Annotated in this window: 80 protein-coding genes and 3 rRNA genes (2 of these 83 cut by a window edge); 45 read left to right on the forward strand and 38 right to left on the reverse strand. The window is 73.5% G+C overall.

What is annotated here, in order from left to right; translation table 11 throughout:
• The 6 genes from ACZ5GH_RS30295 to rrf all read left to right on the forward strand — a co-directional run.
• Positions 1-1,324: the 3' portion of a DUF6421 family protein gene (locus ACZ5GH_RS30295; RefSeq protein WP_387756616.1), read on the forward strand. The gene continues 77 nt to the left of window position 1, outside the view; the window shows 1,324 of its 1,401 coding nt (coding positions 78-1,401); its start codon lies off the left edge, out of view; its stop codon occupies positions 1,322-1,324.
• A complete protein-coding gene (locus ACZ5GH_RS30300; protein WP_387756615.1) occupies positions 1,321-2,079 on the forward strand; it encodes an SDR family NAD(P)-dependent oxidoreductase in 759 nt (252 codons plus the stop codon). The genes ACZ5GH_RS30295 and ACZ5GH_RS30300 overlap by 4 nt, the downstream gene beginning before the upstream one ends.
• A complete protein-coding gene (locus ACZ5GH_RS30305; RefSeq protein WP_464336897.1) occupies positions 2,076-3,152 on the forward strand; it encodes a threonine aldolase family protein in 1,077 nt (358 codons plus the stop codon). The genes ACZ5GH_RS30300 and ACZ5GH_RS30305 overlap by 4 nt, the downstream gene beginning before the upstream one ends.
• A 423-nt stretch (positions 3,153-3,575) precedes the next feature.
• A 16S ribosomal RNA gene (locus ACZ5GH_RS30310) occupies positions 3,576-5,099 on the forward strand.
• Positions 5,100-5,375: 276 nt separating this feature from the next.
• A 23S ribosomal RNA gene (locus ACZ5GH_RS30315) occupies positions 5,376-8,496 on the forward strand.
• An 80-nt stretch (positions 8,497-8,576) separates the two neighbouring features.
• Positions 8,577-8,693, forward strand: a 5S ribosomal RNA gene (gene rrf, locus ACZ5GH_RS30320).
• Together the 16S, 23S and 5S rRNA genes form the textbook arrangement of a ribosomal RNA operon.
• A gap of 68 nt (positions 8,694-8,761) precedes the next feature.
• Here rrf and ACZ5GH_RS30325 read toward each other — a convergent pair.
• The 3 genes from ACZ5GH_RS30325 to ACZ5GH_RS30335 form a co-directional block, all read right to left on the reverse strand.
• Positions 8,762-10,198 carry a TolB family protein gene (locus ACZ5GH_RS30325; protein WP_464335868.1) on the reverse strand — a complete coding sequence of 479 codons (1,437 nt, stop codon included), beginning with the start codon at positions 10,196-10,198 and terminating at the stop codon, positions 8,762-8,764.
• 174 nt (positions 10,199-10,372) lie between these two features.
• Positions 10,373-11,143, reverse strand: coding sequence for a lysophospholipid acyltransferase family protein (locus tag ACZ5GH_RS30330; RefSeq protein WP_387759719.1), 771 nt, complete (start codon positions 11,141-11,143; stop codon positions 10,373-10,375).
• A gap of 223 nt (positions 11,144-11,366) precedes the next feature.
• Entirely contained in the window at positions 11,367-11,792 is a 426-nt protein-coding gene (locus ACZ5GH_RS30335; RefSeq protein WP_387759720.1) for a DUF4395 domain-containing protein, read from the reverse strand.
• 293 nt (positions 11,793-12,085) lie between these two features.
• Between ACZ5GH_RS30335 and ACZ5GH_RS30340 the strand changes: the two genes are divergently transcribed.
• From ACZ5GH_RS30340 to ACZ5GH_RS30360, 5 genes are all read left to right on the forward strand, one after another.
• Positions 12,086-12,412: a thioredoxin family protein gene (locus ACZ5GH_RS30340; protein WP_387759721.1), complete on the forward strand. Its 327-nt coding sequence runs from the start codon at positions 12,086-12,088 to the stop codon at positions 12,410-12,412.
• Between the two features lie 287 nt (positions 12,413-12,699).
• Positions 12,700-13,485: an electron transfer flavoprotein subunit beta/FixA family protein gene (locus ACZ5GH_RS30345; RefSeq protein ID WP_387759722.1), complete on the forward strand. Its 786-nt coding sequence runs from the start codon at positions 12,700-12,702 to the stop codon at positions 13,483-13,485.
• A gap of 45 nt (positions 13,486-13,530) precedes the next feature.
• Entirely contained in the window at positions 13,531-14,493 is a 963-nt protein-coding gene (locus ACZ5GH_RS30350) for an electron transfer flavoprotein subunit alpha/FixB family protein (protein WP_387759724.1), read from the forward strand.
• 230 nt (positions 14,494-14,723) lie between these two features.
• The gene (locus tag ACZ5GH_RS30355) at positions 14,724-16,145 is read left to right on the forward strand and encodes an acyl-CoA synthetase (protein WP_387759726.1); all 1,422 of its coding nucleotides are present in this window, start codon (positions 14,724-14,726) and stop codon (positions 16,143-16,145) included.
• Positions 16,146-16,443: 298 nt separating this feature from the next.
• Positions 16,444-17,310, forward strand: coding sequence for a C40 family peptidase (locus tag ACZ5GH_RS30360; protein WP_387759728.1), 867 nt, complete (start codon positions 16,444-16,446; stop codon positions 17,308-17,310).
• A 163-nt stretch (positions 17,311-17,473) separates the two neighbouring features.
• Here ACZ5GH_RS30360 and ACZ5GH_RS30365 read toward each other — a convergent pair whose 3' ends face one another.
• Entirely contained in the window at positions 17,474-18,178 is a 705-nt protein-coding gene (locus ACZ5GH_RS30365; RefSeq protein ID WP_464335869.1) for a PfkB family carbohydrate kinase, read from the reverse strand.
• A 324-nt stretch (positions 18,179-18,502) separates the two neighbouring features.
• Between ACZ5GH_RS30365 and ACZ5GH_RS30370 the strand changes: the two genes are divergently transcribed.
• Positions 18,503-19,570 (forward strand): NUDIX hydrolase, encoded by a 1,068-nt coding sequence (locus tag ACZ5GH_RS30370; protein ID WP_387759731.1) that lies wholly within the window; start codon positions 18,503-18,505, stop codon positions 19,568-19,570.
• A gap of 153 nt (positions 19,571-19,723) precedes the next feature.
• Positions 19,724-20,584 carry a DUF4184 family protein gene (locus ACZ5GH_RS30375; protein WP_464335870.1) on the forward strand — a complete coding sequence of 287 codons (861 nt, stop codon included), beginning with the start codon at positions 19,724-19,726 and terminating at the stop codon, positions 20,582-20,584.
• Here the strand turns inward: ACZ5GH_RS30375 and ACZ5GH_RS30380 are convergent.
• A complete protein-coding gene (locus ACZ5GH_RS30380) occupies positions 20,560-21,924 on the reverse strand; it encodes a M20/M25/M40 family metallo-hydrolase (protein WP_464335871.1) in 1,365 nt (454 codons plus the stop codon). The two genes, ACZ5GH_RS30375 and ACZ5GH_RS30380, sit on opposite strands and share 25 nt — an antisense overlap.
• Positions 21,925-22,172: 248 nt before the next feature.
• Here ACZ5GH_RS30380 and ACZ5GH_RS30385 point away from each other — a divergent pair, with 248 nt between their 5' ends.
• The gene (locus tag ACZ5GH_RS30385) at positions 22,173-23,429 is read left to right on the forward strand and encodes a geranylgeranyl reductase family protein (RefSeq protein ID WP_464335872.1); all 1,257 of its coding nucleotides are present in this window, start codon (positions 22,173-22,175) and stop codon (positions 23,427-23,429) included.
• A gap of 104 nt (positions 23,430-23,533) precedes the next feature.
• Here the strand turns inward: ACZ5GH_RS30385 and ACZ5GH_RS30390 are convergent, their stop codons facing one another.
• The 3 genes from ACZ5GH_RS30390 to ACZ5GH_RS30400 all read right to left on the reverse strand — a co-directional run bounded on the left by ACZ5GH_RS30390 (position 23,534) and on the right by ACZ5GH_RS30400 (position 27,422).
• The gene (locus tag ACZ5GH_RS30390) at positions 23,534-25,837 is read right to left on the reverse strand and encodes a glycosyl hydrolase family 18 protein (RefSeq protein ID WP_464335873.1); all 2,304 of its coding nucleotides are present in this window, start codon (positions 25,835-25,837) and stop codon (positions 23,534-23,536) included.
• Positions 25,838-26,142: 305 nt separating this feature from the next.
• Positions 26,143-26,547 carry a RidA family protein gene (locus ACZ5GH_RS30395; RefSeq protein WP_387759739.1) on the reverse strand — a complete coding sequence of 135 codons (405 nt, stop codon included), beginning with the start codon at positions 26,545-26,547 and terminating at the stop codon, positions 26,143-26,145.
• A gap of 62 nt (positions 26,548-26,609) precedes the next feature.
• Positions 26,610-27,422 (reverse strand): ATP-grasp domain-containing protein, encoded by an 813-nt coding sequence (locus ACZ5GH_RS30400; protein WP_464335874.1) that lies wholly within the window; start codon positions 27,420-27,422, stop codon positions 26,610-26,612.
• A 285-nt stretch (positions 27,423-27,707) separates the two neighbouring features.
• On the opposite strand from ACZ5GH_RS30400, the gene ACZ5GH_RS30405 reads away from it, so the two are divergent.
• Complete coding sequence (locus tag ACZ5GH_RS30405; protein WP_464335875.1) at positions 27,708-28,481, forward strand: enoyl-CoA hydratase family protein; 774 nt, start codon at positions 27,708-27,710, stop codon at positions 28,479-28,481.
• Positions 28,482-28,641: 160 nt separating this feature from the next.
• On the opposite strand, the gene ACZ5GH_RS30410 is transcribed toward ACZ5GH_RS30405, so the two are convergent.
• Positions 28,642-29,484, reverse strand: coding sequence for a maleylpyruvate isomerase N-terminal domain-containing protein (locus ACZ5GH_RS30410; protein ID WP_464335876.1), 843 nt, complete (start codon positions 29,482-29,484; stop codon positions 28,642-28,644).
• Between the two features lie 106 nt (positions 29,485-29,590).
• Here ACZ5GH_RS30410 and ACZ5GH_RS30415 point away from each other — a divergent pair, with 106 nt between their 5' ends.
• Entirely contained in the window at positions 29,591-30,346 is a 756-nt protein-coding gene (locus tag ACZ5GH_RS30415; RefSeq protein WP_401118116.1) for an acyltransferase, read from the forward strand.
• Positions 30,347-30,528: 182 nt separating this feature from the next.
• Here the strand turns inward: ACZ5GH_RS30415 and ACZ5GH_RS30420 are convergent, their stop codons facing one another.
• Positions 30,529-31,770 carry a PucR family transcriptional regulator gene (locus ACZ5GH_RS30420; protein ID WP_464335877.1) on the reverse strand — a complete coding sequence of 414 codons (1,242 nt, stop codon included), beginning with the start codon at positions 31,768-31,770 and terminating at the stop codon, positions 30,529-30,531.
• A gap of 419 nt (positions 31,771-32,189) precedes the next feature.
• Between ACZ5GH_RS30420 and ACZ5GH_RS30425 the strand changes: the two genes are divergently transcribed.
• Positions 32,190-33,062 carry an esterase/lipase family protein gene (locus ACZ5GH_RS30425; protein ID WP_464336898.1) on the forward strand — a complete coding sequence of 291 codons (873 nt, stop codon included), beginning with the start codon at positions 32,190-32,192 and terminating at the stop codon, positions 33,060-33,062.
• Between the two features lie 118 nt (positions 33,063-33,180).
• Here ACZ5GH_RS30425 and ACZ5GH_RS30430 read toward each other — a convergent pair whose 3' ends face one another.
• Together ACZ5GH_RS30430 and ACZ5GH_RS30435 are read right to left on the reverse strand one after the other, a co-directional pair.
• On the reverse strand, positions 33,181-33,756 hold the full coding sequence (locus ACZ5GH_RS30430; RefSeq protein WP_464335878.1) for a HutD/Ves family protein: 576 nt from the start codon (positions 33,754-33,756) through the stop codon (positions 33,181-33,183).
• An 87-nt stretch (positions 33,757-33,843) separates the two neighbouring features.
• Positions 33,844-35,172, reverse strand: coding sequence for an MFS transporter (locus ACZ5GH_RS30435; protein ID WP_464335879.1), 1,329 nt, complete (start codon positions 35,170-35,172; stop codon positions 33,844-33,846).
• A 17-nt stretch (positions 35,173-35,189) separates the two neighbouring features.
• Between ACZ5GH_RS30435 and ACZ5GH_RS30440 the strand changes: the two genes are divergently transcribed.
• Positions 35,190-36,470 (forward strand): ROK family protein, encoded by a 1,281-nt coding sequence (locus ACZ5GH_RS30440; protein WP_387759751.1) that lies wholly within the window; start codon positions 35,190-35,192, stop codon positions 36,468-36,470.
• A 99-nt stretch (positions 36,471-36,569) separates the two neighbouring features.
• The gene (locus ACZ5GH_RS30445; RefSeq protein ID WP_387759752.1) at positions 36,570-37,688 is read left to right on the forward strand and encodes a PLP-dependent cysteine synthase family protein; all 1,119 of its coding nucleotides are present in this window, start codon (positions 36,570-36,572) and stop codon (positions 37,686-37,688) included.
• A gap of 110 nt (positions 37,689-37,798) precedes the next feature.
• Here the strand turns inward: ACZ5GH_RS30445 and ACZ5GH_RS30450 are convergent, their stop codons facing one another.
• From ACZ5GH_RS30450 to mscL, 4 genes are all read right to left on the reverse strand, one after another.
• Positions 37,799-40,294 carry a right-handed parallel beta-helix repeat-containing protein gene (locus ACZ5GH_RS30450; RefSeq protein WP_464335880.1) on the reverse strand — a complete coding sequence of 832 codons (2,496 nt, stop codon included), beginning with the start codon at positions 40,292-40,294 and terminating at the stop codon, positions 37,799-37,801.
• 319 nt (positions 40,295-40,613) lie between these two features.
• Positions 40,614-41,489 (reverse strand): MOSC domain-containing protein, encoded by an 876-nt coding sequence (locus ACZ5GH_RS30455; protein WP_464335881.1) that lies wholly within the window; start codon positions 41,487-41,489, stop codon positions 40,614-40,616.
• 202 nt (positions 41,490-41,691) lie between these two features.
• Entirely contained in the window at positions 41,692-42,477 is a 786-nt protein-coding gene (locus tag ACZ5GH_RS30460; RefSeq protein ID WP_464335882.1) for a DUF6643 family protein, read from the reverse strand.
• A gap of 395 nt (positions 42,478-42,872) precedes the next feature.
• Positions 42,873-43,319: a large conductance mechanosensitive channel protein MscL gene (gene mscL / locus ACZ5GH_RS30465; protein WP_387759758.1), complete on the reverse strand. Its 447-nt coding sequence runs from the start codon at positions 43,317-43,319 to the stop codon at positions 42,873-42,875.
• A 443-nt stretch (positions 43,320-43,762) separates the two neighbouring features.
• Between mscL and ACZ5GH_RS30470 the strand changes: the two genes are divergently transcribed.
• The 3 genes from ACZ5GH_RS30470 (at position 43,763) to ACZ5GH_RS30480 (ending at position 46,886) form a co-directional block, all read left to right on the forward strand.
• Positions 43,763-45,043: a glycosyltransferase family 4 protein gene (locus ACZ5GH_RS30470; protein WP_464335883.1), complete on the forward strand. Its 1,281-nt coding sequence runs from the start codon at positions 43,763-43,765 to the stop codon at positions 45,041-45,043.
• A gap of 129 nt (positions 45,044-45,172) precedes the next feature.
• Complete coding sequence (locus ACZ5GH_RS30475) at positions 45,173-45,847, forward strand: thiol:disulfide interchange protein DsbA/DsbL (protein ID WP_464335884.1); 675 nt, start codon at positions 45,173-45,175, stop codon at positions 45,845-45,847.
• A 163-nt stretch (positions 45,848-46,010) separates the two neighbouring features.
• Positions 46,011-46,886 (forward strand): alpha/beta fold hydrolase, encoded by an 876-nt coding sequence (locus ACZ5GH_RS30480; protein ID WP_464335885.1) that lies wholly within the window; start codon positions 46,011-46,013, stop codon positions 46,884-46,886.
• A gap of 35 nt (positions 46,887-46,921) precedes the next feature.
• Here the strand turns inward: ACZ5GH_RS30480 and ACZ5GH_RS30485 are convergent, their stop codons facing one another.
• Together ACZ5GH_RS30485 and ACZ5GH_RS30490 are read right to left on the reverse strand one after the other, a co-directional pair.
• Complete coding sequence (locus tag ACZ5GH_RS30485; protein ID WP_464335886.1) at positions 46,922-47,671, reverse strand: SAM-dependent methyltransferase; 750 nt, start codon at positions 47,669-47,671, stop codon at positions 46,922-46,924.
• 43 nt (positions 47,672-47,714) lie between these two features.
• Positions 47,715-48,863, reverse strand: a complete 1,149-nt coding sequence (locus ACZ5GH_RS30490; RefSeq protein ID WP_464335887.1) for a glycosyltransferase — start codon at positions 48,861-48,863, stop codon at positions 47,715-47,717.
• 57 nt (positions 48,864-48,920) lie between these two features.
• On the opposite strand from ACZ5GH_RS30490, the gene ACZ5GH_RS30495 reads away from it, so the two are divergent.
• Positions 48,921-49,691 carry a glutamate racemase gene (locus tag ACZ5GH_RS30495; protein WP_387759766.1) on the forward strand — a complete coding sequence of 257 codons (771 nt, stop codon included), beginning with the start codon at positions 48,921-48,923 and terminating at the stop codon, positions 49,689-49,691.
• 450 nt (positions 49,692-50,141) lie between these two features.
• Here ACZ5GH_RS30495 and ACZ5GH_RS30500 read toward each other — a convergent pair whose 3' ends face one another.
• On the reverse strand, positions 50,142-50,957 hold the full coding sequence (locus ACZ5GH_RS30500) for a polysaccharide deacetylase family protein (RefSeq protein ID WP_387759767.1): 816 nt from the start codon (positions 50,955-50,957) through the stop codon (positions 50,142-50,144).
• Between ACZ5GH_RS30500 and ACZ5GH_RS30505 the strand changes: the two genes are divergently transcribed.
• The 4 genes from ACZ5GH_RS30505 to ACZ5GH_RS30520 all read left to right on the forward strand — a co-directional run bounded on the left by ACZ5GH_RS30505 (position 50,946) and on the right by ACZ5GH_RS30520 (position 53,406).
• On the forward strand, positions 50,946-51,578 hold the full coding sequence (locus tag ACZ5GH_RS30505) for a hypothetical protein (RefSeq protein WP_464335888.1): 633 nt from the start codon (positions 50,946-50,948) through the stop codon (positions 51,576-51,578). The two genes, ACZ5GH_RS30500 and ACZ5GH_RS30505, sit on opposite strands and share 12 nt — an antisense overlap.
• A 212-nt stretch (positions 51,579-51,790) precedes the next feature.
• On the forward strand, positions 51,791-52,063 hold the full coding sequence (locus tag ACZ5GH_RS30510) for a hypothetical protein (RefSeq protein WP_387759770.1): 273 nt from the start codon (positions 51,791-51,793) through the stop codon (positions 52,061-52,063).
• Between the two features lie 289 nt (positions 52,064-52,352).
• Positions 52,353-52,895, forward strand: a complete 543-nt coding sequence (locus tag ACZ5GH_RS30515; RefSeq protein ID WP_464335889.1) for a sugar transferase — start codon at positions 52,353-52,355, stop codon at positions 52,893-52,895.
• Positions 52,896-52,917: 22 nt separating this feature from the next.
• The gene (locus tag ACZ5GH_RS30520) at positions 52,918-53,406 is read left to right on the forward strand and encodes an NUDIX hydrolase (protein ID WP_387759773.1); all 489 of its coding nucleotides are present in this window, start codon (positions 52,918-52,920) and stop codon (positions 53,404-53,406) included.
• A gap of 58 nt (positions 53,407-53,464) precedes the next feature.
• Here the strand turns inward: ACZ5GH_RS30520 and ACZ5GH_RS30525 are convergent, their stop codons facing one another.
• Positions 53,465-54,004 carry a PTS-dependent dihydroxyacetone kinase phosphotransferase subunit DhaM gene (locus tag ACZ5GH_RS30525; protein ID WP_387759775.1) on the reverse strand — a complete coding sequence of 180 codons (540 nt, stop codon included), beginning with the start codon at positions 54,002-54,004 and terminating at the stop codon, positions 53,465-53,467.
• Positions 54,005-54,463: 459 nt separating this feature from the next.
• Here ACZ5GH_RS30525 and ACZ5GH_RS30530 point away from each other — a divergent pair, with 459 nt between their 5' ends.
• The 4 genes from ACZ5GH_RS30530 (at position 54,464) to ACZ5GH_RS30545 (ending at position 57,818) form a co-directional block, all read left to right on the forward strand.
• Positions 54,464-54,676, forward strand: coding sequence for a DUF397 domain-containing protein (locus ACZ5GH_RS30530; protein ID WP_387759821.1), 213 nt, complete (start codon positions 54,464-54,466; stop codon positions 54,674-54,676).
• Between the two features lie 840 nt (positions 54,677-55,516).
• Complete coding sequence (locus tag ACZ5GH_RS30535; RefSeq protein WP_387759777.1) at positions 55,517-56,011, forward strand: hypothetical protein; 495 nt, start codon at positions 55,517-55,519, stop codon at positions 56,009-56,011.
• A 94-nt stretch (positions 56,012-56,105) separates the two neighbouring features.
• The gene (locus tag ACZ5GH_RS30540; RefSeq protein WP_387759823.1) at positions 56,106-56,189 is read left to right on the forward strand and encodes a putative leader peptide; all 84 of its coding nucleotides are present in this window, start codon (positions 56,106-56,108) and stop codon (positions 56,187-56,189) included.
• Positions 56,190-56,357: 168 nt separating this feature from the next.
• Positions 56,358-57,818, forward strand: a complete 1,461-nt coding sequence (locus ACZ5GH_RS30545) for an acyl-CoA dehydrogenase family protein (RefSeq protein ID WP_464335890.1) — start codon at positions 56,358-56,360, stop codon at positions 57,816-57,818.
• Positions 57,819-57,839: 21 nt separating this feature from the next.
• Here the strand turns inward: ACZ5GH_RS30545 and ACZ5GH_RS30550 are convergent, their stop codons facing one another.
• Positions 57,840-58,835 carry an aminoglycoside phosphotransferase family protein gene (locus tag ACZ5GH_RS30550; RefSeq protein WP_387759824.1) on the reverse strand — a complete coding sequence of 332 codons (996 nt, stop codon included), beginning with the start codon at positions 58,833-58,835 and terminating at the stop codon, positions 57,840-57,842.
• 755 nt (positions 58,836-59,590) lie between these two features.
• Between ACZ5GH_RS30550 and ACZ5GH_RS30555 the strand changes: the two genes are divergently transcribed.
• Positions 59,591-61,072, forward strand: a complete 1,482-nt coding sequence (locus ACZ5GH_RS30555) for a DNA-binding protein NsdB (RefSeq protein WP_387759780.1) — start codon at positions 59,591-59,593, stop codon at positions 61,070-61,072.
• Between the two features lie 39 nt (positions 61,073-61,111).
• Here ACZ5GH_RS30555 and ACZ5GH_RS30560 read toward each other — a convergent pair whose 3' ends face one another.
• The gene (locus ACZ5GH_RS30560) at positions 61,112-61,693 is read right to left on the reverse strand and encodes a hypothetical protein (RefSeq protein ID WP_464335891.1); all 582 of its coding nucleotides are present in this window, start codon (positions 61,691-61,693) and stop codon (positions 61,112-61,114) included.
• 288 nt (positions 61,694-61,981) lie between these two features.
• Here ACZ5GH_RS30560 and ACZ5GH_RS30565 point away from each other — a divergent pair, with 288 nt between their 5' ends.
• Complete coding sequence (locus ACZ5GH_RS30565) at positions 61,982-63,493, forward strand: HEAT repeat domain-containing protein (protein WP_387759782.1); 1,512 nt, start codon at positions 61,982-61,984, stop codon at positions 63,491-63,493.
• A 194-nt stretch (positions 63,494-63,687) separates the two neighbouring features.
• Here ACZ5GH_RS30565 and ACZ5GH_RS30570 read toward each other — a convergent pair whose 3' ends face one another.
• Together ACZ5GH_RS30570 and ACZ5GH_RS30575 are read right to left on the reverse strand one after the other, a co-directional pair.
• A complete protein-coding gene (locus tag ACZ5GH_RS30570; RefSeq protein WP_387759783.1) occupies positions 63,688-64,533 on the reverse strand; it encodes an undecaprenyl-diphosphate phosphatase in 846 nt (281 codons plus the stop codon).
• 229 nt (positions 64,534-64,762) lie between these two features.
• The gene (locus ACZ5GH_RS30575) at positions 64,763-65,458 is read right to left on the reverse strand and encodes a class I SAM-dependent methyltransferase (protein ID WP_387759785.1); all 696 of its coding nucleotides are present in this window, start codon (positions 65,456-65,458) and stop codon (positions 64,763-64,765) included.
• A 352-nt stretch (positions 65,459-65,810) separates the two neighbouring features.
• On the opposite strand from ACZ5GH_RS30575, the gene ACZ5GH_RS30580 reads away from it, so the two are divergent.
• The gene (locus ACZ5GH_RS30580) at positions 65,811-66,236 is read left to right on the forward strand and encodes a DUF4396 domain-containing protein (protein ID WP_464336899.1); all 426 of its coding nucleotides are present in this window, start codon (positions 65,811-65,813) and stop codon (positions 66,234-66,236) included.
• 131 nt (positions 66,237-66,367) lie between these two features.
• Here the strand turns inward: ACZ5GH_RS30580 and ACZ5GH_RS30585 are convergent, their stop codons facing one another.
• On the reverse strand, positions 66,368-66,901 hold the full coding sequence (locus tag ACZ5GH_RS30585) for a PadR family transcriptional regulator (RefSeq protein WP_387759786.1): 534 nt from the start codon (positions 66,899-66,901) through the stop codon (positions 66,368-66,370).
• A gap of 168 nt (positions 66,902-67,069) precedes the next feature.
• On the opposite strand from ACZ5GH_RS30585, the gene ACZ5GH_RS30590 reads away from it, so the two are divergent.
• On the forward strand, positions 67,070-67,840 hold the full coding sequence (locus ACZ5GH_RS30590) for an alpha/beta fold hydrolase (RefSeq protein WP_387759787.1): 771 nt from the start codon (positions 67,070-67,072) through the stop codon (positions 67,838-67,840).
• Between the two features lie 95 nt (positions 67,841-67,935).
• Positions 67,936-68,859 (forward strand): aminoglycoside phosphotransferase family protein, encoded by a 924-nt coding sequence (locus ACZ5GH_RS30595; protein WP_464335892.1) that lies wholly within the window; start codon positions 67,936-67,938, stop codon positions 68,857-68,859.
• A gap of 18 nt (positions 68,860-68,877) precedes the next feature.
• Here ACZ5GH_RS30595 and ACZ5GH_RS30600 read toward each other — a convergent pair whose 3' ends face one another.
• From ACZ5GH_RS30600 to ACZ5GH_RS30615, 4 genes are all read right to left on the reverse strand, one after another.
• Complete coding sequence (locus ACZ5GH_RS30600; protein WP_464335893.1) at positions 68,878-69,741, reverse strand: 5-oxoprolinase subunit C family protein; 864 nt, start codon at positions 69,739-69,741, stop codon at positions 68,878-68,880.
• 12 nt (positions 69,742-69,753) lie between these two features.
• Positions 69,754-70,437 (reverse strand): 5-oxoprolinase subunit PxpB, encoded by a 684-nt coding sequence (gene pxpB / locus ACZ5GH_RS30605; protein ID WP_464335894.1) that lies wholly within the window; start codon positions 70,435-70,437, stop codon positions 69,754-69,756.
• Complete coding sequence (locus tag ACZ5GH_RS30610; RefSeq protein WP_387759792.1) at positions 70,434-71,210, reverse strand: LamB/YcsF family protein; 777 nt, start codon at positions 71,208-71,210, stop codon at positions 70,434-70,436. The genes pxpB and ACZ5GH_RS30610 overlap by 4 nt, the downstream gene beginning before the upstream one ends.
• Before the next feature lie 242 nt (positions 71,211-71,452).
• Positions 71,453-72,508: an IPT/TIG domain-containing protein gene (locus tag ACZ5GH_RS30615; RefSeq protein ID WP_464335895.1), complete on the reverse strand. Its 1,056-nt coding sequence runs from the start codon at positions 72,506-72,508 to the stop codon at positions 71,453-71,455.
• A 185-nt stretch (positions 72,509-72,693) separates the two neighbouring features.
• Here ACZ5GH_RS30615 and ACZ5GH_RS30620 point away from each other — a divergent pair, with 185 nt between their 5' ends.
• From ACZ5GH_RS30620 to ACZ5GH_RS30635, 4 genes are all read left to right on the forward strand, one after another.
• Positions 72,694-74,232, forward strand: a complete 1,539-nt coding sequence (locus tag ACZ5GH_RS30620) for a hypothetical protein (RefSeq protein WP_387759796.1) — start codon at positions 72,694-72,696, stop codon at positions 74,230-74,232.
• 101 nt (positions 74,233-74,333) lie between these two features.
• Positions 74,334-75,209 (forward strand): hypothetical protein, encoded by an 876-nt coding sequence (locus tag ACZ5GH_RS30625; RefSeq protein ID WP_387759797.1) that lies wholly within the window; start codon positions 74,334-74,336, stop codon positions 75,207-75,209.
• A gap of 116 nt (positions 75,210-75,325) precedes the next feature.
• Complete coding sequence (locus tag ACZ5GH_RS30630; RefSeq protein ID WP_387759799.1) at positions 75,326-79,888, forward strand: hypothetical protein; 4,563 nt, start codon at positions 75,326-75,328, stop codon at positions 79,886-79,888.
• A gap of 19 nt (positions 79,889-79,907) precedes the next feature.
• Positions 79,908-80,675, forward strand: a complete 768-nt coding sequence (locus ACZ5GH_RS30635) for a metallophosphoesterase (RefSeq protein WP_387759800.1) — start codon at positions 79,908-79,910, stop codon at positions 80,673-80,675.
• Positions 80,676-80,690: 15 nt separating this feature from the next.
• On the opposite strand, the gene ACZ5GH_RS30640 is transcribed toward ACZ5GH_RS30635, so the two are convergent.
• Complete coding sequence (locus ACZ5GH_RS30640) at positions 80,691-81,242, reverse strand: hypothetical protein (RefSeq protein ID WP_464335896.1); 552 nt, start codon at positions 81,240-81,242, stop codon at positions 80,691-80,693.
• A gap of 199 nt (positions 81,243-81,441) precedes the next feature.
• Complete coding sequence (locus ACZ5GH_RS30645) at positions 81,442-82,137, reverse strand: FadR/GntR family transcriptional regulator (protein WP_464335897.1); 696 nt, start codon at positions 82,135-82,137, stop codon at positions 81,442-81,444.
• A gap of 233 nt (positions 82,138-82,370) precedes the next feature.
• Between ACZ5GH_RS30645 and ACZ5GH_RS30650 the strand changes: the two genes are divergently transcribed.
• Both ACZ5GH_RS30650 and ACZ5GH_RS30655 read left to right on the forward strand, forming a co-directional pair.
• A complete protein-coding gene (locus tag ACZ5GH_RS30650; protein WP_387759805.1) occupies positions 82,371-82,925 on the forward strand; it encodes a gluconokinase in 555 nt (184 codons plus the stop codon).
• Between the two features lie 2 nt (positions 82,926-82,927).
• Entirely contained in the window at positions 82,928-84,316 is a 1,389-nt protein-coding gene (locus ACZ5GH_RS30655; RefSeq protein WP_464336900.1) for a GntP family permease, read from the forward strand.
• Positions 84,317-84,658: 342 nt separating this feature from the next.
• On the opposite strand, the gene ACZ5GH_RS30660 is transcribed toward ACZ5GH_RS30655, so the two are convergent.
• The 5 genes from ACZ5GH_RS30660 to mmuM form a co-directional block, all read right to left on the reverse strand.
• Complete coding sequence (locus tag ACZ5GH_RS30660) at positions 84,659-86,251, reverse strand: glycerol-3-phosphate dehydrogenase/oxidase (RefSeq protein ID WP_387759806.1); 1,593 nt, start codon at positions 86,249-86,251, stop codon at positions 84,659-84,661.
• A gap of 173 nt (positions 86,252-86,424) precedes the next feature.
• Entirely contained in the window at positions 86,425-87,945 is a 1,521-nt protein-coding gene (gene glpK / locus ACZ5GH_RS30665; RefSeq protein WP_387759807.1) for a glycerol kinase GlpK, read from the reverse strand.
• A gap of 96 nt (positions 87,946-88,041) precedes the next feature.
• Positions 88,042-88,761, reverse strand: coding sequence for an MIP/aquaporin family protein (locus ACZ5GH_RS30670; RefSeq protein ID WP_387759809.1), 720 nt, complete (start codon positions 88,759-88,761; stop codon positions 88,042-88,044).
• 325 nt (positions 88,762-89,086) lie between these two features.
• Positions 89,087-89,851: an IclR family transcriptional regulator gene (locus ACZ5GH_RS30675; RefSeq protein ID WP_387759810.1), complete on the reverse strand. Its 765-nt coding sequence runs from the start codon at positions 89,849-89,851 to the stop codon at positions 89,087-89,089.
• Between the two features lie 190 nt (positions 89,852-90,041).
• Positions 90,042-90,995 carry a homocysteine S-methyltransferase gene (gene mmuM, locus ACZ5GH_RS30680; RefSeq protein WP_387759811.1) on the reverse strand — a complete coding sequence of 318 codons (954 nt, stop codon included), beginning with the start codon at positions 90,993-90,995 and terminating at the stop codon, positions 90,042-90,044.
• A gap of 173 nt (positions 90,996-91,168) precedes the next feature.
• Between mmuM and ACZ5GH_RS30685 the strand changes: the two genes are divergently transcribed.
• The 3 genes from ACZ5GH_RS30685 to ACZ5GH_RS30695 all read left to right on the forward strand — a co-directional run bounded on the left by ACZ5GH_RS30685 (position 91,169) and on the right by ACZ5GH_RS30695 (position 94,839).
• On the forward strand, positions 91,169-92,074 hold the full coding sequence (locus ACZ5GH_RS30685; RefSeq protein ID WP_464335898.1) for an NUDIX hydrolase: 906 nt from the start codon (positions 91,169-91,171) through the stop codon (positions 92,072-92,074).
• A gap of 50 nt (positions 92,075-92,124) precedes the next feature.
• Positions 92,125-92,691, forward strand: a complete 567-nt coding sequence (locus tag ACZ5GH_RS30690) for an NUDIX domain-containing protein (RefSeq protein WP_464335899.1) — start codon at positions 92,125-92,127, stop codon at positions 92,689-92,691.
• Between the two features lie 129 nt (positions 92,692-92,820).
• A complete protein-coding gene (locus tag ACZ5GH_RS30695) occupies positions 92,821-94,839 on the forward strand; it encodes an acetoacetate--CoA ligase (protein WP_464335900.1) in 2,019 nt (672 codons plus the stop codon).
• A 68-nt stretch (positions 94,840-94,907) separates the two neighbouring features.
• Here ACZ5GH_RS30695 and ptsP read toward each other — a convergent pair whose 3' ends face one another.
• Positions 94,908-96,578: a phosphoenolpyruvate--protein phosphotransferase gene (ptsP, locus tag ACZ5GH_RS30700; RefSeq protein ID WP_464335901.1), complete on the reverse strand. Its 1,671-nt coding sequence runs from the start codon at positions 96,576-96,578 to the stop codon at positions 94,908-94,910.
• Between the two features lie 97 nt (positions 96,579-96,675).
• Positions 96,676-96,746, reverse strand: the end of a protein-coding gene (locus ACZ5GH_RS30705) for a PTS sugar transporter subunit IIA (RefSeq protein WP_401118214.1). It continues 379 nt past the right edge of the window; only the last 71 of its 450 coding nucleotides appear in the window; its start codon lies beyond the right edge, outside the window — the gene reads right to left on this strand; the stop codon is at positions 96,676-96,678.

Raw genomic sequence — 96,746 nt, forward strand, 5'->3', positions numbered from 1 at the left:
GCGCCTGAAGGAGGCCGTCGAGACGCTGCGCCCGCTCCAGTCCAAGGACGGCTCGATCGACCTGTCCGCCGTCCAGCGGCACACGGTCGACCCGCTGGTCGCCACCGTCCGCGCCGCCGTCGAGGAGCTCGCACCGAACTTCCCGCACGACGCCGCCTACCTGGCCGCCGTCGACGCGGACCTCGCCAAGTGGGCCGACACCGGCTACCGCGAGCCCGACTTCCTGGACTCGCTGCTCGCCTTCCAGCCCGCCGACCAGCGCGAGGACGGCCTGGAGCACCTCGTCGTCTTCCCGATGTACACCCAGAACGGCAACCCGGACCGCAACCTGGAAGCCGTCCTGCTGCGCGTCGTGTGGCCCGACTGGCTGGCCGAGCTGGAGCGCACCCGCTTCGACAACCCGATGTTCGTGCCGATCACCTTCACGGACTTCACCGCCGGCTACGACACCAACTCCGCCGTGCTCTTCCCCGAGACGGTCGCCGTGCGCAAGGCGCCGGAGCGCTTCACCTGGGGCGGCATCTTCTGCGACCGCGAGGCCGCCCGCTTCCGCGCGGTGTCCACCAGCGCCGTCCAGCAGCTCGGCCTGGAGATCCCGGCCGACGCCGAGGGCCTGCTCCAGGACCAGCAGCGCGCGCAGGAGACCTTCGTCCTGTGGGACCTGGTCCACGACCGCACCCACAGCCACGGCGACCTGCCCTTCGACCCCTTCATGATCAAGCAGCGCAGCCCGTTCTGGATGTACGGCCTGGAGGAGCTCCGCTGCGACCTCACCACCTTCAAGGAGGCGGTGAAGCTGGAGACCGAGGGCAACCCGCACGCCCGCGACGTCCAGTACGCGATCCTCTTCGACCGCCTGTTCCGCTTCCCGGTCTCCGGCGACCGGGTGCGCAACTACGACGGCCTCGGCGGCCAGCTGCTCTTCGCCTACCTGCACAAGCACGACGCCCTGCGCTGGCGCGACAACCGCCTCAGCATCGACTGGGAGCGCGCCCCGCAGGTCACCAACGCGCTCTGCGGCGAGATCGAGAAGCTGTACCGCGACGGCATCGACCGGCCCAAGCCGGCCCACTGGATCGCCGCCTACGAGCTGGTCTCCCGGTACCTCACCCCGCACCCCGCCTCGACCTGGGCGAAGGGCCCCGAGGCCCTCCCGCTCGGCATCACCGACGGCAAGGCCCTCAACAAGGCCCTGTGCGACGCCGTGCTCCCGGACGAGTTCCCGCTGAGCATGTTCTACGAGGCCCTCAACAAGAAGCTGAGCGGCGTCATCGCCTCCACCACCGGCATCACCGGTACCACCGCCCAGGGAGCCGCAGCGTGACCACCTCCACCAACGCCCCGCTGGCCGGCAAGGTCATCGCCGTCGCCGGAGCCAGCGGGCCGGCCGGCCGCGCCGTCCTGCGCCGCCTCACCGCCGACGGCGCCACCGTGATCGGCGCCGACATCGACGCCCAGCGGCTGGAGTCCGCCCTGGACGCCACCCGGGTGGCCGTCCGCGGCGCCAAGGTCAGCGGCCAGGTGATCGACCTGCTCGACCCGCAGGAGGTCCACGACTGGGCCGACCACCTGGAGTCCGAGCACGGCCACGTCGACGGCCTGTTCCACCTGGTGGGCGGCTGGCGCGGCAGCAAGACCTTCTTCGACACCCGGCTGGACGACTGGGACTTCCTGCACGACACCGTCGTGCGCACCCTCCAGCACACCTCGCTGGCCTTCCAGCCCGCGCTGGTCCGCAGCACCGCCGGCCGCTACGCGATGATCTCCGCCTCGGCCGCGCACAAGCCCACCGCCGGCGGCGCCGCGTACGCGGCCGCCAAGGCCGCCACCGAGGCCTGGACCCTCGCCATGGCCGACTCCTTCAAGAAGGAGACCACCGACCCCGAGGGCGAGCCCACCGCGGCGGCTGCGATCCTGGTCATCAAGGCGCTGGTCAGCCCCGAAATGCGGGCCGAGAAGCCGGAGGCGAAGTTCGCCGGCTTCACCGACACGGCCGACCTCGCCGGACACCTGGCGGCCCTCTGGGACCGCCCCGCAGCGGAACTGAACGGACAGCACCTGTGGCTGACAGCCCGATGACCGACTCCAACCGTACGGACGCGGTACGGCGGCACGACCCCGCCGTCCGCGGCTTCGCCAGCGACAACTACGCCGGTGTGCACCCGGAGGTGCTCGCCGCGATAGCCCTCGCCAACGGCGGTCACCAGATCGCCTACGGCGAGGACGACTACACGGCCCACCTCCAGCACGTCTTCCGCCGCCACTTCGGCGAGAAGGCGGAGGCCTACCCCGTCTTCAACGGCACCGGCGCCAACGTGGTCGCCCTCCAGTCGCTGCTCCCGCGCTGGGGCGCGGTGGTCTGCGCCGAGTCCGCCCACATCCACGTGGACGAGGGCGGCGCCCCGGAGAAGATGGGCGGCATCAAGCTGCTCACCGTCCCCACCCCGGACGGCAAGCTCACCCCCGAGCTGCTCGACCAGCAGGCCTGGGGCTTCGGCGACGAGCACCGCGCGCAGCCGCTCGCGGTCTCCATCACCCAGAGCACCGAGCTCGGCACCCTCTACACCGTCGACGAGATCCGCGCGATCACCGAGCACGCCCACCAGCTGGGCATGCTCGTCCACGTGGACGGCTCCCGCCTGGCCAACGCGGCCGCCTCGCTCGGCCAGCCGCTGCGCGCCTTCACCACCGACGTGGGCGTGGACGTGCTCTCCTTCGGCGGGACGAAGAACGGCCTGCTGCTCGGCGAGGTCGTGGTGGTGCTCAACCCCGAGCGGGTGCGCAACATCAAGTACCTGCGCAAGACCTCGATGCAGCTCGCCTCGAAGATGCGCTTCGTCTCGGTGCAGTTCGAGGCCCTGCTCTCCGGTGACCTGTACCTGCGCAACGCCGGCCACGCCAACGCGATGGCCAGCCGCCTGGAGGCCGCGGTCCGGAAGATCGACGGCGTCGAGGTGGTCCGCCCGGTCCAGGCGAACGCGGTGTTCGCGATCCTCCCGCGCGAGGTGAGCGAGCGGCTGCAGAAGCGCTACCGCTTCTACTTCTGGAACGAGCACACCGGCGAGGTCCGCTGGATGTGCGCCTTCGACACCACGGAGGCCGACATCGACGCCTTCGCGGCGGCCATCGCCGAGGAGATGGGCCGCACCTGACGGTGCTCGAACAACGGATCGTCCCGCCCTGCGACAGCAGGGCGGGACGATTTGCATGTGGCGGGCCCGTCCCCGTACAGTTCCGGAGTCGCCGCGGGAGACCGGGGCGGCAAAGCGGAAAGCGAATCCGATGAATGAAACTCCGGAAAACGGGGCGGAAAACGTCTGATAAGCTGGAAACACAGAAGAACGAAGCCCGGAGGGCCTGCTGGAAGGCGGCTCGAAGGAAGCGTCCGTTCCTTGAGAACTCAACAGCGTGCCAAAAGTCAACGCCAGATATGTTGACATCCCCGGCCTCAGGATTCCTGGGGTTGGAGATTCCTTTTGAAACAAACACTAGCGAGGACGCAGTGCGCGGGGCCGCCCTATTCCGGTGGTTGCCGTGCCGCTCAACGCGGGTGTGCACCCGATTACGGGTAAACATTCACGGAGAGTTTGATCCTGGCTCAGGACGAACGCTGGCGGCGTGCTTAACACATGCAAGTCGAACGGTGAAGCCCTTCGGGGTGGATCAGTGGCGAACGGGTGAGTAACACGTGGGCAATCTGCCCTGCACTCTGGGACAAGCCCTGGAAACGGGGTCTAATACCGGATACGACCTTCCTCCGCATGGGGGTTGGTGGAAAGCTCCGGCGGTGCAGGATGAGCCCGCGGCCTATCAGCTTGTTGGTGGGGTAATGGCCTACCAAGGCGACGACGGGTAGCCGGCCTGAGAGGGCGACCGGCCACACTGGGACTGAGACACGGCCCAGACTCCTACGGGAGGCAGCAGTGGGGAATATTGCACAATGGGCGAAAGCCTGATGCAGCGACGCCGCGTGAGGGATGACGGCCTTCGGGTTGTAAACCTCTTTCAGCAGGGAAGAAGCGCAAGTGACGGTACCTGCAGAAGAAGCACCGGCTAACTACGTGCCAGCAGCCGCGGTAATACGTAGGGTGCGAGCGTTGTCCGGAATTATTGGGCGTAAAGAGCTCGTAGGCGGCCTGTCGCGTCGGATGTGAAAGCCCGGGGCTTAACCCCGGGTCTGCATTCGATACGGGCAGGCTAGAGTGTGGTAGGGGAGATCGGAATTCCTGGTGTAGCGGTGAAATGCGCAGATATCAGGAGGAACACCGGTGGCGAAGGCGGATCTCTGGGCCATTACTGACGCTGAGGAGCGAAAGCGTGGGGAGCGAACAGGATTAGATACCCTGGTAGTCCACGCCGTAAACGTTGGGAACTAGGTGTTGGCGACATTCCACGTCGTCGGTGCCGCAGCTAACGCATTAAGTTCCCCGCCTGGGGAGTACGGCCGCAAGGCTAAAACTCAAAGGAATTGACGGGGGCCCGCACAAGCAGCGGAGCATGTGGCTTAATTCGACGCAACGCGAAGAACCTTACCAAGGCTTGACATATGCCGGAAACACCCAGAGATGGGTGCCCCCTTGTGGTCGGTATACAGGTGGTGCATGGTTGTCGTCAGCTCGTGTCGTGAGATGTTGGGTTAAGTCCCGCAACGAGCGCAACCCTTGTTCTGTGTTGCCAGCATGCCTTTCGGGGTGATGGGGACTCACAGGAGACTGCCGGGGTCAACTCGGAGGAAGGTGGGGACGACGTCAAATCATCATGCCCCTTATGTCTTGGGCTGCACACGTGCTACAATGGTCGGTACAAAGGGCTGCGATGCCGTGAGGCGGAGCGAATCCCAAAAAGCCGGCCTCAGTTCGGATTGGGGTCTGCAACTCGACCCCATGAAGTTGGAGTTGCTAGTAATCGCAGATCAGCATGCTGCGGTGAATACGTTCCCGGGCCTTGTACACACCGCCCGTCACGTCACGAAAGTCGGTAACACCCGAAGCCGGTGGCCTAACCCGTAAGGGGAGGAGCCGTCGAAGGTGGGACCAGCGATTGGGACGAAGTCGTAACAAGGTAGCCGTACCGGAAGGTGCGGCTGGATCACCTCCTTTCTAAGGAGCACATAGCCGCTTGCAGGCGAATGTCCTGCACGGGTTGCTCATGGGTGGAACGTTGACTATTCGGCACAGTGGAGAACGGACTGCCAGTACTGCCCTTCGGGGCGTGGAAGACAGGTCCTGTATCGACTGTGTCGGGCACGTTGTTGGGTCCTGAGGGAACGGGTAACCGTTGTCTCAGAGCTGGCCTCACTTGAGGTGGTCTTCGGATCGTCGAGGGTGGGTGACTGGTCGTTGTTTGAGAACTGCACAGTGGACGCGAGCATCTGTGGCCAAGTTTTTAAGGGCGCACGGTGGATGCCTTGGCACTAGGAACCGATGAAGGACGTGGGAGGCCACGATAGTCCCCGGGGAGCCGTCAACCAGGCTTTGATCCGGGGGTTTCCGAATGGGGAAACCCGGCAGTCGTCATGGGCTGTCACCCGCTGCTGAACACATAGGCAGTGTGGAGGGAACGCGGGGAAGTGAAACATCTCAGTACCCGCAGGAAGAGAAAACAACCGTGATTCCGGGAGTAGTGGCGAGCGAAACTGGATGAGGCTAAACCGGAATGGTGTGAGACCCGGCAGGGGTTGCCGTTTCGGGGTCGTGGGATTTTTCTTGACCGGTCTGCCGGCCGGTCGGCGAGTCAGAAACCGTATGGGTAGTCGAAGGACATGCGAAAGGTCCGGCGTAGAGGGTAAGACCCCCGTAGACGAAATCTGTACGGCTCGTTTGAAGAACTCCCAAGTAGCACGGGGCCCGAGAAATCCCGTGTGAATCTGGCGGGACCACCCGCTAAGCCTAAATATTCCCTAGTGACCGATAGCGGATAGTACCGTGAGGGAATGGTGAAAAGTACCGCGGGAGCGGAGTGAAATAGTACCTGAAACCGTGTGCCTACAAGCCGTGGGAGCGTCGTTCGCCAGCTTGCTGGTGGGCCGTGACTGCGTGCCTTTTGAAGAATGAGCCTGCGAGTTTGCGGTGTGTAGCGAGGTTAACCCGTGTGGGGTAGCCGTAGCGAAAGCGAGTCCGAATAGGGCGGTTGAGTTGCATGCCCAAGACCCGAAGCGGAGTGATCTAGCCATGGGCAGGTTGAAGCGCGGGTAAGACCGTGTGGAGGACCGAACCCACCAGGGTTGAAAACCTGGGGGATGACCTGTGGTTAGGGGTGAAAGGCCAATCAAACTCCGTGATAGCTGGTTCTCCCCGAAATGCATTTAGGTGCAGCGTCACGTGTTTCTTGCCGGAGGTAGAGCACTGGATAGGCGATGGGCCTTACCGGGTTACTGACCTTAGCCAAACTCCGAATGCCGGTAAGTGAGAGCGTGGCAGTGAGACTGTGGGGGATAAGCTCCATGGTCGAGAGGGAAACAGCCCAGAACACCGACTAAGGTCCCTAAGCGTGTGCTAAGTGGGAAAGGATGTGGAGTCGCAGAGACAACCAGGAGGTTGGCTTAGAAGCAGCCACCCTTGAAAGAGTGCGTAATAGCTCACTGGTCAAGTGATTCCGCGCCGACAATGTAGCGGGGCTCAAGCACATCACCGAAGTCGTGTCATTGCAGCATTAAGGGCCAACGCCTGCTGTGATGGGTAGGGGAGCGTCGTGTGCCGGGTGAAGCGGCGGTGGAAACCAGTCGTGGACGGTATACGAGTGAGAATGCAGGCATGAGTAGCGATACAAGAGTGGGAAACTCTTGCGCCGATTGACCAAGGGTTCCTGGGTCAAGCTGATCTGCCCAGGGTAAGTCGGGACCTAAGGCGAGGCCGACAGGCGTAGTCGATGGACAACGGGTTGATATTCCCGTACCCGCTTTGAAGCGCCAACGCTGAACCTCTTGATGCTAAGCCCGTGAAGCCGGCCTGGAGTCTTCGGACGAAGGGACGTGGTGGAGCCGGTGGCCCAACGGGGTAGTAGGTGAGCGATGGGGTGACGCAGGAAGGTAGTCCAGCCCGGGCGGTGGTTGTCCCGGGGTAAGGGTGTAGGCCGTGAGGTAGGCAAATCCGCCTCACATGAAGGCTGAGACCTGATGCCGAGCCGATTGTGGTGAAGTGGATGATCCTATGCTGTCGAGAAAAGCCTCTAGCGAGTTTCATGGTGGCCCGTACCCCAAACCGACTCAGGTGGTCAGGTAGAGAATACCGAGGCGTTCGGGTGAACTATGGTTAAGGAACTCGGCAAAATGCCCCCGTAACTTCGGGAGAAGGGGGGCCATTCCTGGTGATGGGTCTTGCACCTTGAGCTGGGGGTGGCCGCAGAGACCAGCGAGAAGCGACTGTTTACTAAAAACACAGGTCCGTGCGAAGCCGTAAGGCGATGTATACGGACTGACGCCTGCCCGGTGCTGGAACGTTAAGGGGACCGGTTAGCTTGGTTTCGACCAGGCGAAGCTGAGAACTTAAGCGCCAGTAAACGGCGGTGGTAACTATAACCATCCTAAGGTAGCGAAATTCCTTGTCGGGTAAGTTCCGACCTGCACGAATGGCGTAACGACTTCTCGACTGTCTCAACCATAGGCCCGGTGAAATTGCATTACGAGTAAAGATGCTCGTTTCGCGCAGCAGGACGGAAAGACCCCGGGACCTTTACTATAGCTTGATATTGGTGTTCGGTTCGGCTTGTGTAGGATAGGTGGGAGACTGTGAAGCAGCAACGCCAGTTGTTGTGGAGTCGCCGTTGAAATACCACTCTGGTCGTGCTGGATGTCTAACCTGGGTCCGTGATCCGGATCAGGGACAGTGTCTGGTGGGTAGTTTAACTGGGGCGGTTGCCTCCTAAAGGGTAACGGAGGCGCCCAAAGGTTCCCTCAGCCTGGTTGGCAATCAGGTGTTGAGTGTAAGTGCACAAGGGAGCTTGACTGTGAGACTGACGGGTCGAGCAGGTACGAAAGTAGGGACTAGTGATCCGGCGGTGGCTTGTGGAAGCGCCGTCGCTCAACGGATAAAAGGTACCCCGGGGATAACAGGCTGATCTTCCCCAAGAGTCCATATCGACGGGATGGTTTGGCACCTCGATGTCGGCTCGTCGCATCCTGGGGCTGGAGTAGGTCCCAAGGGTTGGGCTGTTCGCCCATTAAAGCGGTACGCGAGCTGGGTTTAGAACGTCGTGAGACAGTTCGGTCCCTATCCGCTGTGCGCGTAGGAGTGTTGAGAAGGGCTGTCCCTAGTACGAGAGGACCGGGACGGACGAACCTCTGGTGTGCCAGTTGTTCTGCCAAGGGCATGGCTGGTTGGCTACGTTCGGGAGGGATAACCGCTGAAAGCATCTAAGCGGGAAGCCTGCTTCGAGATGAGCACTCCCACCTCCTTGAGAGGGTAAGGCTCCCAGTAGACGACTGGGTTGATAGGCCGGATATGGAAGCCCTGTGAGGGGTGGAGTTGACCGGTACTAATAGGCCGAGGGCTTGTCCTCAGTTGCTCGCGTCCACTGTGTTGTTCTGAAACAACGACCCGCCCGTGTCCACGGGTGTGCGGTTGACAGTTTCATAGTGTTTCGGTGGTCATAGCGTGAGGGAAACGCCCGGTTACATTCCGAACCCGGAAGCTAAGCCTTACAGCGCCGATGGTACTGCAGGGGGGACCCTGTGGGAGAGTAGGACGCCGCCGAACAATCATTGCTGAAGAACCCCCATCCGGGATCCGGATGGGGGTTCTTCGCATTTCCGGAGCCGAACGCTCTATTCGTCGGACTCGGAGCCGGCGCCGGAATCGGAATCGGACTCGGACTCCGTCCCGGGCCGCGGCTGTTCGGTGGCTCCCTGTCCCTGGGCCTGGGCCGGCTTCTGGGAATCGGGCCGGGGCGCCTGGGGTGCCTCCGACGCCTGACCGGATGCCTGACCCGAGGGCTGGTCGGAAGGCCGATCCGAAGGGGCGGCCGACGCCTGGGCCGTGGCCTGGGCCTGTTCGGCGGGAGCCGCCGGGCCGTCCGCCGTCCCCCAGGCCGGCCGGCTGAGCCACTTGTCCGCGCTGTTGGTGAGGCGGACGACGCCCGTACCGTCCGGTCGCATGCTGTAGAGGTCGGCCCCGGCGCCCGCGGGGGCCTGGGCGAAGACGATGGACTTGCCGTCGGGCGCGTAGGCGGCCGTGCCGTAGAAGGTGTCCGAGGGCGCGGGGGTCAGGGCGCCGATGGCGCTGCCGTCGGGGTGGACGGTGTAGATCCCGCCGCCGGGGGCGTTGTCGGGGCCGGCCGGGTAGGTGGTGAAGAGGATCTGGGTGCCGTCCGGGGACCAGTCCGCCCGGTCGCCGGCGCGCAGTTCCCAGGGGGTGAGCTGGCGCAGCCCGGTGCCGTCCGCGTTGACGACGTAGATGGCGCGGCTGTCGGCGGGCTGCCCGGTGGCGCTGGTCCGGTACTCGAAGGTGAGCTGCTTGCCGTCGGGGGACCAGCTGGGGTTGCTGACCGCGCCGGAGTAGGGCTTGTCGTTGGTGAGGAAGGTGAGCCGCTGGACGTCGGTGCCCTCGGGGCTCATCAGGTAGAGGTCCGAGTACTGGATCTGGTGGCTGCCGGCCGCGTCCACGGCGCCCCAGGAACGGCTGAAGGCGACCTGCCTGCCGTTCGGGGAGAAGGCGGGGGCGCGCTCGTCCTCGTTGGCGCAGTCGGCGGTGCCGCTCTCGCACAGCGGGCTGACCTGGTGCTCGGTGCCGCCGTCGGCGGGGACGGTCCAGAGCCGGGCGGCGCCGGTCTGCGGGTCGGTGCGGTCGAAGGCGATGGTGGTGCCGTCCGGGGACCAGTCCGGGCGGTCGTCGAGGGCGCGGGCCGGCGGCTGGGTGACCTGGTGCTGGCCGGCGCCGTCGGGCGTGAAGGTGACGATCGCGCTGCTGCTGCGGGAGGCGTCGGTGTAGGCGCGGCTGACGATCAGACCGTTGTGCACGGCGGCCGCGGGCGCTCCGGCGGCCGCGCCGATCACACCGGGGGTCGCGCCGGGGGCCGCGGCGGGTGTCGCCTCGGGGGTGGCGCTGGGGACTTCCGGCCGGATCTCCGAGAGCGGGATCTCCCCGGGTTCGGCCCCGCAGCCGGTGAGCAGGGTGCCCAGGAGCAGAAGGCCCGCACCGGCGCTCGCGCGGGTGCGGGCCCTGCCCGTTGGTGACTGCCGTGTTCCGGTGGTGATCCGTGCCATCTCCGCCTCCGAGCCTTCGACCACTCCGACGTGTGCCCCCGTCGCGGATTCAGGACGAAGGCCCCTGAAAGGAGCTGTCACTGTGTCAGACGGGGGCGTCGGCGGCCGGGCGACACGCGACGGAACGCGCTCGCTCGATCGCACGGAGTAGGTGTGGCGGGTGGAGCGGAGGAGTCAGCCCCGGGCGGCGCGGCGCTCGGCCTTGTCGAGGGCCTCCGCCTCGTCCTCGGCCTCGGCGACCTCCAGGGTGGGCGCGGTGCCGCCGAGGTGGGCGGGCAGCCACCAGCTGTCGTCCGGGCCGGAGGGCTTGCCGGGGTACTCGCGCTGGGCCTTGTCGAGCATCTCGCCCATGGCGGCGCGCAGCCTCCGGGTGACCATCACGGGCTTGTCGTCCGGCCCGAGGTGGATCGGTTCGCCGATCATGATGGTGACCGGGACGTGCCGCTTGGTGAGGGTCTTCGGGCGGCCCTTGGTCCAGAGCTGCTGGGTGCCCCAGAGCACCACGGGCAGCAGCGGGGCGCCGGAGTCGGCGGCCATCCGGGCGGCGCCGGTCTTGAACTTCTTCAGCATGAACGAGCGGCTGATGGTCGCCTCGGGGAACACCCCCACCACCTCGCCGGACTTGAGGGCGCGCACGGCGGCCTCGTACGCGGGCTGGCCGTCGGTGCGGTCCACCGGGATGTGCTTCATGCCGCGCATCAGCGGGCCGGAGATCCGGTGCCTGAAGACGTCGTCCTTGGCCATGAAGCGGGTCTTGCGCTTGCCGCCGCGGTACGCGCCGAGGCCCGCGAACAGGAAGTCCAGGTAACTGATGTGGTTGCTGACCAGGACGGCTCCCCCCCTGGCGGGGATGTGTTCGGCGCCCACGATCTTGATCCGCACGTCGAGCGCGCGGAAGGCGGTGAGTGCGGCGCCGATCACCGGCGGGTACACGAACTCTGCCACGGTCAATCCTGACTTCCACGGGCCGGAGCCCGGTTCGGCGGGTACCCGCTCCGTTGCGCGGGCGGTGCCGACCGGAGCACGGCACGCCGCGGCGGTCACGGGTGATTCACGGAGATGATCCCCCGAACGAGTGCCCTCTGTCACCTGAGGGGTGCGGTCAAGCGAATTTTGGCGGTGTGACGTCCGTGATGAATTCGAACGGGAACTTTTCCGGGCTCCCGGGTCAGGCGCGGGCGGTGAGGCGGCCCTGGGCGCGCCGGACCAGCGGGTAGAGCTCGCAGCCCACGCAGTAGCCGAACGCGGCGTTGACGAAGGCGGCGGTGAGGGCGGCCGAGCCGGCCAGCACGCCGAGCCAGGTCACCTCGGCGCAGTAGCCGAGGGTGCCGACCGCGGCGAACACCGCGAGGACGCCCTGGTCGAAGCGGAGCGGCCGTTCGTCCTCGGTCGCCGAGGGCGGCGCGAGCCGGGGGAGCACCAGCAGCTGGAACAGCCGGACGTAAGGGGCCAGGCGCAGGCCGCCGAAGGCGCCGAGCGCGAAGACCAGCGTCTGGGCGGCCAGCAGGGGGCAGTTGCCGGTGCGCAGGACGACGGCGAGGACGATCGCGCTGAGCGCTGCGGCTAAGCGGGGGCCGCGAGTATCGGTCTGCAACGGGGGCTCCGGGGGTCGCGACGGGCAGCGGCAGCGGTGGGGCGTCAGCGTCGTCGGTGGACGGTGGCCCGGGCCGGGCCGATGACGCGTCGGCGGACCGGAAGCGGCGTTGGGCGACAGTCGGAGTCCACCGGCCGATCGTACGCGGCCCGGCCCCGGCGGTCGACCGGGTTTCGGGCCCCGCCGGCGCTGCCGCAGACTGGGGGGATGAGTCGTCCCGCGGTGTGCGTTGTGGTGGCTCGACGGCGGCCGGGACCGGCCGCCGCGGGCCGGGAACGACGGGAGGGTCGGGGTTGAGCACCGAGGACGGGGCGGTACGGCTGACGGAGAGCGAGCTGGGCGGGCCGCTCGGCGCGCGGGCGACGCTGGTGCAGTTCTCGACGGCGTTCTGCCAGCCGTGTCGGGCCACCCGGCGGGTGCTCTCCGAGGTGGCCGGGATGGTCGACGGGGTCGAGCACGTCGAGGTGGACGCCGAGGAGCGGCTGGAGCTGGTCCGCCGGCTGGAGGTCCGGCGGACGCCGACCGTCCTGGTGCTGGACGGGGCGGGCCGGGTGGTGCGGCGGGCGGCGGGGCAGCCGCGCAGGGTGGACGTGATCGCGGCGCTCGGCCGCGTGGTGTGAGGCGGGTGCGGGTCCCGGTGGGAGCCCTGGGATGAGCGATCCGGCCGCACTTGTTCCGCCCCGTCGGGTGGAGTCGGTCCCGGGCTGGGGCAGGATGGGCGCAGGCGGCGGGAGCAGCCGCACGGCATAAGCTACTGGCCAGTAGTGACCACTGCGTTTTGGCGAGTATGCTGCCAGGAAGTTCCGGACCGGCACGGGAATTCGCTGCCCGGAGCGGGTGCGTGCCGTGTTCGCGCCCGCTTGCACCGCCGCAGCCGCCGGACGAGACCAGTACAGGAGACAAGGCCGTGAGCTTGAGGATCGTTGTCTGTGTGAAGTACGTGCCGGACGCGACGGGGGACCGTCGTTTCGCGGACGACCACACCACCGACCGGGAGGGTGTGGACGGCCTCCTGTCGGAGCTCGACGAGTACGGCGTGGAGCAGGCGCTGCGGATCGCGGAGGCGAACGAGGGCGCCGAGGTCACCGTGCTGACGGTCGGGCCGGACGACGCCAAGGACGCGCTGCGCAAGGCGCTGTCGATGGGCGCGGACAAGGCCGTGCACGTGAACGACGACGACATCCACGGCAGCGACGTGATCGGGACGTCGGCGGTCCTGGCGAAGGCGCTGGAGCGGGTCGGGTTCGACCTGGTGATCGGTGGCATGGCGTCGACGGACGGCACGATGGGCGTGCTGCCGGCGCTGCTGGCGGAGCGTCTGGGCGTGCCGCAGGTGACGCTGCTGTCGGAGGTGTCGGTCGAGGGCGGCGTGGTGAAGGGCCGTCGGGACGGTGACGCGGCGACCGAGCTGGTGGAGGCTCCGCTGCCGGCCGTGGTCTCGGTGACGGACCAGTCGGGCGAGGCCCGCTACCCGTCGTTCAAGGGGATCATGGCGGCGAAGAAGAAGCCGGTGCAGTCGCTGGACCTGGACGACCTGGGCATCGAGGCGGACGAGGTCGGCCTGGCGGGTTCGTGGACGGCGGTCGAGTCGGTGGCGGCGCGTCCGGCGCGGACCGCGGGCACGGTCGTCAAGGACGAGGGCGAGGGCGGCAAGTCGCTCGCGGCCTTCCTCGCCGACCAGAAGTTCATCTAGTCCCACCCGTTCGCGCATCCAACGATCGATCAGGAGCAACGAATCATGGCTGAGATCCTGGTTCTGGTGGACCACGCCGACGGTGTGGTCCGCAAGCCGGCCCTGGAGCTGCTGACCCTGGCCCGCCGCATCGGCGAGCCGTCCGCCGTCGTCCTGGGCGCCGGTGCGGCCGCGGCCGACATCGCCGCCAAGGCCGGCGAGTTCGGCGCGGCGAAGGTGTACGTCGCCGACGGCGCCGAGTTCACCGACCAGCTGGTCGTCCCGAAGGTGGACGCCCTGGCCCAGATCGCCAAGGCCAACGACGTCGCCGCCGTGCTGGTGACGTCCTCCGGCGAGGGCAAGGAGGTCGCCGCGCGCGTCGCGCTGCGGATCGGCTCCGGCATCATCACCGACGCCGTCGACCTGGAGGCCGGCGACGGCGGTCCGGTCGCCACCCAGTCGGTGTTCGCCGCGTCCTTCCAGGTGAAGTCCAAGGTCACCAAGGGCGCGCCGGTCATCACCGTCAAGCCGAACGCCGTCGCCCCGGAGGCCGCCCCGGCCGCCGGCGCGGTGGAGAACGTCGCCGTCGAGTTCACCGGCAACGCCGCCAAGGTCACCTCCCGCACCCCGCGGGTGTCCTCCGGCCGCCCCGAGCTGACCGAGGCCGCCATCGTGGTCTCCGGCGGCCGCGGCGTCGGTGCCGCCGAGGGCTTCGGCGTGGTCGAGGAGCTCGCGGACGCGCTGGGCGCGGCCGTCGGTGCCTCGCGCGCCGCCGTGGACGCCGGCTGGTACCCGCACAGCAGCCAGGTCGGCCAGACCGGCAAGCAGGTCTCCCCGCAGCTGTACGTCGCGGCGGGCATCTCCGGTGCCATCCAGCACCGGGCCGGCATGCAGACCTCGAAGACCATCGTGGCCGTCAACAAGGACCCCGAGGCCCCGATCTTCGAACTGGTCGACTACGGCGTGGTCGGCGACCTCTTCCAGGTGCTGCCGCAGCTCACCGCCGAGGTGAAGGCCCGCAAGGCCTGATCCCCGGACGACCGAGGAGGGCGTGGCACCGAGGAGTACCCGGTGCCACGCCCTCCGGCGTTCCCGGGGGCCCCTCCTCCTCGGCCCGGCCCCGTCGTCCCCGGAGCGCGGCGGGCGGGGCGGCGGCCCGTAGAGTCGGCGCCGACGCGTGACGCGGAGGCGGACGCGCGAGGCGGGCGCGCCCCGGGACGACGGGGCGCGGTGGCGTGGGACGAGGCGAGGACGGTGGCATGGCACTGCTGACGGCACTTCAGGGCGGTTTCGGCGACGCGGCGGACGCGCTGCGGATCGACGGTCGGACGCTCTCCCGGGAGGACCTGCTGGGCGCGGCGACCGCCGTCGCCGACCGGGTGGCCGGGGCCCCGGCGCTCGCGGTGCTCGCCCGGCCCACCGTCGAGACCGTCACCGCCGTGGTCGGCGGCCTGCTGGCGGGCGTCCCGGTGGTGCCGCTGCCGCCCGACTCGGGGCCCAAGGAGCGCGAGCACATCCTGCGCGACTCGGGCGCGGCGCTGCTCGCGCACGCCGTCGGGGAGACGCCGCCGCAGGACACCCCGGTGGCGGGGCTGCCGGTCGACCCGGCGCAGCGCTCCGCCACCACCTTCGCCGAGCCGGCTCCCGAGTCGACCGGCTTCGTGCTCTACACCTCCGGCACCACCGGCGCGCCGAAGGGCGTGGTGATCCGGCGCGAGGCGGTCGCCGCCGACCTGGACGCCCTGGCCGCCGCCTGGCAGTGGACCGCCGAGGACACCCTGGCGCACGGCCTGCCGCTGTTCCACGTGCACGGACTGCTGCTCGGCGTGCTCGGCGCCCTGCGCACCGGCAGCGCCCTGGTGCACACCGGGCGGCCCACCCCGGAGGGGTACGCGACGGCGGGCGGCAGCCTGTACTTCGGGGTGCCCACCGTCTGGTCCCGGGTGGCGGCGGACCCGGCGGCGGCGGCCCGGCTCGCCCCGGCCCGGCTGCTGGTCTCCGGCAGCGCGCCGTTGCCCGTCCCGGTGTTCGAGCGGTTGGCGGCGCTCACCGGGCACGCCCCGATCGAGCGGTACGGGATGACCGAGTCGCTGATCACCGTCAGCACCCGGGCGGACGGCGAGCGGCGCCCCGGCAGCGTCGGGCTGCCGGTGGACGGGGTCCGTACCCGGCTGGTCGGCGAGGACGGCGCGCCGGTGCCGAGCGACGGGGAGAGCGTCGGCGAACTCCAGGTCTGCGGCCCGACGCTGTTCAGCGGCTACCTCAACCGGCCGGACGCGGACGCCGAGGCGTGGACGGCGGACGGCTGGTTCCGCACCGGCGACGTCGCGGTGATCGGGGCGGACGGCTTCCACCGGATCGTCGGCCGCGCCTCGGTGGACCTGATCAAGAGCGGCGGCTACCGGATCGGCGCGGGCGAGGTGGAGGCCGCGCTGCGCGACCACCCGTCGGTCGCCGACGCGGCCGTGGTCGGCGTGCCGGACGAGGACCTCGGACAGGCGATCGTCGCGTACGTCATCGCGGACGGCGCCGTGACGGGGGACCAGCTGACGGCCTTCGTGGCGGATCGGCTCTCGGTGCACAAGCGGCCGCGCCGGGTCGTCCTGGTACCCGAACTGCCCAGGAACGCGCTGGGAAAGGTGCTGAAGAAGCAGCTGCTGGCGGAGGCCGGCGGACGCTGACGACGGGGCTCCGGACGCCCCCTCGGATGACGGGTGTTCACCCTGATGCGCCGTCGGTGCTCACCACCCGTGACCCTTCCATTGGCGCACTCCACTGCGCGCCGTGAGCGGACGCGTGCCTAACGTGACACGCAGGCAGAACCGAATCCCCTGGACGACACGCCGCGGCTTCCGGTCGCAGGACCGGAAGCCGCGGCGTGCCGGACGGGGGCTCTGCCGACAGGCACGGCCATTCCTGGCCGGTCACACAACCCGCTGCAGTCCGCAGCGATCCGCAGCAGTGAAGGAAGTCAGCACGATGACCACCGTCAACACCGGCGCGCCGGAGGCCGCCGGCGAACCGACCGGGCAGCAGGACGCTGCCGCCGTCCGCCCCTCCCGTCCGTCCCGCACCGCGCGGCTCCGTCGGGGGATAGGCATGGTGGCCGTGATCGCGACCGGCGCGGGCGTGATCGGCCTCGGCACCGGCGTCAGCCCCGCGGCCGCCGAGCCCGCCCCGGCGCACGCCGGGTGGGACGGCTCGCGGTACTGGTTCAAGAACAGTCAGGGGCAGTGGCGCTGGACCTCGCACTACAGCGTGTACGCGGCCCGGACCGGGGGCGGCTCCGCGTCCGCCGCCAAGGCCACCGGCAGGTCCTCCGGGATCAAGCAGGGCTGGGACGGCTCGCGGTACTGGTTCCGCAACAGCAAGGGCGAGTGGCGCTGGACCTCGCACTACGACGTCTACCTGGACCGCACCGGCGGCGGCTCCTCCTCGGGGTCCGCGGGCTCCGGCGACCACGACGACTCGGTCGCGGAGGACCGGGACGTCGAGACCGCCGTGCAGTTCGCGCTCTCCCAGCTGGGCGTACCGTTCCGCCGGGCCGGCAACGGGCCGGACGGCTACGACTGCTCGGGCCTGGTGCAGCAGTCCTTCCGGCGCGGGGGGATCGAGCTGCCGCGCGTCGCCAACGACCAGTACGCGGCCACCACGCCGATCCGCGCGAGCCAGCTGCGCCGTGGTGACCTGCTGTTCTGGTCGCCGGACGGGACCGCGCGCGGCATCCAGCACGTGGCGATCTACCTGGGCGACAACCGGTACGTCGAGGCCGCGCGGCCCGGGACCAACGTCCGGACCTCGGCGATCAGCAGCGGTTACTACCCGGCGTTCATGGGGCGCCCGTAGCGGGTCCGCCGTCCGCCCGTCGGGGGCACCGGGTCCGCCGGGTGCCCTCGACGGGCGTTCCGGGGCGCCGACGCCCCGGCGTCCGCCGGGCGTTCCGCGGGGCTTCCGCGGGGCTTCCGCGGGCGGGGGCCGGTGCCCTGACGGGCGCGCCGCCGACGCGTGGTCAGAGGTCCGTCGGGCGGGGCAGGACGCCGCGGGCGCCGAGGCCGGTGACGGCGAACGCCCCGGCCGCGACGGCGGTGGCGGCCGCGTCGGGCAGGTCGGCGCCGCGGGCGAGCCCGGCGGCCAGGGCGCCGCAGAAGACGTCGCCGGCGCCGGTGGTGTCGACCACCCGGACGGCGGGGGCGGGCAGGTGGACCGCCGTCCCGCCCACGGCGACCAGCGCGCCCGCACCGCCGAGGGTGACCACGGCGCCCTCGGCGCGTCGGGCCAGGACCCGGGCGGCCTCGGCGACGTCGGCGGCTCCGGTGAGCCGGCGGGCCTCGACGGCGTTCGCGACGATCAGCGGGCGGCGTCCGGTGGGGCCGGCCTCCGGCAGGGCGCCGGCGGGGGCGGTGTTGTGCAGCCGGCGGGTGCCGCCCGAGGGGCCTGCGGCGGGCAGGGCGGCGGCGGTCGCCCGGACGCACTCCTCGGGGACCTCGTCGCCGGTCAGGACCACGTCGACGGGGAGCAGACGGAGGCGGCCGAGGGCGACGGTGACCTCCTGCGGGGTGAGGTGGGCGTTGGCGCCGGGCACGACGACGATGCTGTTCTCGCCGGACGGGTCGACCATGACGATCGCCTGACCGGTGGGCGCGTCCGAGTGGATGAGCACGGCGCCCGTCTCGACCGATGGCCGGCGGGCGCAGCGCGGGTGCGGAGCGCGCACGCGGGGGCACGGGGCGTACGGGTGGGGGCGCGCGGACCGTACGAGCGGGGCATGCGCGGCAAGTCGACCCGTCAGGCGCCCTGTGCCCTAGCAGTAGTGAAGGGGTGCAATTTTGATGTAGACCGGTCTGCATATTTCCGCCCACGGGGGCCTGACCTGGGCACATGCCGCTGTCACGGGGCAGGTCGGGGCGTGCGGGCGGGCGCGTCGGGGAGGCATGGGGAGCGGCGTGGCGCGGGTACCACCACGGGTGGCGCTGGTTCGACCAACGGGGGCGCTGCCCGGTGCGAACGGCATCGGGGGAAGTCGAGGGCAGGGGACGTTGTGATCGTCTGGGTCAATGGAACATTCGGGGCGGGCAAGACGAGCGCCTGCCGCGAGCTGGTGGAACTGCTGCCCGGGAGCGTGCTCTTCGATCCCGAGCTGGTGGGCTTCGGCCTGCGCCGGATGCTTCCGGTCGACCGGTTGGCGACGGTGTCCGACTTCCAGGACCTGGCGGCCTGGCGCCGGCTCGTCCCCGAGACGGCGGCGGCGCTGCTCGGTGAGGTCGGGGGCCCGCTGGTGGTCCCGATGACCCTGCTCCGAGAGGACTACCGGGACGAGATCTTCGGCGACCTGGCCTCGCACGGGATCACGGTGCACCACTTCGTGCTGGACCCTGAAGAAACGATCCTGCGTGACCGCATCGCCCACCGCGAGGAGTGCCCGGGCGATCCGGAGGGCAGCGAGCGGGTCCGCACCTGGTGCCTCGAACACCTGCCCCACTACCGCGCCGCCCGCCGCTGGCTGGTCGGCGACGCCCGCATGATCGACACCAGCGGGCTCTCTCCCCGGGAGACCGCGCACCGGATCGCCGAGCTGGTCCGGGTCGGCGCCGCCCGCTGTCCGATCGTCCAGACCCCGGACCCGACCGGGGACACCGTGGCCTCCGCCGTCCTGTTCTTCGACGAGCAGGACCGCGTGCTGCTGGTCGACCCGGTCTACAAGCCGGACTGGGACTTCCCCGGCGGCGTGGTCGAGCGCGGCGAGGCCCCCACCGACGCCGCCCTGCGCGAGACCGCCGAGGAGCTGGGCCTGCGCCTCGACCCGGCCACGCTGCGCCTGCTCGCCGTCGACTGGGAGCCGCGTACCGGCCCGCGCCGCGGCGGCCTGCGGCTGGTGTACGACGGCGGCCTGCTGAACGCGGAGGGCCGGCAGAACCTGCTGCTCCAGCAGGAGGAGCTGCGCGGCTGGCGCTTCGTCACCCTGGACGAGGCCGGCGAACTGCTGCCCCCGGGGCGGTACCGGCGGCTGGCGGCAGCGCTGGACGCGCGACGGAGCGGCGAGCTGCGCTACCTGGAGGCGGGGAGCCGGGTGGCCGTCGGGCTGGCGAGCACGGCGGACGCGGCGTAGCGGGCGGTCGGCGCGGTCGGTGCGTCCGGCGCGTTCGGTGCGGTCGGTCCAGGGGCAGGTTCACGGCGGTCGGTGCCGGGTGGTCGCGGCGGAGCGGCCCGTGACGCGCCTCCCGGTGCGCGGCGCCGCGGTCACGGGCGGGAGGATGGAGGCATGCCGTTCACGCTGAGCCATCCCGCCGCCGTCCTGCCCCTGCTGGGTGCCGCCGGGGCGCGCGGGCCCCTGGTGGCGTCGGCGCTGGTCGCCGGGTCGATGGCGCCGGACGTGCCGTTCTTCGCCGAGTCCCTGCTGCCCGGCGTGTACGGCCACGGCGGGCTGACGCACCGCTGGTGGGCGGTGCCGACGCTGGACGTGGCGATCGCCGGCGTGCTGGTGGCCGGCTGGCACGGGCTGCTGCGCGGGCCGGTGGTGGCGCTGCTGCCCGAGCGCTGGGCGGGCGGCGCCGAGGCGCTGACCGCCCGGCGGGCCGGGGGCGTCCACGGCCTCGGAGGCGGCGGAGCGGCCCGCGGTGCGGCGTGGTTCGCGGTGTCGGCGGCCATCGGCGCGGCCACCCACGTCGGCTGGGACGCGTTCACCCACGGCGGTCGGCTGGGGTCGCGGCTGCTGCCCGTACTGGACCGGCAGGCGGCCGGGGTTCCGCTCTACGAGGCGCTGCAGTACGGCAGTTCGGCGCTCGCCCTGGCGGCGCTGGGCGGCTGGGCGGCGCGTGCGGTGCGGGCCGTCGAGCCGGTGCGGCCGGCCGTGCGGCTCGCGCCCCGGGCCCGGCGGACGGCCGTCGCGGTGCTGGGCGCGGCGACGGCCGCCGGGGTGCTGCAGCGGCTCGGTCCGCTGCGGCGGAACCTGGTGCCGGAGGTCTGCTTCGGCGCCGGGGCCGGGCTCGCGGTGGGCGCGGTCGGGTACGCGGCGGTGCTGGCGGCCGCCCGCCGGTTGCGCGGCGGGCGGCCGGACGTGCCTCGGCAGGCCCCTCGGGACCTCGCCCCGAACGTCCGTCAGACGGAGCGCAGTTCGGCGTAGCGGCGGAGGAACAGCGCCTCGGTGAGGGCCATCCGCTCCAGCTCCAGCGGGTCGACGCTCTCGTTGACCGCGTGGATCTGGGTGGTCGGCTCCTCGACGCCGATCAGCACGATCTCGGCCTGCGGGTAGAGCGAGCGCAGCGTGTTGCAGAGCGGGATCGAGCCGCCCTCGCCGGAGGCGACCATCGGGGTGCCGAAGGCCTCCGCCATCGCCTCGCCCATCGCCTCGTAGGCCGGGCCGCTGGTGTCGGCGCGGAACGGGGCGCCGTTGCCCTGGCGCTCGATCGTCAGGTGGGCGCCGAGCGGGACCTGCGCCCGCAGGTGGGCGACCAGCGCGTCCTGGGCGGCGCCCGGGTCGGTGCCCGGCGCGACGCGCAGGCTGATCAGGGCCTTGGCGGTGGACTGGACGGAGGAGGTGGCGCCGATCACCGGCGGGGCGTCGATGCCGAGGACGGTGACGGCCGGGCGGGCCCAGAGGCGGTCCGCGATGGTGCCGGTGCCGGTCAGGGCGACGCCGTCGAGCACCTTGGCGTCGGCGCGGAACTGCTCCTCCGGGTACTGCACGCCCTCCCACGTCTGGTCGGCGGTCAGGCCGGCCACCGCGACGTCGCCGTTCTCGTCGTGCAGCGAGGCCAGCATCCGGACCAGCGACTGCAGCGCGTCCGGGGCGGCGCCGCCGAAGGCGCCGGAGTGCAGGTTGCCGGCCAGCGTGGTGACCGTGGCCTCGACGATCGTCATGCCGCGCAGGGAGGCGGTCACGGTGGGCAGGCCGGGGGCGAAGTTGCCGGTGTCGCCGATGACGATGGCGTCGGCGGCGAGCAGCTCGGGGTGGGCCTCGGCGTAGCGCTCCAGACCGCCGGTGCCCTGCTCCTCGGAGCCCTCGACGATGATCTTCAGGCCGACCGGGTAGGCGTCGCCGTGGACCTGACGCAGCGCCCGCAGGGCGGTCAGGTGCATCAGGATGTTGCCCTTGCAGTCGGCGGCGCCGCGCCCGTACCAGCGGCCGTCGCGCTCGGTCAGCTCGAAGGCGGGGCTGAGCCAGGCGTCCTCGTCCAGCGGGGGCTGGACGTCGTAGTGGGAGTAGAGCAGGACGGTCGGCGCGCCCTCGGGGCCGGGCAGCTCGCCGTAGACGGACTGGGTGCCGTCCGGGGTGTCCAGCAGCCGGATGCCGGTCAGGCCCTCGGCGGCGAAGGCGTCGGCGACCCAGCGCGCGGCCTTCTCGCACTCCTCGACCGGGAACTGGCGCGGGTCGGCGACCGACGGGAAGGCGACCAGTTCGGCGAGGTCGGTGCGGGCACGGTCCATCAGGGACCGGACGGCGTCGGCCAGGGGCTGTGACATCGAGGCTCCGGGGAGACGGTCCGCCCAGGGTGGTGTGCGGGCGGAGGAAGCGGGTTGCGGTAGTGCCGATCATAGGCGGAGCGGAACGGGGTGTTCCGAGGGTGCGGGGGCCGGATCCCCGCGGACCCCGCCGGACGCCGACGGCCCCGTTCCGGTCCCTCGGGGAACCGGGTGGCCGGTGAACGGGGCGGCCGGTGACTGGGGCGGCGTGCTCGAACGGCGCGGCCGGACACATAGGATTGCTCGACGTGACTGACTCCGGAAGCTCCGATTCCCGCAGCCCGCTCGACAGCCCGGCCGAGGGCGGTCCGACCGACGACGCGGCCGGGCCGCTGGACGGCGTCTGGGACGTCGTGGTGGTCGGCGCCGGACCGGCGGGCTCCTCGGCCGCGCACGCCGCCGCGGCCCAGGGCCGCCGGGTACTGCTGCTCGACAAGGCCGAACACCCCCGGTACAAGACCTGCGGCGGCGGCATCATCGGCCCGTCCCGGGACAGCCTCCCGCCGGACTTCCGGCTGCCGCTGCAGGACCGGGTGCACGCCGTCACCTTCGCCTACGACGGGAGGTACACCCGCACCCGGCGGTCCAAGCGGATGCTGTTCGGCCTGGTCAACCGGGACGAGTTCGACCTGCGCCTGGTGCAGGCGGCCAAGCAGGCCGGGGCGGTGCTGGTCACCGGGGTGACCGTCACCGGTGTCGAGCAGCGCGGCGGCGAGCACCGGACGGCGCTGGTCACGGCGGCGGACGGGTGCACCTTCGAGGCCCGCGCGGTGGTCGGCGCGGACGGCAGCGCGAGCCGGATCGGCCGGCACGTCGGCGTCACCTTCGACCAGATCGACCTCGGCCTGGAGGCGGAGATCCCGGTGCCGGCGCAGGTCGCCGCCGACTGGTCGGGCCGGATCCACCTCGACTGGGGCCCGCTGCCCGGCAGTTACGGCTGGGTGTTCCCGAAGACCGAGACCAGCAGCCTGACCGTCGGGGTCATCTCGGCCCGTGGCGACGGCGAGCGGACCAAGCAGTACCTCGCCGACTACATCCGCCGACTGGGCCTGTCCGGGTTCACCCCCCGGGTCGAGTCCGGGCACCTGACCCGCTGCCGGACCGAGGACTCGCCGCTCTCCCGCGGCCGGGTGCTGGTCGCCGGGGACGCGGCCGGACTGCTGGAGCCGTGGACCCGCGAGGGCATCTCGTACGCGCTGCGCTCGGGCCGGCTGGCCGGCGAGTGGGCGGTGAAGATCGCCGAGGCGGGCGACGCGACGGCGGTGCGGCGCGAGGCGCTGAACTACGCGTTCGCGGTCAAGGCCGGGCTGGGCGTGGAGATGCGCGCGGGCAAGCAGCTGCTGGGCGCCTTCGAGCGGCGGCCGTACCTGTTCCACGCGGCGGTCTGCCTGGTGCCGGCGGCCTGGCGGGCGTTCGCCCGGACCACCCAGGGGCACACCTCCTTCTCCCAGGTGCTGCGGCAGTACCGGGCGGCGCGGCGGCTGACGGCGATGGCCTCGCGGTAGGACGGCGGTCGTGACGCGGGGCCGGTGTCCCTCCCCGGTGCGGGGAGGGACACCGGCCCCGTTCGTGTCGTGGCGCGGGCTGTCCGGGTGGCGGCGCGGTGGGGCTACCTGAGCCCGGTGTCCAGTGCGGACATCAGGGTGCCGGACGGGGTGTCGCCGGACATCTCCCAGATCATGCCGCCGAGCAGGTTCTTCGACTTCAGGTAGGCGGTCTTCTGCGAGATCGCCCAGGCGTCGTCGAAGCTCCACCACTGGCCGCCGGCTCCCGTGTAGCCGTACGTCGCGACGGACTTGGGGTCGTGGTAGACCTTGAGGCCGGAGAGGCTGGTGACCAGGTTGTGGTACCCGCGGGTACCGGCCTCGTCGGTGAACTGGCCCGGTGCGGCGCCGTTCGCGGACTGCCAGGCGCCGTTCGCACCGCCGTCCGCGACGCCCTGCCAGCCGCGCCCGTAGAACGGGAAGCCGATGGTCAGCTTGCGCGGGTTGACCCCGGCGTTCAGGTACGTCTGGACGGCCGTGTCCACGCTGAAGTGGGTGCTGTACGGGTCGTTCGGGTCCTGGTAGAGGTTGGAGGCGTGGCCGGTGCGGTTCGGCTCCCAGGAGTTGTCGCTGCCCGAGCCGTGGAAGTCGTAGCCCTGGACGTTGGCGATGTCCAACGAGCCGAAGATCTTCGAGAGGTCCCAGCCGGCGGCGACCTTCGCCGGGTCGGCCGGGGTGAACGCGGTGAGCAGCTTGTGCGAGCCACCCAACGCGTCCAGCTGCTTGCGGAATTCGGCCAGCAGCAGGGTCAGGTTGTCCCTGTCGTTCGGGCTCCAGTGGTTGCCCGGGTGGCCGTCGGCGGAGCCGGGCCACTCCCAGTCGAGGTCGATGCCGTCGAAGATGCCCGCGGCCACGCCGTCGCCGCCGGCGCCGTTGTAGACCGGCAGATTGCCCTTGATCCAGGTGTCGACGCAGGACTTGACGAACTTCTGGCGGGACGCGTCGGTGGCGGCGGCGTCGGAGAAGTACTTGGAGTAGGTCCAGCCGCCGAGCGAGACGACCACCTTCAGGTTCGGGTACTTGGCCTTGAGCTTCTTCAACTGGTTGAGGTTGCCGCGGAGTTTGCCCCAGCCGTCGTCGGCTACGCCGTCCACCGACTGGGCGGCGCTCATCGCCCGGCCGTAGTCCGCGTCGGCGTCGCCGGCGCCGGTGCCCTGGTCCGGGTCCTGCGGGTTGCCGCTGGTGCCCTTGGTGACGCCCGCCATGCAGGTCAGGTTGACCGGATCGATGTTCTCGAAGGCGTAGTTGATGACGTCGAGCTTGGCGGCGGCGCCCGAGGTGTCCAGGTTCTTGACGAAGTACTGGCGGCCGTAGATGCCCCACTGGACGAAGTAGCCGACCCGGGCGTACTTCCCGGCGCCGACCAGGTCCGAGGTGGTCACGGTGAGCGGGGCGGAGGCGGGCGAGGCGTTGTCGGCGGCGTCCCGGGCCTTCACGGTGAAGGTGTAGGTGGTGGACGGCGAGAGGCTGCCGACGGTCGCGCCGAGCGTGCCGCCGGTGACCGTGGCCGCCAGGGCGTCGCCCCGGTAGACGTCGTACGCGGCGACCCGGACGTTGTCGGTGGCGGCGTTCCAGGCGAGCTTCACCTCCGACGAACTGACGGCCGTCGTCCGGAGGCCGGTCGGTGCGGTGGGCGGCGAGGTGTCGGTGGACGGGTCGAAGGTGGACGCCGTGACGGACGGGCCGAGCGGGCCGGTGTTGCCGCGGCTGTCCTTGGCCCGGACGGCCAGGGTGTAGGAGGTGGCCGGGGTGAGGCCGGTGACCAGCACGCTGGTGGACGGGCCGGTGGCCAGCACGGTGCTGCCGCTCAGCACGTCGTAGGAGGTGACCGGGAAGTCCCCGCCGGTGGCGGCCGGCCAGCTCAGGGCGAGCGTGTGCGCGGTGGACTCGGTGACCGTCGGCGTGCCCGGTGCGGACGGTGGGACGTCCGCCGTGCCGTCGCACTTGTCGCCGTTGACACGGCAGTTGAGCGGGGTGGAGACCGGACCGTTGCCGACGAACCAGAAGCTGTACGGTTCGGTGGTGCTGTGGGCGTTGACGGTGGAGTTGTAGAACGCGGCGGTGGCGGTGACGTGCCGGCCGTTGACGGTCGCGGTGCCGTTGTAGCTGTTGCCGATGGTGACGCCGGTCGGGAGGTCGAACTCCAGGGTCCAGCCGCTCACCGCGGTCGCGTTGTCGTTGCGGACGATGTAGGTGCCCTGCCACCAGGAGCCGTTGTCGGCGGTGGTGAAGGCAGCGGTGAGCCTTCCGGCGGCGTTCGCCGGGGCGGCCAGCGCGGTGAGCGCGGCGAGGGGCAGGAGCAGGACGGAGAGCAGTGCCAGCAGTCTGCTGCGCACGCGCGGGCGCCCGGCCCGGGATCGAGCGGACATGGTTCTCCCTGTGGCTGTGGGGGTTGAACAGGGTGACGTAGAACCTTGGTTGATCCGTGGGCGATCGATGCCTGCGCCGTGGGGAGGCGAGGCATGGGAACTGTAGGAGGACTGGACCAATGCGTCAACAGGTCTGTACCACTCGGGAGTTGACGGGGCTGGGCGCGGCGGGGCGGCGCGAGTCGGGCAGTGCGAGTTGGGCAGCGCGGGCGAAGGTGCGAAGGATGACAGCTGACAGAATTTGAAATCTGTCAGCTGTCATCCGTCGTCGGTCGGCTGTTAATTGTCCGCTGCCCCCGCGCCGACTACTCCGGGACGATCGCGAACGCCTCGATCTCGATCAGCACCTCGGGCCGGAACAGGGCCGCCACCTGCATCGCGGAGGAGGCCGGCGCCGGAAGCGCGCCCAGGTGCTCGTCGCGGGCCTCACGGACGGCCGCGAGGTGGGCGATGTCCGTCATGAAGTACGTGAGCTTCACGACGTGCTCGAACCCGGCCCCGGCGGCGGCCAGGCAGCGCCGCAGGTTCTCGAAGACCTGCAGCGCCTGGGCCTTCGGGTCGTCCTCGCCGACCAGGTTCCGCTGCTCGTCGAAGGCGACCTGGCCGGAGACCAGGACCAGCCGACCGGTGCCGGTGACGACCTGGGTGTAGCCGGTACCCGGAGCAACCCCGGGCGGCTCGGTGATGTGGGTGAGGTGGGAGGTGGTCATGGCGCGGATCCTCCGCCACGATCCGCCGGGGCCGCAAGCCCGGCCCCGGTGGCGGGCCGCCCTCAGCGCACCACGTCGGGCAGCTCGCGCAGGAACGGGCGGTCAGCGGCGGGGAGCTGGGCCGCCGGGCCACCCGAACGAAGCACCACGTCCAGGACGGCGTCCGGATCGGCGGCGTACCCACCGCTGGCCCAGGCCGCGTTGGCCTCCACCACGGCCCAACTTCCGTCGCCCGTCCGCCCGATGTCCACCACGACGGCGCTCGGCAGCGGCGCGGCCGCCGACGAGGCGGCCAGGACATCACCGGCGAACGCCAGTGCGTCGGCGGCCTGGCCGTCGGGCGCCTGGTCGAGCGGCGCCACCGACAGGTCGCCGTCGATCGCGTACCGGGAGCCGGCCCGCACCTCGCCGTCCAGCACGAACAGCCGGTACTCCACCGCGAACCGCACCACCTCGCTCACCAGCGCCGGCGTGTCCCCGTCCAGCAGCTCGGGCCCGGGCAGCGCCACTCCGTCGGGGTAGACCCGGGCGGCGAACACCTTGTCCACCGGCGGCTTGACGAAGGCCGGGTGTCGCAGGCGGCGGGCCTCGGCCAGCGTGGTGCAGGAGACCCGCCGCCCGGTCAGGTCGAGCGGCAGCCGGGTCAGCCAGTCGGCGGCCGGCTCCAGCAGGCCGAGGCCGAACTCCCGCCCTACGGCGTCGCCGAACAGCGGTCCGCCGTAGATGTGCACGCTCGTGTCGAGCAGCTCGGGCGGCGCCTGCCAGGACGTCGCGGTGTACGCCCGCAGACCGCGGCGTCCGGCGGCGGTGCGCAGCTGGAGGCCCGTCTCGTTGATGCGCGGCGCGAGCAGCAGGACGGGGGCGGAGGTGGTCATGGCGACGATGCTGCCGTGGGGGCGGGGACCGCCACCACCGGATTTCGGCGGCTCTCGGCGAGGGACCCCCGGTCGGGGTCTCGGCCCGGTTCCCGGCCCGAGATCCTGGCCCGGTTCCTGGCCCGGTTCCCGGCAGGGAGGAAGGGGAGCGTCTCCGGATCCCCGAGGTGGTCGGCTCTGGCCGAGGGGCGGGTGGGCGTGCCAGAGTCGTGCGGGCGTCGTCCGGGCGGATCCCGGGAGACGCCCGCAGTCCGACCCACCCTCAGCCGGAAGGCAGGCCCGCCGATGACCAGCGCAGCGCCCCTCGTCCACGTCAGCACCGCCGATGCCGTCACCACGCTCACCCTCGACTCGCCGCACAACCGCAACGCGCTCTCCACCCGGCTGATGGCCGAGCTGCGCGCCGGGCTGACCGCCGCCGCGGCCGACCCCGAGGTCCGCGCGGTGGTGCTCGGGCACACCGGCAAGGTGTTCTGCGCGGGCGCGGACCTCTCCGAGGCGACCGGCGCGGACCCGACGGTCGGCCCGCGCGGTCTGGTCGAGCTCCAGTGGGCGATCGTGGACTGCGCCAAGCCGGTGATCGCCGTCATCGACGGGCACGTGCGGGCCGGCGGCCTCGGCCTGGTCGGCGCGGCGGACCTCGCCGTCGCCGGGCCGGCCTCGACCTTCGCCTTCACCGAGGTGCGGCTCGGTCTCGCGCCCGCCGTCATCTCGCTGCCGCTGCGCCCGAAGCTGGACCCGCGCGCCGCCTCCCGCTACTACCTCACCGGCGAGGTCTTCGACGCCGCCGAGGCCGCCCGGATCGGGCTGATCACCAGCGCCACCGACTCCGCCGAGTCCACCGCCGTGGTGCTGAAGGGCCTGCTGGACGCGCTGCGCCTGGGTTCCCCGCAGGGCCTGGCGGAGTCGAAGCGGCTGGCCAACGCCGAGGTGGTGCGCTCCTTCGAACGGGACGCGGACGAGCTGGTGGAGCTGTCGGCGCGGCTCTTCGGCTCGGAGGAGGCGCAGGAGGGCATGCGGTCGTTCCTGGAGAAGCGGCCCGCTCGCTGGGTGCGCTGACGGCGGGATCCCCGGGCGTCCGCGCCCGATGGCCCGGGGACGTCACCGTCCCCGGGCGTCAGGACCGTTCGGACGCCGCCGCCGTTCGCCGGTGCCTCGGCTCCTCGCCGGTGCCTTTGAGTCCTCGCGGGTGCCGCGGGTGCCGCGGCTCCTCGCGGCGTCACGACCAGCGGACCGCCGCCGCGTCGCTCCAGAGTGCGAGCAGGCTCCGGTCGCCGATCGCCTCGACCTTCCCGGCCCGCTCGGCGGACAGCCGGTTCCACAGCAGCGGGTAGAGCTCGTGGGCGGGACCGGTGAGGGTCAGGTCGGCCGGCTCGGGGCTCTCGCCGGTGGTGACGGTGGGCGGCTCCTGGGTGATCGTCAGCCGCCAGGAGCCGGCCTCCTCTGCGGTTGTCGTTGCGCCTCCGGCACCGGCACCGGCTCCGGCACCGGCTCCGGTACCGGCACCGGCTCCGTCGGTGGCCCGGACCTGGAGGGTGCGCGGCACGTCGCTGCGCAGCGCGGACCGGGCACGGGGCATGAAGCCGCGCACCAGTTCGTCGATGCCGTCCAGGGCGAGCGCGGTGTCCACGACCGGGCCGGGCGCCCCGGCGGCCGCGTCGGCGTCAAGGCGGTGGATGGCGGTCTCGTGCGCCTGGCGCCTGGCCCAGAACGCCAGCGGGCCGGCCGAGGGCAGGAAGCTCCAGCACTCGAGGTCGACGGGCGCCGCGATGAGCGTGTCCACCAGGGCGGCATGGCCCTCGCGGTACCAGCCGAGCAGCTCGGCGTCCGGTGGCAGCGGCCCGATGGCGGCCTGCGCGCCCGCCTCGTCCAGGGGCGCCCGCAGGCCCCGGGAGACGATGGCGGCGGCCCACCGGTGGACGGAGCCGATGTGTCGCAGCAGGTCCGCCGACTGCCACTCCGGGCAGGTCGGTACGGGGGCCGACGGTTCGGTACGGGCCGCGGCCTCGGCGAGCCGGGTGCCCTCGCGGCGCAGCGCGTCGATGTGCTCGGTGATCTCCATGGGATGGAGTCTTCCACCGCGGTCGGCTGCAGGTCGCGGATTTCGGACGCTCCTCCGGACGCCTCCCGGCGAACGGGCGGAAGCTACGGGCCGGTAACGTGAGCGCATGCCGATAACCCGTTCCCTCGTCTCAGCCGTCCGGACCGGTGGCCGCCGTGCCGCCGGGCGCCTCGTTCACCGGGGCTGGCGCTGGGTGCAGCGGACCGGTGCGGTCACCAACCGCAACCCCGGCCCGTACCGGTTCGGCGAGCTGGGGGACGGCACGACACTCAGCTTCCCGCTCGGGGCGGTGTTCAACGAGCGGTGGATCACCATCGGGCCGTTCTCGATCATCGGCGAGCGGGTCACCATCAGCGCCGGGTTCCTGCCCGGGCTCGACCTCGGGCCGGATCCGATCGTGCGGATCGGCGGGGGGTGCGTGATCGGCCGGGACAGCCACATCGTCGGGCACCAGTCGATCGTCATCGGCGACGACGTGTGGACCGGGCCCGGCGTGTACATCAGCGACCAGGCCCACGAGTACCGGGACACCGAGCTGCCGATCGGCAAGCAGTGGCCACGCAACGAGCCGGTGGAGATCGGCTCGGGCAGCTGGATCGGCACCGGCTCGGTGATCCTGCCGGGGGCGCGGATCGGCCGCAACGTGGTGGTCGCGGCGGGCGCCGTGGTGCGCGGCGAGGTGCCGGACCACAGTGTGGTCGCCGGGGCGCCGGCCAAGGTGGTGCGCCGCTGGACCGAGGACGAGGGCTGGCAGCCGCCGCTGCGCCACGACGCTCCCCAGCCGGTGCCGGACGGCGTGACCGCGGAGCAGTTGCGCGCCCTGGTCGGCTGGGACCTGCGGCTGCCGGGAGAGCAGGGCTGACGCCGCCGCCGACGTCACGGGTGGCCGACTCGACCTCCTTGCCGACGCCTGGCTCTCGACCTGCTCGCCGACGTCCGACGTCCGACGCCCGATGTCCGACGTCCGACGTCCGATGTCCGACGCCCGCCGGCGCCGGCCGGGGCCCGACTGCCCGCCGCGCCCGGCATCGGAGGTGCCCTGGACTAGCCGGCGAGGGCGGCCTGTTCGGCCGTACGGGCGGCGATGGCGGCGGTGATCCGTGGGACGTCGGCGGGGCGTGTCGGATCCAGGCCGGTCAGCGCGGCGATCCGGCGCAGCCGGTAGTCGACGGTGTTCGGGTGCAGGTGCAGGGCGCTCGCGGTGTGCCGGCGGTTCAGCCCCCCGGCCAGGTGGGTGCGCAGGGTGACGAGCAACTCCCCGGTGTCGGCCAGCGGTTCGAGCAGCGCGGCGAGCCGGGAGCGGGCCCGGCTGGGCCGGGTGAGCTGGTACTCCAGCAGGACGTCGTCCAGTCGGTGCAGCCCCGGCGGTCGGCCGAACGACCGTGCCACGTCCAGGACTTCGTAGGCGAGGGCGGCCGCTGCGGGCACCTCGGCGGGGGTGGCCGCGGCGGCCCCGGCCAGTACGGCCGCACCGGCCGCCCGGGCCGCCGCGGCGAGCGTGGCGGTGAGCACCGGCCAGGGCGCGCCGTCGGGGTCGTCCTCGTCCGGGCCGGGTGACGGGTCGAAGGGGATCAGCACCAGACCGCCCGTGGGGGTGAGCGCGGTGAGCGCCGACTGCCGGGTGCGGTGGTCGAGTTCGGCCTCGAAGCGGCGCAGCTTGCGGCGGGCGGCGATGCCCGGGTCGACACCGGGGGAGAGCTCGTCGGAGTGGTCGGCGACGGACAGGCAGAGCACGGCGTACCCGGTGGGCAGCCGGAACCCGGCGCGGTCGGCGGCCTCGTCGGCGGGGGTGCCCGCGAGCAGCGCGCCGAGCAAGGAACGCCGGGCCGCGCCCCGCCGGTCGGCACTCGGGTGCCGTCCGTCCAGGTAGCCCGCCCCGGCGGCGGTGGCGGCCTGGCGGAGCTGGTCGAGCAGCAGCCGGTTGAGGACGAGCAGGTCGGCGGCGTCGCCGTCCCGGGCGTGCCGGGTGGCGAACTCCCAGCAGACCTCCAGCCCGAGGTGATGGGCGAGCAGGACGGCGTCCAGCGGCAGGCCTTCCTCGGCGCGCCGGGCGGCCGACTCCCGGACGGCGGCGAGCTCCTCGGCGGGGGCGGGAAGGCCGGTTCTCACGGTGTGGGCGAGGGCGCGGATGCGGCGCTCGGTGTCCCGGGTCAGCTCGCCGGTGAGCTGTTCGCGGGGCAGCCGGCGGTAGACCGGCACCCGTTCCAGCAGGGCGGCGACCACGGCCTCGGCCAACTCCCGTACACCGCCGAGCAGTCGCTGGTCGGCCGGGAGGCCGCCGATCACCGGGACACGCCAGTCCGGCGTCCGGTGGGGGGTGCTCGGGGGTGTGCGGCCGTCGCCGCCCGGGGGTGTGGGGTGGGAGCTGGTCGGGGGCGTTCGGTGGGGAGTCGGGGGTGTGCGGTGGGGCGCGTTGTGACCGGTCACAGAGAACACCGTCCAGGTCTGGGGGACGCCCAAGGGCCGGGCCGGAGGGGCGACCGCATGATGGAGCCCTCGGGTTACCTGTTGGTAACAAACTTCCGCTGTGGAGGCAACAGTTGAGAACCCCACTTCTCCGCTTCTCCGCGACTCCCGTGCGCGGTAGGGCCGGCGGCGCACTGGGTGTGCTGCTGCTGGCGGGGGCGCTGGTGGCCGGTGCGACGGTGTCGCCGGCGAGCGCCGCCGCGTCCGCGCCCGCCGTGTCCGGGTCCGCCCCGTCCTCCGTGTCCACGGTGTCGTCCGTGTCCGCTGGGCCGGCTGCGTCCGCCGCGTCCGCCTCGTCCGCTTCGTCCGTCGAACTCCCGCCCGACGGTGACACGGTGGCCTCGCCGCCCGGCGCCAACGACTGGACCTGCCGGCCGAGCGCCGCGCACCCCGACCCGGTCGTCCTGGTGCACGGCACCTTCGCCAACCGCTACGAGAACTGGCTGGCGCTCTCCCCGTTGCTGAAGAGCCTCGGGTACTGCGTCTTCGCCCTCGACTACGGGACCATCCCCGGCGTCACGTCCAGCGGCAGCGGGCTGCTGCTGCCGATCGGCGGCCTCCGGCCGGTCCCGGAGTCGGCGGCCCAACTCGCCTGGTTCGTGGACCTGGTGCGCAGCGCGACCGGCGCGGCCAAGGTCGACATCGTCGGGCACTCGCAGGGCGGCATGCTGCCGAACTACTACCTCAAGTTCCTCGGCGGCGGGTCGAAGGTCGGTAGGCTGGTCGGGCTGGCGCCGTCCAACCACGGCACGACGCTCGACGGGATCACCAACCTGGCGCCCTACTTCCCGGGCGTCGCGGATCTGATCTACACGGTCTGCCAGGCCTGCCGGGACCAGGCGGTGGGCTCCGACTTCAACAAGGTGATGGCCTCCCGGCCGGACACCGTGCCGGGCGTGAGCTACACGGTGGTCTCGACGGTCCTCGACGAGGTCGTCACCCCGTGGCGGACCCAGTTCCTCAGCGGCCCGGACGTCGACAACGAGGTGGTGCAGGCGCACTGCCCGGTCTCACTGGTGGAACACGTCGGGATCGCGTTCTCGCCGACGGCGCTGCACCTGGTGACCAACGCCCTGGACCCGGCGCACGCCACGCCGGTGTTCTGCGGCTGATGCGATGACGGCGCTCCCGTCTCCCGGGTGGTCCGGGAGACGGGAGCGCCGTCCTGCGTCGGCGCGTCGGTGTGCCGATGTGCTGGCTCCGCTGGTGCGCCGGACCGTCGGCCGGCCGTCAGGCGGCGGCCGTGCGGAAGGTGACGACGGCGGTCGTGCCGTCCGGCTGCAGCTCGTACGTGCCCGAGCCGTCGATCAACGCGGCGTCGTAGCGGGCGAGTTCGACACCGTCGAGGGTGGCGGTGCCGGCCAGGCAGACCAGGAGGGCGGTGCTCCCGTCCGGGACGCCGACGGCGGCGGGCGCGGTGGAGAGGTCCACCGTGGCCTCGACCCGCCCTCGGCGGGTCATCACGTTGAAGTCGACCACCGGGCCGGCCGGCAGGCGGCAGTCGGTGGTGGCGTCGCCGGAGAAGGCGAACGGCCGGAACGGCGCGTCCACCAGCCGCTCGGCGCCGTCGACGGTGAGCGCCATGCCGGCACCCTCGACCAGGGTGATCACCCGGTCGATCCCGGGGAACGGGGAGAACGGCCCGGCCGAGGCGACGTCCGCGAGACTGACCCGCCAATCGAAGGCGTCGAGTCCGGCTCCGGCCGGGAACCCGGCCACCTCCCTGGTCACCCCGCCCCCGTTGAGCCACGCCGTCGCCGGGCGCGTGCTCGCCCGCAGTACCTGGAAGCGTCCGCTGCTCGTCATGGCCCCGCATCCTGTCACATGACAGATGACGGACAACAGCTGACAGATTTCATCATCTGTCATCTGTTATCCGTTGCCCGTCCGCTGTCATCCGTCGTGCGTCGCCCCGCGCCTGACCGACAGCGGCAGCAGCGCCGCCACCGTGGCCGCCAGCGCGACCGTGGTGAGAGCCAGTGGCAGTCCGACCGCGTCGGCGAGGAAGCCGATCACCACCGGGCCGATCAGCATCCCGCCGTACCCGAGCGAGGAGGCGAACGCGACGCCCTGCGGCCCGCCGGCCGCGCCGGCCCGGGCGATGGCGAGCGGGAAGAGGTTGGCCAGGCCGAGGCCGACCAGCACGAACCCGCAGATCGCCACCGGCACCGCCGGCGCCAGGGCGGCGACCAGCATGCCGACCGCCGCCGTCAGCCCGCCCAGCAGCATCAGCCGGGTCTGACCGAGCCTGATGGACAGCCAGGTGCCGCCGACCCGCCCGCCGGCCATCGCGAACGCGTACGCGCCGTACCCGGTGGCGGCGACCACGGAGCTCGCATGGACGTCGTCGGTGAGGTGGAGCGTGGTCCAGTCGGCGATCGCGCCCTCGCCGTACGCGGTGCAGAGCGCGGTGAGGCCGAGCAGCAGGACGAGCAGCCGGGTGCGGGTACGGGCCGAGCCCGCGTCCGTCGCCGAGACCGCCCCGTCGTCGCGCCCCGCCGAGCCCCCGTCCGTCGCCGAGCCCGCCCCGCCCGCACGCCCCGCAGAGCCGGCCCCGTCCGCCCGCCCCGGCGCGACCGGCGTCGCCGCCGGGCTGCGCAGCAGGACGACGCCCGCGCCGGCGGTGACCGCCGCGCCCAGCGCGCCGCTGAGCGCGAGCGCCCACGACGTGCTCAGCGGACCGGCGAGCAGGCCGCTGACGCCGGTGCCGGCCAGCCCGCCGAAGCTGTACCCGGCGTGGAAGCTGGGCATCACGGGCCGCCGCAGTTGCGCGACCAGGTCGACGGCGGCGCTGTTCATCGCGACGTTGGCCCCGCCGTACCCCGCGCCGAACAGCAGCAGCACCCCGCCGAGTGCGGTGACCGAGTGGGCGTGCGCGGGCAGCAGTACGGCGAGGCTCAGCAGGGCGAGCGAGCCGACGGTCACCGGGCGCGAGCCGTACCGCAGGCAGAGCCGGCCGACCGCCGGCATGGTGAGGACGGCGCCGATGGACAGGCAGAGCAGGGCCAGCCCGAGGGCGCTGTGCGAGGCGTCGACCTGACGGCGGATGTCCGGGATGCGGACGACCCAGGCGGCGAAGAGGAAGCCGTCGACGGCGAAGAACGCGGTGAGGGCGACACGTGCAGGACCCCAGGGGCTGTCGGTTGCCGGGGGTGTGCTGCGAGACTGGGGTGAGGGTTGGTCCGGGCGAGTGCGTGAAGCGATTTTGTTTCGAAGCGGCACAAAGTCACAATAGGGGCGTGCAGCTCTCACCATCAAGCCCGAGGCCCGGCACCGGGAACGACTCCGACGCGCCGCGCGACGGCCACCGCCGCGCGGCTCCCGACCGGGGCCGGACGCTGCTCGGCCCCGCGCTCTCCCTGATCCACACCGGTCAGACGCCGACCCGCTCGGCGCTCACCCGCGCGCTGGACGTCACCCGGGCCACCGCCGGCGCGGTCACCGCCGAGCTGGAGGCGCTCGGCCTGATCACCGTCGACTCGCGCCCGGCCGGCGGCGGTCGCGGCCGTCCCTCGCACCGGCTCGCGATCGACCCGCAGGGCCCGGTCGTGATCGCCGGGCAGATCCACGCGGACGGGCTGAGCGTCACCCTGGCCGGCCTCGGCGGGCTGCTGGACGCGCCCCTCCACCTGCCGCTGCCCGCCGCCACCGACCCGGTCCGGATGCTGCGCGCCGTCGCGGTGGCCGGCGCCGAACTCGCCCGTGCGACCGACCGCCGCTGCCTCGGCGCCGCGCTCGCCCTGCCCAACCCGGTCACCGAACCGGACGGCACCGCCCTCGCCGCGCTGCACTTCGCCTGGCCCAGCGGCACCCCCGTCGCCGACCTGTACGACGTCGAGGTCGGCCGCGCCGACCACGGCCCGACCGCGCTGCGCCCGCTGCCCACCGCGATCGCCAACGACGCCAACCTGGCCGCGCTCGCCGAGTACCGGCACGGCGCCGGCCGCGGCGCCCGACACCTGCTCTTCGTCACCTCCGGCCACCGCGGCGTCGGCGGCGCGCTGGTCATCGACGGCCATCTGCACACCGGCAGCGCCGGCCTCGCCCTGGAGGTCGGCCACCTCACCGTCGACCCGCAGGGCCGGCCCTGCATGTGCGGCAACCGGGGCTGCCTCAACTCCGAGACCGACCCCGACGCGCTGTTCGCCGCCGCCGGGCTCACCCCGGATCCGGAGCGCCCACTGCTCGACCAGGCGCGCGAGCTGTGCCGGGCGGCCGCCACGGACGACCGGGCGCGGGCCGCCGTGGAGCACGTCATCGACCGGCTCGGGCTCGGCCTGGCGGGCGTCGCCAACATCCTCAACCCCGACCGGGTGGTCCTCAGCGGGCTGCACCTCCACCTGCTGGAGGCCGCGCCCGACCGGCTGCGGTCGGTGGTAGCCGAGCGCAGCCTGTGGGGGCGCAGCGGCCGGGTGCCGATCGTCGGCGCGGAGCTGGCGCACGGCGCGCTCGCGGGCGCGGCCGAGCTGGCCTGGGGGCCGTACCTGGCGGATCCGCAGTCGGTACCGGTGCTGCCCTGAGGCGATAAGCGGAAGCTGGTGCTTCGGAAACGGTCACTTATCGTGACTCTCATACACTCGTAGTGAGCAGCGGGGGCCACCACGAGGGAGTCAGCGACCATGAGCACCCATCCCGGCATCGAGCCGACCGTCGACGTCGACCGCTCCGACCCGGAGTACCGCGTCTGGCTCAAGGAGGCGGTGCGCAAGGTCCAGGCCGACGCCAACCGCTCCGCCGACACCCACCTGCTCCGCTTCCCGCTGCCCGCGGAGTGGGGGATCGACCTCTACCTCAAGGACGAGTCCACCCACCCGACCGGCTCGCTCAAGCACCGCCTGGCCCGCTCGCTCTTCCTCTACGGGCTCTGCAACGGCTGGATCCGGCCGGGCAAGCCGGTGATCGAGGCCTCCAGCGGCTCCACCGCCGTCTCCGAGGCCTACTTCGCCCAGCTGATCGGCGTGCCGTTCATCGCGGTGATGGCCAAGAGCACCAGCCAGGCCAAGATCGACCTGATCCAGTTCCACGGCGGCGAGTGCCACCTGGTCGAGCGTTCGGACGAGGTCTACGAGGCCTCCGCCCGGCTCGCCGAGGAGACCGGCGGGCACTACATGGACCAGTTCACCTATGCCGAGCGGGCCACCGACTGGCGCGGCAACAACAACATCGCCGAGTCGGTCTTCGCCCAACTGCGCCTGGAACCCCACCCCGAGCCGGCCTGGATCGTCGCCACCGCGGGCACCGGCGGCACCTCGGCGACCATCGCCCGGTTCGTCCACTACATGCAGTACGACACCCGGATCTGCGTGGCGGACCCGGAGAACTCCTGCTTCTTCGACGGCTGGGTGCGCCACGACCCGGCGGCCGTCTGCGAGAGCGGCTCGCGGATCGAGGGCATCGGCCGTCCGCGGATGGAGCCGAGCTTCGTCCCGGGGGCGGTCGACCGGATGATGAAGGTGCCGGACGCCGCGTCGATCGCCGCGGTGCGGGTGCTGGAGCAGGTGCTCGGCAAGAAGGCGGGCGCCTCCACCGGCACGGGCCTGTGGAGCGCGCTGCGCATCGTCGCCGAGATGCGGGAGGCCGGACGGACGGGCAGCGTGGTCGGCCTGATCTGCGACCCGGGGGACCGCTACCTGGACAAGTACTACTCGGACGACTGGCTGGCGGGCGAGCGGATCGACATCGCGCCCTACCGCGCGGCGCTGGAGTCGTTCCTGGCCGGCGGCGCCTGGACGGGCTGACCCGACCCGCAAGCCGAGCCCGTCCGCGGTGCACCCGTCCCCGGCTCGACGGCCCGTCACCGCGGGCGAGTTCCCCGGTCGGCGGGCCCACGGCCGGGGCACCGGCCGGCCTAGGGCAGCGGCACCGGCGGCAGGTCGGCCGGGACGAGCAGCTGGAGCTCCTCCGTGGACGGGTCCGCGAGGTGGGCGATCCGTACCGCGTGCCGCTCGACCATGGTCTCGAAGACCTGTCGCGCGGTGCGCCCGTTGCCGAAGTTGGGCCCGCGCTCCAGCCCGCCGAAGTGCTCCAGCAGCGCCAGCTCGGTGTCCGCGGAGAGCGCGTACTCGTGCTCGGCGCACTGCGCCCGGGCGATCTCCAGCAGCTCGTCCGCCGAGTAGTCGGGGAACCCGATGGTGCGTGAGAAGCGGGACGAGACACCGGGGTTGGCGGAGAGGAAGCGCTCCATCTCGGCGGTGTAGCCCGCCACGATGACGACCACCTCGTCCCGGTGGTCCTCCATCAGCTTGACCAGGGTGTCGATCGCCTCGCGCCCGAAGTCCCGCGCCCCGTCCTCGGGTGCGAGCGCGTACGCCTCGTCGATGAAGAGCACCCCGCCGCGGGCCCGGTCGAAGGCGGCCGCGGTACGGATCGCGGTGGAGCCGATGTGCTCGCCGACCAGGTCCACCCGGGCCACCTCGACGAGGTGTCCGCGCTGGAGCACCCCGAGCGAGGCGAGGATCTCGCCGTAGAGCCGGGCGACGGTGGTCTTCCCGGTGCCCGGTGCCCCGGTGAAGACCAGGTGCCGGCGCAGCGAGGGCGCCTTGAGCCCGGCCTGGCGGCGGCGCCGGCCGACCGAGATCAGGTCGATCAGCGTGCGCACCTCCTGCTTCACCGTGGCCAGCCCGACCAGGGAGTCCAGCTCGGCGAGCGCCTCGTCGGCCGGACGGCAGTCCGGGATCGGCGCGATCGCCGAGGACGCCGCCGCCGAGGGCGTCGCCATGGAAGACACCAACGCCTGGGCGGTGGGGGCCAGTTGGGCCGTCCGCGGCGCCGGTACGTCGGTGGACCCGAACGACGGACCCAGGCCCGCCGGCCCCGACCCCGGGCCCGGCCCCGCCCCGCCACCGGGAGGGGCGGCCGGCACCGGAGCGGCCGCGACGTCGTCCGAGATGCACCCCTCCGTGACCGGCCCCGGCTCGGAGAACTCGAACCCGGCCCGCTGGTTGTTCTCGGCCCGGCACCGGGTGAGCTGGGTCCGGCAGCCGTCGATGATGTGGAAGCCGAAGCCCTTGCCCTGGGAGACCCGGCAGTCCTCGAAGGTGCCCCGCCCCTGCGCCGAGACGTACACCCCGGCGTCGGTGCTGGCGCGTACGGTGCAGTCGCGCAGCACCGGGTCGGCGCCCTTGGTGACGATCACGCCGGTGGCCACGTCGGAGATCTCGCAGTCGGTGAGCAGTCCGCCGCTGCCGTGGTCGCGGAACCAGAGCCCGGTGCCCGCCTCCTGCACCCGGCAGGAGGCGAGGGAGACGGTGGCGCCGCCGCTGACCGAGACCGCCGAGCTGCGGATCCGGCTGAACGAGCAGCCCTCGGCGGTGGCGGCGGAGTCCCGGTCGAGGACGAACAGGGCGTCCGGCAGGTCGTGCAGCGAGCAGTCGGTGAGGGTGAGCCGGGCGCCGTCGCTGACCCACAGCGCCGGGTACTCGCCCGTCGAGCCGTGGATCTGGCAGGACTCGGCGACGGCCTCGGTGCCCTGGTCCCAGACCGACAGTGCCCCGCGCCCGAAGTCCCGGACGGTGCTGTGCACGAGGCTCAACCGGGCGCGTCCGCGCAGGTCGGCGCCGTTCTCGGGCAGGTCGTGCACCCGGCAGCCGGTGAGCACCAGCTCCGCCTCGCCGTCCAGGGTCAGCCCGTTGCCGGTGACCCGGTGGATGTCGCAGTCGACCAGCCGCCCGCCCGCGTGCGCCTCGGCCTGCACGCCGCTGCCGCGGATCTCGTAGATCTCGCAGCCGGTCAGTTCGGCCGCGCTGCCCGGGTCGGAGAGCAGGACGCCGGCGCCGGAGGCGTGGTGGACGCGGCAGCGGTCCAGGGCCGCGGTGGCGCCGCCGAGGACGGCCAGTCCGGCCTGTCCGGCGGCGGCGACCTCGCAGTCCTCAAAGGCGGCGGCGGTGTCCGCGCCGCGCAGCCGCAGTCCGAGCCCGCCCGGGTTGGTGACCACGCAGCCGCGCAGGGTCGGCCGGGCGCCGCTGGTGACCTCGACGCCGGTGGCCGAGCGGGTCTCGATCCGGCAGCCGCTGAAGGCGGGCGCCGCCTCCGACCCGGTGATCAGGACGGCCGGGGTGGAGCTGTCACCGCCCTCGACCACCAGGTCGCGTACGGTCGCGGCGGCGGTCACGGTGAGCGCCACCCCGGAGGGCGGGTCGATCCGGACCGTCCCCGGGCCCTGGGCCGGGACGATCGTCACCGGCTTGTCCAGCAGCACGTTCTCCCGGAAGGTGCCCGGCCGCACGGTCACGGTGTCGCCCGGTTCGGCGGCGGCCAGGGCCTCCGCGAGCGTGTCGTACTCGCCCGCGCGGCGACGCCAGCGGGATGCGCTGTCCTGGGTGACCCGGACCCTGTGCTCAGCCATGACGGTCTGTCGTCCCCACCTTCGTCGAGCCGGCGATCATCGGGCCGAACGCGCGGGGGTGCGCGGGCCGTCCGCCCACCGTAGCGCGCCCACGTGGGTGGTCCGGCCGCCCGCGGTCGCGCGGACACCGGTAGCGCTCAACGCCGCCACAGGTTCCGACCACTTGTTTCAACGAGCGCGCACAGCGGTGGTTCCGTGCCGAACGCGCCGGTTCCAGAGCCCGGGACGCGATGAGCGCGGCTCCGCGCGTCGGTGCGCCCCGCCGTCCGGCGGCGCGGGAGGTGGTACGAGCGGTACCCCCACCTCCCGCCCCGAGTGATCAGTGCCCGTCGGCGGGCCAGTGCGCCCCGTCCTCCAGCACCTCGACCTCGTCGCCCAGCCGCAGGGTGCCGAGCGCGTCGCCCTCGACGCCGACCGGCCGCTCGGGGATCAGGTGCTGCCCGAACGCGGCCTTGCGCAGCAGCCGGTGGTGCCGGGCCAGGGTGCGCAGCGGCTCCTTGCCGCGCCGCTCGCCGGTCTCCGGGTCGAGCGTGGTGATCACGCAGCGGCCGCAGGGCTTGACGACCTTGAAGGTGACCGAGCCGATCCGGATCCGGCGCCAGGTGTCCTCGGCCCACGGCTCGGCGCCGCCGACCACCACGCTCGGGCGGAAGCGCTCCATCGGCAGGGTCTCGTGGTCCTCCGGATCCTCGGCGGCGACCAGCTCGTTGAGCCGGTCCAGCGAGGCGGTGGTGGCGAGCAGCAGCGGGAAGCCGTCGGCCATCGAGACGGAGTCGCCGGGCTCGCTGTAGTCGGGGTCGACCGGCCGGGCGCGCGGGTCGTCCAGGTGCACCAGGCGGTAGTCGCCGAGGTGTTCGGCGATCCACTGGTGGGCTTCCTCGGCGGCCTCCGCGGCATGGAAGCGGGTGCCCCAGACCTCGACCTCGGTGAGCGGGTCGCCGGCCGCGGCGGAGGGGGCGGTGACCTCTATCCGGGAGCCGCCGGGGGCGGTCAGGGCGAGCACGCCGTCGGGCAGCAGTCCGGCGCGGACCTGTCCGAGGGCCGCGTTCTCCCGCTGGCTGACGAAGCGGCCGGTCGCGTCGGCGAGCATCCAACGGCGGTCCCCGGCAAGGCCCCAGGGTTGGACCACCGCGGAGTCCGGGCTCAGGCGGTACATCGATTTGACGGGATAGACATGGAGTCCGGTGAGCTGCATTCCCCCATCCTGCCAGCCGCCCCCCGGCGCACCGGCAGGCCCCCGGATGCGCACGGACCGCCCGGCACGCCATGGGGGGGGCGTGCCGGGCGGTCCGTGGATGACCCGTTTCTCCGTTCGCCCGGCGTACGGGGGGCGCCGGGTGCTGCTCAGGTGGTGCGGGTGCGGGCCGTGTGGGGGGCGGCCTCGGGGTGTCGGTGGGTCAGTAGCCCTGGCCCTGCTGCTGGTAGCCGCCGCCGTGGAACTGGCCGGGTTCGCCGTACTGGCCCGGGCGCTGCGGCTGCATCGGGCGGACCGGTGCGACCGGCGCCATGGCCGGGCGCAGCTGGGCACCGCCGAAGGACTGGTCGCCGCCCTGGCCCTGGACACCGGGGCCGCCGGCGGCGGTCGGACCGCCGAAGGACTGCTGGCCGCCGAAGCCCTGCGGCCCGGTGGCCTGGCCCTGGCCGAAACCGCCCGGGCCGCCGGCCGGCTGCGCGCCGAAGGTCTGCGGGCCGCCCTGGGCGCCGATGAAGGTGTTCTGGCCGCCGAAGCTCTGGCCGCCGGACGGCTGGTAACCGCCGCCGTTGGTCTGGGTGAAGGCCGGGGTGCCGGCCTGCGGTCGCTGGTACGGCTGGGGGGCGCCGTAGCCGGGGACCGAAGGCTGGGGGGCGGCGTACGCCGGCGCGGGCTGCGCGGGGATGTACGCCGTGGCGGGGCCGGCGGACGGACCGCTGCTCGGGCCGGGGCCCAGGGCGAGGCGGGCGGGCGGCAGCGCGGGGAGGTTGCTGCCTGCACTCTCGTACCCGTTGCCGTAGCGGTTCTCGTAGGACTGGCCGAGGCCGGATCCGTAACCGGACGACAGTGCCGGCGGCAGGGCGGCCGGCACGTTGATGGGTGCGATCTGGGGGACGCCGCGCTCAGCCACGAGGCTGTCGTAAATCGGCGTGCCGGAGGAGAAGGACGGAGAGGGGTAGCCGACTCCGTCGTAGGAGCGGGGCGAGGTCATGGGGCATACGGTAAGCCCACAACGCGCCTGCTGAGGAGAGCGGGAGGGGGAGCAGTTCGAGTGTTTACACAGTCTTCGCTCGCACAAAGGTTTCGAAAGTCGTAAAGACGGACATTCCGGCGTCCGGTTCCGGACAACCTTGGCGCTCCGTCAGTGATCGAACAGCAGCCGGACGGAGCCTCCGGAAGGCCTTGGGGTGTCCGGCCGGTGGACGGTCGGGGGCCCTGCGGAGAAACTTTTTCCGGACGGGCGTGCGCCGGCGCATTCGAGCCCCCGCCGGGGAGGCGGCGGAGGCTCGTGAATGTTTCGGGAATAAAATTCCCGTCAGTCCTCCGGGCGTTCGGTTCAGGCCTGTGACCTGCGCCGTAGGCCCGGTGCCGGCCCGGTGCCGGCGGTCAGTGCGACTGCAGCGCCTGGGCCTGCGCGGGCAGGTCCGGCTTGCCGATCTCGGAGGTGCAGAAGGAGCACCGGGTCGCGGCGGCCGGGATCGAGCTCAGGCACTCCGGGCAGTCCACCTTCGCGGCCGGCGCGGGCTTGGCCGATTCGAAGCGGGACTGGAGCTTGCCGACCGGCAGCACCACGGCGAAGTAGATGACGGCGGCGGTCAGCACGAAGCCGATGACCGCGTTGACGAAGACGCCGTACGGGAACCGGGTTCCGGCCACGTCGAAGGTCTTCTGGGTGAAGTCGCCGACGGCACCGGACGCGACGCCGACCAGCGGGGTGAGGAAGGCGGTGACGAACCCGGTGACGACGGCGGTGAAGGCCGCGCCGATCACGATGCCGACCGCGAGGTCCACCACGTTTCCGCGCAGCAGGAAGCTGCGGAATCCCTTGAACACCGGGTGACTCCAAATCCGTACGGGGGAGGGGAGATGGGGCGGCACGGCGGGTGCCGCCCCGGCCGGACATCCTGCCGAGCGGCCGGGGCCGAGGTCCAACCGCGTTCACCCGCACGGGTAACCGGCGAGGCCGCCGGCACCCGGCGGCCGCGCGTGGCGGGGGCGCTCCGCGTACCGGCCTTTCGGCGGTCGAACAGCTGGTCCAATTCGACGGTTTGACACGGCACTTGACACCGGCACGCGCCGGTCAAGGGCGGCGCCGACCCGGCGCGACGGGGTGAGCCGGAGCGCGGCGGGGGGCGAGACGGGGCGCGCGACGGTCGCATCCGGCGCACGACGGCGGCCCCGTGGCGCACACCCGGTGTACACGTGCGGGCGGATGGGCCACCATCAGGTTGCGCGAAGGGGATGTACCGGGCGGAGCGCTGTGCCAAGGTCGGTCCATGCCCGACCATTTGTCGGCCGATCCGGCCGGAAACCGTCCGCGCGTCCTGCATCTGATCAGCGACTCACGCCGTGGCGGAGCACAGAACTTCGCCCGTGACCTCCACCGGGAACTGGGCCGCCGGGGGCAGTCCTCCGCGCTGTGCGCCCTCGCCCCGCATCCGGTGCTCCGGTCCGGCCCCGCCGGGGTGGGTCCGGATCCCGTGCGCCCGGATCACGCGGGCCCGGATTTCCCGGGCCAGGATCCCGCGGGCCCGCGCCCCGCAGGAGCGGAGTCCCCGGGCCCGGACTCCGGGGTCGCGCGCCGGGCCCCGGCCGACTGCTCGGCCGCCTCCGCGCTGCGCTCCGCCGCCGTGCTGGGCCCCGGCCGGCTGCACCCGAGCACCCTGCGGGCACTGCGCTCCGCCGCGCGCACCGCCGACGTGGTGCTCGCCCACGGCTCGGACACCCTGGCCGCCTGCGCCCTCGCCCTGGCCGGCACGGGGACGCCCTTCGTCTACGTCTCGGTCGGCCACCCGCGCTACTGGACCGCCAACCGGCTGCGCCGGGTCCGCGGTGGCGCGCTGATGCACCGGGCGGCCGCCGTCACCACCCTCACCGACGAGGCGCGTGTCGTCCTGGAGGAGCAGTTCCGGCTGCCCGACGGCAAGGTCCACGTGATCCCCAACTCCCGTGCCGCCGAGAGCTACCCGCCCGCCGACGGCCGGGACGACCGGCGTGCCGCGCGGCACGCGCTGGGCCTGCCGGCCGACGTGCTGCTGGTCGCCTGGATCGGGGCGATAGCTCCGGAGAAGCGGCTCGACCTCGCCCTCGACGTACTCGACCGGCTGCCCGACGTCCGGCTGGCCGTCGCCGGGGACGGGCCGCTGCGCGAGACGCTGGCCCGCCACCCGGCCGCCGCCCGGGCCCACTTCCTCGGCCCGCTGCCCGACCCGGCCCCGCTCTACCGGGCCGCCGACGCGCTGCTGCTGACCAGCGACAGCGAGGGTGTGCCCGGCGCGTTGATCGAGGCGGCGCTGGCCGGGGTCCCCGCCGTGGCGACCGACGTCGGCTGGGTGCGCGAGGTCGTCCGGGACGGCGCCACCGGCGCGCTGGTCGCCCCCGGGGACCCGCTCGCCCTGGCGGAGGCGCTGGGCAAGGTGCTCGCGGTCAACCGGGCGGGCCTCGGCGCGGCGGCCCGGGCGCACGCGCTGGAGCACTTCGAGCTGGGCGCCGTCGTGGACGCCTGGCAGCGACTGGTCACCGAGGTCTCGACGGCGGGCACCGACAGCGCCGGCTGATCGCGCCGGCCCCGCCTGGGTGGTCCGCCCCGTCCACGGGCGCGGCAGGTTGCGCCGTTCGGGCGAATCCGGCCCGGGCGTGCCGCAGCAACCAGTCGGTAACGAACCGTCGCCAGCACACTGCCCGGTGTGAACTCGAAGTCTCTCCTGCGGTCCACCGTCCTGCTCGCCGTCACCGTCGGGATCGCCGCGTCCCCCGTCCAGGCCGGCGCCATGCCCCACGAACTCCCCGCGGACGTCTCCAAGTTCGTCCAGCTCGATCACCCCCAACCGGTCCGCGAGAGCGCCCGGACCGAGGCGGTCGAGTTCTTCTGGTACGACTGCGGCCACTCCCAGGCGCTCGAACAGCCCCTGCAGGCCTGGGCGGAGAAGCACCACGCCGATGTCGCGCTGCACCGCGTGCCGGCCATCTGGCCCGGCAGCCGGGAGGAGGCCGTACAGCGCGGCCACGCCAGGATGTACTACACGCTGGAGCGCCTCGGACTGGTCGACCGCCTCCAGGCCGACGCCTTCCGCGCCGTGCACAACGAGAAGCTCGACCTCACCACCGAGGCCACCGCGACCAACTGGGCCGCGCGCCACGGCGTCGACCCCCGGACGTTCGGCCGGACGTACCGCTCCGCCGCGGTGACCCAGTCGGTCGAGGACGCCGCCGCCGCCTTCACCCGCTACGGCATCAACGAACTGCCGACGGTCATCGTCCAGGGCGAGTACCGCACCTCGCCGACCCAGGCCGGCGGGGTCGAGGCGATGCCCGAGGTGCTCGACCACCTGGTGCAGCAGGAGCAGGCGAAGAACCACTGAGCCCGCGCGCGGACCGCGCGGCGCAGCTCGCGGCGCGCGGACCTCGCCGGCCTCGCGGATCTCGCGGTGACAGCGGATCAGCTCGCTCATGTGCCCTGCCGGGCAGGTCTTTTGTCCGGCACACACCCTTGTCTAACTGGTAAAGTGCTGTTTAATGGTTAGTATGAGCGAGCTGACGGTCCCGCACGTCCACCACCGCCACGTCGACGTCGACGGCCTGCGCGTCTTCTACCGCGAAGCCGGCCCGGCCGACGCCCCCGTGCTCCTGCTGCTGCACGGCTTCCCCTCCGCCTCCCACCAGTACGCCAGGCTGCTCGACGCGCTCGGCACCCGCTACCGCCTGATAGCCCCCGACTACCCCGGGTTCGGCCACAGCGACAGCCCCGCGCCCGACGCCTTCACGTACCGCTTCGAGACCCTCGCCGACGTGGTCGAGGGCTTCTGCCTCAACCTCGGCCTGGACCGCTTCGCGCTGTACGTCTTCGACTTCGGCGCCCCCGTCGGCATGCGCCTGGCCACCCGGCACCCGGAGTGGGTCACCGGGCTGGTGGTCCAGAACGGCAACGCCTACGAGGAGGGGCTGTCCGACCAGGCGCGGGAGTTCATCGCCAACCGGCGTGGCGTGCCCGGAGCCGAGCAGGCCGCCCGCTCGATCCTCACGCTGGACGTCACCCGCGCCCAGTACGAGGGCGGCACCGGCGACCCGAGCCTGGTGGCCCCCGACGGCTGGACGCTCGACCAGCACTTCCTCGACCTGCCCGGCCGCAAGGACATCCAAGTCGAACTCGCCCTCGACTACTTCTCCAACGTGGAGCTGTACCCCGACTGGCAGGCCTGGTTGCGCGCCAACCAGCCGCCCACGCTGGTGCTCTGGGGAGTGCACGATCCGTTCTTCACCGCCGCCGGCGCCCGTGCCTACCTGCGCGACCTGCCCGGGGCCGAGCTGCACCTGTTCGACACCGGGCACTTCGCGCTGGAGGAGAAGCTGACGGAGATCGTGCCGCTGATCGACGACTTCCTCGCCCGGGTCGGTAAGTAGCCGGTCGCCCGGGTGAAGTCATCCGGTCCGGCCGATCAGTCGCGGCGCAGCAGGTACGTGACGAAGCCGAACGTCCCCCGGTAGCCGCGCAGCCACTCGGTGCGGTGCCGGTCCGCGGCCTCCCGGGCGGCCGCCGCGTCCGGGTGGTCCGGGTGCTCCAGCGCCCACTGCGCCAGCGAGCCCGTCCATGAGAACTCGTAGTCGTCCCACTCCTGTTCGCTGCTGACGTACCCGAACACGGGTGTCCAGCCGTCCGCCTGGACCCGGTCGGTGGTCGTCGCCAGATCCGCGTAGTCCTCCCGCCCCGCCCCGCCCAGCCCGTCCAGCGCCGCCTGTGAGGGCTCGCGCTGCCAGAAACCCTCGCCGACCAGCAACCGGCCACCCGGGGCCAGGAGTCCGCGGGCCGCGGCGAGCGTCGGCAGCAGACCGCCGAAGGCGTGGGTGGCACCGACGCACAGCACCAGGTCGAAGGGCTCGCTCGCGGTGAACTCGCGTGCGTCCAGGTGGTGCAGACCGATCCGGCGGACCACACCGAGTGCCGTCGCCGCCTCCCGGGCCTTGGTCAGCGCCGCCGCGTCCAGGTCCACGCCGACCGCCTGCCAGCCCGGGTTGGCCGCCAGCGCCCGGAGCAGCCAGGCGCCCTCACCGCAACCGAGGTCCAGCGCCCGGCCCCGCTCAGTCCCGGCCGTGGCACGGGCCAGGATCCGGGCCACCGACTCGTCCGTCAGCGGGGCCGCGATCGGGTGGTGGGCATGGGCGAGGCGGGAGATCTGCTGACGGTCCATCCGAGCAGTATGGATCCGGCCGCACCGCCGCGCAGGGAATTTCTCACGCCCCGGAGTACGTCCGGCCCTTCCACGCCGCGCCCCGGCCGCGCCAGTGCTGCACCGCCGAGTCGACCGTCATCAGCAGGTACAGCCCCGCGGTGAACGGCAGCAGCAGGACGGCCGCGGCCGGCTGCCCGTAGTAGCGGACCATCGGCAGGTACGTGCCCGCCATCAGCGCCCACGCCGCCCCGCCCGCGGCCGCCACCGCCGGTGCCCCCGCCGCCAGCCCGGCCACCGTCGCCACCGGCGGCACCAGGTACACCAGCGCCAGCCCCAGCACCGTCCCGAGCAGCACCGGTGGCGAGTGCCTGAGCTGGGCGTACGCGCTGCGCGACACCATCCGCCACAGCTGCTCCAGCCGCGGGTACGGGCGCACGCTGTCCACCTCGCCGGCCAGGCCCAGCCAGGTCCGGCCGCCGGTGGACTTCACGGCCCGGGCCAGCGACACGTCGTCGATCACCGCGCCGCGGATCGCCGCCACCCCGCCCGCCCGCTCCAGCGCCTCGCGCCGCACCAGCGAGCAGCCGCCGGCCGCGGCCGCCGTCCGGGCACCCGGACGGTTGCTCCGGCGGAACGGGTACAGCTGGGCGAAGAAGTACACGAAGGCCGGCACGATCAGCCGCTCCCAGCCGGTCTCCACCCGCAGCCGGGCCATCTGCGACACGAGGTCCAGCCCGTTGCTCTCGGCGGCGGCCACCAGCTCGGCCAGCGAGTCCGGGCCGTGCGCGATGTCGGCGTCCGTCAGCAGCAGGTACTCGACGTCCGGACCGGCCAGGGCCACGCCGTGCCGCAGCGCCCACAGCTTGCCGGTCCAGCCCGGCGGCAGCGGGGGAGGGGTGGTGACGGTCAGCTCCAGTCCGTCGATCGTCCGCAGCTCGGCCGCCAGCGCCCCGGTGCCGTCCGAACTGTGGTCGTCCACCAGGATCACCCGGGCCTGCCCCGGGTACTTCTGCGCGAGCAGCGTCGGCAGGCTCACCGGGAGCACGGACGTCTCGTCCCGGGCCGGCACCACGATCGCCGCCCGCGGCCAGCGAACCGGTGGACGACGCGGCGGCAGCCGTACGTCGGTGCGCCAGAACGAGCCGTGGCAGCACGCCAGCCAGAGCCAGACCAGCAGGGAGAACGCGGCGATCCACAGCAGGACGGTCACGTCGGCAGTCTGCCGCAGAACCGGGCCGGGCGGGCGGATCGACTAAAGTCTTGACCCGTGAAGATCGCACTGATGGACTCCGGAATCGGCCTGCTGGCCGCCGCCGCCGCCCTTCGGAAGCTGCGCCCGGACGTGGACCTGGTGCTCTCTTCCAACCCGGCCTCGATGCCGTGGGGGCCGCGTACGCCGGAAGAGGTCACCGAGCTGGCCCTCGGCTGCTGCCGGGCCGCCGCCGCGCTCGAGCCGGACGCGCTGGTGATCGCCTGCAACACGGCGTCCGTCCACGCGCTCGCCGCCCTGCGGGCCGAGCTGGAGCCCGGGCTGCCGGTGATCGGCACCGTCCCGGCGATCAAGCCCGCCGCCGCCCGGGGCGGCCGGGTCGCCATCTGGGCCACCCCGGCCACCACCGGCAGCGCCTACCAGCGCGGACTGATCCGCGACTTCGGCGGCTCGGCGGACGTCACCGAGGTCGCCTGCCCGGGCCTCGCCGACGCGGTCGAGCACGGCGACGACGCGGCCATCACGGCCGCCATCGCGGACGCCGCCGCGCGGACGCCGGCCGGCACCGACGTCATCGTGCTCGGCTGCACCCACTACGAGCTCGTCGACGACCGCATCCGCGCCGCCGTCGCCCCGACCGCCTCCCCGGCGCTCACCCTGCTCGGCTCCGCCGACGCCGTCGCCGCCCAGGCCCTCCGCCGCGTCGCCGACCCCACCCGCACCGGCACCGGAACCCTCACCGTCCTCCACGCCGGCGCCCCGGCCACCCTCCCCCAGGCCGCCGCCCTCTACCCCCAGGGCACCACCCTCGCCACCCTCATCGCCTGACCCGCCCACCAGGGCGCACAGAAAGTCGACCCAGCCGACTTCTCGCGCGTCCCCCTGCCCCATCTGCGCGCATAGCGCCACGGCAGCCGCGCCGGTCTAGCCACCCCTGCGCGCGAGAAGTCGGCCCGGCCGACTTCTCGCGCGCAACCCCCAGCAGCGAGCCCGCCACGGCCCTTTGGATGCACGGCTCGGACTCCTGCTCCACGAGAGGGCGACGCGCAGGAAGTCGGCCTGGCCGACTTCTGGGAGCGTTCTGTGTAGCGGTGCCGGGGTGGGGATCGGGATCCATCTACTCGCGTAGATAGAGCGGGTGTTGGAGGGTGTCAGTGCTCTTTATTTCTGGCGCTCGAAATGATCGGGACGGGCGCGGGAGAAGGCGATCTGGTGGCTTGAACCGTGGCCGCACCAAAAGTCGGCCAGGCCGACTTTTGGTGCGGAATCTGGTTCCGGCTAGGCGACGGCTTGGCGGCGCCAGCGGCGGTAGGCGGGTTCGAGGCCGGAGAGGATGGTGTCGAAGCGGCGGGTGCTGGTGGTGGAGTCGACCTGGAGGCGGCTGATCTGGAGGGGATGGGAGGGGAGCCGGGGGCCCAGGCGGTGGTCGGAGAGGAAGCCGAGGCGGTAGCCGAGCTCCTGCAGGACGCTTTCGGCACGGACGTCGTGGCCGCCGTCCGGGTAGGCGAAGGCGATCGGCGGTTCGCCCAGCCAGCGGGTGAGCGCCTCGTGGGCGCCGGTGATCTCGGTGCGCACGGTGTCGTCGTCGCAGCGCCCCAGGCACGGGTGCCCCTGGGTGTGGTTGCCGATGGCGACGCCCCCGTCCCGCAGGGCGAGCAGGTCGGCCGGCGTCAGCTGCTCCTGGCGGGGCGGCCGGCGGTCGGCGCTGACCCGCAGCTCGTGCAGGCTGCGCCGACGGTCCGGGTCCGGCATGGCCTTGAGCCGTCGGAGCAGCTGGGACGGGTGTCCGCAGTCGAGCGACCGGGCCCGGCCTCCGTGCCGGGCGAGGAAGTCGGCCTCGTGCCACCAGAACGGCCGCTCGGTGCCGATGAGCTCCGAGATGACGAACGCGGTGGCCGGGATGCCCCGGGCGTCGAGGGCCGGCAGGGCGTGGGTGAGCACGCTCCGGTCGGCGTCGTCGAAGGTGACCAGGACGCTCCGGGGCGGGAGCGGCCGCCGCTCGGCCACGGCCCGGAGGACCGCGTCGAGCGAGACGGGCGTGGCGAGCCGTTGGAGCCGGTCGAGCTGGGCGCCGAAGGAGCGGTGGTCGGTCACCCCGTGGTAGGCGAGCACCGCGAGCCGCTGGGCGGCCAGGGCCCGGAACAGCGGCTGGACGGGGGCGAACCGCAGCCATTCGCCCCGAGCGTCCTGCTGTTCCGTATCGACGGCCGCCCGGTGACGGCCCCCGCCGTCCCGGTGCGCACCGTGGTGCTCGCCCTGCCCGCGCTCACCGTGTCGGTGGCCGTCATGGAGGAGATCGTCGTGAAGGACCTCGTCGTGACGGCGCTCGTCGTGACGGCGCTCGTCGTGAAGGAGTTCGTCGTGTGCGCGCTCGCCGAGCAGGCGCTCACCGCGCTGACGATCGGCATGCAGACGGTCGGTGTGCAGGCGGTCGACGGACCGGCCGACGGTGCGCCGGCCCGTCGGCCACCCGGCGGGCGGAGGCAGCGCGCGCACGCCGGGCGTCGGCCGCGCGCGGGCCGTGGAGATCGATGTACTGGACTGGGACTGCGGCACGGTTCCCCCTCGTTCGCCGAGCGGCGTGGCGGTACCGCCGGAGGACGGAGCCCGGCCTCCGACTCCAGGGGCGGCGGCTCCGCTCCTGGATATTCCTGTTCTCGGTGGGGGGTTCACACCCGTCCCTCGAACGGCTCCTGGATCACTCAATGCCATTGAGACCGCTGCACCGGACGGATGGTTGTACCGGGGGGACGAGGATTTTTCGTGGACTGATTGTGGAGCCGGAAAGCCCGCGCGGACGTCTCGTACACACCTCGGAGCGGCCGTCGCGCGCCCCTGACCAGCCCGGATCCGCCGGTTGCGCAGCGTGTTCGAACCTTCACTCACTGCGGGCTGCCCCCCACGCCGCCCCGGGGTACCTTGGGCTCATGGCAGATGCGGACCGTGACCCCTTCCACCTCCACGGGGCCTCCCGGATGGCTCGTGCGTGCAGTGGCGGAGCCCTGGTCACCCACCAGCTCCCGCTGGCCGTGGTGGGCCTGGCCTGCCTGGCGCTCGGCATCGTCGTGGCCGTGTTCGTTCCGGACAGTGACGGGCCCGCATGGGCGATGGCGGTGGCCGGCTGCCTGGCCGCCGGCGTCCTGTTGCTCGGCCGGATCGCCTTCGGCGTGTTCCGCGACCGGCGTCGCGCCGCGCTCTGACGGCACCCCGGCCAAGGTGCCCGACCGCCGAGCCGTACGGCGGACCGGCTTCCGTCCGGACGGCGCCCCCACCCGTCGCGTCGATCGCGCTCGGCATTCCGAAACGTCGGTCGAATGAAATTGGTCAGATCGACTGAATATCGTCCAGTCTGACAATCTCGGACCCGCTTCTTTCACCATTCCCGGACGAAGACTCCATCCCGCCTCTACTGTGAATGCGTTCTCCCGGCTCGAAGCGCCGGGGAGGAGGAGCGATGGGCGGTAGACCGGATCGTGCCGTGGCCGCCTCATGAGGCGGGCCGGCGACCTCGCCGTCGTCGCCCTGGCCGCGATCGTCGCGCTGCCGCTGGCCCTGCTGATCGCCGTCCTGCTCCGCTGCACCACCGGCGGCCCGGTCCTCCAGCGGCAGACCCGGACCGGCCGGCACGGCCGCGAGTTCCAGATCCTCCGCTTCCGGGCCGACGGGGACGGCCGGCTCACCGCCCTCCTGCGCCGCACCGGCCTGGACGAGCTGCCGCGGCTGTGGAACGTGGCGCGCGGCGAGATGGGCGTGATCGGACCCCGGCCGGCCGGCCCCGCCCAGGTGGTGCGCTACACCCGCCGCGAGCGCGCCCGGCTCGCCGTACGGCCCGGCCTCACCGGCTGGGCCCAGCTGCACGCAGTGCGCCGCAGCCGGACGCCCCGCCCGCTCAGCCGGCCCGAGTGGGCCGAGCTCGACCTCTGGTACCTCGAGCACCGCTCGCTCGGGCTCGACCTGCACATCCTCGGGCTCACCGTGCTCGCGCTGCTGCGGCCCGGGACCGGCCGTGCGCATCGGACCGGCGGCCCGTAGCCGCCCCGATAGGCTGCGGCCCATGGCCATTCCCCCCTTCCTCGCCGAACTCCGCGCCCTCGTGGGAACCCGTCCGCTCTGGTTGAGCGCCGTCGTCGCCGTCGTGCTGGACGACCGCGACCGGGTCCTGCTCGCCCGCCGGGCCGACGACGGCCGGTGGGCGACGATCGGCGGCATCCTCGACCCCGGCGAGCAGCCCGCCGACGGCGTGGTGCGCGAGTGCGAGGAGGAGACAGGGGTGGTGGTCGTGCCCGAGCTGCTCGCCTCCGCCACGGTCTCGCCCCAGGTCACCTACCCGAACGGCGATGTGACGCAGTACCTGGTGCTGACCTTCCGCTGCCGCGCGGTCGGCGGCGAGGCGCGGGTGAACGACGACGAGTCGCTGGAGGTCGGCTGGTTCGGGCTGGACGAGCTGCCGCCGATGATCGAGAGCGAGCACGAGCGGCTGCGCCACGCGCTGGAGTGCGAGGGCCCGGCGGCCTTCACCTGGGAGGGCAAGGAGCGCCCCTGAGCCCGGGCGGTACGCCCGCCCCGCCCGCCCAGCCCACCGAGGGTCTGTCCGGGCCGGGTCAGCCCTTGTGCTGCCGGTAGGCCTCCTCCGCCGCGTCCAGCACCGCGGCCAGGTCCCCGCCCGCCGTGGCGGTCGCGGTGGCGGCCACCGCGCCCTCGACGAACGGGGCGTTGGCGAACCGCACCGGGAACGGCAGCCCGTGCTCGTCCGCCTCGGACAGCAGCGCGCGGACGGTGGTGACCGCCCCGCCCAGGTCGGCGAGCACCACCACGCCGTGACCCTGGTCCACCCGGCGGGTCGCGGCGGCGACCAGGACGGCGCTGATGCCCGGCCCGTCCGACGGGTCGCCACCGGTCGCGGCGACCGGCGCGGGGGAGTCGGATCCGGTCAACGCGAGCGCGAGGGAGCGCACGGCGGTGGCCAGTTCCTGGCTGTGCGAGACCAGGACGATCCCGACCCGCCCGTGCAGGGCCGGCCGGGCGGGGGTCGGCCGGGGCATCGGGGTGGGCGAGGGAGGCGTACGGGGTGCCGGGGGATGGGCCGAGGGGGCGTCGGAGATGGGGATGACGTCGGCGCGGGTGCCGTCCCGGCGGCTCATCGGCTGCTCCCTTGAGCGGTGGGTGGGGGATCGTTCGGGCAAAACGGTCGGGCGAAGCAGTCGGGCGGAGCGGTCATGTCGAACAGTCAGCCGAGCGACCCGGGCCCACCCGGGCCCACCCGGGCCCCCGCGGGCCCGCACGGGCCCGCCAGGGACTCCCGGACGGCCGGCGGCCCCGCCCTCCCACGCCTGTCGGGCCCGCCCGCCCCTCCCGGGCCGGGAAGGCGGTCGGAGGGCGTCCTGGCAGCACTCTGGCAGCTGCCCGCCGCCGCCACCGGCCGGGACACGCCTCAAGCGTTCCTCCGGCGGTGTCCGTCCCCGCCTGGAGGAGTCCTCGTCAACCCGCTGACCGGGGCCGGGCGGTGTGGCTAGGCTGGCCCCGGAACGCCGTCGGGAGGAGATCGGTCAGTGGGATCCAACAGCGGGACGGACACGGAGGCCGGAGGGGCGCAGCCGCAGCTGGCCCCGAACGGGAAGCCCAAGGTGGACTTCACCGGGGCGGAGTGGCTGTGCAGCAGCCAGGGCGTCGGGGACGTGCAGATCGCCTTCGTGGACGGCTACATCGGGATGCGGGACGGCCGCCAGGAGGACGGGCCGGTCCTGGTCTTCACGCCGGGGGAGTGGCGGGCCTTCGTGCTCGGCGCCCGGGACGGCGAGTTCGACCTCACCTGAGGTCCTGCCGGGAGACTTCCCGGCAGGACCCGGCAACACCGGCAGGACCCGGCGGAAGGCCCTGCCGAAGGCCGCGCGGAGGGGCCCGGCTGCGAGGCCGACCGAGGAGGCCGCCGGGCCCGTCACCACAGGAGCGGACCCCGATCGAAGAGGGGTCCGCTCCGCAGGTGATCCTTCGGGTCCGAACATCACAACTGATGATCTATTGAGCGTGCCCCGTCAGAATTTCTGTTGACTGTTAGACAAACGCAGCTCAGAGTATGAGCACGGGCAGACGCCGTGCCCACCGCCCCCACGCGGCCAGACACGGCGCCTGCTGTGCGGCCCGGCAGTGTTGCCGGGCCATCCTCCCAGTCATCCCCTGCGCACCGGGGTGCGTCGGCCGGTCCCGGCCCCACGAAGGGGCCGGCAGTCGCCGGGAGGCTGGTGCTGAAGCCGAGAGCGACTCGGACGACGGCACCGATGCTCGGGACCCGCACGCCCCCACGCGGCGGCGTCCCGAGCAAGATCCACGGGAGCGACGGGCCGGGGCCCCGCGGATCTGGCTTGTGATACATGGAACTGTTGGCTTGTGTGTTCGTGCGGTGTGCGACGACGAAGCTGGGTGCTCGGCAGTTCGGCACGACGAATGCACGGTGAGGGAAACGCGTGTAGGGCCGCGTTGCGACATGCCGTCCCCCCGAAGGGTGAAACCCAGAACGGCTGTCGTGCTGAACCGAACGTAGCCCGGACGGTTGCTCAGAGTCAACATTGGTCTCTGAGCGTCGATCTCCCGCTCGTCCCCCGGCGGCGCCCCACCCACCTCGCGAGCGTGGTGTGCCGGACACGTACGATGTTCCCATGTCTTTTCTCCGCCGTCGCTCCGGACAGCCCGCCGGCCCGGACTTCGACGTGCTCGCGATGGACCCGGGCGACTGGCCCGGTGACTTCGGTGCGGCCATGATGACCGGCCCGGACGGCTCCTGCCAGGGGATTTTCCTGCGCTACGACCTGTTCGGCGGCAGAGGCCCGGCGATGTTCATCGGCAACCTCCCCGAGGGTTCGCCCGCCCGGGAGACCGGCGACGAGGTGCCCTTCGAGGTGCGGCAACTGCTCGCGGCGCTGGAGAACGACGAGCCGGTCGAGTTCGTCTCGGCCGAGGACTTCCCGGTGATGCTCGGGGACGACCTGCTGATCGTGAAGAAGGTCAAGGTCAGCGAGGAGCGCGTGTTCTGCGCCCAGTTCGGCCGCAGCGACGGCGTCCTGGTCACCATCGCCTCCTGGGACCGACCGGTTTCGGACGACCTGTATCAGCTGCTGAAGCCGCTCCCGGCGGACATGTTCCAGCAGGGCTGATCCGGCGTGGCCGGTCCCGGTGGGGCCGAGCGGCTCCGCCCGGGGGCCGGACGCTGCTTGACGGTATCGATCAACGGTTCGTACAGTCGCGGACATGCCGTGCCGTCTTCCGCTGCTGACCCGTCGCAGGCATCTGGATCTGCGGCGCACCGCCAGCGCGGCGTGTCCGAGCCGCTGAGGGGGATCCGTCCCCCGGCGGCGGGTGGTCGGCCGGGTGTCCGGTCGGCGCCGACACCAGGGGGCGGGTCGTGAGCCGGCCTCCGGGGCCGCCGATCGGAACCGCGCGCCCGTACGGCGTGCCGCCCGCATTCGCCGAGCCCACGCTGCCGCCCGGAGGCACCGCACCATGACGACCCGCGCCGCCAACCGTTCGAGTGCCGATCATCGGACTGCCGACGGTTCGTCCGTCACCGGTTCGTCCCACGACCGTTCGACCGTCGATCGTTCGCTCGGGAACGCTCCCGCCGACACCGCTCCGGTCGAGGAGGCCCCCGTCGGGCGCCGCTCCCGGACCGCTCCGCGGTCGGCGGGTTCCGACCGGTCGGATTCCGGCCATCCCGAATCCACCGGCTCCACCTCCGCCGGTTCCCGCGGCGCCGGTTCCACCGCCGCCGGTCCGGCCGGCTCCACCGGCCCCGCGCCCGACCGCACCGCGGTCGAGGCCGCCCTGGCCGGCCTGCCCCGGGTGGTCGACCTGCTGGCCGCCCGGGCCGAGGAGCACGACCGCGACGCGACCTTCCCGTACCAGGGGATCGAGGCCGTCCACGAGGCCGGACTGCTCACCCTCACCGTCTCCGAGCGGTACGGCGGTCCGGGCGGAACGCTCGCCGACACCGTCCGGGTGCTGTCCCGACTCGGCCGCGGGGACGCCTCGGTGGCCGTGGTCACCGCCTTCACCCTGCTCCGGCACGCCGAGCAGGCCCGCCGGGCCGACTGGCCGACGGCCGGCTACCGGCGGCTGCTCACCGAGTCCCGGCGCGGTCCGGCGCTGGTCAACACGCTGCGCGCGGAGCCCGGTGCCGTCGCGGGCGAGCTGCCCGGGACGGTCGCCCGACGGGACGGCGACGGCTGGCTGCTGACGGGCCGGAAGACGTACTGCACCGGCGCCGAGGCGCTCGCCTGGATGGCGGTGACCGCGCGGACCGACGAGGAGGAACCGCGGGTCGGCACCTTCCTGGTCCGCGGCGAGAGCGAGGGCCTGGAGATCGACCCGACTTGGGACCAGCTCGGCCTGCGGGCCAGCGCCAGCCACGACGTCGTGCTGGACGGGGTCCGGGTGCAGGCCGACCTCGCGCTCGGCCTGACGGCCGGTCGCCGGACGGCCCGTCAGGGCGCCGACGCCGAGGCGGAACTCACGCTGGCCTGGCACGACCTGGCCCTCTCCGCGGTGGCGATCGGCGTCGCCCGGGCCGCCGAGGCCTGGCTGATCCGCTTCCTCAACCAGCGCACCCCGGCCAACCTGACCGAGCCGCTCGGCACCCTGCCCCGCTACCGGACCGCCCTCGGCGAGATCGAGGCCCAGCTGATCGGCGCCGAGGAACTGGTCGAGGGCCTGGCCCCCCGGGTGGACCGGGGCGAGCCGGAGGCCGTCGCCCGGACCGGTCCGGCCCACCTGCTGGCCACCCGGGCCGCCACGGCGGTGGTCCAGCAGGCCGTCGCCCTCACCGGCAACCCCGGCCTGAGCCGGCGCCACCCGCTGGAGCGCTACCTGCGGGACGTGCTCAGCAGCCGGGTGCACCTGGCCCCGGACGAGACCGTGCTGGAGGCCGCCGGCCGGGCCGCCCTCGAACGGGGCGCCCGGCCGTAGGCCTGCCGTCGGACCCGCGGTTCAGCGCGTCCCGACCGCGGCGCGGACGGCCCGGCGGGCGAGCGCCGCGTCGTCGTAGAGCCGGCGGATCATGATCCGCTGCTCCTCGCCGGCGCCCGGCACGTCGTACAGCCGGATCTCCCGCATCAGCACCAGCACCAGGTTCACCAGGAACGCGTCCCGGGCCAGTGTGCCGCCGCTCTGGGCGAGTTGGCTGATCTGGCGACGGGCCGCGGTGTCCCCGGACAGGACGCTCCAGAGCACCGCCAGGTCGTAGCCGGGCAGGTACCAGCCGGCCTGCTCCCAGTCGACCAGCACCGGGCCGGACGGCGCCAGCAGCATGTTGCTGAGCAGGGCGTCGCCGTGGCAGAGCTGGAGCGGGGTGTGGCCGAGGCCGTGCAGCAGGCCGCGCAGGTCGCCCGCGTCCCGGTCGGTGAGCTGGCCCACCGAGTGGTAGCGGGAGATCTCCAACTGGTAGTCCAAGCGCGGCTGGAAGACGTCGGTCGGCGGCCGCCACAGGTTCAGCGTGCGGACCGCGTTGAGCAGCGCCCGCACCTCGCCCGGGGTGGGCGCGTTGACCGGGTGGCGCTCGCGGGCCGCCGGGCGCCCCGGCACGCGCTCCATGACCAGCACGCACCGGTCGTGGTCGGCCGCCACCAGCCGGGGCAGCCGCACCGGCGGACGGTGCCGGACGAACGCCCGGTAGACCGCCACCTCGTGGTGGAAGTCGGCCACCAGCTGCTCGAAGTACTCACTCCGCACCGCCTGCGGCGCCAGGCACTTGGCGACCACCGGAGCCCGCCCGATGGTGCCCGCCACCAGGATGTGGCGGCTGCCCTCGCGCAGGACCTGGCGCGGGGTGAACGCGGGACATATCCGCGCGACACTGGCGAGTGCCGCCCGGACCGCCGGGGTCTGGAGCGCCGAGGGGTCGATCCGCTCCGGGCCGCCGGCGCCGGGCTGGCCGGGCCGCCGCGCCCGCAGCACCTGGCCGTCGGCCTGCCGGGCCAGCGGCATCCGGCCACCGGCCGGCAGCGCGGTCTCCGGGCCGCGCAGCCCCAGCGCCGTACGGCCGGCGGGGCCCAGCGCCGTACGGCCGGTCGGGACGACCCGGGTGTCCGTGGCCCGGCCCTCCGCGCCGCGCGGGGCCGCGGGCCGTACCGCCGGAGGCACCGCCCTGGGGCTGGTGCGGCCGGCGGCCGCGGTGGGGGGGCGCAGCGCGGGGCGGGTCGCGGTGGGCGTGGGGGTCGTCGCTGAGGAGTACATGGGCTGAGGGAGGTCCCTTCCGGTCCGTCGGCGGGTGCTGCCCCGCGGGGGCGGGGGAGGGCCGGTGCCGTGTGCTTCCTGGCGTGACGGCGGCCCTGCGGGTGCTGCGGTAGGTCCTGCGGTGCTTCGTGCGGTGCGGTGGGTGGTGCACGGGCGCCGGGCACGGACGCGGGGTCAGGAACCCCTGGTCGGCGGTGCTCCGGCCGTCCGCACCCTGGGGAATGCGGTCGGCCGGACTGCCGTGGCCGTGCCCGGCGCTCCCGCGCCACCCGGCCGCGCCACCCCCTCGGGTGAGGACCGGGAGCGCCCCGTGCCACCGTCGGGGGACATGCCCCGACGCTGGTGGGACGCCGCCCGACCCGGGGGGCGAAGTGGCGCACCTCTACAACACACCCGTCGGGCACTGGCTTAGTAGTCTGGCGGGCCCTGGCGAACGGTGGCGAATGCTCGCCTGGCACTTGCCGGAGCCTCTAGCCTCGGATCAGCCGAGGAACCTGGGGGCTTCGTTGAGCAGGGAACCCAACACCCGACTGGCCGATCTGTTCGTCCTGACCGGATGGTCGAAGGGCGAGCTGGCGCGGCTGGTCAACCGTCGGGGTGCCGCGATGGGACAGCTGCAGCTGTCCACCGACACGTCGAGGGTACGGCGTTGGATCGAGCAGGGGGAGATCCCGCGCGATCCGGTGCCGAGGGTGCTGGCGGCCGTGTTCACGGAGCGGCTCGGACGTGTCGTCACCACTGAGGACCTCGGTCTGGAACGACACCGGCCCACCAGGTCCGGAGCGGAAGCGCCCGCAGCAGTGCCATGGTCGCCGGATCGAACAGCCGCGGTCCTCACCGAGTTCACGGGAATGGACCTCATGCTGAACCGACGTGGATTGGTGGGCGCCGGAGCCGCGCTCACGGCCGGGGCGGTCATCGCCGACTCGCTGAAGGGCTGGCTGGGCGGGGACGCGGTCGCCTACGCGGCCTCCGTCCCCGGGCCGCGACAGGTGGTCACCGGGGGCGGAGCGCACCCGGTGGTGGACGTGTACGACGCGGGCCCGGTCGGGCTCGACGAGGTGGAGTCGCTGGAGCACTCCGTGCAGGTGTTCCGGGCCTGGGACGCGGCCCGCGGCGGCGGGTTGCAGCGCAAGGCCGTGGTCGGTCAACTGAACGAGGTCGGCGGCCTGTTGACGCACCGGCACGCGCCCGCCGTGGAGCGGCGGTTGTGGCTGGTCGCGGCCAACCTGGCGGTGCTGGCGGGCTGGATGTCGCACGACGTGGGCCTGGAGCCCACCGCCCAGAAGTACTTCATGATCGCGGCGGACGCGGCCAAGGAGGCCGGTGACCGGCCGCGGGCCGGCGAGGCCATCTCCCGGGCCGCGCGGCAGATGGTGCACCTGGGCCGGGCCGACGACGCGCTCGACCTGATGTCGGCGGCCAAGGCGACCGGCGGGCGGCTGATGCCCAGAACCCGCGCCATGCTCAACACCGTCGAGGCCTGGGCGCACGCCTCGATCGGGCACTCCCAGGACACCTACCGGCTGCTCGGGGAGGCCGAGGAGCTGTTCGGCGAGGAGGCGCCGGAGCCGCCGCCCTCGTGGATGCAGGTGTTCGACGAAGCCGAACTGCGCGGCATGCAGGCCCTGGTGCTGCGCACGCTGTCCGAGCACGACCCGGCGGCGGCGCCCGACGCCCGCCGGCACGCGGAGCGGGTGATCACCTTGCGCGAGGGCACCGGGCAGCTGCGCTCGGCGCTGTTCGACCGGATCACCCTGGCCTCGGTGCACCTGCTCACCGGCGAGCCGGACGCGGCGCAGTTCCAGGCCAAGATGGTGATGAACCTGATCGGCCAGAACTCCTCGCACCGGACCTGGGACCGGCTGCGCGAGATGTACCGGCTGACCGCGCAGTACCGGGGGCTGCCGGCGGTGGACGAGCTGCGGGAGGTGCTGGGCCGGCAGCTGCGGGCGGCGGACGCCAAGAACCGGCCGCGGCTGACCTGAGGGCTTCGCGGGGGCGCGGTTCCGGTCCGGGCCGTCGGCTCAGAGCGGCGGGGCCGGGCGGAGCAGCATGCGCAGCGCGACGACGGTGCCGTCCGTGCCGAGGACGGGCTCGCCCGCGCACTCGACGCCGTCGTGCCGTCCGTCGGGCCGGCGGACCCGCAGGGTGCCGGCGGCGTGGCGGCCGTGCACCAGGGTGTCGGTCATCATCCGCCGCAGCAGCGGACGGTCCGCCTCGGGGAGGCGGTCGGGCAGCCGGTCGAGGCTGAGCGGGCCGTGTCCCGGGTCGCAGCCGAGGAGGAGGTAGGTCTCCGAGCTCCAGAGGATCCCGTCGGTCAGCAGGTCCCATTCTGCGGAGCCGAGCAGGCCGTCGTCGATCCCGGCCCCGTGCTGGTCGCCGCCGTCGCCGAGGTAGGGGCCGGACGGCTCCCGCGCCGTGCCGTCCACTCTGCCGTCCGTTCCGCTGTCGGCGTCGCCCGCGCCGTCCCCGCCCGCGGTGCCCGGCGCGTCGGCCGTGGTGCCGCGGGCGGCGCGCCCGGCGCCCGCCGCGCTGCTCCCGCCCGTCGGAGCGCCGTCCATCGCGGCGGCTCCCGGCGGGCGGGTGGCGCCTAATGGCATGTTCATGGCGGACCCATCGCTCGGGTGCGGCCCGCGTGGTGCGGGCCGTTCGGACAGTGAGAAGACTGTCGCACAGCGTCGTCATCCTTGTGGGCGATTTGGACAGAACGCAGGCAAAATTCCAGTGGCATATGCCACTGTGGCCGGAGCGCTCGTCGCCCTGTGTGCGGACGGGGGCGCGAGGCGGTAACCTTCGGTGATTCCGGCGCCCGGGCGCCCACCGCAGTACCGACCAGAGACCCCGGCGACGGAAATCCCGTTGCCACTACGACCGCCGCAACGGATGCTGACCTCATGTTCGAGCCAGTGATAGCACCCAGTGCCAGCCTCCTCGGCCTCCTTCAGCGAGGCCGCGGTGACGGGCAGCTCCACGCGCTGGCCGCCGACCGTGCCGAGGCCATCGCCGCGCTGGAGGAGTGCGTCACCAGGGATCCGCGAGCCGACTGGCAGGTCGAGAGCCGCTCCCTCTACTACGCCCGCATCTACATGGAGCTGGAAGCCCCCCTCGACGGCATCGAGGACCACCTCCACTCCGCCGAGGACCTGGTCACCGACGACGAGAGCCGCACCGGCCTCGCCCTCTCCGTCCTGGGCCACCTCGCCGCGTACGGCCGGCGTGACGCGCTGCTGATGCTGCGCGAGTACGCCGCCACCGGCGCCAACTGGTCCTGGGCCCTCGACGAGCTCGCCCTGCGTGACGACGACCGCGGCCTGCTGCTGCTCGGCACCGCCGTGCTGGACCGCTTCGCACCGGGCCCCGAGGGCGACGCCGAGCTGCGCGAGTTCATCCGCAACGCGTACGAGCCCCGGCCCTGGCGGCTGTGGGCGGCCTACCACCCCAGAGTGGCGGCGGCCAGCGAACAGTCACCCTTCGACCTGTGGCAACGCCAGATCAACCGCAGCGGCGTCACCCCCGGCTGGTCCACCGCCGACGTGCTGGCCTGGGCCGACCAGGGCGAGCTCGGCGGCCTCGGCGCCGGTGCCTTCCTCGGCGGGCCCGACGCCCGACCGGAGTCCGCGCGCGGCACCGAACCGTCGTCCGGCCCCGACGCGGTGGACCGCCGCGCCGCCGCGGCCGCCCGCTGCCTGACCGCCGTCGTCCGGCCGGAGGACCGCCCGCTGCTGCTGGAGGCGGCCCGCGACGGCCTGCCCGGCGCCCGCCGGGCCGCCCTGCGCCACCTGGTCGACCAGCGCGACCCGGCCGCCGTCGAGCTGATCGAGGCCGCCGCCGCGGACGTGGACGACCGGATCGTCCGCGCCGCCCTGGAACTGCTCGGCCGGATGCGCGGCCCCGAGGTGCTGGCGCACGCCCGCCGCTGGGCCGACCCTTCCAGCGGCGGCGCCGACAGCGCGCTCGGCGAGGCCGCCGTCCAGCTGCTCGCCGACGCCGGGGAGCCGGCCGACGCGCCGCTGGTGGTGGCCGGGCTGCGCCGCTGGGTCTCGGTGCGCGGGGTCGGCGGTACCGGGCTCGGGTCCCTGGTGGACGGTGCGGGGCGGCTGGCCGCCGCCGAGGCCGTACCGGTCCTGCGCCACATCTACGGGGAGGCCGCCTCCTCGGAACTGCGCGGACGCGCCGCCCAGGCGCTGGCCGCGACCGACGTGCACTTCCCGGAGGGGCCCGCCGTCGAGTGCCTCTGGGACTGCGAGGAGTCCACGCGTGAGCTCGCCGCGCGCCACGTCGCCACCACGGGCGACGCGCGTGTGCTGGAGCGGTTGCGCAGGCTCGCCGCCGACCCGGCCGAGGAGGCCGAGGTCCACGCCGCCGTACGCGGCCGACTGACCGCCGCCCGGGAGTTCGGGCGTTAGGGTCTGTCTTCAAATTCGCGTCTGCGGGGCGACGACAGACCCTGGGGCTGTCCGACGATTCCCGCGGGTGCCGGTTGTCGGACACGCCCTCGGGTCCTCGATGTTCGGTGGGCCGGGACACCCTGTCGGTGTCCCGGCCCACTCGTCTTCCGCGGTCCCCGCAGTCCGTGGGTCCCCGTTTCTGAAACCTGGTTCTACTTCACCGCGCCCGCGTCCGGGGTCAGGACGCCGCCGATGACCAGTCCGATGATCAGAACGCCGAGCAGTACCCGGTAGACCACGAACGGCATGAAGCTGTGGGACGAGATGTACTTCAGGAACCAGGCGATCGCCGCGTAGCCGACCACGAAGGCGATCACGGTGGCCAGGACGGTCGGCCCCCAGGCCGGGGCCGGGCCCTCGCCGATCTTGAACAGCTCCAGCGCCCCCGAGGCGAGCACCGCCGGGATCGCGAGCAGGAACGAGTAGCGGGCCGCCGCCTCCCGGCTGTAGCCGAGCAGCAGGCCCGCGCTGATCGTGCCGCCGGAACGGGACACGCCCGGGATCAGCGCCAGCGACTGGGCGAGGCCGTAGATGCCCGCGTGCGGCAGCGTCAGGTCGGTGATCGGACGGGCGTGCCGGACGGCCCGGGTGCGGTCGGCGAAGGCCAGGACCAGGCCGAAGACGATCAGGGTGGTGCCGATGATCCGCAGGTCGCGCAGGTGGGTCTCGATGGTGTCCTGGAACAGCTTGCCCAGGATGCCGATCGGCAGGGTGCCGATGATCACGAACCAGCCCATCCGCGCGTCCGGGTCCGAGCGCAGCGCCGGCCGGAACAGCGACAGCGCCCAGGTCCTGATGATCGACGCGATGTCCTTGCGGAAGTAGATCAGCACCGCGGTCTCGGTGCCGAGCTGGGTGACGGCCGTGAAGGCCGCGCCCGGGTCCTTCCAACCGAACAGGGCGGAGAAGACCCGCAGGTGGGCGCTGGAGGAGATCGGCAGGAACTCGGTGAGCCCCTGGATCAGGCCGAGGACGGCCCCGTGGAACCATTCGGTCACCGGGCACCCGCCGGGGGTATCCGTCGGGCGTGGAGCAGGGGCGGCATGGGCTGGTCCTTGCGGGTCGGAAGGGCGTGCGGGACCGCCGTGACCCGACCGGCCCACCGGCCGCGCGCGAGCCCGGCGCGCGGCTGATGGTACGGGGTGAAGGTGACGGTTTTCCGTTCACCCTTCGTTCCGGCTTCGCGCACGGGATCGCCGCCGGTCCGGAGCCCTTTCCGGGCGCGTGCTACGGCACCGGCCGCGCCCGGACCCAGGTGCGGTCCGCGGTCAGGTAGCGCTCGACCGCCAGGTCGGCCTCCGCGAGAGCCCGCTCGAACGCCTCGGTGCTGAGCGGGCGGGACAGGAAGGTCTGCGTCCAGGTGCCGTCCGGGAAGACGTACTCGAAGCGCACGGAGTCCACGCCGTCGCCGACCGGTGTGGCCGAGACCAGCCGGGCCCGCGCGTCCGGGCCGATCGAGCTCTCCCGCGGCACGTTCCGGTGCCAGTCCTCGCCCTCGCGCTGCACCAGGACGCAGCCGTCCTCGGCGACGTGCCGGCGGCAGGCCCCCAGCAGGCCCCGGCGGACCGCCTCGTCACCGGCGTGCACCAGGAAGGAGGCCAGCATGACGACGTCGAAGCGCTCGCCGAGGTCCAGCTCCTCGATGGGGCTGCGCACCGTACGGACGTCCGCGCGGACCCGGGCCAGCATCTCGGCGGACTCGTCCACGGCCGTCACCGTGAAGCCGCGGTCGGTCAGCGGGTGCGTCATCCGGCCGACACCGCAGCCGAGTTCGAGGATGCGGGCGCCGGGCGGCACCGCGGCCTCGACCACGTCCGGTGCGTCGCCCGCGGGGAGGCGGCTCCACACCTCGACGGCGCAGCCGTCCGGGGTGATCGCGCCCGCACCCGTTCCGTCGTAGCCCTCGCGTCGTTCGTCTGTCATGCCGCTCATCGGAACACGGGCGGGTGCACGGTGGAAGAGGGCGTCGGAACGGGATTGCGGGATACCCCAGGGGGGTATATCTTCGAGTAGCGACGGAGCGAGGGAAGTGGCGCCGAACAGGGCGCCGGGGCAAATGGAGGACGACATGGCGCACCCCGCGCGGCACGAGCACCACGAGCACACCGACGAGCAGCACACCGGTCACGAGTACCGCGAGCAGCACGGGCACGCCGGGCGCGACGGGCACGACCACGGTGGCCACCAGGCGCACCACGGCCACCGGGCCCACGGCGGCCACGGGGTGCACGCCGGTCACCACCAGGCCCACGGCGCCGGCGGCACCAGCTGGCGGATGGCCGCGCAGGCGACCCTGCACTGCCTCACCGGCTGCGCCATCGGCGAGATCCTCGGCATGGTGCTCGGCACCGCCTTCGGCCTGCACAACGGCGCGACCGTGGTGCTCTCGATCCTGCTGGCCTTCGTCTTCGGCTACGCGCTGACCATGCGCGGCGTGCTGAAGGCCGGCCTCGACGTCGGCGCCGCGGTCAAGGTCGCGCTGGCCGCCGACACCGTGTCGATCCTGGTGATGGAGCTGATCGACAACACCGTGATGGTCACCGTCCCGGGGGCGATGGACGCCGGTCTCGGGGACCTGCTGTTCTGGGTGGCGTTGGCGGGCGCGCTGGCCCTGGCCTTCGTGCTGACCGTCCCGGTCAACAAGTGGATGATCGGCCGGGGGCGCGGCCACGCCGTGGTGCACGCCTACCACCAGCACTGATCCCGCCCCGAGGCGCCGGACCCCTCTCGCCTGCGGCCCGCACCGACCGTCGAACGGTCGGTGCGGGCCGCGGCGCGTCCGGGGTCGGGGCAGGGTGGTGTCCGAGGTTCCCGCCGGCCGCCGGGTGCGGCCTACCGCGGGCCGCCCTCCAGGTCGGCCAGGGTCGCGTGCAGCCAGGCGAGTTCGGCTTCCGTGGTGGCGCGGGCGACCAGGAGCAGGCCGCGCCGGAACGGGTCGGCGAACTCCTCGGCGCCGACGGGGCGGTCGCCCTCGTAGAAGAAGCTGGCCGGCTCGGCGAGGAAGGACAGCCGGCGGCGGAGCACGGCGGCCTGGGCGGCGGGGTCGGCGAGGTGCCGAAGGAAGGCGAGCAGGGTGAACCAGCGGTTCTCGTCGCTGACGTCGAGCGGCTCGGGCTCGCGCAGCCGGTCGAGCAGCGCGGCGCGGCCGGCCTCGGTGAGGTGCAGGGTGTGCCGGGGCGCGGCCGCGCTGCCCGGTTCGGTCTCGCGGACCAGCAGGCCGTCGGCCTCCAGGCGCTTGATCGCGGGGTAGAGCGTGCCGTCGCTGATCGGGCGGACGTGGCCGGTGAGCGCGGCGAGGTGGCGGCGCAGCTCGTAGCCGTGCAGGGGGCGGTCGTACAGGAACCCGAGGATGGCGAGCTTCAGCATGGGGTCACTCTCTCAGATCCTTCCCTCGGGGCGTGGGTATATCGGTTACGCGATACCTCGATTGCGAGGTATGGTCCTGGTTGTCAGCCGGAACCCCCGAGCCGTCTCCCCGGCCTCCGGGGGCCGGCGACCCCGAACCGGCAAACCCTGGAAGAGGAGCGATTGAGCATGCGCGAGGCCCCCGTCACCCCGAATGGCGACCGGATCCGCTGGGTCGAGCTGCCCGGCGCCGAGCCGGCCCGCCTCTACCTGCACGGGCTCGGCGCCACCTCGCCGGCCTACTTCGCGGCCGCCGCCGTCCATCCGCGGCTCGCCGGGCGGCGCTCGCTGCTGCTGGACCTGCTCGGCTTCGGCCTCAGTGACCGGCCGACGGACTTCGGCTACACACTGGAGGAGCACGCGGACGCGGTCGCGGCGGCGGTGGCGGCCGCCGGACCGGACCGGGTCGAGGTGGTCGGCCACAGCATGGGCGGGGCGGTCGCGATCGTCCTCGCCCAGCGGCACCCGGGCCTGGTCGAGCGGCTGCTCCTGGTGGACGCCAACCTGGACCGGATCGACCTCGGCCGGCGCAACCCCGGCAGCAGCGGCATCGCGGCGTACACCGAGGAGGAGTTCCTGGCCGGCGGCCGGGACGAGGTGGCCGAGCGGGTCGGCCCGTTCTGGTGGTCCACCATGCGGCTGGCCGGCCCGGAGGCGGTGTACCGCAGCGCCCGCCACCTCGCCCGGGCGACCGTCCCGACGATGCGGGAGATGCTGCTCGGCCTGGACCTCCCGCGCACCTTCCTCCACCCGGAGGCGGACGGCGAGCCGGCGGGCGCCGACGCCCTCCGCGCCGCGGGCGTACGGGTGGTGGCGGTGCCGGACTGCGGGCACAACATCATGCTCGACAACCCGGACGGCTTCGCGGCCGCCGCGGCGGAGGCGCTCGGGCAGGGATGAGCGCGGACCGGCGGGCCCGGCCCCGACAGGCCCCGGGTCGACCGGGCTCGAACCCGCCGTAGGCTGAGGCGCACCGCCCGAGAGGAGCCCGCCCGATGCCCGTCGAGGTCCCGCCCGCGCTGGCCGCGTCCCTGGAGGAGTTCCTCGGCGCCGAGGGCCGGGCCTGGGCGGCCCGACTCCCCACCCTGGCGGGCGAGTTGCTCGACCGCTGGGAGCTGCTCCCGGACGGGCCGGTCGCGCACGGCATGGTCGCGCTGGTGCTGCCCGTGCTGCGGGCCGACGGCGCACCGGCCGTGCTCAAGCTCCAGCCCGTGGACGAGGAGACGGTGGGTGAACCGCTCGCCCTGCGGAGCTGGGACGGCCGTGGCGCCGTCCGGCTGCTCGACCACGAGCCGGCCACCGGCTCCCTGCTGTTGGAGCGGCTGGACCCCGGCCGCTCCCTGCTCGCCCTGCCCGACGACCTCGCGGCGCTGCGCGTGATCGCGGAGCTGCTGCGGGAACTGACGACGCATCGGGCACCGTCCGGGCTGAGGACCTTGGCGGACGGGTCGGCCCGGCTGTTGGAGCGGACGCCGGCGGCCGCCGCCTCCCTCGCCGACCCGGCCGAGCGGCACCTGCTCGCCGACTGCGCGGCCGCCCTGCGCGAGGTCCGCGCCGAGCCCGGCGACCGCCTGCTGCACTGGGACCTGCACTACGGCAACGTGCTGGCCCCGCTCCCGGGCAGCGGCCGGGAATCCTGGCTGGCCATCGACCCCAAGCCGCTGGCCGGCCACCCGGGCTTCGAGCTGCTCCCGGCGCTGCGCAACCGCTGGGCGGACGTGGTGGCCACCGGCGATCCCGCCCGGGCGCTGCGGCGGCGCTTCGACCTGCTGACGGAGGCGCTGGAGCTGGACCGCGAGGTGGCGGCGGCCTGGACGCTGGCCCGGGTGCTGCAGAACGCGGTCTGGGCGGCCGAGGAGGGCGAGGCACGGCTGGACCGGCCCCAACGCGTCGTCGCCGAAGTGCTGTTGGGGCGCTGAGCGCGCCCGGCGAGTCGTTCAGCGCTCCCGCAGGGGTATGAAGCGCACCGGTGTCCCCGGCCGGGCCTGTGCGGCGGCCGCGAGGTCGCCGGCCGGCACGACGCCGATCACCGGATAGCCGCCGGTGGTCGGGTGGTCGGCCAGGAACACCACCGGCTGCCCGTCCGGCGGAATCTGCACCGCGCCCAACACCATTCCCTCGCTGGGCAGTTCGCCCTCCCGGGTGCGGGCGACCGGCGGGCCCTCGGTGCGCAGGCCGACCCGGTTGCCGGTCGGCGAGACCAGGTACCGGTCACGGCCGAGGCGGGCCACCGCCTCCGGGACGAACCAGTCCGCGCGCGGTCCGAGCCGCAGCCGGAGCACCAACTCGGCCGGGGGAGCGGGCAGTGGCACCAGCTCGGGCCGGGCCCGGTGCGGCGGCGGGGCGCCGACCGGCAGCCGGTCCCCGGCGGTCAGCGGGGCCGGCCCGAGCCCGCAGAGCAGGTCCGCCGAGCGGCTGCCGAGCACCGGCGGGACGGCGATCCCGCCCGCCACCGCCAGGTAGCCGCGCACCCCGGCCGTCGCCGCCCCCACCTCGACCACCGATCCGGCCGGCACCACGAACGGCGCGCCCCAGGCGGCCGGCCGGCCGTCCACCCGGACGGGCGAGGGCGCACCGGTGACGGCGACCAGCACCGGTCCGACGGCCCGCAGCGCGACCCCGCCGAGCGTGGTCTCCAGCCCGGCGGCCCCCGGGTCGTTGCCCACCAGCCGGTTGGCCGCCCGCAGCGCGGGCTCGTCCAGCGCTCCGGCCCTCGGCACCCCGAGGTGGGCGACCCCACGCCGCCCGAGGTCCTGGACCGTGGTCAGCGGTCCCGGCCGCTCCACCACCAGCTCTTTCAACTCCGCCTCCCCTCAGCCCCGTTCCGCCGTGAAGCGGACCCGGGTGCCCGGCGCCAGCAGGGCCGGCGGCTCGCGGTCGGTGTCCCAGAGGGGGAGCGCCGTCCGGCCGATCAGCTGCCAGCCGCCGGGGGAGGGGTGCGGGTAGACGCCGGTGTACGGGCCGGCCAGGGCCACCGAGCCGGCCGGGACGGTGCCGCGCGGGGTGGACCGGCGCGGCACCTCGTAGCGCGCCGGGAGGCCTGTGAGGTAGCCGAAGCCGGGGGCGAAGCCGCAGAACGCGACGACGTACCCGGGTTCGGTGTGGATCCGGACGGCGGCCTCCTCGGACACCCCCCACAGGGCGGCGACCTCGGCCAGGTCGGCGCCGTCGTACACGGTGGGGACCTCCACCAGCGGCCCGTGCGGCGCCCCGGCCGCCGTCGGGCGGGCGGTGCGCAGCAGGGCCGCCACCGCGTCGACCTCCGCGACGCCGTCCAGCAGCAGGGTGCGCGCGGCCGGCACCAGTTCCTCGACGGCGCCGAGTTCCCCCGCCTCCCGGCGCTCGGCCAGCCACTCGTACAGCGCCGTCACCTCGGCCGTCCCGGGCAGCTCGACCAGCAGCGCCCGGTCGCCGACCCGGCGCACCGTCCCCGCCGCCGGGCGCACCGTCCCCGCCGCCGGGCGCGCCGCCCCCGCCGTGAGGTGCGGTTCCGTCATGTGAAGGCCTCCACCCGGACCCCGGCGGAGGCCAGGGCGCCGCGGATCCGCCAGGCGAGCTGGGCGGCGCCGGGGGTGTCGCCGTGGACGCAGAGCGAGCGGGCCTCGACGGCGATCCGCTCGCCGCCGGAGGCCTCCACCGCGCGGTCCCGGGCGATGCCGACGGCGCGGGTGATCACCGACTCGGGGTCGTGCACCACCGCGTCCGGCTCGCGGCGCGGGACGAGGGCGCCGGTGCGGGCGTACGCGCGGTCGGCGAAGGCCTCGGCGACCACCGGGAGTCCCACGCCCTCGGCGACCTCCAGCAGCAGGGAGCCCGGCAGGCCGAGCACGGGCAGCGGCCCGTCGCAGACGGCGCCCGCCCGCAGCACGCCGGCCACCACGGCCTCGGCCTGCTCGGAGTCGCCGACCACCCGGTTGTAGAGGGCGCCGTGCGGCTTGACGTAGGACACCTTGGAGCCGGCCGCGCGGGCGAACACCTGGAGGGCGCCGATCTGGTAGGCGATCTCGTCGGCGAGTTCCTCGGGGGGCACGTCCATCGCGCGGCGGCCGAAACCGGCCAGATCGCGGTAGGAGACCTGGGCGCCGATCCGGACCCCGCGCTCGGCCGCCAGCGCGCAGACCCGGCGCATCGTCGACGGGTCACCGGCGTGGAACCCGCAGGCGACGTTGGCGCTGGTCACCACGGACAGCAGCGCCTCGTCGTCGGTCAGGGTCCAGCGTCCGAACCCCTCTCCGAGGTCCGCATTGAGATCGATCACCGCATCGGCCACGCCCGTCCGCCTCCCAGCAGCTGTTGAGCCAGATGGTAGGGCCTGCGGATGAAGGCCGTTGTCCGTGACCCGGAGCGCCCAGCCGGCGCCGCGGCGTGTGCGGGGGCCCGCACGCCCCGGGGCGGCGCCGCGCCGGTCCGTGCCGGCCGGTGGGCGGAACGCGTCGGTGCCCGGGCTCCGCGGAGCCCGGGCACCGACGGCGGGCGGTACGCCCCCTGGGGGCGCTGCGCCGCGTCCCGCCGTTACGCCGTGTAGGTGTAGGTCGCCGGCGCGCTGGTCCCGCCCGCCGTGGTGACCGTGACGCCCACCGGTCCGGGCTGGGCGCCCGCCGGGGCCGTGGCCGTGCAGAAGGACGGCCCGCAGGAGACGTGGGTGGCCGGCACCCCGCCGAAGGCCACCGTCCCGTACGTCAGGTTGCTGCCGATCACGTTCACCCTGGTCCCGCCGACGGCCGGGCCGGAGGCGGGGGAGAGGCTGCTGACCACCGGGGCGGCCGGGGCCGGCGGCGGGGCGCCGGTGTAGTCGAAGGCGGCGGGGGCCACGGCCGTGCCGCCGGGCGTCACCACGCTGACCGGGGCGCTGCCCGAGCCGCCCGGGGTGGTCACCGTGCAGGCGGTGTCGGTGCAGGTGCCGGGCGCCGGGACGCCGCCGACGAGCACCATGCCGTGGGCCAGGTTGCTGCCGCTGACGGTGACGGCGGTGCCGCCCGCCCCCGGGCCGGTGGTGGTGCCGAGGCCGGTGACGGCCGGGGCGGCCTGGACGGTGGCCGGCAGGGGGCTCCTGCTGACGAGGTCGTAGCCGGAGACGTGCCCGGTCGGGTCGGTGTCGTTCGGGTTGGCGACGGTCGCGGTGATCGTGCCGGCGATCGGCACGCCGGGCGTGGTGGCCAGGTTGAGCTTCATGAAGTTGTAGCTCCCGACCGCCCGGGTGGCGGTGAACACGGCCTCCAGGTGGCGGTGGTCGGGGGAGAGGACCGAGGTGAAGGTGTAGTCCTGCGGTGTGGGGAAGAACATCGCGCCGTCGGTGGTGACGCCCGGCGGCAGGTCGAGGGTGATGTGCGTCGGCCCGGTCAGGTCCGCGGTGCCGGACGAAGTCCAGCCCACCGCCATGTTGCCGGTGGTGAAGAACCCGCCGGGGTAGTTCCCGTTCTGCGAGACGGTCACGTGCTGGGCGGAGGTCGACGCGGTGACGGCCGGCGCGGCCGCGGCGGTGGCGCCGGTGGCGAGGACGGCGCCGGTGGCGAGGGTGGTCGCGGACAGCGCGGCGGCGAGGCCCGCTTTGGCCAGTCGGGTGATCATGGGTCGATCATCACCGAACCGACGCGCCGCCCTCACGGTTTTCTCGAACACGGGTCCGGCAATGGCGGAATCCCGTCGAAACCGCGTTCTGAACCGGCCTCCCGCACCGCCGCCCACCTGCCGCTCCGCCCGCCCGCAAGGTCCGTTTCGGTCGATGTCGGTGCGAACCTCTAATCTTGTCCTCCGTGACCGCCATCGCAGACCCGCCCACCGAGCCCGGCCTCCGACCGCCCGCCGGTCCGGCCGTCGCGCGCCCCGCGCCCGGCCCCGCCGCCGACGAGGGCCTGGCCCGCCGGCTCAAGGCGCTGGCCTGCACCGCCCCGCTGCACGACCTGGACAACCGCAAGGTCAACCTGGCCGGCGAGTACGGCGGCTACGCGATGGCCGAGGTCGGCCTCGCCGCGATCGACCTGGTCACCCTGCACATGGACTTCGACACCGGCGCCGACCGCGAGATAGTGCTCGCCCGGCTGCTGCCCCGGGTCGCCGCCCAGGCCGCCGGCCGCCCCGCCGCCGAGCACGAGCGGGTCGCCCGCTGGGTGCTGGAGTCGCTGATCAACGTCGGCAGCGTGGACCGCGGCTTCCGCGCCGTCTACGGCACCTTCGGCGCGGACGGCGAGTACGTCCGCCGCGACTACGACTTCAAGCTGATCGAGGAGGTCCCAGGACCCGACGGCGGCGTCTACCTGCGCACCACCGACGAGGCGGTCAACGTCCTGGTCGGCGCGCTCGACACCGACGTCACCTCGGCCCAGATCGCCGCCGAGGTCAAGCTGGAGGTGCTGATCCGCCGCGGCCGCCTGGCCGACGCCCAGCTCGCCGCGGAGCAGGCCCGCTACCGCACCGTCCAGTACGCCGAGACGCTGCGCCGCGCCCTGGACGCCACCCGCCGCAACGTCCGGGCGGTCGACTGGATGCGCGCCGTTCCGGACCTCATCGAGGAGGCGCTGGACCACATCGCGGACCGCTACCGGCACGAGAACGCGATTCTCACCAACATCCGCAAGGCCCGCGACGAGGCCGAGGAGCCGGAGCACAAGCGCCGCGCCGCCGAGCTGGTCGACATCGTCAAGGACTGCATCCGGCGCCACACCCAGCTCCAGACCCGCCTGCTGGAGGCCGGCCCGCTGTTCCGCGCCGAGCAGGACCGGCAGGCCTTCGCCACCCCCGGCGCCCGCAGCGGCATCGACCTCTACGGCCAGCTGCTCGCCCCCGTGCTGCGGCTGCCGATAGAGCAGGCCGTCCGCCCCACCGGCGCGTTCTTCGCCCGCGGCGCCGGTCTGCGCACCCCCGTCTCGGTCCGCGTCGCCGACCTGGTCGACCTGCTGCTCACCCCGCCGGTCGAGCGCGAGCACCTCGGCGCCGAGCTGCCCGACCCGGACCTGGTCGCCACCCCGGACGACAGCCGGTTCTCCGAGGCCCAGCTGGAGTCCGCGATGGTCCTGCTCGACCTGCCCCCGGACGCCCCCCGCCGGCTCTCCGGCCTGCTCGCCGACGCCCGCAAGCAGGACCCGGACCTGCCGTACCTGGTCGCCCTGCTCGCCGTGCACGCGGCCAGCCCGCCGGTCGGCACCGCCTATCGCCAGGGCGAGGAGCGGCTGCTGTTCGCCGTGGACGACGGCACCCCGCTGCGCGACCAGGAGTTCGGCGGCGCCGACCTGATCGTCGGCAGCGCCCTGCTCGACGCGGCCGGCATGGCCGCCGACCGCAAGGACGCCGGCTGACGGCCGGGAAGCACGCACCGGGCCGGCCCTCCGGGACCAGACCCGCCGGAACCCACCTTGACGAACCGTAACCACCGCGCCACCCCCGAGGAGCACCGCCCGTGACGACCCACCACGACACGTCCTGGGCGGCCGAGAGCGAACCCGCGGCCCCCGCGCCGATCACCCCGGCCGACGTCGCCGACGCCGCCCGGCTGGTCTCCTTCGGCCTCCAGGCCAAGCTGCTGCCCGCCCGGGACGCCGAGTACGCCGAACTGGTGCGCCGCCACCGCGAGGACCCGCCGTTCGCCCGGCTCGCCGACGCCATCGCCACCGGCATGGGCCTGGTCGTCCTGGAGGTCTCCCCGCGGGCCGGCATGGCCGTGGCCGCCGCCGAGGACTCGCTGTTCGCCGTCCGGATGGGCGACTACTCGCGCCGCGCCGCCTCCGAGTCCACCGACCGCTTCCTGCACGGCCTCGCCCACCTGGCCGTCGCCGCGCTGGCCTTCCCCCGCCCCGAGGACCTCGCCGACGACGGCTACCTCGGCCGGATCACCGTCAACGGCGTCGACTCCTTCGTCCGCCAGGCCTGCCGCCGCCTGGAGGAGCAGGCCGACGCCGAGGGCGCCAACACCGACCCGGCCTCCGACGCCCCCGGCCTGGAGGCCGCCTGGCGGGTGTGGGCCCGGCGCACCGCCACCGGTGCCACCAAGGACGCCCGCCGGCTCTCCGGCTCCACCATCGGCATCGTCGCCAAGGCCGTGCTGTTCCTGGTCGACTCCGGCTTCCTGCAGAAGGTCTCCGACGACTCCGGCGGCACCTACCGCACCACCGCCCGCTACCAGCTCCAGGTGCGCGACCTGGCGGGCAGCGCCGCCATGGCCGAACTGCTCGACCTCGGCATCGTCCCGGTCTCCGACGGCACCGCCAGCCTCCTGCCGCCGGACACCGGCGACGAACTGGTCGCCGACGCGGGGCTGCCGTTCCACTCGCTCTGAGCCCGGGGCTCCGGGTCCACCCGCTCGGAGCCCCACCGCGCCGGCCGCGGCCCACCCGCCCCGCGCCGGCCCGCGCCCATCCCTCACGCCACGCAAGCCACGGAGAACCGCCGCACATGTACGAGCTCAACCGGGTCCGCCTCTACTCGATCGGACCGGCCGGCGCCCGCTACGCCGACACGGTGCTCGACCTGCGCGGCGTCGGCGAGCCGGTCGCCGACCCCGCCCCGCAGCAGATCGGCCTGTTCGGCGAGGACCCCGACGGCCCGGTCCGCCGCCCCGCCCCGGCCGGCGTGCTCTTCCTGGAGAACGGCGGCGGCAAGTCCGTCCTGCTCAAGCTGATCTTCTCGGTCATGCTCCCCGGCCACCGCAACACCCTCGGCGGCGCCAGCTCCGGCGTGCTGCGCAAGTTCCTGCTCGCCGACGACTGCGGCCACGTCGCCCTGGAGTGGCAGCACACCGTCACCGGCGAGCTGATCGTGGTCGGCAAGGTCAGCGAGTGGCGCGGCCGCCAGGTCTCCTCCGACCCGCGCAAGTTCGCCGAGACCTGGTACTCCTTCCGCCCCGGCCCCGGCCTGACCCTCGACTCGCTGCCGGTCGCCGAGCGGGTCAGCCTGGCCGGCGACCAGAAGGCCCGCGGCCGCCGCCGCACCATGAAGGGCTTCCGCGACGCCCTCACCGAGGCCGGCAAGGCCCACTCCCACCTCGACCTGGTCTTCGAGGACGGTCACGACCGCTGGACCGAGCACCTCGGCGAGCTCGGCCTCGACCCCGAACTCTTCCGCTACCAGCGCGAGATGAACGCCGACGAGGGCGAGGCGGCCGGCCTCTTCGCGGTCAAGCACGACAGCGACTTCACCGACCTCCTGCTGCGCGCCGTCACCGACACCCGGGACACCGACGGCCTCGCCGACCTCGTGCACGGCTTCGCCGCCAAGCTCGGCCGCCGCGCCGAACTCACCGCCGAACGCGACTTCACCGCGGGGTCGGCGGACCTGCTGGAGCGCATCGCCGAGGCCACCACGGCCCGCGAGACGGTCCGCGAGGCCCACCGCACCGCCGAGCGCCGCACCCGCCGGCTCGCCCACGCCCTCGCCTCGCGCGCGGCCGCCGAACGCGACCGCGCCCAGGACCTCGCCATCGAGGTCGCCGCCGCCGCGAGCGCCGTCACCGCGGCCGAGGCCGACCGCACCCGGCACAGCCTGATCGCCGACGAACTCACCTACCGGCACGCCACGTTGAGCCTCACCGCGGCCACCGCCGAGGCCGCCGCGCTGCGCCGCGAACTCATCGACGCCCGCACCCTGCACTCCGCCTGGCAGGCCGCCGAGGCGGTGCTGCGCCAGCGCGCCGCCGCCGACCGGGTCGCCCGGGTCGCCGCCGCGATCCGCGAGGCCGAGCTGGACGCCGCCCCCGCGCTGGCCGCCCGCGCCCGCGCCGCGACCGCCCTGGCCCGCGCCCTGGAGGCCGCCGCCGCGGCCGCCGAGTCCCGCGCCGACGCCGAGGAGGAGCGCGCGGGCGAACTCCAGCAGGACGGCGGCAAGGCGCAGTCCGACGCCACCGAGGCCGCCACCGCCGCCCAGAAGGCCCGCAGCGAGGCCGAGCACCTGCGCCAGCGCCTCGCCGAGGTCGAGCAGGAGACCGAGGCCGCCGTCTCGGCCGGCTTCATCGACGCCGACGGCGACGTGGACCCGGCCCGCGCCGCGCTGCACGCCGCCGACGTCGAGAAGGCCGCCGCCGCCGCGCTCGCCCAGGCCCGCGCCGCCGCCGAGGCCTCCGCCGCCCGGCTCCGCGAGGCCGCCGCCGCCACCTCGCGCGCCGAACTCGCCGCCGAGCGGGCCGGCGACGCCCGCAAGGACGCCGCCCGGGCCCTCGCCGCCGAGCAGCGCACCGCCGCCCTGCTCGCCACCGAACAGCGCCTCGCCGACCTGCTCTCCCTGACCGCCTACCAGGACGGCGCGGAGGAGGACGCGGGCTTCCTCACCCCCGCCGTGCTCGACCGCAACGCCGAGTACCTGCGCGAACTCCTCGACGAGTCCATCGCGACCGCCGAACGCACCCTGTTCGACCTCCGGACGGCCGCCGCCGACGACTCCCGCATCCTCGCCGCCCTCGGCGACGGCGGCCTGCTGCCGCCCGGCCCGGACGTGCTCGCCACCGTCGAGTACCTCGCCGAGCACGGCATCCCGGCCCTGCCCGGCTGGCGCTACCTCGCCCAGTCCGTCGACCCGGCCGACCACGACGCGATCCTCGCCGCCCGCCCCGAACTGGTCGACGGCGTGGTCGTCACCGACCCGGCCTCGCTGGAGCGCGCCCGCGAGGCCCTGCAGGCCGCCGCCCTGCTGCCGCGCTCCACCGTCGCCGTCGGCGCCGCCGCCTCGCTGATCGCCCCGATCACCGACGAGCCCGCCTTCTTCCTCGTCCCGCCGAACCCGGCCATGCACGACGAGTCCGCCGCCGACGGCGAGCGCCGCGACCTGCGCGCCCGGGTGAGCGCCCGCGAGGAGCACATCCGCGAACTGGCCGGCCGCCTCGGCGCCGACCGCGCGCTCGCCGCCCGCCTCGCCTCCTGGCACGCCAGCTGCCCGCCCGGCACCCTCGCCGAACTCGCCGCCGCCGCCGAGGCCGCCCGCGAGCAGGCCGAGCAGGCCGCCGCCGCCCTGGCCACCCTGCGCGCCGACCACGACGAGGCCGAGACCGACCACGCCGCGGCCGCCTCCGCCCACGAGGAGCACCGCGAGGCCGCGCAGCGCGCCCGCCGCCGCGCCGACGCCCTCTCCGGCCTCGCCTTCCGGCTGCGCGAGCGCGGCAACTGGGCCCGCCGCCAGCGCGAACTCGCCGAGGACGCCGCCGAGTGCGACCGCCGCCAGGCCCTGTGCGCGGAACGCGCCCGCACCTGCGACGAGGACCGCCGCGCCGCCCAGCGCGCCGCCGACGACGCCCGCCGTACGGCCCGCGCGCTGCGCGCCGAACGTGCCGAGATCCCCGCCGCCGAGCAGGCCGACGAGCCCGCCGAGGCCGCCCCCGCCGCGCTGCCCGCCCTGCGCGAGGCCTACCGCGCCGCCTCCCAGCTGTACGAGAAGGTCGGCGTCGGCGCCGACCTGCGCGCGGAACAGGCCCGCGCCGAGGGCGACGAGGCCGCCGCCGCGGCCGAACTCGACCGCCTCACCAACAAGGTGCGCACCCGCGCCGAGGAGCTCCTCGGCAGCCCCGACGGTGCCGACGGCCCGGCCCGGCAGGCCGCCGCCGCCCGGGCCGAGGAACTGGTCGCCACCATCGAGGCGCGCTCCGCCGTCGCCAGCGAGCAGCTCGGCCGACTGCGCGGCGAGGCCGAACGCTCCGCCCCCGCCGACGGCGAGGCGCACACCGAGCTGCCCGAGGACCTCGTCCCCACCGACCCGGAGCACGCCCAGGCCCTGCTGCGCACCGCCACCAGTCGGCTCGCCGAGCGCCGCGAGGCCCTGGACGCCGCCCGCACCGCCCACACCGACCTCCAGCGCACCTTCGACACCGCCCAGGCCGCCGCCGCCGACTTCGACGAGCTGGCCGGCCAGCTGCGCGACGGCCTGCGCGACCACCAGGAGGACCCGGAGGACCCGGTCGAGCCGTACCTCGGCTCGCTGGCCGAGGCCCGCACCGGCGCCACCGAGGCCCGCCGCGCCCTGCGCACCGCCGCCGGCGAGCTGTCCTCCGCCGAACTCGCCGTCCGCGACGCCTCCGACGCCCTGGTCCGGCACGCCAACGCCGCCCGCTACGAGGCCGTCCGCACCCCCGCCCGCCAGCAGATCCGCGAACTGCCCGCCTCCGCGCTGCCCGAGCACGCCGCCGCCTGGGCCGCCGCCTTCGCGCCCCGGCTGCGGGTGCTCACCGACGAGCTCGCCCAGCTGGAGAAGAACCGCGGCTCGATCGTGGACCGGCTGCGCGGCCTGGTCGAGTCCTCGCTCACCACCCTGCGCGCCGCCCAGCGGCTGTCCCGGCTGCCCGAGGGCCTGGGGGAGTGGTCCGGCCAGGAGTTCCTCCGGATCCGCTTCGAGGACCCGGACCACGCCACCCTGGTCGAGCGCCTGGGCGAGGTCATCGACGAGGCCACCCGCGCCGCGGTCAGGAAGAACAGCGACCTGCGCCGCGACGGCATGTCCCTGCTGCTGCGCGGCGTCGCCGCCGCGATCGGCCCCAAGGGCGTCAGCGTCGAGATCCTCAAGCCCGACGCGGTGCTGCGCGCCGAACGGGTCGGCGTCGGCCAGATGTCCGACGTGTTCTCCGGCGGCCAGCTGCTCACCGCGGCGATCGCGCTGTACTGCACGATGGCCGCGCTGCGCGCCAACGACCGCGGCCAGTCCCAACTGCGGCACGCGGGCACGCTGTTCCTGGACAACCCGATCGGCCGCGCCAACGCCACCTACCTGCTGGAGCTCCAGCGGGCCGTGGCCGACGCGCTCGGCGTCCAGCTGATCTACACCACCGGCCTGTTCGACACCACCGCGCTCGCCGAGTTCCCGCTGGTGATCCGGCTGCGCAACGACGCCGACCTGCGGGCCGGCCTCAAGTACATCTCGGTGGAGGAGCACCTGCGTCCGGGCCTGCCCGCCGCGCCGGACCCGGACGGCCCGACCATCCACGGCGAGATCACCGCCACCCGGATGTTCAAGCGCCCCGCGGAGGTTCCGGCCCAGCCGTGAAGTGGATAGCGTGATCATCATGTTGACGATCGCGCACCTCAGTGACATCCACCTCGGCCAGGACCACCGCCGGGACGGCGGCGAGCGCGCCCGGCGGCGGGCCGAGCAGGTGATGGCGTACCTCGACGCCCTGCCCGGCCCGCTGGACGCGGTGCTGGTCACCGGCGACCTCGCCGACCAGGGCCTGGCCGAGGAGTACCGGCAGGTGGCCGAGGTGCTGAAGTCCCGGCACCCGGTGCTGATCTGCCCCGGCAACCACGACTCCCGGGCGCCGTACCGGGAGGTGCTGCTCGGCGAGGCGCCGGCACAGGGCCCGGTCAACCGGCTGCACCGACTGCCGGGCGCCGACGTGCTGATGCTCGACTCGTCCGTACCCGGGCAGCACGACGGCCTGCTGGACGAGGAGACGCTGGACTGGCTCGACGCACAGCTCACCGAGGGGCGTACCGAGTTGCCGGCGCTGGTGGCCTTCCACCACCCGCCGGTGGAGCTGCACCTGCCGTACGTCGACCCGATCCGCCAGTTCGGCGAGGAGCGGCTGGCACGGGTGCTGCGCGAGCACCCCCGGGTGGCCGCCCTGCTCTGCGGGCACGCCCACACCGCCGCCGCGACCACCTTCGCCGGCCTGCCGCTGCTGGTCGCGCCCGGCGTGGTCTCCACCGTCACGCTGCCCTTCGAGAGCGAGCACGAGATCGCCTTCGACCATCCGCCGATGCTGGCCTTCCACGTCCTGGACGACGACCGCCGGCTCACCACCCACTACCGGGCGCTGCCGGTGCGGGACTGACCGACCCGGCCGCCGCTACGGGTGGTTGGGCCGGACCCGGGCCTGGCGCGGCGGCTGCGGCGGTGACTGGCGCGGCGGTTGGTGGGGCTGCTCGCGCGGTTGTCGGTATGGCTGCTGGTACGGCGCCCGCGGCGGCTGGTGCCCGGGCCCGTACGGCTGCTGCCGCCCCGGCCCGTACGGCTGTTGCCCGGGCGCGTACGGCTGCGGCTCGGCCGACTCGTACGGCTGCCGGTACACCGAGGACGGGCCGGGCGGGGGGAGCGGCCGCGCGGCCGGCGGCCCGGGCGGCGTCCGGCTGCCCGCCATCGGGTACGCGGAGCCGGGCGCGCGCATCCGCTGGGCCGCGACCTGGCGGGAGATCAGGATCTCCAGCAGGCACCACATGGTGCCGAACACCCCGAGCCCCATCGCCAGCAGCGCGGGCGTCAGCAGCCAACTGCCCGCGTACGAGGCCAGCGTCGCCACCACGACACCCACCAGGGTGAAGGACAGGCAGAGCACCGCCCGGACTGCGGCGGCGCGCACCTCGTCGGGCAGGCGGCGACGACGGCGGCGTGGCACGGACATCGAGCGACCCCCAGGCACGTGGCGCGTGTTCGGTGAAGCATACGGAACGGGCGCACACGAAACACGCCCCTTCGCCTCACTCTGCCCAGCCGAACCGGGACTATGCGTCCGAAACCGTCGAACTACCGCCAAACCCGTGCCATCCGGGCAGCCCCGGCCGGCCGCGAGGGGCAGGCCCGGCGGCCGGGCGGGCCGGCGCTCAGCCCAGCTGGAGGTTGAGCTCCTCCAGTGCGCCGGTCACGATCGTCCGCATCGCCTGCTCGGCGTGGACGGCGTCCTCGGCGCAGATCGCCTCCGCGACCTCGCGGTGCAACCGGATCGCGTACGGCTCCGGCTGATGGGGCATCAGATGGTACTCGGTCCGGCCGGTGAGCACCGCCGCGACGGTGTCCCCGAGGTGGGCGAACATCTCGTTGCCGGAGGCCCGCAGCACCAGGGAGTGGAAGGCGATGTCGTGCCTGAGGAAGGCGGTCAGGTCGGCGGCCCGTGCGGTGACCGTCAAGTCCACGGCCAGTGAGCTGAGTTCGCGCCGGTCGTCGTCGCTCGCGTGGGTGGCGGCGAGCGCGGCCGCGGCCGGTTCGACGGCCACCCGCAGCGAACCGAGGGAGCGCAGTTGGGCGGGCCGGTCCGAGCCGGCCAGGCGCCAGCGGATCACCATCGGGTCGAAGACGTCCCAGAGCGACCTGGGCTGCACGGTGATCCCGACCCGCCGCCGGGAGGCGACCATCCGCATCCCCTCCAGGATCCGCACCGCCTCCCGGACCACCGTCCGGGACACCCCGAACCGGGCCTCCAGCTCCTCGCCGCGCAGCACCGCCCCCTCGGGGATCTCCCCCGACGCGATCGCCGGCCCGAGTTCGTCAAGCAGCCGCCCGGGCAGCCCCTGGATCTCCATCCGCCCAGCGTAGTCGCCCGCCCCGCGAGCCCCCGTGCCGCCCTGCGGGCCCCGGCACCGCCCTGGCACCGCCCCGACCGTCCCGTCGCCGCCCCCTCGCCGCCCTTCGCGGCCGCGAGACCGCCTGCGATCCAGGCCACACCGCAAAAGTATGACGATTTGGTTTCCGACACTTGAATACGTCATATCTTTGAGGCGATAGTGGCGGCCAGGCAACGAAGGAGCACCACCCCATGGCTCTCAGCGTCGAGATCCACGACCTCCCGCAGGCCCCCCTCACCGTTGTGGTGATGGGCGTCTCGGGCGTCGGCAAGACCACCCTGGCCCGCCTGCTGGCGGACCGCCTCGCCCTCCCCTTCGCCGAGGCGGACGACTTCCACCCCGCGGCCAACATCGCCAAGATGTCGGCCGGCATCCCGCTGGGCGACGAGGACCGCGCCCCCTGGCTGCGCGCCATCGGCGCCTGGCTCAAGGAGCGGACCGAGTCCGGCAGCGGCGGTGTGGTCACCTGCTCGGCGCTGAAGCACCGCTATCGCGACACCCTGCGCGCGGCCTGCCCGGGCGCCTTCTTCCTGCACCTCAGCGGTGGCCACGAGCTGGTCGAGGACCGGCTCAGCCACCGCTCCGGCCACTTCATGCCGTCCTCGCTGCTCGACTCGCAGTACGCCGCCCTGGAACCCCTGGAGGCGGACGAGCGCGGTGCCGTCCTGGACGTGGGCCCGTCCCCCGAAGAACTCGTCGAGATGGCCGTGGCACTGCTGCGGCCCGTCAATGGAGACCTCGCGTGAGCATGTCCCCCACTCTGCTGGCGGCCGCCCCACCGGCCCTGCCGCACACCAGCAGTGACTCCCAGCTGCTGATCGCGGTGCTGCTCAGCATCGGTACGATCGTCGTACTGATCACCAAGCTGAAGCTGCACCCGTTCCTCGCCCTCACACTCGGCTCCGGTCTGCTGGCCGCCGTCGCGGGCGCCCCCTTCGACAAGCTGCTCAGCAGCTTCTCCACGGGCTTCGGCTCCACCGTCGCCAGCGTCGGCCTGCTGATCGGCCTCGGCGCGATGCTCGGCAAGCTGCTGGCGGACTCCGGCGGCGCCAACATCATCGCGGACACCGTGCTCTCCCGCACCGGGAACAAGGCGCTGCCCTGGGCGATGGCGCTGATCGCGGCCGTGCTCGGCCTGCCGCTGTTCTTCGAGGTCGGCGTCGTCCTGCTGATCCCGATCGTGCTGCTGGTCGCCCGCCGCGGCAACGTGCCGCTGATGCGGATCGGCATCCCGGCCCTGGCCGGCCTGTCGGTGCTGCACGGCCTGGTGCCCCCGCACCCGGGCCCGCTGGTCGCCGTCGACGCGCTGAAGGCCGACCTCGGCATCACCCTGGCGCTCGGCCTGCTGATCGCCGTCCCGACCCTGGTCATCGCCGGTCCGCTGTTCGCGCGGCTGGCCGAGCGCTGGGTCGGCCCGCTGGAGCTCCCGGCGGCCACCGCCCCCGAGGAGACGGCCAAGCACGACCGCACCCCGTCCTTCGCCGCGGTGCTGGCCACCATCCTGCTGCCGGTCGTGCTGATGCTCGGCAAGGCGCTGGCCGACGTGGTGATCGACGACCCGAAGGCGATCGGCCAGCGGGTGTTCGACTTCATCGGCTCCCCGCTGATCGCGCTGCTCGCCGCGACCCTGCTCGGCATGGTGACCCTCGGCAAGGCGGCCGGTTTCGACCGGGCCCGGATCTCCGACACCGTCGGCAAGTCGCTCGGCCCGATCGCCGGCATCGTGTTCATCGTCGGCGCGGGCGGCGGCTTCAAGCAGACCCTGATCGACGTGGGCGTCGGCAACGCGGTGAGCGAGTGGTCCGGCAAGTGGCACATCTCGGCGCTGCTGCTGGGCTGGCTGATCGCCGTGCTGATCCGCCTGGCCACCGGCTCGGCGACGGTCGCCACGATCACCGCGGCCGGCATCGTCTCCCCGCTCGCCGCGAACATGTCCTCGACCCACGCGGCCCTGCTGGTGCTCGCGATCGGCGCCGGCTCGCTGTTCCTCTCGCACGTCAACGACGCCGGGTTCTGGCTGGTGAAGGAGTACTTCGGGATGAGCGTCGGGCAGACGCTGAAGTCCTGGTCGGTGATGGAGACGGTGATCTCGGTGGTCGCCATCGCCCTGATCCTGCCGCTCAGCCTGGTCATCTAGCGCACGAAGCAGCAACGCCGAGGGGCGGCACCCGTGACCGTACGGGTGCCGCCCCTCGGCGTTTCGCCGACCGGGCCCACCGGCTCGGGCCCGGCGGGCCCGCCGCTCCTCCACGGGCCCGGCACGCCCGGTCCGACCCGGAGCCCGGTCCGCCCTGCATGAACGCACGCCCGGTACGTCCGGCCCGACCCGGAGCCCGGTACGTCCGGCACGTCCGGCACGACCGGAGACAGGCAGGCACCCGCCACGCACGGAGGCCAGGCAGCCGCCCGGTACGCCGGAGGGCGGGCGCCCGGGGGAGTCCCCGGACGCCCGCCCTCCGTGAGCGGTCCGACCTACGTCCTACTTCTTGCGCTTCGCCAGGAAGGCCTCGACCTCGGCCTTGATCTCCGGCGTGTCCAGCCCGCGCACGGTCATCGTGGTGCGGCGGCGCAGCACGTCGTCCGCCGTGTACGCCCACTCGTTGTCCGCCGCGTACGCGACCTGCGCCCAGACGTCCGGACCGTCCTCGTGGATCGGCCGGCCGAGCTCCGGGTTCTCGTCGATCATGCGGGCGATGTCGAAGGACAGGGTGCCGTAGTGGCTGGCCAGGTGCTTGGCCACCAGCGGCTCCATCCGCGAGCCCGGCTCACGGTCGATCAGCAGGCGGTGCGCCACCGCGTTCGGCGCGCCGACGCCCGGCAGCGGGACGGTCGGGGCGATCGGGGACATGTCCTCGCCGAGGCTGGTGCCGGGCACGTGGGCCAGCTTCTCCAGCACGGCGCGGCCGATGTGCCGGTAGGTGGTCCACTTGCCGCCGGAGACCGACAGCATGCCGCCGCGGCCCTCGGTGACGACCGTCTCGCGCTTGGCGGCGGCGGTGTCGCCCGGGCCGCCCGGGAGCACCCGCAGGCCGGCGAAGGAGTAGGTGATCAGGTCGCGGTCGAGGTGCTCGTCGCGGATCGCGTGCGCGGCCTCGCCCATGATCTGGTCGATGTCCGCGTCGGTGGCCCGGACGTCCTTCGGGTCGCCGGTGTACTCCTCGTCGGTGGTGCCGAGCAGGACGTGGTCCTCCCACGGGATGGCGAAGGAGACGCGGTACTTGTCGATCGGGATGGTCAGCGCGGCGCGCCACGGCGAGCGGCGCTTGACGACCACGTGCGCGCCCTTGGAGAGGCGGATCGACGGCGCGGCGCCGGCGTCCTCCATCTTGCGCAGGTGGTCCACCCACGGGCCGGTGGCGTTGAGCACCAGGCGGGCGTCGACGCCGAACTCGGTGCCGTCCAGGCGGTCGCGCAGCTCGGCGCCGGTGACCCGGCCGCCGGTGAAGCGCAGCCCGGTGACCTCGGCGTGGTTGAGCACCACGGCGCCGGCGTCGACCGCGGCGCGCACGGTCATCACGGCGACGCGCGAGTCGTTCATCTGGTGGTCGCCGTAGACGGCCACCGAGCGCAGGCCCTCGGTGCGCAGCGCGGGCACCTGCTGGGCGGCGTGCGCGGCGGTGGAGACCCGGCCCATGCCGTCGCGGAAGGCGGACAGCGCCGAGTACAGGAAGACGCCGGCGCCGAGCTTGGCGGCGCCGTGCGGGCCGCCCTTGTAGACCGGGACGAAGAAGGTCAGCGGGTTGACCAGGTGCGGGGCCACGTCGGTGGAGAGCGCGCGGCGCTCCTTGTGGTTCTCCGCGACCAGTTTGACCGCACCGGTCTGCAGGTAGCGCAGACCGCCGTGGACGAGCTTGGAGGAGGCGCTGGAGGTGGCGCCGGCGAAGTCGCCGGCGTCGACCATGGCGACCTTCAGACCGGCCTGGGACGCGGTCCAGGCGACGGCCGTGCCGAGGATGCCGCCCCCGATCACCAGCAGGTCGTAGGTGGCCTTGCCGAGCAGTTCGCGGGTCTCGGCGCGGGAGGCGGTGCGGCCGGCGGTGCGCTCGGCGCCCAGGGTCGGGATGGTTGCCATGGTGATTGTGTACGGCGCGCGGGTCGGGCGGCGCCGTTACTCCTCTCGTGTGCGGTGCGGCCCCTCGGGAGAGGCCGGTCGGCCCGGTGCGGCGGGCCGGTGAAACACGGTGACGCCCGCTGCCGGAACGGCGGGCGGCCGGCCGGGGCACGGGGCCCCGACCGGCTGTTCGATCAGTTGTTCTCTTCCTCTTCCACCCAGTCCATGGTGCGCTCCACGGCCTTGAGCCACTTCTTGTACTCGCGCTCCCGGGTGGCCTCGTCCATGCGCGGGGTCCACTCGGCGGCGCGGTGCCAGTTGGCCCGCAGGGTGTCGAGGTCGTTCCAGAAGCCGACGGCGAGTCCGGCCGCGTAGGCGGCGCCGAGGGCGGTGGTCTCGGCCACGTAGGGGCGCTCGACCGGGGCGTCCAGGACGTCGGCGATGTTCTGCATGAGCAGGTTGTTGCTGGTCATGCCGCCGTCGACCTTGAGGGCGGTGAGCTCGACCCCGGAGTCCTTCTGCATGGCGTCGACGACCTCGCGGGTCTGCCAGGCGGTGGCCTCCAGGACGGCCCGGGCCAGGTGGCCCTTGGTGACGTACCGGGTCAGTCCGGCGATCACACCGCGGGCGTCGGAGCGCCAGTACGGGGCGAACAGGCCGGAGAACGCCGGGACGAAGTAGGCGCCGCCGTTGTCCTCGACGGTGTTGGCGAGGGTCTCGATCTCGGCGGCGGTGGAGATGATGCCGAGCTGGTCGCGCAGCCACTGGACGAGCGAGCCGGTGACGGCGATCGAGCCTTCCAGGGCGTACACCGGGGCCTGGTCGCCGATCCGGTAGCCGACGGTGGTCAGCAGGCCGTGGTACGAGTTGACGATCTTCTCGCCGGTGTTCAGCAGCAGGAAGGTTCCGGTGCCGTAGGTGGACTTGGCCTCGCCCTCGTCGAAGCAGGTCTGGCCGAACAGCGCGGCCTGCTGGTCGCCGAGCGCGGAGGCGACCGGGACGCCGGCCAGGTCGCCGACGGCCTCGCCGTAGACCTCGGCGGAGGAGCGGATCTCCGGCAGGACGGACATCGGGACGCCCATCGACTCGGCGATCTTGTCGTCCCACTGCAGGGTGTGCAGGTTCATCAGCATGGTGCGGCTGGCGTTGGTGACGTCCGTGACGTGCTTGCCGCCGTCGACACCGCCGGTGAGGTTCCAGATCACCCAGGTGTCCATGGTGCCGAAGAGGATGTCGCCGGCCTCGGCGCGCTCGCGCAGGCCCTCGACGTTGTCCAGCAGCCAGCGGATCTTCGGGCCGGCGAAGTAGCTGGCCAGCGGGAGGCCGGTCTCGCGGCGGAAGCGGTCCTGGCCGACGTTGCGGCCCAGCTCGCGGCAGAGCGTCTCGGTGCGGGTGTCCTGCCACACCAGCGCGTTGTGCACCGGCTCGCCGGTGTTCTTGTCCCACAGGACGGTGGTCTCGCGCTGGTTGGTGATGCCGATCGCGCGGATGTCGTCCTTGGTCAGGCCGGCCTTCTCCAGCGCGCCGCGGACGACGGACTGCACCCGGGTCCAGATCTCGGCGGCGTCGTGCTCGACGTAGCCGGGCTGGGGGAAGATCTGCCGGTGCTCCTGCTGGTCGACGGCGACGATCCGGCCGTCGGCGCCGAAGATGATGCAGCGGCTGGAGGTGGTGCCCTGGTCGATCGCGGCGATGTAGTTACCGGTGGAGGTCATGGGGAGGGTCCTCGGCTCGGGTTCGGGGGATACGGGGTGGGTGGGCCTGACGCTCGCTCGGTCAGTCCCCGTGTGCGGCGGGGTCGAACCCGTCCGTCAGAAGATGGCGTTGTAGACGCCGCCGGCCGCGAGGCCGCCCAGGATCGGGCCGACGACCGGGACCCAGGCGTACGACCAGTCGGAGCCGCCCTTGTTCGGGATCGGCAGCAGGGCGTGGGCGATGCGCGGGCCGAGGTCGCGGGCCGGGTTGATCGCGTAGCCGGTCGGACCGCCCAGCGAGAGGCCGATGCCGACGACGGTGAAGGCGACCATCAGGGTGCTGGTGCCGGACTGGGTGAGGCCGGAGTTGGTGCCGATGGTGAGGATCGCGAAGCAGAGCACGAAGGTGCCGATGACCTCGGTGAGCACGTTCTGGAACGGGTTCCGGATCTCGGGACCGGTCGAGAAGATGCCGAGGGTGGGCTCCTCGTTCGCGTTGAACTGGCCCAGGTAGGTGGCCCAGACCAGGACGGCGCCGATGATCGCGCCGAGCAGCTGGGAACCGAGGTAGAGCGGCACCTGGCCCCACTCGCCGCTCTTGACCGCGAGCGCGATGGTGACGGCCGGGTTCAGGTGGGCGCCGGACTTCGGGGCCGACATGTAGGCGGCGATGAGGACCGCGAATCCCCAGCCGAAGGTGATCGCCAGCCAGCCGGCGTTGACGGCCTTCGACTTCTTGAGGGTCACGGCGGCGCAGACGCCACCGCCGAGAAGTATCAGGGCGGCGGTGCCGAGGGTTTCGCCGACGAAGACGTCGCCGTTGGAGAACGCGGACACAAAGACTCCCTTGTCCATATGGCCCGGAGGGTGGGGTGGGGGCGGGCGGCCGGTCGATCACTATGCGGGTGAGCGCACTGTGGAGGTGATCTCTCCGGCCATCGTTCGACAATGTCGACCGTCATGCGGAAGCTTCCTCCCCAGGTCGCCCCCACGTCAAGGCAGGGTTACGCAGCTGTGACCCTCGCCTCGACGGGTCCGTCGACGTTACCGAGCGGAGCGCCCCGAACCAGGACAAAACGCCAGAGGCGCGGACAGGCCTCCCGCCCGTCCGCGCCTCAGCGTGACGAATCGACGGCTCTGCGCGAGCCGTCCGTGGATGTGCTCAGAACCGCCCGGCGCCCAGGTCGCGGGAGATCGCCCGCGCCGCGCTGCGCACCGAGGCCACCAGCGAGGGCTTCACGAACCCGTCCTCGCAGACCCGCTCGACGGCGCCGCTGATGCACACCGCGCCCACCGGGTTGCGCCGCCGGTCCTGGATCAGCGCGCCGATCGAGGCCACGCCCTCCCAGGTCTCCTCGATCGAGTCAGCCCAGCCGCGCTCCCGGATCAGCGCGCACTCGGCGTCCACGTCGGCCGCCCCGGTCAGCGTCCGCACGGTGTACGACTCGTACGGCCCGTCGCCCAACTCCCCCCGCGCGACCGGGTCGTAGGCCACCAGCACCTTGCCCAGCGCGGTGCTGTGCAACGGCTGCATCGAACCGACCTCCAGCACCTGCCGGGTGTCGTCCGGCCGGAACACGTGGTGCACGATCAGCACGCCCTGCTGGTGCAGCACCCCCAGGTAGACCGTCTCCCCGGACGCCCGGGCCAGGTCGTCCGCCCACACCAGCGCCCGCGCCCGCAGCTCGTGCACGTCCAGGTAGCTCTGCCCCAGCCGCAGCAGTTCCGCGCCCAGCTGGTACTTGCCGGTCTCCGGATCCTGCTCGACGAACCCCTCCTGCTGCAGCGTGCGCAGGATGCCGTGCGCGGTGCCCTTGGCGAGCTCCAGCGCCGTCGCGACCTCGGACAGGCCCAGCCGGCGTTCGCCGCCGGCCAGCAGGCGCATGATCGCGGCGGCCCGGGAAAGCGACTGGATCGGGCCGGGCATGGGAACCTCCGCGCTGACAGGCGGTCGACAATGTCGACCGCAGTGGTGACGGGACGAGTCTGCCAGGCCGCGCTGACTCCGTGCACCTTCCCCCCGGGTAACCCGCCCTCCGCCCGCTGTTCACTTACGGCGCGGCCGCGGTCCGGCCGCTGTGTGCGCGCACGACCGCGCGCAGGTGAGCCGTCGGTCGTCAGCCGTGCCGGCCCACCGCGCCCGCCCGCTGCGCCCGGAGCACCGCCACCTCCGCCGCCAGCGCCGCGATCCCGTCCGTCCCGACCCGGCAGCAACCGCCCACCAGCCGAGCCCCGTCCGCGAGCCAGCCGCTCACCCGGGCCGAGCGGAAGGTCGGCTCGCCGCACCAGCCCCGGCGGGCGGCGTCCCAGCTCTCCCCGCTGTTCGGGTAGACCACCACCGGCTTCCCGGTCACCTCGGCGGCCACCGCCACCGCCCGGTCCGCGTCCTGCGGCGTACAGCAGTTGACGCCCACCGCGACCACCTCGTCCACGTCGGCGGCCAGCGCGAAGGCCTCCGCCAGCGGCTGTCCGGCCCTGGTCCGGTCGCCCTCGACGCTGTACGACAGCCAGGCCGGCACCCCGAGCCCGCGCACCAGGCCCAGCAGCGCCCGCGCCTCGTCCGCGTCCGGCACCGTCTCCAGCGCCAGCACGTCCGGCCGGGTCGCCGCCAGCACCTCCAGCCGCGGCCGGTGGAAGTCCGCCAGCTCCGCGACGCTCAGCCCGTACCGCCCCCGGTACTCCGAACCGTCCGCCAGCACCGCCCCGTACGGGCCCACCGAGGCCGCCACCCAGCGCCGCCGCCCGCCCGGCTCCGGGCGCGCCGCCTCCCGGGCCAGCTCCACGCTGCTCGCGAGCAGCCGCGCGGCCTGCGCCCGGTCCACCCCGCGGCGCGCGAAACCCTCGAAACTCGCCTGGTAGCTCGCGGTTATCGCGACGTCCGCGCCCGCCGCGAAGTACGCCCGGTGCGCCGCCACCACCGCCTGCGGGTCGTCCGCCAGCAACCGCGCCGACCAGAGCCCGTCCGAGAGGTCGTGGCCGGCCGCCGCCAACTGGTTCGACATCCCGCCGTCGAGCACCAGCGGCCCGGCGGCCAGCGCGGCGGCGAAGTCCGGCGGGGGAGCAGTGGGCATGTCGGTCTCCTCTGGCAGAGTTCCTGGTCACAGCCTAGAGGTGGGCGCCCCGGCCGAGCGGGAAAATCGTTTGCCGCAGGGGAACGCAATCGCTACGTTGTGCTCAGCCCGAGAAGAACGGCGCCGGCGGGGCAGGTCCGGCGGCACCGGTGAGCACGGAGAGGAGCCCGGCGATGGCAGCGGACGACCAGCCGCCCTCCACCGGGCCCGGAGCCGAGCAGGAATGGCTCGCCGCGTACGACCCGCGCGCCTATGCCCCGATCGCCGTCACGGTGGACGTGGTCGCCCTGACCTTGCGCCACGGCAGCCTGCACGTCCTGCTCGTCGAACGCGGCGCCCCGCCCCACCAGGGCTGCTGGGCGCTGCCCGGCGGCTTCCTGCGGGCCGGAGAGGAAGGCCTGGACGAGGCCGCCGCCCGCGAGCTGGCCGAGGAGACGGGCCTGCGGAGCGCCTCCGAGGCCGAGAACCGGCTCTGCCGCCTCCACCTCGAACAGCTCGGCACCTACGGCGCCCCCGACCGGGATCCACGGATGCACGTCGTCTCCGTCGCCTACCTCGCCTTCGCCCCGGACCTGCCCGACCCCCGGGCGGGGACGGACGCCGCGGCCGCCGCCTGGCACCCCGTCTCCGACCTGGACCTCCGGCCCCCCGGCCGGTCCCGAGCCGCCGGTGCGCCCGCCGACACCCACGGGGGTGGTGTCGACGGGCGCACCGGCCCAGGCCCGCTCACGCTGGCCTTCGACCACGCCCGGATCCTCTCCGACGGCCTCGACCGGGTACGCGCCAAACTCGAGTACAGCCCGCTGGCCACCGCCTTCCTGCCGTACGACTTCACCATCCCCGACCTCCGCGCCGTCTACGAGGCGGTCTGGGACGAGAAGCTCCACCCCGGCAACTTCCACCGCAAGGTGCTGTCCGTGCCCGGCTTCGTCGAGAGCACCGGCAGCACCACCGAGCGCGGCGGCGCCCGCGGCGGCCCCCGCGCCCGCACCTACCACGCCGGCGACGCCCGACTGCTGCACCCCGCGCTGCTCCGTCCCACCCGCGACGGCACGACCGACGACCCGGGCTCCTCCTGAGGCTCCGCCGCCCACGGCGATACCGCCGGCCCCCGGGCTACCATCCGGCCATGACCACTGACGAAGCGACGCCCTCCGAGGAAGCGCAGCGGACCGCCCACCGGCCGTTCTCGCACTGCCACTTCTGCGGCACGCCCTACCCGCCCGACACCCGCCTCTGGCCGCGCACCTGCCCCGGCTGCGCCGAGATCAGCTACCGCAACCCGCTGCCCGTCGCGGTCACCGTCCTCCCCGTCACCCGCCCCGACGCCGACCCCGCCCTGGTCGTCATCCGCCGCACCATCGAACCCGGCTACGGCGAACTCGCCTTCCCAGGCGGCTACATGGACTACGGCGAGAGCTGGCAGCAGGCCTGCGTGCGGGAACTGCAGGAGGAGACCGGCATCTCGGCCGACCCGGCCGAGGTCACCCTGATCCACACCGCCTCCGACCCCAACGGCCGCTTCGTCATGCTCTGCGGACTGCTCCCGGCCCGCCCGCTCGCCGACCTCCCGCCCTCCCGCCCCACCGACGAGACCGACGGCTGGCTGCTCGCCACCGTCGAAACCCCGCTGGTCTGGGACTTCCACAACGGGATCCTGCGCCGCTGGTTCAGCGGCGAGTTCACCGCGCGCTGAGCTCCCGCCCACCCGTCGGCCGACCCTGGCGCGGCGGGCGATCACATGGCATGGTCTGCACCGACAGCCCAACCGGACGGGTCTGCCACGAGCGCTCCCGTCCCCACCACCGGCCGGGAGACCACCACCGTGAGCACCCCACCGCAGGACCAGCCGCTCTGGCGCCCGAATCCCGCTCGCGCCGCCGCCACCACCCTGGTGGCCTTCCAGGCCTGGGCCGCCGAACACCACGGCGCCCCGGCCGCCCCGCTCGCCCCGGCCGCCGACGACCAGCAGGCCGCCCAGCGCTACGCCGACCTGCACGCCTGGTCCACCGAGGACCTCGACCGGTTCTGGACCGCGGTCACCCAGTGGTTCGACGTCCGCTTCACCCGGGCCCCCCAAGCGGTCCTCGCCGACCCGGCCATGCCCGGCGCCCGCTGGTTCCCCGGCGCCCGGCTCAACTACGCCGAGCACGCCCTGCGCGCCGCCGAGGACCCGGCCAACGCCGACCGCCCCGCCATCCTCCACCTCGACGAGACCACCGACCGGCCGGCCGTGCTCACCTGGACCGAGCTCCGCCGCCAGGTCGGCTCGCTGGCCGCCGCCCTGCGCGCCCGCGGCATCGGCCCCGGCGACCGGGTCAGCGCCTACCTGCCCAACGTCCCGCAGGCCGCCGTCGCCCTGCTCGCCACCGCCGCCGTCGGCGCCGTCTGGACCAGCTGCGCCCCCGACTTCGGCGCCCGCAGCGTCCTCGACCGCCTCCAGCAGATCGAACCCGCCGTCCTCTTCGCCGTCGACGGCTACCACTACGGCGGCAAGGACCACGACCGCACCGAGGTCGTCGCCGAACTCCGCCGCGAGCTGCCCGGCCTGCACACCGTCGTGCACGTCCCGCTGCTCGGCACCCCCGCCCCCGAGGGCGCCGTGAACTGGGACGACCTGGTCGCCGACGACGTCGAGCCGGTCTTCGAGCCGGTCCCCTTCGACCACCCGCTCTGGGTCCTCTACTCCTCCGGCACCACCGGCCTGCCCAAGGCCATCGTCCAGAGCCAGGGCGGCATCCTGCTCGAACACCTCAAGCAGGCCGGCCTCCACCTCGACCTCGGCCCCCGGGACCGCTTCCTCTGGTACACCTCCACCGGCTGGATGATGTGGAACTTCCTGCTGGCCGGCCTCCTCGTCGGGTCCACGATCGTCACCTACGACGGCAGCCCCGGCCACCCCGACACCGGCGCCCTCTGGTCGGTCGCCGCCCGCACCGGCGCGACCGTCCTCGGCACCTCCGCCGCGTACGTGATCGCCAGCCGCAAGGCCGGCCTCCACCCCGGCCGCGACCTCGACCTCTCCGCCGTGCGCTGCATCGGCACCACCGGCTCCCCGCTCCCGCCCGACGGCTTCCGCTGGATCTACGACGAGGTCAAGGAGGACGTCTGGCTCGCCTCCGTCAGCGGCGGCACCGACGTCTGTTCCTGCTTCGTCGGCGGCGTCCCCACCCTCCCCGTCCACCTCGGCGAGATCCAGGCCCCCTGCCTCGGCGCCGCCGTCGAGTCCTGGGACGTCCAGGGCAAGCCGCTCACCGACGCCGTCGGCGAACTCGTCGTCACCAAGCCCATCCCGTCGATGCCCACCGGCTTCTGGAACGACCCCGAGGGCACCCGGTACCACGACAGCTACTTCGACATGTACCCCGGCACCTGGCGCCACGGCGACTGGATCACCGTCACCTCCCGGGGCACCGTCGTCATCCACGGCCGCTCCGACTCCACCCTCAACCGCCAGGGCGTCCGGATGGGCTCCTCGGACATCTACGAGGTCGTCGAGCGCCTCCCGGAGATCGCCGAGTCCCTGGTCATCGGCCTGGAGGAGCCCGACGGCGGCTACTGGATGCCGCTGTTCGTCGTCCTCGCCCCCGGCGCGGAGCTGAACGACGAGGTGATCGGCCGCATCCGCACCTCGCTGCGCACCGAACTCTCCCCGCGCCACGTGCCGGACGAGGTCATCGCCGTCCGCGGCCTCCCGCACACCCTCACCGGCAAGCGGATCGAGGTCCCGGTCAAGCGCATCCTCTCCGGCACCCCGCTGGAGCAGGCCGTCAACCCCGGCTCCGTCGACCGCATCGAGCACCTGCGCTTCTTCGAGCAGCTCCGCCTCGACCGCCAGGCCTGACCGGCCGGCCCGCGGCACACGAAAGGGGCGCCCCCGGGTGGGGGCGCCCCTTTCGTGTCGCTACGCGGTCACTCGCCGGAGAGGACCTGCTGCGCCGCGGCCCGCGCGTCCTCGGCGCTGTCCGCGGCCCGGGCCGCCTCGGCCGCCCGGCGGCACTGCGCCAGGGTGTACTTGGCCAGCGTGGACCGCACATAGGGGATCGAGGCCGCGCCCATCGACAGGCTGGTGACACCCAGACCGGTCAGCACCACGGCCAGCAGCGGGTCGGAGGCCGCCTCGCCGCAGACGCCGCAGCTCTTGCCGCTCGCCCGCGCGGCGTCGGCCGCCGAGGCGACCAGGTCCAGCAGGGCCGGCTGCCACGGGTCCTGGAGCCGGGCCAGCGCACCCACCTGACGGTCGGCCGCGAAGGTGTACTGGGCGAGGTCGTTGGTCCCCAGCGACAGGAACTCGACCTCCTGGAGAATCGCCCTGGCGCGCAGCGCGGCCGACGGAATCTCCACCATCGCACCGAACTTGGCGTTCAGCCCGGCCTCACGGCACGCGCTCGCGAAGTCCCTGGCGTCCTGGCGGTCGGCCACCATCGGCGCCATCACCTCGAGGTGCACCGGCAGCCCCTCGGCCGCCGTGGCCAGCGCCTCGAGCTGGGTCCGCAGCACCTCGGGGTGTTCGAGCAGGGTGCGCAGACCGCGCACGCCCAGCGCCGGGTTCGGCTCGTCGGCGGGGGTCAGGAAGTCCAGCGGCTTGTCGGCGCCGGCGTCCAGCACCCGGACCACCACCCGGCCCTCGGGGAACGCCTCCAGCACCTTGCGGTACGCCTCGACCTGCTTCTCCGCGGTGGGCGCCTTCGCCGAGTCGTCCAGGAACAGGAACTCGGTGCGGAACAGGCCGACGCCCTCGGCGCCGTTCTCCAGCGCGGCCGGCACGTCGGCCGGGCCGCCCACGTTGGCCAGCAGCGGCACCCGGTGCCCGTCCGAGGTCTGCCCCGGGCCGGAGGAGGCGGCCAGCGCGGCCTTGCGCTCGGCGGCGGCCGCCCGCAGCTCGTCCTGCTTCTCCTGGGACGGCTCCAGCAGCACGTCGCCGGAGCTGCCGTCCACCGCGACGACGGTGCCCTCGGCGACGTCGATCGCGCCGGGCAGCGCCACGACGGCCGGCACGCCCATCGCCCGGGCCAGGATGGCGCTGTGGCTGGTCGGCCCGCCCTCCTCGGTCACGAAGCCGAGCACCAGGGCCGGGTCGAGCAGCGCGGTGTCGGCCGGCGCGAGGTCCCGCGCGAACAGCACGTACGGCTCGTCGCTGTCCGGCACGCCGGGCATCGGCACACCGAGCAGCCGGGCCACGATCCGGTTGCGCACGTCGTCCAGGTCGGCGACCCGCCCGGCCAGGTACTCCCCGGCGGAGGCGAGCAGTGCCCGGTAGGCCGCGAACGCGTCGTAGACGCCGCGCTCGGCGCTGCTGCCGACGGCGATCCGGCGGGACACGTCGGCCATCAGCTCCGGGTCCTGCGCCATCAGTGCCTGGGCCTCCAGCACGGCCTGGGCCTCGCCGCCCGCGAGGTTGCCGCGCGCGACGAGGTCGGCGGCGACGGCCTCGACGGCGGCCTGGGCGCGGGCCTGCTCGCGCGGGGCGTCCTCGGTCGGGATCTGGGTGGCCGGGGGCTCCAGCACCGCCGTCCCCATGTGCCGCACCTGGCCGATCGCGACCCCGTGGCTCACGCCCACGCCGCGCAGCGTCTTCTCCATGTCACCTGTCTCCGCTGAGATGAGCGGCCCCGCCGGGAACCGCTGAGTGGGGGCCGCCCCGTCATCTCGTCCGGGGCGGGTGTCGGAAGGAAAGGAGTCAGCGCCAGCTGAACAGCTGCTCGCCCGCCTTGGCGTCGCCGTCCTCCCGCAGCTCGCCGAGCGAGTCGG

This window comes from Kitasatospora sp. Xyl93, assembly GCF_055383135.1.

Bases quoted from the DNA above. Each gene is read 5' to 3' on its own strand.
- ACZ5GH_RS30630 (WP_387759799.1), top strand. From the start codon at position 75,326: ATGTACGAGCTCAACCGGGTCCGCCTCTACTCGATCGGACCGGCCGGC.
- ptsP (WP_464335901.1), bottom strand. From the start codon at position 96,578: ATGGAGAAGACGCTGCGCGGCGTGGGCGTGAGCCACGGGGTCGCGATC.
- ACZ5GH_RS30410 (WP_464335876.1), bottom strand. From the start codon at position 29,484: ATGGAGATCACCGAGCACATCGACGCGCTGCGCCGCGAGGGCACCCGG.
- ACZ5GH_RS30415 (WP_401118116.1), top strand. From the start codon at position 29,591: ATGCCGATAACCCGTTCCCTCGTCTCAGCCGTCCGGACCGGTGGCCGC.
- ACZ5GH_RS30655 (WP_464336900.1), top strand. From the start codon at position 82,928: ATGTCCCCCACTCTGCTGGCGGCCGCCCCACCGGCCCTGCCGCACACC.
- ACZ5GH_RS30395 (WP_387759739.1), bottom strand. From the start codon at position 26,547: ATGACCACCTCCCACCTCACCCACATCACCGAGCCGCCCGGGGTTGCT.
- ACZ5GH_RS30545 (WP_464335890.1), top strand. From the start codon at position 56,358: ATGACGACCCGCGCCGCCAACCGTTCGAGTGCCGATCATCGGACTGCC.
- ACZ5GH_RS30460 (WP_464335882.1), bottom strand. From the start codon at position 42,477: ATGACCTCGCCCCGCTCCTACGACGGAGTCGGCTACCCCTCTCCGTCC.
- ACZ5GH_RS30640 (WP_464335896.1), bottom strand. From the start codon at position 81,242: ATGTCCGTGCCACGCCGCCGTCGTCGCCGCCTGCCCGACGAGGTGCGC.
- mmuM (WP_387759811.1), bottom strand. From the start codon at position 90,995: ATGCCCACTGCTCCCCCGCCGGACTTCGCCGCCGCGCTGGCCGCCGGG.
- ACZ5GH_RS30455 (WP_464335881.1), bottom strand. From the start codon at position 41,489: ATGCAGCTCACCGGACTCCATGTCTATCCCGTCAAATCGATGTACCGC.
- ACZ5GH_RS30615 (WP_464335895.1), bottom strand. From the start codon at position 72,508: ATGATCACCCGACTGGCCAAAGCGGGCCTCGCCGCCGCGCTGTCCGCG.
- ACZ5GH_RS30355 (WP_387759726.1), top strand. From the start codon at position 14,724: ATGGCACTGCTGACGGCACTTCAGGGCGGTTTCGGCGACGCGGCGGAC.
- ACZ5GH_RS30585 (WP_387759786.1), bottom strand. From the start codon at position 66,901: ATGCTGAAGCTCGCCATCCTCGGGTTCCTGTACGACCGCCCCCTGCAC.
- ACZ5GH_RS30515 (WP_464335889.1), top strand. From the start codon at position 52,353: ATGAGGCGGGCCGGCGACCTCGCCGTCGTCGCCCTGGCCGCGATCGTC.
- ACZ5GH_RS30350 (WP_387759724.1), top strand. From the start codon at position 13,531: ATGGCTGAGATCCTGGTTCTGGTGGACCACGCCGACGGTGTGGTCCGC.
- ACZ5GH_RS30645 (WP_464335897.1), bottom strand. From the start codon at position 82,137: ATGGAGATCCAGGGGCTGCCCGGGCGGCTGCTTGACGAACTCGGGCCG.
- ACZ5GH_RS30525 (WP_387759775.1), bottom strand. From the start codon at position 54,004: ATGAGCCGCCGGGACGGCACCCGCGCCGACGTCATCCCCATCTCCGAC.
- ACZ5GH_RS30325 (WP_464335868.1), bottom strand. From the start codon at position 10,198: ATGGCACGGATCACCACCGGAACACGGCAGTCACCAACGGGCAGGGCC.
- ACZ5GH_RS30405 (WP_464335875.1), top strand. From the start codon at position 27,708: ATGACCAGCGCAGCGCCCCTCGTCCACGTCAGCACCGCCGATGCCGTC.
- ACZ5GH_RS30470 (WP_464335883.1), top strand. From the start codon at position 43,763: ATGCCCGACCATTTGTCGGCCGATCCGGCCGGAAACCGTCCGCGCGTC.
- ACZ5GH_RS30690 (WP_464335899.1), top strand. From the start codon at position 92,125: ATGACCACTGACGAAGCGACGCCCTCCGAGGAAGCGCAGCGGACCGCC.
- ACZ5GH_RS30380 (WP_464335871.1), bottom strand. From the start codon at position 21,924: ATGTCACAGCCCCTGGCCGACGCCGTCCGGTCCCTGATGGACCGTGCC.
- ACZ5GH_RS30550 (WP_387759824.1), bottom strand. From the start codon at position 58,835: ATGCCGCTGGCCCGGCAGGCCGACGGCCAGGTGCTGCGGGCGCGGCGG.
- ACZ5GH_RS30445 (WP_387759752.1), top strand. From the start codon at position 36,570: ATGAGCACCCATCCCGGCATCGAGCCGACCGTCGACGTCGACCGCTCC.
- pxpB (WP_464335894.1), bottom strand. From the start codon at position 70,437: ATGACGGAACCGCACCTCACGGCGGGGGCGGCGCGCCCGGCGGCGGGG.
- ACZ5GH_RS30480 (WP_464335885.1), top strand. From the start codon at position 46,011: ATGAGCGAGCTGACGGTCCCGCACGTCCACCACCGCCACGTCGACGTC.
- ACZ5GH_RS30685 (WP_464335898.1), top strand. From the start codon at position 91,169: ATGGCAGCGGACGACCAGCCGCCCTCCACCGGGCCCGGAGCCGAGCAG.
- ACZ5GH_RS30375 (WP_464335870.1), top strand. From the start codon at position 19,724: ATGCCGTTCACGCTGAGCCATCCCGCCGCCGTCCTGCCCCTGCTGGGT.
- ACZ5GH_RS30675 (WP_387759810.1), bottom strand. From the start codon at position 89,851: ATGCCCGGCCCGATCCAGTCGCTTTCCCGGGCCGCCGCGATCATGCGC.
- ACZ5GH_RS30650 (WP_387759805.1), top strand. From the start codon at position 82,371: ATGGCTCTCAGCGTCGAGATCCACGACCTCCCGCAGGCCCCCCTCACC.
- ACZ5GH_RS30560 (WP_464335891.1), bottom strand. From the start codon at position 61,693: ATGAACATGCCATTAGGCGCCACCCGCCCGCCGGGAGCCGCCGCGATG.
- glpK (WP_387759807.1), bottom strand. From the start codon at position 87,945: ATGACCTCCACCGGTAACTACATCGCCGCGATCGACCAGGGCACCACC.
- ACZ5GH_RS30305 (WP_464336897.1), top strand. From the start codon at position 2,076: ATGACCGACTCCAACCGTACGGACGCGGTACGGCGGCACGACCCCGCC.
- ACZ5GH_RS30390 (WP_464335873.1), bottom strand. From the start codon at position 25,837: ATGTCCGCTCGATCCCGGGCCGGGCGCCCGCGCGTGCGCAGCAGACTG.
- ACZ5GH_RS30540 (WP_387759823.1), top strand. From the start codon at position 56,106: ATGCCGTGCCGTCTTCCGCTGCTGACCCGTCGCAGGCATCTGGATCTG.
- ACZ5GH_RS30635 (WP_387759800.1), top strand. From the start codon at position 79,908: ATGTTGACGATCGCGCACCTCAGTGACATCCACCTCGGCCAGGACCAC.
- ACZ5GH_RS30430 (WP_464335878.1), bottom strand. From the start codon at position 33,756: ATGACGAGCAGCGGACGCTTCCAGGTACTGCGGGCGAGCACGCGCCCG.
- ACZ5GH_RS30565 (WP_387759782.1), top strand. From the start codon at position 61,982: ATGTTCGAGCCAGTGATAGCACCCAGTGCCAGCCTCCTCGGCCTCCTT.
- ACZ5GH_RS30485 (WP_464335886.1), bottom strand. From the start codon at position 47,671: ATGGACCGTCAGCAGATCTCCCGCCTCGCCCATGCCCACCACCCGATC.
- ACZ5GH_RS30535 (WP_387759777.1), top strand. From the start codon at position 55,517: ATGTCTTTTCTCCGCCGTCGCTCCGGACAGCCCGCCGGCCCGGACTTC.
- ACZ5GH_RS30510 (WP_387759770.1), top strand. From the start codon at position 51,791: ATGGCAGATGCGGACCGTGACCCCTTCCACCTCCACGGGGCCTCCCGG.
- ACZ5GH_RS30575 (WP_387759785.1), bottom strand. From the start codon at position 65,458: ATGACAGACGAACGACGCGAGGGCTACGACGGAACGGGTGCGGGCGCG.
- ACZ5GH_RS30590 (WP_387759787.1), top strand. From the start codon at position 67,070: ATGCGCGAGGCCCCCGTCACCCCGAATGGCGACCGGATCCGCTGGGTC.
- ACZ5GH_RS30520 (WP_387759773.1), top strand. From the start codon at position 52,918: ATGGCCATTCCCCCCTTCCTCGCCGAACTCCGCGCCCTCGTGGGAACC.
- ACZ5GH_RS30660 (WP_387759806.1), bottom strand. From the start codon at position 86,251: ATGGCAACCATCCCGACCCTGGGCGCCGAGCGCACCGCCGGCCGCACC.
- ACZ5GH_RS30450 (WP_464335880.1), bottom strand. From the start codon at position 40,294: ATGGCTGAGCACAGGGTCCGGGTCACCCAGGACAGCGCATCCCGCTGG.
- ACZ5GH_RS30580 (WP_464336899.1), top strand. From the start codon at position 65,811: ATGGCCGCGCAGGCGACCCTGCACTGCCTCACCGGCTGCGCCATCGGC.
- ACZ5GH_RS30595 (WP_464335892.1), top strand. From the start codon at position 67,936: ATGCCCGTCGAGGTCCCGCCCGCGCTGGCCGCGTCCCTGGAGGAGTTC.
- ACZ5GH_RS30360 (WP_387759728.1), top strand. From the start codon at position 16,444: ATGACCACCGTCAACACCGGCGCGCCGGAGGCCGCCGGCGAACCGACC.
- ACZ5GH_RS30400 (WP_464335874.1), bottom strand. From the start codon at position 27,422: ATGACCACCTCCGCCCCCGTCCTGCTGCTCGCGCCGCGCATCAACGAG.